Origin of the sequence: Ensifer sesbaniae (assembly GCF_013283665.1) — a bacterium.
Lineage (GTDB): Bacteria > Pseudomonadota > Alphaproteobacteria > Rhizobiales > Rhizobiaceae > Ensifer > Ensifer sesbaniae.
Genome location: NZ_JABEKU010000001.1, coordinates 2183996 through 2294760, shown reverse-complemented (window position 1 = coordinate 2294760; position 110765 = coordinate 2183996). Strand labels below are relative to the sequence as shown.

At 63.2% G+C, this 110765-nt stretch carries 104 protein-coding genes and 2 pseudogenes (1 of these 106 cut by a window edge); 54 read left to right on the top strand and 52 right to left on the bottom strand.

The window, feature by feature from the left end:
• Positions 1-30: 30 nt before the first annotated feature.
• Both BHMPCIPO_RS11095 and BHMPCIPO_RS11090 read right to left on the bottom strand, forming a co-directional pair.
• Positions 31-831, bottom strand: coding sequence for an AraC family transcriptional regulator (locus tag BHMPCIPO_RS11095; RefSeq protein ID WP_173516790.1), 801 nt, complete (start codon positions 829-831; stop codon positions 31-33).
• Positions 807-2285, bottom strand: a complete 1479-nt coding sequence (locus BHMPCIPO_RS11090; RefSeq protein WP_173516789.1) for an alanine/glycine:cation symporter family protein — start codon at positions 2283-2285, stop codon at positions 807-809. Before BHMPCIPO_RS11090 ends, BHMPCIPO_RS11095 begins: the two co-directional genes overlap by 25 nt.
• Positions 2286-2532: 247 nt before the next feature.
• Between BHMPCIPO_RS11090 and ccoG the strand changes: the two genes are divergently transcribed.
• The 6 genes from ccoG (at position 2533) to BHMPCIPO_RS11060 (ending at position 8969) form a co-directional block, all read left to right on the top strand.
• A complete protein-coding gene (ccoG, locus tag BHMPCIPO_RS11085) occupies positions 2533-4107 on the top strand; it encodes a cytochrome c oxidase accessory protein CcoG (protein ID WP_173516788.1) in 1575 nt (524 codons plus the stop codon).
• The gene (locus BHMPCIPO_RS11080) at positions 4104-4601 is read left to right on the top strand and encodes a FixH family protein (protein ID WP_173516787.1); all 498 of its coding nucleotides are present in this window, start codon (positions 4104-4106) and stop codon (positions 4599-4601) included. Before ccoG ends, BHMPCIPO_RS11080 begins: the two co-directional genes overlap by 4 nt.
• Complete coding sequence (locus BHMPCIPO_RS11075; protein ID WP_173516786.1) at positions 4598-6889, top strand: cation-translocating P-type ATPase; 2292 nt, start codon at positions 4598-4600, stop codon at positions 6887-6889. The genes BHMPCIPO_RS11080 and BHMPCIPO_RS11075 overlap by 4 nt, the downstream gene beginning before the upstream one ends.
• Entirely contained in the window at positions 6886-7044 is a 159-nt protein-coding gene (gene ccoS / locus BHMPCIPO_RS11070; protein WP_034788403.1) for a cbb3-type cytochrome oxidase assembly protein CcoS, read from the top strand. Before BHMPCIPO_RS11075 ends, ccoS begins: the two co-directional genes overlap by 4 nt.
• A gap of 179 nt (positions 7045-7223) precedes the next feature.
• Complete coding sequence (gnd, locus tag BHMPCIPO_RS11065) at positions 7224-8654, top strand: NADP-dependent phosphogluconate dehydrogenase (RefSeq protein WP_173516785.1); 1431 nt, start codon at positions 7224-7226, stop codon at positions 8652-8654.
• 117 nt (positions 8655-8771) lie between these two features.
• Complete coding sequence (locus BHMPCIPO_RS11060) at positions 8772-8969, top strand: hypothetical protein (protein WP_173516784.1); 198 nt, start codon at positions 8772-8774, stop codon at positions 8967-8969.
• Between the two features lie 217 nt (positions 8970-9186).
• Here BHMPCIPO_RS11060 and BHMPCIPO_RS11055 read toward each other — a convergent pair whose 3' ends face one another.
• Together BHMPCIPO_RS11055 and BHMPCIPO_RS11050 are read right to left on the bottom strand one after the other, a co-directional pair.
• Positions 9187-10809 (bottom strand): ABC-F family ATP-binding cassette domain-containing protein, encoded by a 1623-nt coding sequence (locus tag BHMPCIPO_RS11055; RefSeq protein WP_173516783.1) that lies wholly within the window; start codon positions 10807-10809, stop codon positions 9187-9189.
• A gap of 112 nt (positions 10810-10921) precedes the next feature.
• Positions 10922-11980: a LacI family transcriptional regulator gene (locus BHMPCIPO_RS11050; RefSeq protein ID WP_173516782.1), complete on the bottom strand. Its 1059-nt coding sequence runs from the start codon at positions 11978-11980 to the stop codon at positions 10922-10924.
• Positions 11981-12500: 520 nt separating this feature from the next.
• On the opposite strand from BHMPCIPO_RS11050, the gene BHMPCIPO_RS11045 reads away from it, so the two are divergent.
• The 11 genes from BHMPCIPO_RS11045 (at position 12501) to BHMPCIPO_RS10995 (ending at position 25303) form a co-directional block, all read left to right on the top strand.
• Positions 12501-13736, top strand: coding sequence for an ABC transporter substrate-binding protein (locus tag BHMPCIPO_RS11045; protein WP_173516781.1), 1236 nt, complete (start codon positions 12501-12503; stop codon positions 13734-13736).
• A gap of 209 nt (positions 13737-13945) precedes the next feature.
• Complete coding sequence (locus BHMPCIPO_RS11040) at positions 13946-14854, top strand: carbohydrate ABC transporter permease (protein WP_173516780.1); 909 nt, start codon at positions 13946-13948, stop codon at positions 14852-14854.
• A 1-nt stretch (position 14855) separates the two neighbouring features.
• Positions 14856-15797, top strand: a complete 942-nt coding sequence (locus BHMPCIPO_RS11035; protein WP_376741653.1) for a carbohydrate ABC transporter permease — start codon at positions 14856-14858, stop codon at positions 15795-15797.
• Between the two features lie 4 nt (positions 15798-15801).
• Complete coding sequence (locus tag BHMPCIPO_RS11030) at positions 15802-16896, top strand: ABC transporter ATP-binding protein (protein ID WP_173516778.1); 1095 nt, start codon at positions 15802-15804, stop codon at positions 16894-16896.
• A 150-nt stretch (positions 16897-17046) separates the two neighbouring features.
• Positions 17047-19521: a beta-mannosidase gene (locus BHMPCIPO_RS11025; RefSeq protein WP_173516777.1), complete on the top strand. Its 2475-nt coding sequence runs from the start codon at positions 17047-17049 to the stop codon at positions 19519-19521.
• Positions 19522-19526: 5 nt separating this feature from the next.
• Complete coding sequence (locus BHMPCIPO_RS11020) at positions 19527-20216, top strand: D-lyxose/D-mannose family sugar isomerase (protein WP_173516776.1); 690 nt, start codon at positions 19527-19529, stop codon at positions 20214-20216.
• Between the two features lie 43 nt (positions 20217-20259).
• Entirely contained in the window at positions 20260-21021 is a 762-nt protein-coding gene (locus BHMPCIPO_RS11015) for a sugar phosphate isomerase/epimerase family protein (protein ID WP_173516775.1), read from the top strand.
• Between the two features lie 15 nt (positions 21022-21036).
• Positions 21037-22215 carry a Gfo/Idh/MocA family protein gene (locus BHMPCIPO_RS11010; RefSeq protein ID WP_173516774.1) on the top strand — a complete coding sequence of 393 codons (1179 nt, stop codon included), beginning with the start codon at positions 21037-21039 and terminating at the stop codon, positions 22213-22215.
• A 129-nt stretch (positions 22216-22344) separates the two neighbouring features.
• Positions 22345-23373 (top strand): L-glyceraldehyde 3-phosphate reductase, encoded by a 1029-nt coding sequence (mgrA, locus tag BHMPCIPO_RS11005; protein ID WP_173516773.1) that lies wholly within the window; start codon positions 22345-22347, stop codon positions 23371-23373.
• Positions 23374-23648: 275 nt separating this feature from the next.
• The gene (locus tag BHMPCIPO_RS11000) at positions 23649-24755 is read left to right on the top strand and encodes a TRAP transporter substrate-binding protein (protein WP_173516772.1); all 1107 of its coding nucleotides are present in this window, start codon (positions 23649-23651) and stop codon (positions 24753-24755) included.
• Between the two features lie 134 nt (positions 24756-24889).
• Positions 24890-25303 (top strand): cupin domain-containing protein, encoded by a 414-nt coding sequence (locus BHMPCIPO_RS10995; RefSeq protein WP_173516771.1) that lies wholly within the window; start codon positions 24890-24892, stop codon positions 25301-25303.
• Between the two features lie 301 nt (positions 25304-25604).
• On the opposite strand, the gene BHMPCIPO_RS10990 is transcribed toward BHMPCIPO_RS10995, so the two are convergent.
• Both BHMPCIPO_RS10990 and BHMPCIPO_RS10985 read right to left on the bottom strand, forming a co-directional pair.
• A complete protein-coding gene (locus BHMPCIPO_RS10990; RefSeq protein ID WP_173516770.1) occupies positions 25605-27470 on the bottom strand; it encodes a TRAP transporter large permease in 1866 nt (621 codons plus the stop codon).
• A complete protein-coding gene (locus BHMPCIPO_RS10985) occupies positions 27467-28042 on the bottom strand; it encodes a TRAP transporter small permease subunit (RefSeq protein ID WP_173516769.1) in 576 nt (191 codons plus the stop codon). The genes BHMPCIPO_RS10990 and BHMPCIPO_RS10985 overlap by 4 nt, the downstream gene beginning before the upstream one ends.
• A gap of 353 nt (positions 28043-28395) precedes the next feature.
• On the opposite strand from BHMPCIPO_RS10985, the gene BHMPCIPO_RS10980 reads away from it, so the two are divergent.
• Positions 28396-30015 carry a glycoside hydrolase family 43 protein gene (locus BHMPCIPO_RS10980; protein ID WP_446661674.1) on the top strand — a complete coding sequence of 540 codons (1620 nt, stop codon included), beginning with the start codon at positions 28396-28398 and terminating at the stop codon, positions 30013-30015.
• Between the two features lie 124 nt (positions 30016-30139).
• Positions 30140-30505, top strand: coding sequence for an RcnB family protein (locus tag BHMPCIPO_RS10975; RefSeq protein WP_173516767.1), 366 nt, complete (start codon positions 30140-30142; stop codon positions 30503-30505).
• 242 nt (positions 30506-30747) lie between these two features.
• Here BHMPCIPO_RS10975 and zigA read toward each other — a convergent pair whose 3' ends face one another.
• A complete protein-coding gene (gene zigA, locus BHMPCIPO_RS10970; RefSeq protein WP_173516766.1) occupies positions 30748-31950 on the bottom strand; it encodes a zinc metallochaperone GTPase ZigA in 1203 nt (400 codons plus the stop codon).
• Between the two features lie 353 nt (positions 31951-32303).
• Positions 32304-33338, bottom strand: coding sequence for a zinc ABC transporter substrate-binding protein ZnuA (gene znuA / locus BHMPCIPO_RS10965; protein ID WP_173516765.1), 1035 nt, complete (start codon positions 33336-33338; stop codon positions 32304-32306).
• A gap of 184 nt (positions 33339-33522) precedes the next feature.
• On the opposite strand from znuA, the gene BHMPCIPO_RS10960 reads away from it, so the two are divergent.
• From BHMPCIPO_RS10960 to BHMPCIPO_RS10950, 3 genes are read left to right on the top strand one after another with little or no spacing between them, the layout of a single operon-like run.
• Positions 33523-34428 carry an ATP-binding cassette domain-containing protein gene (locus BHMPCIPO_RS10960; protein WP_173516764.1) on the top strand — a complete coding sequence of 302 codons (906 nt, stop codon included), beginning with the start codon at positions 33523-33525 and terminating at the stop codon, positions 34426-34428.
• On the top strand, positions 34421-35251 hold the full coding sequence (gene znuB / locus BHMPCIPO_RS10955) for a zinc ABC transporter permease subunit ZnuB (protein WP_173516763.1): 831 nt from the start codon (positions 34421-34423) through the stop codon (positions 35249-35251). Before BHMPCIPO_RS10960 ends, znuB begins: the two co-directional genes overlap by 8 nt.
• Positions 35251-35646, top strand: coding sequence for a Fur family transcriptional regulator (locus tag BHMPCIPO_RS10950; RefSeq protein ID WP_173516762.1), 396 nt, complete (start codon positions 35251-35253; stop codon positions 35644-35646). The genes znuB and BHMPCIPO_RS10950 overlap by 1 nt, the downstream gene beginning before the upstream one ends.
• Positions 35647-35697: 51 nt before the next feature.
• On the opposite strand, the gene BHMPCIPO_RS10945 is transcribed toward BHMPCIPO_RS10950, so the two are convergent.
• The 7 genes from BHMPCIPO_RS10945 to BHMPCIPO_RS33435 all read right to left on the bottom strand — a co-directional run bounded on the left by BHMPCIPO_RS10945 (position 35698) and on the right by BHMPCIPO_RS33435 (position 39385).
• Positions 35698-36228: a gamma carbonic anhydrase family protein gene (locus tag BHMPCIPO_RS10945; RefSeq protein WP_173516761.1), complete on the bottom strand. Its 531-nt coding sequence runs from the start codon at positions 36226-36228 to the stop codon at positions 35698-35700.
• 77 nt (positions 36229-36305) lie between these two features.
• A complete protein-coding gene (locus tag BHMPCIPO_RS10940; RefSeq protein WP_173516760.1) occupies positions 36306-36992 on the bottom strand; it encodes a fumarylacetoacetate hydrolase family protein in 687 nt (228 codons plus the stop codon).
• Positions 36993-37244: 252 nt separating this feature from the next.
• A complete protein-coding gene (locus BHMPCIPO_RS10935; RefSeq protein WP_173516759.1) occupies positions 37245-37451 on the bottom strand; it encodes a hypothetical protein in 207 nt (68 codons plus the stop codon).
• A 323-nt stretch (positions 37452-37774) separates the two neighbouring features.
• Positions 37775-38011, bottom strand: a complete 237-nt coding sequence (locus BHMPCIPO_RS10930) for a DUF982 domain-containing protein (RefSeq protein ID WP_173516758.1) — start codon at positions 38009-38011, stop codon at positions 37775-37777.
• A gap of 173 nt (positions 38012-38184) precedes the next feature.
• On the bottom strand, positions 38185-38421 hold the full coding sequence (locus BHMPCIPO_RS10925; protein ID WP_173516757.1) for a hypothetical protein: 237 nt from the start codon (positions 38419-38421) through the stop codon (positions 38185-38187).
• Between the two features lie 212 nt (positions 38422-38633).
• A complete protein-coding gene (locus tag BHMPCIPO_RS10920; protein ID WP_173516756.1) occupies positions 38634-39026 on the bottom strand; it encodes a hypothetical protein in 393 nt (130 codons plus the stop codon).
• A 236-nt stretch (positions 39027-39262) separates the two neighbouring features.
• Positions 39263-39385, bottom strand: coding sequence for a hypothetical protein (locus BHMPCIPO_RS33435; RefSeq protein WP_282439026.1), 123 nt, complete (start codon positions 39383-39385; stop codon positions 39263-39265).
• Positions 39386-39764: 379 nt separating this feature from the next.
• Between BHMPCIPO_RS33435 and dusA the strand changes: the two genes are divergently transcribed.
• Complete coding sequence (gene dusA, locus BHMPCIPO_RS10915) at positions 39765-40862, top strand: tRNA dihydrouridine(20/20a) synthase DusA (RefSeq protein ID WP_173516755.1); 1098 nt, start codon at positions 39765-39767, stop codon at positions 40860-40862.
• Positions 40863-41122: 260 nt separating this feature from the next.
• Here the strand turns inward: dusA and BHMPCIPO_RS10910 are convergent, their stop codons facing one another.
• On the bottom strand, positions 41123-41335 hold the full coding sequence (locus BHMPCIPO_RS10910; protein ID WP_173516754.1) for a cold-shock protein: 213 nt from the start codon (positions 41333-41335) through the stop codon (positions 41123-41125).
• An 827-nt stretch (positions 41336-42162) separates the two neighbouring features.
• Here BHMPCIPO_RS10910 and BHMPCIPO_RS10905 point away from each other — a divergent pair.
• Entirely contained in the window at positions 42163-42750 is a 588-nt protein-coding gene (locus BHMPCIPO_RS10905) for a J domain-containing protein (RefSeq protein WP_173516753.1), read from the top strand.
• 209 nt (positions 42751-42959) lie between these two features.
• On the top strand, positions 42960-43694 hold the full coding sequence (locus tag BHMPCIPO_RS10900; RefSeq protein WP_173516752.1) for an LssY C-terminal domain-containing protein: 735 nt from the start codon (positions 42960-42962) through the stop codon (positions 43692-43694).
• A gap of 380 nt (positions 43695-44074) precedes the next feature.
• On the opposite strand, the gene tnpC is transcribed toward BHMPCIPO_RS10900, so the two are convergent.
• From tnpC to BHMPCIPO_RS10875, 5 genes are all read right to left on the bottom strand, one after another.
• Positions 44075-45667 carry an IS66 family transposase gene (gene tnpC, locus BHMPCIPO_RS10895; protein WP_173518143.1) on the bottom strand — a complete coding sequence of 531 codons (1593 nt, stop codon included), beginning with the start codon at positions 45665-45667 and terminating at the stop codon, positions 44075-44077.
• 44 nt (positions 45668-45711) lie between these two features.
• Positions 45712-46065 (bottom strand): IS66 family insertion sequence element accessory protein TnpB, encoded by a 354-nt coding sequence (gene tnpB / locus BHMPCIPO_RS10890; RefSeq protein ID WP_173516751.1) that lies wholly within the window; start codon positions 46063-46065, stop codon positions 45712-45714.
• Positions 46049-46396, bottom strand: coding sequence for an IS66-like element accessory protein TnpA (gene tnpA / locus BHMPCIPO_RS10885; protein ID WP_376741636.1), 348 nt, complete (start codon positions 46394-46396; stop codon positions 46049-46051). The genes tnpB and tnpA overlap by 17 nt, the downstream gene beginning before the upstream one ends.
• Positions 46397-46567: 171 nt before the next feature.
• Positions 46568-46888 carry a hypothetical protein gene (locus tag BHMPCIPO_RS10880; RefSeq protein ID WP_173516749.1) on the bottom strand — a complete coding sequence of 107 codons (321 nt, stop codon included), beginning with the start codon at positions 46886-46888 and terminating at the stop codon, positions 46568-46570.
• Positions 46872-48074, bottom strand: a complete 1203-nt coding sequence (locus BHMPCIPO_RS10875) for an ImmA/IrrE family metallo-endopeptidase (protein ID WP_173516748.1) — start codon at positions 48072-48074, stop codon at positions 46872-46874. Before BHMPCIPO_RS10875 ends, BHMPCIPO_RS10880 begins: the two co-directional genes overlap by 17 nt.
• Positions 48075-48954: 880 nt before the next feature.
• Between BHMPCIPO_RS10875 and BHMPCIPO_RS10870 the strand changes: the two genes are divergently transcribed.
• Positions 48955-49299, top strand: a complete 345-nt coding sequence (locus BHMPCIPO_RS10870) for a hypothetical protein (RefSeq protein ID WP_173516747.1) — start codon at positions 48955-48957, stop codon at positions 49297-49299.
• On the opposite strand, the gene BHMPCIPO_RS10865 is transcribed toward BHMPCIPO_RS10870, so the two are convergent.
• Entirely contained in the window at positions 49289-49513 is a 225-nt protein-coding gene (locus BHMPCIPO_RS10865; RefSeq protein ID WP_173516746.1) for a hypothetical protein, read from the bottom strand. The two genes, BHMPCIPO_RS10870 and BHMPCIPO_RS10865, sit on opposite strands and share 11 nt — an antisense overlap.
• Before the next feature lie 110 nt (positions 49514-49623).
• Positions 49624-52719 (bottom strand): excinuclease ABC subunit UvrB, encoded by a 3096-nt coding sequence (gene uvrB, locus BHMPCIPO_RS10860; protein WP_173516745.1) that lies wholly within the window; start codon positions 52717-52719, stop codon positions 49624-49626.
• 319 nt (positions 52720-53038) lie between these two features.
• On the opposite strand from uvrB, the gene BHMPCIPO_RS10855 reads away from it, so the two are divergent.
• On the top strand, positions 53039-53983 hold the full coding sequence (locus tag BHMPCIPO_RS10855; RefSeq protein ID WP_173516744.1) for a FecR family protein: 945 nt from the start codon (positions 53039-53041) through the stop codon (positions 53981-53983).
• A gap of 184 nt (positions 53984-54167) precedes the next feature.
• Positions 54168-55181: a FecR family protein gene (locus BHMPCIPO_RS10850; RefSeq protein ID WP_173516743.1), complete on the top strand. Its 1014-nt coding sequence runs from the start codon at positions 54168-54170 to the stop codon at positions 55179-55181.
• 196 nt (positions 55182-55377) lie between these two features.
• Here BHMPCIPO_RS10850 and BHMPCIPO_RS10845 read toward each other — a convergent pair whose 3' ends face one another.
• Both BHMPCIPO_RS10845 and BHMPCIPO_RS10840 read right to left on the bottom strand, forming a co-directional pair.
• Positions 55378-57549: a CHASE2 domain-containing protein gene (locus tag BHMPCIPO_RS10845; protein ID WP_173516742.1), complete on the bottom strand. Its 2172-nt coding sequence runs from the start codon at positions 57547-57549 to the stop codon at positions 55378-55380.
• 6 nt (positions 57550-57555) lie between these two features.
• Positions 57556-59310: an adenylate/guanylate cyclase domain-containing protein gene (locus tag BHMPCIPO_RS10840; protein WP_173516741.1), complete on the bottom strand. Its 1755-nt coding sequence runs from the start codon at positions 59308-59310 to the stop codon at positions 57556-57558.
• A 464-nt stretch (positions 59311-59774) separates the two neighbouring features.
• On the opposite strand from BHMPCIPO_RS10840, the gene BHMPCIPO_RS10835 reads away from it, so the two are divergent.
• Positions 59775-60320 carry a GNAT family N-acetyltransferase gene (locus BHMPCIPO_RS10835; protein ID WP_173516740.1) on the top strand — a complete coding sequence of 182 codons (546 nt, stop codon included), beginning with the start codon at positions 59775-59777 and terminating at the stop codon, positions 60318-60320.
• A gap of 29 nt (positions 60321-60349) precedes the next feature.
• Here the strand turns inward: BHMPCIPO_RS10835 and BHMPCIPO_RS10830 are convergent, their stop codons facing one another.
• Positions 60350-60793 carry a TIGR02594 family protein gene (locus BHMPCIPO_RS10830; RefSeq protein ID WP_173516739.1) on the bottom strand — a complete coding sequence of 148 codons (444 nt, stop codon included), beginning with the start codon at positions 60791-60793 and terminating at the stop codon, positions 60350-60352.
• A 580-nt stretch (positions 60794-61373) separates the two neighbouring features.
• On the opposite strand from BHMPCIPO_RS10830, the gene BHMPCIPO_RS10825 reads away from it, so the two are divergent.
• The gene (locus tag BHMPCIPO_RS10825) at positions 61374-61727 is read left to right on the top strand and encodes a DMT family protein (RefSeq protein WP_173516738.1); all 354 of its coding nucleotides are present in this window, start codon (positions 61374-61376) and stop codon (positions 61725-61727) included.
• Between the two features lie 118 nt (positions 61728-61845).
• Here the strand turns inward: BHMPCIPO_RS10825 and BHMPCIPO_RS10820 are convergent, their stop codons facing one another.
• The 3 genes from BHMPCIPO_RS10820 to BHMPCIPO_RS10810 all read right to left on the bottom strand — a co-directional run bounded on the left by BHMPCIPO_RS10820 (position 61846) and on the right by BHMPCIPO_RS10810 (position 63605).
• Positions 61846-62481, bottom strand: coding sequence for a TerC family protein (locus BHMPCIPO_RS10820; RefSeq protein WP_173516737.1), 636 nt, complete (start codon positions 62479-62481; stop codon positions 61846-61848).
• 132 nt (positions 62482-62613) lie between these two features.
• A complete protein-coding gene (locus BHMPCIPO_RS10815; RefSeq protein ID WP_173516736.1) occupies positions 62614-63204 on the bottom strand; it encodes a hypothetical protein in 591 nt (196 codons plus the stop codon).
• 11 nt (positions 63205-63215) lie between these two features.
• On the bottom strand, positions 63216-63605 hold the full coding sequence (locus tag BHMPCIPO_RS10810; RefSeq protein ID WP_173516735.1) for an acyl-CoA thioesterase: 390 nt from the start codon (positions 63603-63605) through the stop codon (positions 63216-63218).
• A 271-nt stretch (positions 63606-63876) separates the two neighbouring features.
• On the opposite strand from BHMPCIPO_RS10810, the gene BHMPCIPO_RS10805 reads away from it, so the two are divergent.
• The 8 genes from BHMPCIPO_RS10805 (at position 63877) to BHMPCIPO_RS10770 (ending at position 71726) form a co-directional block, all read left to right on the top strand.
• Positions 63877-65691, top strand: a complete 1815-nt coding sequence (locus BHMPCIPO_RS10805; protein WP_173516734.1) for a methyl-accepting chemotaxis protein — start codon at positions 63877-63879, stop codon at positions 65689-65691.
• A gap of 290 nt (positions 65692-65981) precedes the next feature.
• Positions 65982-66533: a Kazal-type serine protease inhibitor family protein gene (locus BHMPCIPO_RS10800; RefSeq protein WP_173516733.1), complete on the top strand. Its 552-nt coding sequence runs from the start codon at positions 65982-65984 to the stop codon at positions 66531-66533.
• Between the two features lie 321 nt (positions 66534-66854).
• Positions 66855-68111, top strand: coding sequence for an extensin-like domain-containing protein (locus BHMPCIPO_RS10795; RefSeq protein WP_173516732.1), 1257 nt, complete (start codon positions 66855-66857; stop codon positions 68109-68111).
• Positions 68112-68720: 609 nt separating this feature from the next.
• Positions 68721-69053, top strand: a complete 333-nt coding sequence (locus BHMPCIPO_RS10790; protein WP_173516731.1) for an ArsR/SmtB family transcription factor — start codon at positions 68721-68723, stop codon at positions 69051-69053.
• On the top strand, positions 69050-69457 hold the full coding sequence (locus BHMPCIPO_RS10785) for a YeeE/YedE family protein (protein ID WP_173516730.1): 408 nt from the start codon (positions 69050-69052) through the stop codon (positions 69455-69457). Before BHMPCIPO_RS10790 ends, BHMPCIPO_RS10785 begins: the two co-directional genes overlap by 4 nt.
• Positions 69454-69936, top strand: a complete 483-nt coding sequence (locus tag BHMPCIPO_RS10780; protein ID WP_173516729.1) for a YeeE/YedE family protein — start codon at positions 69454-69456, stop codon at positions 69934-69936. Before BHMPCIPO_RS10785 ends, BHMPCIPO_RS10780 begins: the two co-directional genes overlap by 4 nt.
• Positions 69937-70041: 105 nt before the next feature.
• Positions 70042-70968, top strand: a complete 927-nt coding sequence (locus BHMPCIPO_RS10775) for an ABC transporter ATP-binding protein (RefSeq protein ID WP_173516728.1) — start codon at positions 70042-70044, stop codon at positions 70966-70968.
• On the top strand, positions 70965-71726 hold the full coding sequence (locus BHMPCIPO_RS10770; RefSeq protein ID WP_173516727.1) for an ABC transporter permease: 762 nt from the start codon (positions 70965-70967) through the stop codon (positions 71724-71726). Before BHMPCIPO_RS10775 ends, BHMPCIPO_RS10770 begins: the two co-directional genes overlap by 4 nt.
• 39 nt (positions 71727-71765) lie before the next feature.
• Here BHMPCIPO_RS10770 and BHMPCIPO_RS10765 read toward each other — a convergent pair whose 3' ends face one another.
• The 3 genes from BHMPCIPO_RS10765 to BHMPCIPO_RS10755 are packed head-to-tail and all read right to left on the bottom strand — an operon-like array spanning position 71766 to position 73510.
• A complete protein-coding gene (locus tag BHMPCIPO_RS10765; RefSeq protein ID WP_173516726.1) occupies positions 71766-72467 on the bottom strand; it encodes a retropepsin-like aspartic protease family protein in 702 nt (233 codons plus the stop codon).
• The gene (locus BHMPCIPO_RS10760; protein ID WP_173516725.1) at positions 72464-72685 is read right to left on the bottom strand and encodes a DUF1289 domain-containing protein; all 222 of its coding nucleotides are present in this window, start codon (positions 72683-72685) and stop codon (positions 72464-72466) included. Before BHMPCIPO_RS10760 ends, BHMPCIPO_RS10765 begins: the two co-directional genes overlap by 4 nt.
• A 36-nt stretch (positions 72686-72721) precedes the next feature.
• A complete protein-coding gene (locus tag BHMPCIPO_RS10755; protein ID WP_173516724.1) occupies positions 72722-73510 on the bottom strand; it encodes an adenosylcobinamide-GDP ribazoletransferase in 789 nt (262 codons plus the stop codon).
• Positions 73511-73722: 212 nt separating this feature from the next.
• On the opposite strand from BHMPCIPO_RS10755, the gene cobT reads away from it, so the two are divergent.
• Together cobT and BHMPCIPO_RS10745 are read left to right on the top strand one after the other, a co-directional pair.
• The gene (gene cobT, locus BHMPCIPO_RS10750; RefSeq protein WP_173516723.1) at positions 73723-74739 is read left to right on the top strand and encodes a nicotinate-nucleotide--dimethylbenzimidazole phosphoribosyltransferase; all 1017 of its coding nucleotides are present in this window, start codon (positions 73723-73725) and stop codon (positions 74737-74739) included.
• Positions 74740-75068: 329 nt separating this feature from the next.
• Positions 75069-75482, top strand: a complete 414-nt coding sequence (locus BHMPCIPO_RS10745; RefSeq protein WP_173516722.1) for a diacylglycerol kinase — start codon at positions 75069-75071, stop codon at positions 75480-75482.
• Positions 75483-75535: 53 nt separating this feature from the next.
• Here BHMPCIPO_RS10745 and BHMPCIPO_RS10740 read toward each other — a convergent pair.
• From BHMPCIPO_RS10740 to BHMPCIPO_RS10725, 4 genes and pseudogenes are all read right to left on the bottom strand, one after another.
• Positions 75536-76290 (bottom strand): annotated as a pseudogene (locus tag BHMPCIPO_RS10740) (IS5 family transposase).
• 75 nt (positions 76291-76365) lie between these two features.
• Positions 76366-77487 (bottom strand): IS630 family transposase, encoded by a 1122-nt coding sequence (locus tag BHMPCIPO_RS10735; RefSeq protein ID WP_173515064.1) that lies wholly within the window; start codon positions 77485-77487, stop codon positions 76366-76368.
• Between the two features lie 56 nt (positions 77488-77543).
• On the bottom strand, positions 77544-78113 hold the full coding sequence (petA, locus tag BHMPCIPO_RS10730) for a ubiquinol-cytochrome c reductase iron-sulfur subunit (protein WP_173516720.1): 570 nt from the start codon (positions 78111-78113) through the stop codon (positions 77544-77546).
• Positions 78114-78332: 219 nt separating this feature from the next.
• Complete coding sequence (locus BHMPCIPO_RS10725; RefSeq protein WP_173516719.1) at positions 78333-79868, bottom strand: sensor histidine kinase; 1536 nt, start codon at positions 79866-79868, stop codon at positions 78333-78335.
• Positions 79869-80177: 309 nt separating this feature from the next.
• Here BHMPCIPO_RS10725 and BHMPCIPO_RS10720 point away from each other — a divergent pair, with 309 nt between their 5' ends.
• The 3 genes from BHMPCIPO_RS10720 to BHMPCIPO_RS10710 all read left to right on the top strand — a co-directional run bounded on the left by BHMPCIPO_RS10720 (position 80178) and on the right by BHMPCIPO_RS10710 (position 81950).
• Positions 80178-80765, top strand: a complete 588-nt coding sequence (locus BHMPCIPO_RS10720; RefSeq protein WP_173516718.1) for a thermonuclease family protein — start codon at positions 80178-80180, stop codon at positions 80763-80765.
• Positions 80758-81396, top strand: coding sequence for a uracil-DNA glycosylase family protein (locus BHMPCIPO_RS10715; RefSeq protein WP_173516717.1), 639 nt, complete (start codon positions 80758-80760; stop codon positions 81394-81396). Before BHMPCIPO_RS10720 ends, BHMPCIPO_RS10715 begins: the two co-directional genes overlap by 8 nt.
• 65 nt (positions 81397-81461) lie before the next feature.
• On the top strand, positions 81462-81950 hold the full coding sequence (locus BHMPCIPO_RS10710; protein WP_173516716.1) for an Lrp/AsnC family transcriptional regulator: 489 nt from the start codon (positions 81462-81464) through the stop codon (positions 81948-81950).
• Positions 81951-81960: 10 nt separating this feature from the next.
• Here the strand turns inward: BHMPCIPO_RS10710 and BHMPCIPO_RS10705 are convergent, their stop codons facing one another.
• The 3 genes from BHMPCIPO_RS10705 to BHMPCIPO_RS10695 form a co-directional block, all read right to left on the bottom strand.
• Positions 81961-82671: a DNA alkylation repair protein gene (locus BHMPCIPO_RS10705; protein WP_173516715.1), complete on the bottom strand. Its 711-nt coding sequence runs from the start codon at positions 82669-82671 to the stop codon at positions 81961-81963.
• Positions 82668-83537: an NAD(P)-dependent oxidoreductase gene (locus BHMPCIPO_RS10700; RefSeq protein WP_173516714.1), complete on the bottom strand. Its 870-nt coding sequence runs from the start codon at positions 83535-83537 to the stop codon at positions 82668-82670. The genes BHMPCIPO_RS10705 and BHMPCIPO_RS10700 overlap by 4 nt, the downstream gene beginning before the upstream one ends.
• 209 nt (positions 83538-83746) lie before the next feature.
• Positions 83747-84574, bottom strand: a complete 828-nt coding sequence (locus BHMPCIPO_RS10695; RefSeq protein WP_173516713.1) for a class I SAM-dependent methyltransferase — start codon at positions 84572-84574, stop codon at positions 83747-83749.
• 203 nt (positions 84575-84777) lie between these two features.
• Between BHMPCIPO_RS10695 and BHMPCIPO_RS10690 the strand changes: the two genes are divergently transcribed.
• Positions 84778-85503, top strand: coding sequence for a DUF2270 domain-containing protein (locus BHMPCIPO_RS10690; RefSeq protein WP_173516712.1), 726 nt, complete (start codon positions 84778-84780; stop codon positions 85501-85503).
• 113 nt (positions 85504-85616) lie between these two features.
• On the opposite strand, the gene BHMPCIPO_RS10685 is transcribed toward BHMPCIPO_RS10690, so the two are convergent.
• From BHMPCIPO_RS10685 to BHMPCIPO_RS10670, 4 genes are all read right to left on the bottom strand, one after another.
• A complete protein-coding gene (locus BHMPCIPO_RS10685) occupies positions 85617-85883 on the bottom strand; it encodes an usg protein (protein ID WP_173516711.1) in 267 nt (88 codons plus the stop codon).
• Between the two features lie 200 nt (positions 85884-86083).
• Entirely contained in the window at positions 86084-86914 is an 831-nt protein-coding gene (locus tag BHMPCIPO_RS10680; RefSeq protein WP_173516710.1) for an ABC transporter permease, read from the bottom strand.
• The gene (locus BHMPCIPO_RS10675) at positions 86911-87714 is read right to left on the bottom strand and encodes an ABC transporter permease (protein WP_173516709.1); all 804 of its coding nucleotides are present in this window, start codon (positions 87712-87714) and stop codon (positions 86911-86913) included. The genes BHMPCIPO_RS10680 and BHMPCIPO_RS10675 overlap by 4 nt, the downstream gene beginning before the upstream one ends.
• Before the next feature lie 168 nt (positions 87715-87882).
• Complete coding sequence (locus tag BHMPCIPO_RS10670) at positions 87883-88665, bottom strand: ABC transporter substrate-binding protein (protein WP_173516708.1); 783 nt, start codon at positions 88663-88665, stop codon at positions 87883-87885.
• 416 nt (positions 88666-89081) lie between these two features.
• On the opposite strand from BHMPCIPO_RS10670, the pseudogene BHMPCIPO_RS10665 reads away from it, so the two are divergent.
• Positions 89082-91357, top strand: a pseudogene (locus tag BHMPCIPO_RS10665) (OmpA family protein).
• Positions 91358-91483: 126 nt separating this feature from the next.
• Positions 91484-92227: a polysaccharide deacetylase family protein gene (locus BHMPCIPO_RS10660; RefSeq protein ID WP_173516707.1), complete on the top strand. Its 744-nt coding sequence runs from the start codon at positions 91484-91486 to the stop codon at positions 92225-92227.
• A 216-nt stretch (positions 92228-92443) separates the two neighbouring features.
• On the opposite strand, the gene mobB is transcribed toward BHMPCIPO_RS10660, so the two are convergent.
• Genes mobB through BHMPCIPO_RS10645 form a run of 3 tightly spaced genes read right to left on the bottom strand, consistent with a single transcriptional unit; the run spans position 92444 to position 94552 of the window.
• On the bottom strand, positions 92444-92971 hold the full coding sequence (gene mobB, locus BHMPCIPO_RS10655) for a molybdopterin-guanine dinucleotide biosynthesis protein B (RefSeq protein ID WP_173516706.1): 528 nt from the start codon (positions 92969-92971) through the stop codon (positions 92444-92446).
• Positions 92968-93633: a molybdenum cofactor guanylyltransferase MobA gene (gene mobA / locus BHMPCIPO_RS10650; RefSeq protein ID WP_173516705.1), complete on the bottom strand. Its 666-nt coding sequence runs from the start codon at positions 93631-93633 to the stop codon at positions 92968-92970. The genes mobB and mobA overlap by 4 nt, the downstream gene beginning before the upstream one ends.
• A gap of 10 nt (positions 93634-93643) precedes the next feature.
• Positions 93644-94552, bottom strand: coding sequence for a DMT family transporter (locus BHMPCIPO_RS10645; RefSeq protein ID WP_173516704.1), 909 nt, complete (start codon positions 94550-94552; stop codon positions 93644-93646).
• A gap of 409 nt (positions 94553-94961) precedes the next feature.
• Between BHMPCIPO_RS10645 and BHMPCIPO_RS10640 the strand changes: the two genes are divergently transcribed.
• Positions 94962-97505, top strand: coding sequence for a methyl-accepting chemotaxis protein (locus BHMPCIPO_RS10640; protein ID WP_173516703.1), 2544 nt, complete (start codon positions 94962-94964; stop codon positions 97503-97505).
• Between the two features lie 337 nt (positions 97506-97842).
• Here the strand turns inward: BHMPCIPO_RS10640 and moaA are convergent, their stop codons facing one another.
• Positions 97843-98892, bottom strand: coding sequence for a GTP 3',8-cyclase MoaA (gene moaA / locus BHMPCIPO_RS10635; protein WP_173516702.1), 1050 nt, complete (start codon positions 98890-98892; stop codon positions 97843-97845).
• 309 nt (positions 98893-99201) lie between these two features.
• Here moaA and BHMPCIPO_RS10630 point away from each other — a divergent pair, with 309 nt between their 5' ends.
• A complete protein-coding gene (locus BHMPCIPO_RS10630; protein ID WP_173516701.1) occupies positions 99202-99576 on the top strand; it encodes a gamma-butyrobetaine hydroxylase family protein in 375 nt (124 codons plus the stop codon).
• 114 nt (positions 99577-99690) lie between these two features.
• On the opposite strand, the gene BHMPCIPO_RS10625 is transcribed toward BHMPCIPO_RS10630, so the two are convergent.
• Positions 99691-100173: a MarR family winged helix-turn-helix transcriptional regulator gene (locus BHMPCIPO_RS10625; protein ID WP_376741635.1), complete on the bottom strand. Its 483-nt coding sequence runs from the start codon at positions 100171-100173 to the stop codon at positions 99691-99693.
• A gap of 47 nt (positions 100174-100220) precedes the next feature.
• On the opposite strand from BHMPCIPO_RS10625, the gene BHMPCIPO_RS10620 reads away from it, so the two are divergent.
• The 3 genes from BHMPCIPO_RS10620 (at position 100221) to BHMPCIPO_RS10610 (ending at position 102692) form a co-directional block, all read left to right on the top strand.
• The gene (locus tag BHMPCIPO_RS10620; protein ID WP_173516699.1) at positions 100221-101129 is read left to right on the top strand and encodes an alpha/beta fold hydrolase; all 909 of its coding nucleotides are present in this window, start codon (positions 100221-100223) and stop codon (positions 101127-101129) included.
• 86 nt (positions 101130-101215) lie between these two features.
• Complete coding sequence (locus BHMPCIPO_RS10615) at positions 101216-101824, top strand: pyridoxamine 5'-phosphate oxidase family protein (RefSeq protein ID WP_173516698.1); 609 nt, start codon at positions 101216-101218, stop codon at positions 101822-101824.
• Positions 101825-101885: 61 nt separating this feature from the next.
• A complete protein-coding gene (locus tag BHMPCIPO_RS10610; protein WP_312033020.1) occupies positions 101886-102692 on the top strand; it encodes a M15 family metallopeptidase in 807 nt (268 codons plus the stop codon).
• A 30-nt stretch (positions 102693-102722) separates the two neighbouring features.
• Here BHMPCIPO_RS10610 and BHMPCIPO_RS10605 read toward each other — a convergent pair whose 3' ends face one another.
• The 3 genes from BHMPCIPO_RS10605 to fumC all read right to left on the bottom strand — a co-directional run bounded on the left by BHMPCIPO_RS10605 (position 102723) and on the right by fumC (position 106196).
• Entirely contained in the window at positions 102723-103367 is a 645-nt protein-coding gene (locus BHMPCIPO_RS10605) for a L,D-transpeptidase (RefSeq protein ID WP_173516697.1), read from the bottom strand.
• 173 nt (positions 103368-103540) lie between these two features.
• Positions 103541-104611: a GGDEF domain-containing protein gene (locus tag BHMPCIPO_RS10600; protein ID WP_173516696.1), complete on the bottom strand. Its 1071-nt coding sequence runs from the start codon at positions 104609-104611 to the stop codon at positions 103541-103543.
• 193 nt (positions 104612-104804) lie between these two features.
• Positions 104805-106196 carry a class II fumarate hydratase gene (gene fumC / locus BHMPCIPO_RS10595; RefSeq protein WP_173516695.1) on the bottom strand — a complete coding sequence of 464 codons (1392 nt, stop codon included), beginning with the start codon at positions 106194-106196 and terminating at the stop codon, positions 104805-104807.
• Between the two features lie 510 nt (positions 106197-106706).
• Between fumC and BHMPCIPO_RS10590 the strand changes: the two genes are divergently transcribed.
• Entirely contained in the window at positions 106707-108605 is a 1899-nt protein-coding gene (locus BHMPCIPO_RS10590) for a L,D-transpeptidase family protein (RefSeq protein WP_173516694.1), read from the top strand.
• 52 nt (positions 108606-108657) lie between these two features.
• Here BHMPCIPO_RS10590 and BHMPCIPO_RS10585 read toward each other — a convergent pair whose 3' ends face one another.
• A complete protein-coding gene (locus BHMPCIPO_RS10585; protein WP_173516693.1) occupies positions 108658-109335 on the bottom strand; it encodes an HAD family hydrolase in 678 nt (225 codons plus the stop codon).
• Between the two features lie 224 nt (positions 109336-109559).
• Here BHMPCIPO_RS10585 and rpiA point away from each other — a divergent pair, with 224 nt between their 5' ends.
• A complete protein-coding gene (gene rpiA, locus BHMPCIPO_RS10580) occupies positions 109560-110255 on the top strand; it encodes a ribose-5-phosphate isomerase RpiA (protein WP_173516692.1) in 696 nt (231 codons plus the stop codon).
• Positions 110256-110377: 122 nt separating this feature from the next.
• Positions 110378-110765 carry the 5' portion of a DUF2059 domain-containing protein gene (locus tag BHMPCIPO_RS10575; RefSeq protein WP_173516691.1) on the top strand. The gene runs 158 nt beyond the window's last position, so the window shows 388 of its 546 coding nt (coding positions 1-388); its start codon is at positions 110378-110380; its stop codon lies beyond the right edge, outside the window.

Here is a 110765-nt window from a genome sequence, read left to right as displayed (position 1 = left end):
GACCGCGCCGGTCTTGAACGAAACGGCCAGTCAGGCGGCCTGCCGATGGCCGCCAAGCTGGCGTCGGATCTCCGCAGGCGAGAGCGATGCCAGCTCCTTTGTCTCGCGCGAAAGATGCGCCTGGTCGGCGTAACCGGCATCGAGGGCAAGGATGCCGAGGCTCGCGGACGATTCGCGGCGGCAGGCTGCGAGGAAGCGTTGCAGGCGGAGAATGCGGTCGAGCGTCTTGGCGCCATAGCCGAAATGCTGGTGGCAGCGGCGGCGCAGCGTCCTTTCGCTGGTGCCGGTGGTTGCGGCCAGCGACCGGATTGGATTGTCCGAGAAATCATGCTTCTGCTGCAGGTAGGCGAGGCAGGCGGCGGCGTCGCTCGATGGCGGCGCAACCGCTGGCAGACGCTGCAGCACGGCCTCCGCCAGGATTTCGGCGCGGCGTGCCCAATCCGGCGCGTCCTGAAGCTTTGCGTCGAGTTCGCGCCCGGCCTTGCCCCAGAAGGCGTCGAGCGGGACGATTTCGCCGGTGATGTCGGAGAGCGATGTGCGCAGGAAGGACGCGGCGACGCCCGGCCGGAAGCGCAGGCCGACGACCTTGGCGCCGGCGGCGATCACCGGAAAGGCGGCAACCCGGTCGGGGCCGGCGACCACGAGGCCGCGATCCGACCAGAGGATATCGACGCAGCCGTCAGGCACGACCGCGATTGGCGCGGGCGGTCCCGACGGCATCTGGTGCCTCCAGAGGCATTCGACATGGCCGGCAAGCGCGTCAGGCGCGGCGCGCTCGCGATAGATGCCGTGCTGCTTTGCAAGCGTCAGCGGCCCGTGGGAGCCGTCCATGCCGTGTCCTCCACGCGTCGGCCCGCGCCGATCGCCTCTTCGCGCGACCAGATCTCGTCATCGATCTGGCCCTGCAGCTCCGGATAGTCGGCGGCGTGGAACACCGGATCGAGACCCTGCCGTCGCTGGGCGAAATAGTCCTTGGTCAGTTTGGCGATGGTACCGGAGAGGAGCAGGATGGCAATGAGGTTGATCGTCGCCATCAGGCCCATCGAGGCATCCGCCGCGTCGAATACGGTGGTGATGCTCTCCGACGCGCCCCATACGACCATGGCAAGCACGGCTGAGCGCATGATCGTGACGCCGAGGCGATTGGCGCCGCCGAGATAGGTCAGCGCGTTCTCGGCGTAGGAATAGTTGCCGATGATCGAGGTGAAAGCGAAAAAGAAGATCGCGATCGCGATGAAGTAGCTGCCGGTCCAGCCGATATGCACGTTCATCGCGGCTTGGGTGAGTTGCGTGCCGGTGACGCCGGAGCCCGGTTCCAGCGTGCCCGAGAGCAGAATCATGACCGATGTCGCGGTGCAGATCAGAATGGTATCGATGAAGACGCCGAGCGACTGCACGAAACCTTGTGACGCCGGGTGATGCGGCACGGGCGTGGCGACGGCTGCGATGTTCGGGGCCGAACCCATGCCGGCCTCGTTGGAAAAGAGACCGCGCTTGACACCGTTCATCATCGCGGCTGCGACACCGCCGGCAACGCCGCCTGCCGCCTCCTGCAGGCCGAAGGCGCTGGAGATGATGGTCCACAGCACGTTCGGCACGATCGCCGCATTGGCGACCAGCACATAGATCGCCGTCAGCAGATAGGCGATCGCCATGAAGGGCACCACGATTTCGGCGACGCGGGCGATCTGGCGGATGCCGCCGAAGATGACAATGCCGGAGATTGCTGCGACCGCGAGGCCGACAACGAATTTCGGAACGCCGAAGGCGCCTTGAACGGCATCCGCGATGGAATTGGCCTGGACCGCATTGAAGACGAGGCCGAAAGAGAGAATGAGGCAAACGGAGAAGATCGTCGCGGCCCAGGGCGCGTTGAGGCCGCGGGCGATGTAGAAGGCCGGGCCGCCGCGATATTGTCCATTCTCGTTGCGTACCTTGTAGAGCTGCGCCAGCGCGCTTTCCGCATAGGCCGTCGCCATGCCGACCAGCGCCACCATCCACATCCAGAATGTCGCACCCGGTCCACCGAGATAGAGCGCGACGGCGACACCGGCGAGATTGCCGGTGCCGACGCGTGAGGCGAGGCTGACGGTCAGTGCCTGGAACGGGCTGATGCCCGCCGCGTCCTTCGAACCGCCGTTACTCAACACGCGGAACATCTCGCCGAAATGCACGATCTGCGGGAAGCCGAGGCGGAGCGTGAAGTAGATGCCGACGGCGAGCAGGCCGTAGATCAGCACGTAACCCCAAAAGATCGTGTTCAGAAAGCCGATGATCGTGTCCATGCGGTTCCTCGTTGATATTGCAAGACAGTGATGTGGCGAACCGCGGTGCGGGTCGGATGGGAAAGGCCGGGCATCTTTTCCGGGAGCCTGGGCATTTTGCGAAAGCCTGGGCATTTCCTACGGAGGCCCGGACCTTTCGCCGCATGCTCGCGCTTTAGCCCGCAAACTTGACACAGATCAACGTTTTCGGAGGCCAAATCGGGCAAAAGGTGGTGCAATACACGACATATCCGGGGATTTCCCACAAATGAGCCTTCACTCAGCCGCAAATCCTGCCTCTGTCGAACGTCACGAGGCCGAGCCGGTCAATGCGGCGCATGTGCGCAAGCCGCTTTATGAAAAACGCAGGAAGATCTTCCCGAAGCGCGCCGAGGGCAGTTTCCGCCGCTTCAAGTGGCTGGTGATGCTGGTGACGCTCGGCATCTATTATCTGACGCCGTGGATCCGCTGGGATCGCGGCGCGCATGCGCCCGACCAGGCGGTGCTCGTCGATCTCGCCGCCCGCCGCTTCTATTTCTTCTTCATCGAGATCTGGCCGCAGGAGTTCTTCTTCGTTGCCGGTCTGCTCGTCATGGCCGGCTTCGGCCTGTTCCTGGTGACGTCGGCCGTCGGGCGCGCCTGGTGCGGCTATACCTGTCCGCAGACCGTCTGGGTCGATCTCTTCCTGGTGGTCGAGCGCTACATCGAAGGCGACCGCAACGCCCGCATGAAGCTCGATGCCGGCTCTTGGACGTTCGACAAGATCGTCAAGCGGGTGTCGAAGCATTCGATCTGGATCCTGATCGGCATCGCCACCGGCGGCGCCTGGATCTTCTATTTCGCCGATGCGCCGACGCTGTTGAAGAGCTTCGTTTCGCTCGAAGCGCCTGCTGTCGCTTACATGACCGTCGGCATCCTGACGGCGACGACCTATGTCTTCGGCGGCCTGATGCGCGAGCAGGTCTGCACCTATATGTGCCCGTGGCCGCGCATCCAGGCGGCCATGCTCGACGAGAATTCGCTGGTCGTCACCTATAACGACTGGCGCGGCGAGCCGCGCTCGCGCCACCAGAAGAAGGCGGCGGCAGCGGGCGAGGCGGTCGGCGATTGCGTCGATTGCAATGCCTGCGTCGTCGTCTGTCCGATGGGCATCGACATCCGCGACGGCCAGCAGCTCGAATGCATCACCTGCGCGCTCTGCATCGACGCCTGCGACGGTGTCATGGACAAGCTCGGCCGCGAGCGCGGGCTGATCTCCTATGCGACGCTGAACGATTATGCCGCCAACATGGCGCTCGCCACCAATGGCGGCACGACGACGATCGACCCGAGCCGTGTTCGCAACGCGGACGGCGGCTTCTCCGACAAGGTTCGCCATTTCAACTGGAAGATCGTCTTCCGCCCGCGCGTGCTGCTCTATCTCGGCGTCTGGACACTCGTCGGCATCGGTCTGCTCTATGCGCTCTTGTCTCGCGACCGGCTGGAACTCAACGTGCTGCACGACCGCAATCCGCAATTCGTCGTCGAATCCGATGGCTCGGTGCGCAACGGCTACATGGTCAAGCTCTTGAACATGATCCCGGAACAACGCACCATCACGCTCGCGATCGAGGGCATGCCTTCGGCGACGATGCGCCTTGCCGGCCATGCTCCGGGCGACGGCCGCACCTTTGCCGTCGGGGTCGATCCGGACAAGGTGACGGCGGTGAAGGTGTTCGTGACGCTGCCGGAGGACAAGCTTGGCGAGGCGGCCGATGGTTTCAGCCTGATCGTCGAGGATCCGTCGAGCCACGAGCGCGACGCCTACGAGGCCAACTTCAACAGCCCGGGAGCCGCGAAATGACGACCAGACAGGCAAAGGCGCCGCGCCCCTTCACCGGCTGGCACATGCTGGGCGTCATGGTGCTGTTCTTCGGCACGATCATCACCGTCAACGTGATCATGGCCTGGAACGCCAGCCATAGCTGGAGCGGGCTGGTGGTGCAGAATACCTATGTCGCGAGCCAGCAGTTCAACGGCAAGGTGAAGGAGGCGAAGGCCTTCGCCGCCAGCGGTCTCGACGGCAAGCTCAGCGTTGAGAAAGAGGCGTTGCGCTATACGCTGACGCGCCAGGGCAAGCCAGAACTGACCGCCGACAAGGTGGTCGCCATGCTGAAACGCCCGGTCGAGGAGCATGAGGATGTGACCGTCGAGATGGTGCATCAGGGCGAGGGCGTCTTCGTCGCCCCCGCGGCTCTAAAGCGCGGCCAGTGGATCGCCGACATCACCGCGACCAAGGGCGATGTCGTCGTCTATCGCCAGGCGATCCGCTTCATGGTGCCGGGAGAGACCCCATGAGCTGCTGTGCACCCGGGACCGAGATGGCTCTGGAGATCGACAGGGCCGGGCAGGGGCTGCCAAGCTCGGAAGAGCTGTGGCTGACGAGTCGGTCGCTCGGCGGGGGGCTCCGCCAGACAGATCTCAGCGTGCCCGGCGTGCATTGCGGCGCCTGCATCACCACACTCGAGGGCGCCTTGAAAGCGCGGCCCGAGGTCGAGCGGGCGCGTGTGAACCTTTCGTCGCGGCGCGTGTCCATCGTCTGGAAGGAAGAGCTCGACGGAGCCCGTACCGATCCTCGGGAATTGGCGCGGACCATCCGCGCGCGCGGCTACGAAACCCATCTGTTTGCGCCGGGCGAGGAGGACGGCGACCAGACGCTGAAGAAACTGGTGCGCGCCGTTGCTGTCGCGGGTTTCGCTTCCGCCAACATCATGCTGCTTTCGGTCTCCGTCTGGTCGGGCGCGGAGGCTGCCACGCGCGATCTGTTCCACTGGATCTCGGCACTGATTGCCGCGCCGACGCTGATCTATGCCGGGCGCTTCTTCTATGCCTCCGCCTGGAACGCGCTGAGGCACGGCCGCACCAACATGGACGTGCCGATCGCGCTGGCGATCACGCTCTCCTTCTCCATCTCGCTCTACGAGACGATCACCCACGGCACCCATGCCTGGTTCGACGGCACGGTGATGCTTCTGTTCTTCCTGCTGATCGGCCGCACGCTCGACCACATGATGCGCGGCCGCGCCCGCTCGGCGATCAGCAGTCTGGCCCGGCTGTCGCCGCGCGGCGCCATGGTGCTGGATGCGCAAGGGGGACGGGAATACCGCCCGGTCGACGAGATCAAGCCGGGCGAAAGGCTGGCGATTGCCGCCGGCGAGCGCATCCCGGTCGATGGCCGCATTCTCATGGGCGCCAGCGATCTCGATCGCTCGATCGTCAATGGCGAGAGCGCACCCGCACCGGTCAGGACCGGCGACACCGTCGAGGCGGGCACGCTGAACCTCACCGGACCGCTGACCATCGAGGCGACGGCTGCGGCGCGCGACTCGCTGCTTGCGGAAATCATGGGGCTGATGGAGGCCGCCGAAGGGGGCAGGGCGCGCTATCGCCGCATCGCCGACCGCGCGGCGCAATATTATTCGCCGGCGGTGCATCTGCTTGCGCTCTTGAGCTTCATCGGCTGGATGTTCGTCAACGGCGATTTCCACCACGCGATGCTGGTCGCGGTCGCGGTGCTGATCATCACCTGCCCCTGCGCCCTCGGGCTTGCGGTGCCTGTCGTGCAGGTCATTGCCGCCGGACGGCTGTTCCAGAATGGCGTCATGGTCAAGGACGGTTCCGCCATGGAGCGGCTCGCCGAGATCGATACGGTGCTGCTCGACAAGACCGGCACGCTGACGGTGGGCGAGCCGCGCCTCGTCAACGGCCAGGATATTCAGCCCTCCGTGCTGGCGACGGCGGCCGGCCTTGCCGCCCAGTCGCGCCATCCGCTGGCGATGGCCATCCATGATGCGGCGAAGCTTGCGCCCGTCATTGCCGGGGAGGTCCGCGAAATTCCCGGTGCCGGCATCGAGGCCCGCACGGAGGCCGGCATCTACCGGCTCGGCAGCCGTGCCTTTGCCTGCGGCGATGCCGGCGAGGCGAGCGGGCAGTCCGAGGCGATCCTGTCGCTGGACGGCCGCGAACTCGCCTGCTTCCGCTTCGAGGACCGGTTGCGGCCCTTCGCCCGTGAAAGCATCGAGGAACTCGGTCGGCTCGGTTTGGCGACAGGCATCCTCTCCGGCGACCGCGCGCCCGTTGTCGCAGCCCTTGCCCGGCGGGTCGGCATCGAGCGCTTCCAGGCGGAACTGACGCCGCGCGGCAAGGTCGATGAATGCGCGGCTGCGGCCGAGGGCGGTCACCGCGTACTGATGGTCGGCGACGGCATCAACGACGCCCCGGCGCTGCGGGCGGCCCACGTCTCGATGGCGCCGGCAACGGCGGCGGATGTCGGACGCCAGGCGGCGGACTTCGTCTTCCTGCACCAGGGGCTCAATGCCGTGCCGATGGCGATCGACACGTCGCGCCGGGCCGGGCGGCTCATCCGCCAGAACTTCGCGCTGGCGATCGGCTACAACGTGATCGCCGTGCCGATCGCGATCCTCGGCTATGCGACGCCGTTGATCGCAGCCGTTGCCATGTCGACCTCGTCGGTGATCGTCGTTGCCAATGCCTTGCGTCTGCGTGCTGCCACCGGCAATGTCGCCGAGGCGGCACCGGACGGCCGAGCGCCCGCCACCCTGCGACCGGTCGGGAATGCCTCATGAACACGCTGATCTATCTCATCCCCATCGCGCTGTTTCTCGGCGGCATCGGCCTTGCCGCCTTCCTCTGGGCGCTGAAGAGCGGCCAATACGAAGACCTCGAAGGTGCGTCCTGGCGGGTGCTGGACGATGGCGACGGCAAGCCCGAAAAGAAGTGATTTTGTCAGGAATCGCTTGTCGTTAATCGATTTGAATGCCAAAACACCCTCCGCCGTCGCTTCTCGCGCCAGGGCCTTCGACAGAGCCCGCCACGAGAGGGCGAAGTTCAATTCGAAGGGCCGGCTCTGACGCGCTTATCCCGATCGCGCCCGGCACTTCTGTCCAAGGAGGCAATCACGTGTCACAGGCGGAAATCGGCCTAATCGGTCTCGGCGTCATGGGCTCGAACCTGGCGCTCAACATCGCTGAAAAGGGCAACAAGATCGCGGTGTTCAACCGCACCGTCGAGGCGACGCACAAATTCTACGCGGAAGCCGGCGAACTCCAGGGCCAGATCGTGCCCTGCGACACGATTGAAGCGTTTGTCGCCGCCATCCGCCCGCCGCGCCCGATCATCATCATGATCAAGGCCGGCGAGCCGGTCGACCAGCAGATGGAGATCCTCAAGCCGTATCTCGCCAAGGGCGACATCATGATCGATGCCGGCAACGCCAATTTCCGCGACACGATGCGCCGCTTCGAGGCGCTGAAGGATTCGGGCCTCACCTTCATCGGCATGGGCGTTTCCGGCGGTGAGGAAGGCGCGCGCCACGGCCCGTCGATCATGGTCGGCGGCACGGAAGAGTCCTGGAAGCGGGTCGAAAGCGTGCTGACCTCGATCGCCGCGAAATACGACAACGACCCCTGCGTTGCATGGCTCGGTGAAAACGGAGCCGGCCACTTCGTCAAGACGATCCACAACGGCATCGAATATGCCGACATGCAGATGATCGCCGAAATCTACGGCATCCTGCGTGACGGCCTGAAGATGTCGGCGACCGAGATCGGCGAGGTCTTCGGCGCCTGGAACAAGGGCCGCCTCAACTCCTATCTGATCGAGATCACCGAGAAGGTGCTGAAGGCGGCCGACCCGCTGACCGGCAAGCCGATCGTCGATATGATCCTCGACAAGGCCGGCCAGAAGGGCACCGGCAAGTGGTCGGTGATCGAGGCGCAGAACATGGGCGTGCCGGCCACCGGCATCGAGGCGGCAGTTGCCGCGCGCAGCATCTCCTCGATGAAGGACGAGCGCGAGGCGGCCGAAAATATCCTCGGCCTGCCGCAGGTCGGCGAGTTCCAGATCGCCGACCGGGCCACCTTCATCAAGGATCTCGAAAGCGCGCTGCTCGCCGCCAAGATCGGCGCCTATGCGCAAGGGTTTGCGGTGATGTCGGCCGCGTCGAAGGAGTTCGACTGGAACCTGCCTATGCCGACGATCGCCAAGATCTGGCGCGCCGGCTGCATCATCCGCTCGCAGTTCCTCGACGAGATCACCACCGCCTTCACCAAGGCGCCGGATGCCGCCAACCTGATCGTGACGCCGGCCTTTGCCGCCATGGTCAAGGAGACCGACGGCGCACTGCGGCGCGTCGTCTCGGCCGCCGTGCTCGGCGGTCTGCCGGTGCCGGCGCTCGCCTCGGCGCTTGGCTATTTCGACAGCTACCGCCGCGGCCGCGGCACGGCCAACGTCATTCAGGCGCAGCGCGACTTCTTCGGCGCCCACGGCTTCGACCGCGTCGACGGCGCCGACAGCCACCACGGCCCCTGGGGTAGTGGCCTCAACGGCTAAGTCTGACGATAAAGTAGTCTGAAGACGGGGTGGCCTTGGCCGCCCCGTTTGCTATTTGGCCCTGCGTGGCAGTCCCTTCGGCCACACGACAAGCTGCCTGGTGCTGGAGCGTCCTTTGTGCGTTCATATGAACGCACAGCGCTCTGGGACCTCGATATGGGCGTCGATATCTCCGCCGAACCGGGACCGCTCGATGGGCCCGGATTGGAGCATGACTTGATCGGCAACACGGCGAAGAGCGAGGCGATCATCAACACAACGATGATCAGCAACAGCCTGTCGGTGAAGGCGGCCCGAAAAATTTGCAGCACATAGTGCTTGGTCTTCATGATGCCCACGCGCTTTCATCGTTACCAGCAAACGATGGCGGCAACGCACCGTCGGCACCTCAGCATCACGGTCCATGGGACGCGCGAAGCCCCCTTGACGATGCGCTGCCTGCGTCAACAGGATAACCGCTGACGGCCGAGATGGTTCCGAACGGAAAGGCATGGCCAGGCTTGGCGAAAGCAGCGGGCCGGCAGGCTGACGCTTAGCTCCTGAGCCCCGGGGCCTCCTGGCCGGTGCGGGCGACATATTCGGTATAGCCGCCGCCATATTGATGGATGCCTTCGGGCGTCAACTCCAGCACGCGGTTGGAGAGTGCGGCGAGGAAGTGGCGGTCGTGCGAGACGAAGAGCATGGTGCCTTCGTATTCCGCCAGCGCCTTGATCAGCATTTCCTTGGTGTCGAGGTCCAGGTGGTTGGTCGGCTCGTCGAGCACCAGCAGGTTCGGCGGATCGAAGAGCATGATTGCCATTACCAGGCGCGCCTTCTCGCCGCCGGAAAGCACGCGGCACTTCTTCTCGACGTCGTCGCCGGAAAAGCCGAAACAGCCGGCAAGCGCGCGAAGCGGCGCCTGGCCGGCCTGCGGGAAGGTGTCTTCGAGCTGCTGCAGTACCGTGCGGTCGCCGTCGAGCAGGTCCATGGCGTGCTGGGCGAAGTAACCCATCTTGACGCTGGCGCCGAGGGTGACGTTGCCTTGGTCCGGTTCGGTGGAGCCGGCAACGAGTTTCAGCAGCGTGGACTTGCCGGCACCGTTGACGCCCATGATGCACCAGCGCTCGCGGCGGCGCACCATGAAGTCCAGCCCCTCATAGATGCTGCGGCTGCCGTATTTCTTGTGAACGCCCTTGATGTTGATGACATCTTCCCCGGAGCGCGGCGCCGGGCGGAACTCGAAGGCGACCGACTGGCGGCGCTTCGGCGGCTCGACACGGTCGATCTTGTCGAGCTTCTTCACCCGGCTCTGCACCTGGGCTGCGTGCGAGGCGCGCGCCTTGAAGCGCTCGATGAATTTGATCTCCTTGGCAAGCATCGCCTGCTGGCGCTCGAACTGCGCCTGCTGCTGCTTCTCGTTCTGGGCGCGCTGCTGCTCGTAGAAACCGTAGTCGCCGGAATAGGCGTTGAGCGAGCCGCCGTCGATCTCGATAACTTTAGTAATGATGCGGTTCATGAACTCGCGGTCGTGCGAGGTCATCATCAGCGCGCCGTCGTAGTTCTTGAGGAAATCTTCGAGCCAGATCAGGCTTTCGAGATCCAGATGGTTGCTCGGTTCGTCGAGCAGCATCACGTCGGGCCGCATCAGCAGGATACGCGCAAGCGCCACGCGCATCTTCCAGCCGCCCGAAAGCGCCGACACGTCACCATCCATCATCTCCTGGCTGAAGCTCAGGCCCGCCAGCACTTCGCGGGCGCGACCCTCGAGCGCGTAGCCGCCGAGCTCCTCGTAGCGCGCCTGCACCTCGCCGTAGCGCTCGATGATCGCGTCCATCTCGTCGAGACGATCCGGATCGACCATCGCGGCCTCGAGCTCGTGCAGCTCGGCGGCGACTTCGCTCACCGGACCCGCACCGTTCATGACCTCGGCAACGGCACTGCCGCCGGCCATTTCGCCGACGTCCTGGTTGAAGTAGCCGATGGTCACGCCCTTATCGACGGCGACCTGGCCCTCATCCGGAAGTTCCTCGCCGGTGATCATGCGGAAGAGCGAGGTCTTGCCGGCGCCGTTCGGGCCGACGAGGCCGACCTTTTCGCCACGATTGAGCGCGGCCGAAGCTTCGATGAACAGGATGCGGTGGCTGAGCTGCTTGCTGATGTTTTCGATGCGGATCATGTCTGCGGTAGCCTGGAGGGAGGAGAGGGGCGCACTTGCGCCGAAATGTTGCCCCGGCCTGTCGCAGGTTTCTGCGTCACAAGCAAGACAGCAAGGGAATTTCCGGATTTCTCTATGCCCGCAAACCGCGGATGATCGGCGGTTGGAACTCCGGCTGGCTGAGGCTCTGCAACGTTTCGGCCGGCGCGCCGTCGATATGGCCGATCACTGCCTTGGCGAGTTCCCGGCCGGCGACGCGGATGTCCTCGTACATGGTCATGACCTCCGGCCGCAGCCAGCGCAGGAAGTCGCTCGGGACCTTCGAGACCATGTCGCAGTCCTCCGTGAGCTTCTTCTTGGCCATCTCAAGGCCGGCGATCAGCGCGATCGCGCCGGAGCCGCTGCCGGAAACGATGCCGTCGGGCGCGTCCTCCGAGCGCATCAGCACCTCGAAGGCGTCGCGGATCTCGACGAGCGAATGGTCGATGTTGGTCTGGTGAAAGCTGACCGCATCCGCCTGGAAATCGCGCAGGCCCCGCTCGAAGCCGGCGCGCATGTGCGAATAGAAGGTGAGATGCGGCGGCGGCTCGAGCAGTACCAGCCGGCGGCGCCCGTGCGCAACGAGCTTGCGCACCGCCTCATAGGCGAAGCGCTCGTTGTCGAAGTCATGATAGGGGTGGACAATGCCCATCTCGGTGCGGCCATGGGTGACGAAGGGCAGGCCGCGCTCGGTCAGAAGCGCCACGCGCGGATCGTGCGGCTCGGTGCGCGAGATGATCACGCCGTCGGCCGCACCCGTGTCGAGAATGTAGCGGATCGGCGCCAGCGCATCCTTGACGGCGCTATAGGGCGTGACGACCAGATGATAGGGCGTGCCGGCGAGGATCTCGGTGATGCCGACGACCATCGGGCTGGTGATGCCCATGATCTCTTCTTCCAATGTCAGCACCAGGCTGATGACATTGGTCTTGCCGGTCCTGAGGCGCACGCCGGCGCGGTTCGGCTGATAACCGATCTGCTTGGCGACGAGGCGCACGCGCTCCTTGGTTTCCGCGCCGATGTCGGGCGCATCCTTCAGCGCCCGCGACACCGTGGTGATCCCGAGCCCGGTCATGAAGGCGATCGTCTTCAGGGTTGGCCGGCCACCGTCCGGCGGCGGCGTCTGCGGCCTGTTTTTCGTCTTGCTGTCCATTGCCGTCACCCGCCCATTCTCTACCCGCGCGCTGCCGGCGGTGTCCGTCCGGCAGCGAAACGCGTCGGTTCAGCCCTGTCCACTGCTGCCCGCCGCGTCACTTCATCGCCTTATATACGAAAAGCAGCGAGCGGCTATCCTGCTTCGGACGGAGAGAATTGCTTCAAATCTGTAACGATACAGTTGCGATGTCGAGCATTTTTGTTGCTGCACTGCGAAAGATGAAGCGGTCTGGTTGAATCTCGATGCCGTGCGGATGTTTTTTGCGTTTGCGAGATGACGATTTTCGCCGCGGCGCTTGTTGCATGGAGAAATAGCATAGATATCAAAGCTATAAGCAAGACTCCTGAATGATGCAGACGGACACGTCGGACGCGCAAAGCGCTTTGGATCCCTGATGTCATATGCACGCAATAGCTGTTTTCTAAGATTATGTTTAAATCGATTGTGGTGGGTGTTGCGTCCTGTAATCGATTGCATTAAGTTTTTTACGGTAACGTTACAGTGAGGGAGGAGACTCATGAATTTACGTTCTTTCGCCATCGCGCTTTCGGCCGCCGTGGCCCTGCCGCTCAGCGCAGCCAATGCTGCCGATCTTGAAGTGACCCATTGGTGGACGTCCGGCGGTGAAGCGGCCGCGGTCGCGGAACTGGCCAAGGCTTTCGATGCGACGGGCAATCACTGGGTCGATGGCGCGATCGCCGGATCCGGCGGTACCGCCCGCCCGATCATGATCAGCCGCATCACCGGCGGCGACCCGATGGGCGCCACCCAGTTCAACCATGGCCGCCAGGCGGAAGAGCTGGTTCAATCCGGGCTGATGCGCGACTTGACCGATGTCGCCACCCGCGAGAACTGGAAGGACATCATCAAGCCGGCGAGCCTGCTCGATTCCTGCACGATCGACGGCAAGATCTACTGCGCGCCGGTCAATATCCATTCCTGGCAGTGGCTGTGGCTGTCGAACGCCGCCTTCAAGAAAGCTGGCGTCGAAGTGCCGAAGAACTGGGATGAGTTCGTGGCCGCCGCACCGGCGCTGGAAAAGGCCGGCATCGTGCCGCTCGCCGTCGGTGGTCAGCCCTGGCAGGCAGCCGGCGCCTTCGACGTGCTGATGGTCGCGATCGCCGGCAAGGACACCTTCCAGAAGGTCTTCGGCGACAAGGACGAGGAAGTGGCGGCAGGCCCGGAAATCGCCAAGGTCTTCAAGGCTGCTGATGACGCCCGCCGCATGTCGAAGGGCACCAATGTCCAGGACTGGAACCAGGCCACCAACATGGTCATCACCGGCAAGGCCGGCGGCCAGATCATGGGCGACTGGGCGCAGGGTGAGTTTGCTCTCGCCGGCCAGAAGGCTGGAACGGATTACACCTGCCTGCCGGGCCTCGGCGTCAACGAGATCATCTCCACCGGCGGCGACGCCTTCTACTTCCCGCTCCTGAAGGACGAGGAGAAGTCCAAGGCCCAGGAAGCGCTCGCATCGACGCTGCTCGATCCGAAGACGCAGGTCGCCTTCAACCTCAAGAAGGGCTCGCTGCCGGTGCGCGGTGACGTCGATCTCGCCGCCGCCAACGACTGCATGAAGAAGGGCCTGGACATCCTTGCCAAGGGCAATGTGATCCAGGGCACGGACCAGCTGCTTTCGGCTGACAGCCAGAAGCAGAAGGAGGACCTGTTCTCCGAATTCTTCGCCAACCCGTCGATCACCCCGGAAGACGCGCAGAAGCGTTTCGCCGAGATCATCGCCGCGGCGGAGTGACCGCAACTGCCTTGATTGACCGGCTCCGCCGAGGTGGTGGAGCCGGCCGAGGCCTCCCTTTCGGGGCGGCGTGAGCCGCACCGGTGGCCTGTGCGGGCTGGTCTCGCACGGCGCTTCAGGAGCGGTTGTCGCCCTGATGCGGCGGGACGCGCGGAACGCGCGGCGCTGCCCATCGTCCGAAACCCATTGCAGTTCCGGAGGAACGAAACATGGCGGGTTACAGTGAGGGTTCGGGCCGACCGAACCAGTGGCTGCGGAACCTGAATGCGAAGATTGCCTCCGTCCCGATGATCCTGACGGCCGTGGTGATTTTCCTCGGCGGCACGATCTGGACGGTCGTCTATTCCTTTACCAATTCCAAGCTCTTGCCGCGGCTCTCTTTCGTCGGCCTCGATCAGTACGAACGCCTCTGGGATGCGCCGCGCTGGCTCGTCTCGGTGCAGAATCTGGCGATCTACGGCATCTTCTCTTTGATTTTCAGCCTGGTGATCGGCTTCGTTCTGGCGGCGCTGATGGATCAGAAGATCCGCTTCGAGAACACCTTCCGCACCATCATGCTCTATCCCTTCGCCCTGTCCTTCATCGTCACGGGCCTGGTCTGGCAATGGCTGCTGAACCCGGAGTTCGGCATCCAGTCGGTGGTGCGCTCGCTCGGCTGGGAGAGCTTCACCTTCGACCCGCTCTACAATTCCGACATCGTCATCTACGGCATTCTGATCGCCGCACTCTGGCAGGGAACCGGGCTCGTGATGTGCCTGATGCTCGCGGGCTTGCGCGGTATCGACGAGGATATCTGGAAGGCCGCGCGCGTCGACGGCATTCCCATGTGGAAGACCTATCTCTTCGTCGTCATCCCGATGATGCGCGGCGTCTTCATCACCACGCTGGTCATCATCGCCAGCGGCATCGTCAAGGTCTACGACCTGGTCGTGGCGCAGACGAGCGGCGGTCCCGGCATCGCCTCGGAAGTGCCGGCCAAATACGTCTACGACTACATGTTCCAGGCGCAGAACCTCGGCCAGGGCTTCGCCGCCTCGACCATGATGCTCATCACCGTCGCCATCATCATCGTGCCTTGGGCCTATCTGGAATTCGGGGGAGGGCGCAAGCGTGTCTGATATCGTTGCTTTCAATTCGGTCGCCGAAGAGGCCGCACCCAAGGCACAAGTCGACCGGGTCGTTGCCGGTCCGCGCGGGCGCAAGCCCCGCCGGGCGCTGTCTTCGCGCAATATCGTGATCTACGGCACGCTGATCGTCGTGGCGCTCTATTACCTGCTGCCGCTCTACGTGATGGTGATGACCTCGCTGAAGGGCATGCCGGAAATCCGGCTCGGCAACATCTTCGCCCCGCCGCTCGAAATCACCTTCGAGCCCTGGGTCAAGGCCTGGGCGAGCGCCTGTACCGGGCTCAACTGCGACGGGCTTTCGCGCGGCTTCTGGAACTCGGTGCGCATCACCGTTCCCTCGACGATCGTCTCGATCGCGATCGCCTCGGTCAACGGCTATGCGCTTGCCAACTGGCGCTTCAAGGGGGCGGAGCTGTTCTTCACGATCCTGATCGTCGGCGCCTTCATTCCCTATCAGGTGATGATCTACCCGATCGTCATCGTGCTCCGCGAAATGGGCATCTACGGCACGCTGACCGGCCTCATCATCGTGCACACCATCTTCGGCATGCCGATCCTGACGCTGCTCTTCCGCAACTATTTCGCCGGTCTGCCGGAGGAACTGTTCAAGGCGGCGCGCGTCGATGGCGCGGGCTTCTGGACGATCTACTTCAAGATCATGCTGCCGATGTCGCTGCCGATCTTCGTCGTGGCGATGATCCTGCAGGTCACCGGCATCTGGAACGACTTCCTCTTCGGCGTCGTGTTCACCCGGCCGGAATACTATCCGATGACGGTCCAGCTCAACAACATCGTCAACTCGGTCCAGGGTGTGAAGGAATACAACGTCAACATGGCGGCGACGATCCTGACCGGGGCGGTTCCGCTCTTCGTCTACTTCGTCTCCGGACGGCTTTTTGTTCGCGGCATCGCCGCCGGCGCAGTGAAAGGGTAACAACATGCAAAACGTCAGCGTATCGGTCAAAGACCTGTCGTTGAGCTTCGGCGCCGTGACTGTGCTCGACACGCTCAACCTCGACATCAAGGACGGCGAGTTCCTGGTGCTGCTCGGCTCGTCGGGCTGCGGCAAGTCCACCCTGCTCAACTGCATCGCTGGCCTGCTCGATGTCAGCGACGGGCAGATCTTCATCAAGAACAAGAACGTTACCTGGGAGGAGCCCAAGGACCGCGGCATCGGCATGGTGTTCCAGTCCTACGCGCTCTATCCGCAAATGTCGGTGGAGAAGAACCTCTCCTTCGGCCTGCAGGTCGCGAAGGTCCCGAAGGAGGAGATCGACAAGCGCGTCAGCCGCGCCGCCGAAATCCTCCAGATCCAGCCGCTCCTGAAGCGCAAGCCCTCGGAACTCTCCGGCGGCCAGCGCCAGCGCGTGGCGATCGGCCGGGCGCTGGTGCGCGATGTCGACGTGTTCCTCTTCGACGAGCCGCTCTCCAACCTCGACGCCAAGCTGCGCTCGGAGCTGCGCGTCGAGATCAAGCGGCTGCACCAGTCGCTGAAGAACACGATGATCTACGTCACCCACGACCAGATCGAGGCGCTGACGCTCGCCGACCGCATCGCCGTCATGAAGAGCGGCGTGATCCAGCAGCTTGCCGACCCGATGACGATCTACAACGCGCCGGAAAACCTGTTCGTCGCCGGCTTCATCGGCTCGCCGTCGATGAACTTCTTCCGCGGCGACCTGCAGCTTCGCGATCAGCGCGCCTACGTCCACGTCAACGGCGTCGATTTCGACGTATCGGCCTACCCGTCACGGGCGCCGTTCGTGCATGGGCAGAAGGTCGTTCTCGGCCTGAGGCCCGAACATGTGCGCGTCGACGAGGTGGCGAGCGGGGCGGCGGCCTCGCATCGGGCGGTCGTCGATATCGAGGAGCCGATGGGCGCCGACAACCTGTTGTGGCTGAAGCTCGCCGGGCAGTCGATGTCGGTGCGCATCGCCGGCCAGCGGCGCTATGCGCCGGGCACGGCGGTCACGCTTTCCTTCGACATGGGCGTTGCCTCGATCTTCGATGCGACGAGCGAGAATCGCATTTAGCTGCATGTCGCGCAAAGGTGTGAAGCGGTTTTGCGGAAACGATACGCGCGGACGTAGAGAATAGAGGGTGGCGCCGGGCGGAATGCTGCCCGGCCCATCCCGGCGATGACAGCGCCGGCGCCTGTGCCGGCCGACCAGTGGAATACGACAATGCTCTCCGAGGACTACACCCGCACCGCCATCCGTCTCGACCTCGCAGGCGATTGGCAGCTCTCTTCCGTCGACCACAGTCACACGCTGGCGATGGCGCTGCCGGGTGATGTGCACTCGGCTTTGCTGAGGGCCGGCGCGATCGACGACCCCTATGTCGGCCGCAACGAGAACGACGTGCAGTGGGTGGCGCACAAGGACTGGGTGATCGAACGCTCGGTTACGGTCGCAGCCGGTGACCTCTCGGGCTACTGGTATCTCGATCTGGAATGCCTCGACACGGTTGCCTCGGTCTTCGTCAACGACCGGCTGGTGCTCGAGGCCGACAATTGCTTCCGCCGCTATCGGCCGGAAGTCTCAAAGGCGCTCGTCGCCGGTGAGAACCGCATCCGCATCGCGCTACGGTCCTCGATATCGGAAGGCGCCCGCCGTCAGGGCGCGCAGCCCTTCTACGTGCCCTATCATCCCGGCAATTCGCCGATCGCCAATGGCAACATGCTGCGCAAGCCCCAATGCCATTTCGGCTGGGACTGGAACCTCGCGATCGCGCCGCTCGGTGTCTATGGCGAGATCGCGCTCTGCCGGCTGGAGACGGCCCGCATCGAGCATGTGACGACGAAGCAGATTTGGCTGGAGGATGGCAATGTCGACCTGGTCGTGACGGTGACGCTCTTTGCCGATGCGCCCGGCATCGTGCCCATACATTTCTCGCTCGACGAGGACCGCGAGCGGCTGGACTGCGCCGTCGGCAAAGGGGAGACCCGCATCACCCATGTCTTCACCGTCGCCAAGCCGAAGCACTGGTGGCCGGCCGGCAGCGGCGAGCAGCGCCTGTCGGTCCTGACCGTCGAGGTGCCGCAGGAGCAGGTGACCCGCCAGATCGGCTTCCGCACCATCGAACTGCTCACCGACAAGGACGAGGCCGGCAGCCGCTTTGCCTTCCGCGTCAACGGCCGCGAGATCTTCTGCAAGGGGGCCAACTGGATCCCGGCCGATGCGCTGCCGTCGCGGGTGACGCGGGAGGGCGTCGAAGACCTGCTGACCTCGGCCGTCGACGCCAACATGAACATGATCCGCGTCTGGGGCGGCGGCTTCTACGAGCCAGACTGGTTCTACGATCTCTGCGACCGGCTGGGACTGATGGTCTGGCAGGACTTCATGTTCGCCTGCAACCTCTATCCCTCGACCCCGGATTTCCTGGAAAACGTCGCGGCCGAGGTGGACTATCAGGTCAGGCGCCTGTCGACCCATCCGTCGATCGCGGTCTGGTGCGGCGACAACGAGCTCGTCGGTGCGCTCACCTGGTTCGATGAACCGCGCAAGGACCGCGACCGCTATCTCGTCTCCTATGACCGGCTGAACCGCACGATCGAAGTGGCGCTGAAAGCGGCGCTGCCGGAAGCGATCTGGTGGCCGTCGAGCCCGGCGTCGGGCTATCTCGACTTCGGCGATGCCTGGCATGCCGATGGCTCCGGCGACATGCATTACTGGTCGGTCTGGCACGAGAACAAGTCTTTCGACAATTACCGCACCGTGCGCCCGCGTTTCTGCTCGGAGTTCGGCTTCCAGTCCTACACGTCGATGCCGGTCATCCGGCAGTTTGCGGCGGAAAAGGACCTCAACATCGCGTCGCCCGTCATCGAGAGCCACCAGAAGAATGTCGGCGGCAACGAACGCATCGCCGGCACGATGTTCCGCTACTTCCGCTTTCCCAAGGACTTCCCGGCTTTCGTCTATCTCAGCCAGATCCAGCAGGGGCTGGCGATCCGTACCGCCGTCGACTACTGGCGTTCGCTGAAACCCCATTGCATGGGCACGCTCTACTGGCAGCTCAACGACACCTGGCCGGTCGCCTCCTGGTCGAGCCTCGACTATGGCGGCAGCTGGAAGGCGATGCACTACATGGTCCGGCGCTTCTTCCAGCCGGTCTCGGTTGCGGCGATTCCGTCCGCGGACGGCAAGGACATCGCCTTCTCGATGGTTAATGACACCGCCGAGCCCGTGACGGTCGAGCTTCAGACCTTCCTCGTTTCGCTCGATGGCAAGCGCACGCCGCTGACGGCGGCCGCCGGCACCTGCAGCCCGGATCGCGCGGCAACGCTGGTGACGATCGCGGCTTCCGATATTCCCGCCGACAGCTTGCTGTTCTGGTCCTTCGAGGCGTCGAACGCGATGCGCGGCGAGGGCCATCACGTCAACGGCACTTACAAGGCGCTCGACCTCATGCCCTCCGGTCTGACGCTCGATGTCGCTCCAGTAGGCGAGGGCGCGTTCGACGTCACCGTCAGCGCAAGCGGGCTGGCGCTGCACGTGATGATCGAGGCGGACGTCCCTGGCCGCTACTCCGACAATGCCTTCGACCTCTTGGCCGGCGAAACGAAGATCATCCGATTTACGTCAAAGGAATTGCTTGGCCTCGGTGAGTTCCCGCGCTTCTCCGCCTTCGATCTCGAATCCTGCCAGGGAAAGGGTTGACCGCCATGAAACGCAGCCACGTCAACGATATCATCGCCAAGAGCGATGCCTTCATGAAGAGTTTCGGCTTCACGCTGCCGCCCTTTGCCTATTGGTCGCCGGAGCAGTTGAAGGCGCGTGTCGCCTCCGACAGCCCGACGATCTTCGATGCCCGCCTCGGCTGGGACATCACCGATTACGGCAAGGGACGCTTCGACGAATTCGGGCTGGTGCTCTTCACGCTCCGCAACGGCGATGCTTCCAACCTCAAGACCGGGCAGGGCATGGTCTATGCCGAGAAGCTGATGATCACCGCCAAGGGTCAGGTCAATCCGTTGCACCGCCACGCGGTGAAGACCGAGGACATCATCAATCGGGGCGGCGGCGCACTGGTGCTGCAGATGTACAATTCTAGGCCCGATGGTTCCGTCGACGAGGAGAGCGATGTCGTCGTCGCCACCGATGCGCGGCTGCGACGCTTGAAAGCCGGTGATTTGCTGAAGTTGAAGGCTGGCGAAAGCGTCACGCTTCTGCCCGGCAACTGGCACGCCTTCTGGGCCGAAGGCGCCGACGTGCTGATGGGCGAGGTTTCGACCGTCAACGACGATCTTACCGACAATTATTTCCGCGAACCCGTCGGCCGCTTCTCGGCGATCGAGGAGGACACGGCACCCACCCACTTGCTGGTGTCGGACTACGACACCTGGCTCAAGTGATCCCAGCAATCCCAAGACCAAAGGACCAAACGAGGAGGATTTCATGAAGGACGTCAGTTTCCAGCTCTATAGCGCCCGCAATTTCCCGCCTTTCGCCAACGTGCTCACGGCGCTCGGTGAGGCCGGCTACAGCCAGGTCGAAGGTTACGGCGCGCTCTATGCGGCGCTCAGCGACGCGGAGATCGCGAGTTTCAAGGAAGGGCTCGACAGCAACGGCCTGGCCATGCCGACTGCCCACTTCGGTCTCGACATGCTGGAGAGCGATCCGGCGCGCGTGCTCGAGATCGCCAAGGCGCTCGGCGTCAAGGCGATCTATTGCCCCTACCTGATGCCCGACCAGCGCCCGACGGACGCGGCCGGCTGGCGTGTCTTCGGCGAGCGGCTGCAGAAGGCCGGCAAGCCCTATCGCGACGCCGGGCTGACCTTCGGCTGGCACAACCACGATTTCGAATTCGCAGCGCTTCCCGATGGCAGCATCCCGCAGGATCTGATCTTCGCGGGCGGTCCGGATCTGTCCTGGGAGGCCGACATTGCCTGGATCATCCGCGGCGGTGCCGACCCGATCGCCTGGATCAGGAAATACGGCGACCGCATCACCGCCGTGCACGTGAAGGACATCGCGCCGGCCGGCGAGAAAAAGGACGAGGACGGCTGGGCCGATGTCGGCGAGGGCATCGTCGACTGGAAGGGCCTGTTCCAGGCGCTTGCCTCCACCAAGGCCCGCTACTTCATCGCGGAGCACGACAATCCGAGCGATTTCAAGCGCTTCGCCAAGCGCTCGCTCGCCTCCATCCAATCCTATTGAGAAGCAGGTTCATCCATGACCAAAGAACTTGGCGTCGGCATCATCGGATGCGGCAACATCTCCACCACTTATTTCAGGCTCGCGCCGCTCTTTAAGGGCATCAAGGTTATCGCCTGTGCTGACATCAACCCGGCGGCGGCCGAGGCGCGGGCGGCCGAATACGGCGTCGAGGCGCAGAGCATCGAGGCGCTGCTGGCCAATCCGGATGTCGATATCGTCGTCAATCTGACGGTCCCGGACGCGCATTTCCCGGTATCGAAGGCGATCCTCGAAGCGGGCAAACACGTCTATTCCGAAAAGCCGCTGGTGCTTTCGCTGGAACAGGGCGAAGAACTGCGGGCGATCGCCAAGGCGAAAGGTCTGACGGTCGGCTGCGCGCCGGATACCTTCCTCGGCGGCGCGCACCAGCTTGCCCGCAGCACCATTGACGCCGGCAAGATCGGCCGGGTGACCTCGGGCACCTGCCACGTCATGAGCCCGGGCATGGAGATGTGGCATCCGAACCCGGACTTCTTCTTTCTGCCGGGCGGCGGGCCGATCCTCGATCTCGGGCCCTATTACATCGCCAACCTGATCAACCTGATCGGGCCGGTGAAGCGCGTCGCAGCCCTTTCCTCGATGGCGAACCCCACCCGTACGATCACCAGCGAGCCGCGCAAGGGCGAGGTGATCCCGGTCAAGACGCCGACCAACATCCATGCGCTGCTCGAATTTGAGAACGGCGCGACGATCACGCTGTCGGCAAGCTGGGATGTCTGGTCGCACCGCCATGCCAATATGGAGCTCTACGGCACCGAAGGCTCGCTCTTCGTGCCCGATCCGAACTTCTTCGGCGGCAAGGTGGAAGCAAGCGGCCGCGACAGGAACATCCAGCCGCTCGACCCCTGGGACCACCCCTTCGGCATCGAGAATCAGGAGCACCCGCAGGGACCGATCGCGAACTACCGCACCGCCGGCCTTGCCGACATGGCGCTTGCCATCCTCGAGGGCCGGGATGCCCGCTGCTCGCTCGACCGCGCGCTGCACGGCGTCGATGTGATGGTCTCGATCCTGAAGTCGGGCGAGGAGGGCCGCTTCATCGAGCTTTCCACCACCTGCACCCAGCCGGCCGCTCTCGGCATCGACGAGGCGCGGGCGCTGCTGCGCGAGACGGAGGAAGAAATATCGGGAAATCGCGTCGCCGCCGCTTCATAGCGACAGCGGACAGGTTTAGACCTTTGTGACTTCAGGTTTCCGTTGCGGCCAACCGCTACGGAAACCGTTTCATTTTCGAGGGTGGCGGATAGGGTCGCCATCCGGATACGGATCGCGGAGGATTTTGCGATGACCTGGCTACCGGCGGAAAACCGCTACGACACCATGAAATATAACCGCGTCGGCCGCTCCGGCCTGAAGCTGCCGGCGATCTCGCTGGGGCTCTGGCACAATTTCGGCGGCGACACGCCGCATGACCGCAAGGTCGAGATGTGCCGCACCGCCTTCGATCTCGGCATCACCCATTTCGATCTCGCCAACAATTACGGCCCGCCTCCGGGCTCGGCCGAAACCGCCTTCGGCGAGATCATGCGCACGGATTTTGCTGGTCTGCGCGACGAGCTGATCATCTCCTCCAAGGCCGGCTACGACATGTGGCCTGGCCCCTACGGCGAATGGGGCAGCCGCAAGTACCTGATCGCTTCCTGCGACCAGAGCCTGAAGCGCATGGGCCTCGACTATGTCGACATCTTCTATTCGCACCGCTTCGATCCGGATACGCCGCTCGAAGAGACTTGCGGCGCGCTCGACCATATCGTGCGCTCGGGCCGGGCGCTCTATGTCGGCATCTCCTCCTACAATTCACAGCGCACCCGCGAAGCGGCGGCCATCCTGAAGGAACTGGGCACACCCTGCCTCATCCACCAGCCGAGCTATTCGATGCTCAATCGCTGGATCGAGGATGACGGCCTGATCCACACGCTCGAAGATCTCGGCATCGGCTCGATCGTCTTCTCGCCGCTCGCCCAGGGCATGCTGACGACCAAGTACCTCCAGGGCATTCCGGGCGACAGCCGTGCGGCGCAGAACCACTTCCTCAAGAAGGACTTCATCCGCCCGGAGATCATCGAAAACATCCGCAAACTGAACGCCATTGCCGAAAAGCGCGGCCAGACCTTGGCGCAGATGGCGCTTGCCTGGGTCTTGCGCGGCGGCCGCATCACCTCGGCGCTGATCGGCGCCAGCCGCTCCGAGCAGATCGTCGATTGCGTCAAGGCGTTGGAGAACGACACGTTCACGGCAGACGAGCTGGCCGAGATCGATCTCTATGCGCGCGAGGCCGACATCAACCTCTGGGCCAAGTCAGCCGAGCTCTAAGTTCTGCTGAAAACATTGATTTGCCTGCATTTTGGGCAATATTGTCTGCTTTCCGGCGCATTAGACAAAAGTCGAAGATGTGCCGGAAATCGCCTTCTGGACATGCCTTGGTGTTTCTGTAAGGTGCGAGCATGCCCGTCGGTTACGGCGCCGATTTGCGCCGTTTCGGCAGGTTAACGAGGAGGAGCCACCGTCGTCCGGGAAGGGGCGGGGTGGATTGATGGGTGGTGGCGCTGATCGCGGCCGCCCTTTTGGCGAGAACTAGGGGAGGAACCATGGATCGCCGTTCATTTATCAAAAACGCGGGTCTCGGCGGGCTCGGTGCGGCTGCCGCCACGGCACTCGCATCGCCGGCCATCGCGCAATCGAACCCGAAGATCAACTGGCGCCTGGCATCGTCGTTCCCGAAATCGCTCGACACGATCTACGGCGGCGGCGAAGTGCTGGCAAAATATGTGTCGGAAGCAACCGACGGCGCCTTCCAGATCCAGGTCTTTGCTGCCGGCGAAATCGTTCCCGGCCTGCAGGCCGCTGACGCTGCTGCGGCCGGTACGGTCGAAGCCTGCCACACGGTTGCCTACTATTACTGGGGCAAGGATCCGACCTGGGCGCTGGGCTCTGCCGTGCCCTTCGCGCTCAATGCGCGCGGCATGAACGCCTGGCATTACCATGGCGGCGGCATCGACATGTTCAACGAATTCCTGGGGGCCCAGGGCCTCGTCGGCTTCCCCAACGGCAATACCGGCGTGCAGATGGGCGGCTGGTTCCGCAAGGAGATCAAAACGGTCGCCGACCTGCAGGGCCTGAAGATGCGCATCGGGGGCTTCGCCGGCAAGGTCGTCGAAAGGCTCGGCGTCGTGCCGCAGCAGATCGCCGGCGGCGACATCTATCCGGCGCTCGAAAAGGGCACCATCGACGCGGCCGAGTGGGTCGGACCCTATGACGACGAGAAGCTCGGCTTCTACAAGGTCGCGCCCTATTACTACTATCCCGGCTGGTGGGAAGGTGGCCCGACGGTCCATGCGATGTTCAACAAGGCGGCCTTCGACGGCCTGCCGAAGAACTATCAGTCGCTGCTGCGCATCGCCTGCCAGGCGGCTGACGCGAACATGCTGCAGAAGTACGACTACCTGAATCCGTCGGCGATCAAGCGCCTCGTTGCGTCCGGCGCAAAGCTTAGCCCGTTCAGCGCCGAAATCCTGTCGGCCTGCTTCGACAAGGCGAACGAAGTCTATGCCGAAATGGAAGACGCGAACCCAACCTTCAAGAAGATCTGGGACTCGATCAAGGCCTTCCGTGGCGAGTATTACCTCAATGCCCAGATCGCCGAATACAACTACGACACCTTCATGATGATCCAGCAGCGCGGCGGCAAGCTCTAAGCTTCCACCCGTTGGACAGATCAGGAGCCGCTCGCAACATCCATTGCGGGCGGCTTTTTCGTTCGGCGGCATCAACCGGCGAACGCAGCAGCTTCGTGGTAGACTTGCGGCCTCAACGGAACGGAGGAGCAGCCATGCCAGGCGAAGGCCAATCGCTCGTGCTCGGACCCGGCGAGGGCCGGCGGTACGACATGGGCGCCATACAGGCGGTGTTCAAGGCCGATGGGCCGGAGACCGAGGGGCGCTTTTCAATCTCGGAATGGTGGCTGGAGGCCTGGCATGAAGGGCCGGGCGCCCATAAGCACGACGACAATGACGAGATCTTCTACGTGATCGAGGGAACCGCCAGCATCCTCGTCGGCGAGACCTGGCACCAGATGGCCGAGGGCTCGCTCTGCGTCATCCCGCGCGGGACGATGCATGATTTTCGCAACGAGAGCGCCTCGTGCATGGGCCTGCTCAACGTCTTCGTCGGAGGTCCGTTCGAGGAAATGATGCCGATGATCGTCGATTGGTATCGGGAAAACCCGGCGAAGCGGCTCGACTGAGCGGAATATCTATCCGGAGGAACCCGTCAGCCAATGAAGACGGCGGCCTGGTTAGCGGGCATCCATCCTCCGCCGTCCGCGCCCTTGTGGCGGGAAGCCAGCGACCCGACGTCCGTCGGGTCTAAGACTCTTTTCAGCCCAAGGATCTTGGATAGCGCCCGGGCTTGCCCGGCAAGCTTGCGTCGATCGGTTTTGCCTTTGCCGACAGCCTCACGGCGGCGCCGCAAAGGACCATCTCCGGAGGACGGCAAGCTGAGAGGGCGGCCCGTGGGGCCGCCCTCTATTTGCGTGCCTGTCCGCTCTACTTGAACGATGGCGGCTGGCTGAGGTCGTTTGAAGGTGCCGTTTGCGGCTGGGCACCCGTGCCGCCAAATGAAGGCGGCTGGCTAAGGTCGTTCGACGGCGCCGGCTGCGGCTGGGCACCGCCACCCTGATCGGCAGGCTTCTGGTCGGCCGGCTTCTGGTCGAGCGGGCTGCCGCCCGGAAGCTGCAGGCCGCCGGGCAGGCCGAGGCCGCCGCCGTTGTCCGGAAGCCCCAGGCCGCCACCACCGGTGCCGAAACCGGGCACCTCGATCTTGATCGTGTTCGGATCGACGGCATTGCCTGTTCCCTTGTAGTGCATGACCATCTGCGGGAACATGATCGTCAGCGCCACCATCAGGATCTGGATGCCGACGAAGGGCACCGCACCCCAGTAGATCTGCCCGGTCGTGACCGGCTGGATCGTCTTGCCGGTGATCTTGTCGAGATACGGCACCCTTGCTGCGACCGAGCGCAGGTAGAAGAGCGCGAAGCCGAAGGGCGGGTGCATGAAGCTCGTCTGCATGTTGATGCCGAGCAGCACGCCGAACCAGATGAGGTCGATGCCGAGCTTGTCGGCCGCGGGCGCCAGCAGCGGAACGATGATGAAGGCAAGCTCAAAGAAATCCAGGAAGAAGGCCAGGAAGAAGACGAGCACGTTGACGGTAATGAGGAAGCCGACTTCGCCGCCCGGCATTGCCGTCAGCAGGTGTTCGACCCAGATGTGGCCGTTGACCCCGTAGAAGGTGAGCGAGAAGACGCGCGCCCCGATCAGGATGAACAGCACGAAGGCCGAAAGCCGGGTGGTGGCCGTGAGGGCGCCGCGCACGACGTCCATGTGCAGCCGGCCCTTGGCCGCAGCCATGATCAGCGCGCCGACCGCGCCCATGGCGCCGCCTTCCGTCGGCGTCGCGATGCCGAGGAAGATGGTGCCGAGGACGAGGAAGATCAGCGCCAGCGGCGGGATCAGCACGATGATGACCTGCTGGGCGAGCCGCGACATCGCATTGATCTTCAGGCTCTTGTCGGCAAGGGCGGCGACATAGATGAAGGCGACGCCAACCGTTGCACCGAGAATGTCGGCGTTCTCGCCCTGGGTCGGGGAGAGGTAGACGTGGGCGGCATAGGCGATGCCGGCTGCTACCGCGAGCGCGATCGCCAGCGAGGTGACGCCGGAACCCAACGTGCGCGCTTCCAGCGGCAGCGCCGGCATGGAGTCACGCTTCAGGATCGTCATGATCAGGATATAGGTCATGTAAAGGCCGGTCAGCACCAGACCCGGGATCAGCGCGCCGGCATACATGTCGCCGACCGAGCGGCCGAGCTGGTCGGCAAGAACGATCAGGACGAGCGACGGCGGGATGATCTGGGCGAGCGTGCCCGAAGCCGCGATGACGCCCGAGGCGACCTTCCGGTCATAGCCGTAGCGCAGCATGATCGGCAGCGAGATCAGGCCCATGGCGATGACCGATGCGGCAACGACGCCTGTCGTGGCGGCAAGCAGCGCGCCGACGAAGATCACCGCATAGGCAAGACCGCCGCGGATTGGCCCGAAGAGCTGGCCGATCGTGTCGAGCAGGTCTTCGGCCATGCCCGATTTCTCGAGCACGATCCCCATGAAGGTAAAGAAGGGGATGGCGAGCAACGTGTCGTTCGACATCACCCCCCAGAACCGGTCCGGCAGTGCGTTGAGCAGCGGCCAGGAAAGGTTGATCGAGTCGGACAGCGGCGCGAGCTCGACGCCGATGATGAAGAACAAGAGGCCGTTGGCGGCGAGCGAGAAGGCGACCGGGTATCCCAAGAGCAGGAACACGATCAGCGACGCGAACATGATCGGCGCCAGGTTTTCAGCAATGAATTCGATCATGGACGGGTCTCCGGAGACACGGCATCGTCAAGCGGCGCATGGGTCGGCACATAGGGTGTCGGGTCCTCCATGTTGCCGGTCATGATCGCGACCTTCTTGATGATCTCGGATACGCCCTGAAAGGCGAGCAGCAGAAAGCCGACGAGCAGGATGGCCTTGGCCGGCCAGATGATCAGGCCGCCGGCCGAGGAGGAGACTTCGCCCGAGACGTAGGACATCCTCACATAGGGGAAGAGGTAGTAGAGCACGAGCAGCACGAAGGGCATCAGGAACAGGAGGTGTCCCAGCAAATCGATCCAGTGCTGCACGCGGCGCGAGAACTGGCCGTAGACCACGTCGATGCGGATATGCTCGTTCTGGCTCAGCGTGTAGGCGGCCGCAAACATGAAGGCGGCGCCGAACAGGTACCATTGCGCCTCGAGCCAGGCGTTCGACGACATGTTGAAGATCTTTCGGATCACGGCATTGCCGGCGCTGACGAGCACAGCGGCCAGGATCAGCCATGAAACGCTCTTTCCGATGAATTCCGTAATCGTGTCTATTAATCGGCTGAAGCCGAGCAAAACTCTCATCGATTTCCTCCCCGCGATGGCTTCTTATCGTTGTTGTGCCAAGCACAGCCAGAGTGCCGATTTCAAGCGCGCGTTCAAGTGCGAGACGTGATTTTCCCATGTAGTTCGGCCGCCTCCGACTAAAGTAGAATGTGCCGCCCCGCGCTCTGCTCATTGTTTGTGCAAACCCGTGCCGCCTCGTCGGTACGAGCACCGGCGGACGGTTCAAGGCGGCGCGTCTGCCGCGCGAATCGATGTGGAAAGACCGCCACAGAGGGCGGCGCGCATTTTACTGCAACGTTGCAGTCTTGAAATCGTATGATTTTTGAGATCGGATGCGCGCACCAACGGAGGACGCCGAAACCATGACCACGATGATCCGCAACCCGATTCTCAGGGGATTCAACCCCGACCCCTCGATCTGCCGCGTCGGCGACGATTACTACATCGCGACCTCCACCTTCGAATGGTATCCGGGCGTGCAGATCCATCACTCGCGCGACCTCGTGAACTGGCGGCTCGTTCGTCGGCCGCTGGAGCGCGCCAGCCAGCTCGACATGCGCGGCAACCCCGACAGCTGCGGCGTCTGGGCGCCGTGCCTCTCCTATGACGACGGGCTGTTCTGGCTGGTCTATACCGACGTCAAGCGCTTCGACGGCAATTTCAAGGACGCGCACAACTACATCGTCACCGCGGAGGCGATCGAGGCGACCTGGTCGGACCCGGTCTACGTCAATTCGTCCGGCTTCGACCCCTCGCTTTTCCACGACGACGATGGCCGCAAGTGGTTCCTCAACATGCAGTGGAACCACCGCACCGAGAGTTTCGGCGGCTCGCCGAAGCATCCGGCCTTCGACGGCATCTTGCTGCAGGAGTGGGACGAGCGCACACGCAAGCTCGTCGGTCCGGTGAAGAACATCTTTGCCGGCTCGCCGCTCGGCCTCGTCGAGGGCCCGCATCTCTTCAAGCGGAACGGCTGGTACTATCTGACGACGGCCGAGGGCGGCACCGGCTACGATCATGCGGTCACCATGGCGCGTTCGCGCACTATCGACGGCCCGTACGAGATGCATCCGAACACCCATCTGATCACGTCGAAGGATCACCCGGAAGCGCCGTTGCAGCGCGCCGGTCACGGCCAATATGTCGAGACGCCCGACAGCCAGGCCTATCACACGCATCTTGCCGGCCGGCCGTTGCCGCCGCAGCGTCGCTGCACGCTCGGCCGCGAGACGGCGCTGCAGAAATGCGTCTGGCGCGATGACGGCTGGCTCTATCTCGAAAGCGGCGGCAAGGTGCCGGAGGTGCTCGTGCCCCCTCCGGCTGCGGCAGAGCAGCTACCGGCAGAGACCGTCGTGGAGACGGATTTCGACGGGGGCGTCCTTCCGATCGAGTTTCAATGGCTGCGCACGCCTCAGCCGGCGCGGATCTTCTCGCTCGAATTGCGGGCCGGACATCTCAGGCTCTTCGGGCGGGAGAGCATCGGCAGCTGGTTCGAACAGGCGCTGGTCGCGCGTCGGCAAGAGCATCATGCCTTCCGCGCCGAAACAGCGGTCGAGTTTGTGCCGGAAACCTACCAGCAGGTCGCGGGCCTGACGCATTATTACAACCGCCACAAGTTCCATGCGCTTGGCGTGACGTGGCACGAAACACTCGGGCGGGCGCTGACGATCCTCTCATGCCCCGGCGATTTCCCGCATGGGCGGCTGGAGTTTCCCGTCGGCAGCGGTATCGCCATTCCAGAGGGTCGGATCGAGCTGGCCGTGGAGATCCGCGACAACGACCTGCAGTTCTTCTGGCGGCAGGCGCCTGCCGGGGATTGGCACGCGATAGGCCCGGTTCTCGACGCGGGCGTGGTCTCGGACGAGGGCGGCCGCGGCGAGCATGGATCTTTCACCGGCGCCTTCGCCGGCATGTTCGCCTTCGACACATCCGGCGCGGGCAGGGCGGCGGATTTCGATTGTTTCCGATACATCAGCCTTGCGGCCGACTGATGCGTGCGCATTAGAAAAGTCGAATAAGTATAGGATATCATTGCGTATTTGTAATGTAGACTTTCATATTCGGTTCAGGAGGCGGGGCCTAATTTCCGGGTGTAGACAACGAAAGGACACCCGAATGAAACCTCTCCTGATCGCGCTCGTCGCCAGTTCCGTCCTGATCACGCCGGTCGCAGCGCTTGCCCAGCCGGCAGGATCCTTCGAGGTGGCTGAGAACTATGACCGCTCCCGCCGCCCTGTTGATCGTCACGTCGATAAGCACGTCACGATCGAGAAGCGCGTGATCGTCAAGAAGAAGGAGCGCTGGACGCGCGGCCATCGCCTGACACCGGCCGAGCGCCGCCACATGGCGCAGGTGCGCGACTATCGCTATTACAAGCTGCGCCCGCCACCGCGCGGCCAGCAGTGGCTGCGGGTCGACAACGACTTCCTGCTGATCAGCCTGGCGACCGGCGTCATCGTCGGACTGGCGACGGCTCGGTAAGTATCATTTGCTGGCCACGGGGCGGGGGGACGCCACCCCCCGCGCTGCTGGCATTGCGAGGGCCGACGGGTCCTCCCGTTCCCCGAACAACAACACCTCGATCTCGCCCATTGGCTCCGGCGCCGCTTCGTCCCCGGGCCTATCCCCGAGGAACGGATCGAACATCGGCACGGGGCGTCCGGCGGCATTCAGCGCCATGCACATGAAGCGCGGCCGGCGCGGGGCGGGCGCAGTCTTGGCCATCAGGCAGCCCGCGGCGACCAGTTGGCGAAGGGATCGGCGAGATCGCGCCAGCGTTCCGGGCGGAAGCTTTCGTCCGTCAGCAGGCAGGCGTCGAGTTCGGCGCGAAGCGCAGCCTCGTCCATGGGGTCCGCACCGATGAAGACGATCTCCTGGCGGCGGTCGCCCCAGACCGGGTCGATATAGGGACCGACTGCTTTCAGGAAACCCGGATCGCGCGGCCATTGCTCCTTCGGCACCGCCGACCACCAAAGGCCCATCTTGCCGGTTCTGACCAGCGGTCCCGCCTGACTGATCTCGCCGACATAATGCGGGCGGGTCGCGAGCCAAAAGAAGCCCTTGGCCCGCAGCACGCCCGGCCAGGAGCGGTTGAGGAAGGCCTGGAAACGCATGGGGTCGAAAGGCCGGCGGGCGCGATAGACGAAGGAGCGGATGCCGTATTCCTCCGTTTCGGGAATATGGTCCTTGAAGCCGTTGAGTTCCTTGTACCAGAGCGGATGCTGCTCCGCCTTGACAAGGTCGAAGCGGCCGGTTCCGAGCACGTCTCGAAGCGCCACCTTACCGAAGTCGGTTTCGATCAGTCGTGCGTCCGGATTGAGGCCGACGATGATCTTGCGGGCGGCGTCCACCTGCTCGGGCGTAGCGGTGGCGATCTTGTTCAAGACCACGACATCGGCAAACTCGATCTGCTCGACCAGAAGGTCGACGAGCGTGCGCGTGTCGCCTTCGCCGGCGGTCTCGCCGCGATCGGCGAGGAAGTCGAGCGAGGAATAGTCCGCAATCAGGTTCACGGCATCGACCACCGTCACCATCGTGTCGAGCCGCGCGACGTCGGCAAGGCTCTCGCCGTCCTCGTCGCGAAAGTCGAAGGTGGTGGCAACGGGCAAGGGCTCGGAAATACCGCTCGATTCGATCAGCAGATAGTCGAAGCGGTTCTGTTCGGCGAGGTTGCGGACCTCCTTCAGGAGGTCGTCGCGCAACGTGCAACAGATGCAGCCATTGGTCATTTCCACCAGTTGCTCTTCCGTGCGCGAGAGGCCTGCGCCACCGTCGCGCACCAGCGCCGCGTCGATGTTGACCTCGCTCATGTCGTTGACGATGACAGCGACGCGCAGGCCGTCGCGGTTGGAAAGCACGTGGTTGAGCAGCGTCGTCTTGCCGGCGCCAAGGAAGCCCGAGAGAACGGTGACAGGGAGCTTTTCCATCGATGGTTCCTGTATGTTATATCGTTACATCCATGTGTGTAAGAATAGGCGGGCACGATCGCCCGCCTGATACGAGTGCGGCGTTTGGCGTTCGATCTTCCGGCCTGACCCCGATTTGCCAGTCAACCGGATCGTTGTCGCAACCTCTCTGTTGCCTGTGGTTGACCTTTCCTCTTGTCATCCTCGGGCTTGACCCGAGGATCCAGCCGACGGGTGCGATACCATAGGGCAGTCTCCCTCTCGCCCGCGGGCGTGGATGCTCGGGGCAAGCCCGAGCATGACGCAAGGAGGGAGGGATGGCAGGAGGGGACGGCGGGCGCAAACGCCCGCCCAACCCGTCCTGGGAGGAAGGGTCAGCTTGCCGAGGCGAGGCAGGTCTTGAGCGACGTGCCGATACCTTCCATCATCCGGAAGTAGAGATCCGGGCCGGCGTCGAGCGTTCCGGCTTCCGGGTCGAGCGTGCCGGATTTCGCCGGCGTTCCTTCGATCACCACGTTGATCAGCTTCGGCTCGAACTGCGGCTCGGCAAAGACGCACGTTGCCCCCAATTCCCTGATCTTGGCATGGATCTCAGAGAGCCGCTCGGCGCCTGGCAGCACCTCGGGGCTGACGGTGATCGAGCCGGCGACGCGGACCTTGTAGCGGTGCTCGAAATACTGGTAGGCGTCGTGGAAAACGACGAAGGGCTTGTCCTTCACCGGCGCCACGGTCTCCGTCAGCTTGGCGTCGAGCGCGTCCAGCCGCTTGTTCAATGCCTCGAGATTGGCCCTGTAGGCGTCGGCATTGTCCGGATCGGCTTCGGCGAGCGTCTTTTCGATCTCGGCGGCCATCGCCTTCGCATTCATCGGGTCGAGCCACATGTGCATGTCGGTATCGCCGTGGCCGTGGTCATGATCGTGATCGTGGCCTTCTTCAGCGCCTGCGGCCTCCGGCGCCGCTGCATGGTCGTGCTCCGCTTCGCTCTCGGCATGCTTGTGCCCTTCTTCGCCGTGCCCTTCATCACCATGGTCCTCGTCGTCATGGGCTTCGAAGGCGCCGCCCTCGCGGAATTTCAGCTTCTCGATCCCCGGCGCATCGCTGAGTTCCACCACCTTGGCGCCGTCGCTGAGTGCATCGAGCGGCTTGTCGAGAAAGGCTTCGAGGCCCGGGCCGACCCAGAAGACCACCTTGGCCGCCTGCAGGGCCGAGGCGTTCGAGGGCTTCATGTTGTAGGTGTGGGGAGAGGCGGCGCCCTCGACGATCAGCGACGGCTCGCCGACTCCCTGCATGATCGAGGCGACGAGGGAGTGGATCGGCTTGATCGAAACCACCACATTGGGTCCGGCCGCCGCAGCGGGTGCGGCAAGCAGCATGGTGGAGGCAAAGAGCAGGGCGGATGTCGATTTCATCGGGTTCTCCGGGCTTGAATGGCGCCTCTGGCCGCATCGACCAGGCACGCTTCGGGCATGCAAAGCTTTCACTCCAGCAGGCCAGTGATGGCCCTTGAAGTGGTTATGTAATGTTATTACATCAATTGCGTTATGCTATAACGTGTGCGATAGCCAGTGGCAACCATCAACCCGGAATTTTTTCATGCTGAACTTCCGCTCCCCAGAAACGCTGCCGCTGGTAAATCTCAGCAATGCCGGCGTCAGCCGCAATGGCCGCTGGCTGGTGCGCGGCGTCGAGTTCTCGATCAGCCCTGGCGAGATCGTCACGCTGATCGGACCGAACGGATCGGGCAAATCGACGACGGCGAAGACGGCGATCGGCGTGCTGAAGCCGGACGAGGGCTATGTCGAGCGCAAGCCGGGCCTCAAGGTCGGCTATGTGCCGCAGAAGCTCGCCGTCGACTGGACGCTGCCCTTGACTGTGGAGCGGCTGATGACGCTGACCGGCCCGCTGAGGGGCCGGGAAATCGAGGAGGCGCTGGCGGCGACCGGCGTGCTGCATCTCGCCAAGTCAGAGGTGCAGCATCTTTCGGGCGGCGAGTTCCAGCGGGCGCTTTTGGCGCGCGCCATTGCCCGCAAGCCGGACCTGCTGGTGCTCGACGAGCCGGTACAGGGCGTCGACTTCAGCGGCGAAATCGCGCTCTACGAACTGATCAAGCAGATCCGCAACCGTACCGGCTGCGGCATCCTGTTGATCTCGCATGATTTGCATATCGTCATGGCGGAAACCGACACCGTCGTCTGCCTGAACGGACATGTCTGCTGCCGCGGCACGCCGCAGGCCGTCAGCCAGAGCCCGGAATACCAGAGGCTCTTCGGACGGCGGGCGGCCAATACGCTTGCGGTCTACAGCCATCACCATGACCACACGCATCTGCCTGATGGTCGCGTGCTGCATGCGGACGGGTCGATCACCGAACATTGCTTCCCGGGCGATGGCCACCATCACGACGACCAGCAAAACGTGCACGACCACGGCGAGGATTGCGGCTGCGGCCACCATACGCGGCTGCACGGCTATGAGCAGAAGGAGAAGCGCGATGCTTGATGATTTCTTCGTGCGCGCGCTGATCGCCGGCGTCGGCATCGCCGTCATGGCCGGGCCGCTCGGCTGCTTCGTCATCTGGCGGCGCATGGCCTATTTCGGCGACACCATGGCGCATTCGGCGCTGCTCGGCGTGGCGCTGTCGCTGCTGCTCGAACTCAACCTGATGCTCAGCGTCTTCATCGTTGCCGCTGTCGTCTCGGTGCTGCTGCTCTTCCTGCAGCGGCGCGGCGCGCTGTCGACCGATGCGCTGCTCGGTATCCTCTCCCATTCGGCGCTGTCCTTCGGCCTGGTCATCGTCGCCTTCATGACCTGGGTGCGCATCGATCTCGTTGGCTTCCTCTTCGGCGACATCCTCGCGGTGACCGAATCCGACATCGACATCATCTGGGGCGGCGGCATCCTCGTCGTCTTCGCGATCGTCTATCTCTGGCGGCCGCTCTTGGCCTCCACCGTCAATCCGGAGCTGGCGGAGGCGGAGGGGCTGCAGCCCGAGCGCGCGCGGCTCTTCTTCATGCTGCTGATGGCGCTGGTGATCGCGATCGCCATGAAGATCGTCGGCATTCTCCTGATCACCTCGCTGCTGATCATTCCGGCCGCGACCGCACGGCGCTTCTCGACCTCGCCGGAGGTGATGGCGGTGCTTGCCTCCGTCATCGGTGCGCTCGCCGTCACGGGCGGACTTTTCGGTTCGCTGCACTGGGATACGCCGTCGGGTCCGTCTATCGTCGTTGCCGCGGTTGGGCTTTTCGCTCTGAGTCTGCTGCCGATCGGCCGCCGCCCGATCGAGGCAGCGCATCATTCCACGCCCGGAGGACACCACTGATGGCTACCCCGCTACTGACCAAGAACCAGACGCTGGTGATGGATGCGCTCAGCCATTCCGAAGGGCCGATGAGCGCCTATACCATTCTCGACAAGCTGCGCGACCATGGCTTTCGCGCGCCGCTGCAGGTCTATCGCGCGCTCGACAAGCTGCTGGAATACGGCCTCGTGCACCGGCTGGAGAGCCTGAACGCCTTTGTCGCCTGCACCTGCCCGCATGATCACGAGCACGACCATGGCGTCACCGCCTTCACCATCTGCGAAGGCTGCGGCCAGGTGACGGAGTTCCACGATGCGGCGATCGAGCAGCGGCTTTCGGCGCTGACGCGAGCGCAGAACTTCAAGACCGAGAAGACGACGATCGAGATCCGCGGCCATTGCCAGAGCTGCGCGTAAGTTCGGTCGCCTCGGCCGGGACGAAGCCGCCTTCCTGGAGCAGCTTGGCTTTCAATCCAGCCGGCTGAGGTCGGCGGCGTAGCGCCGCCAGTTTTTCACGTAGTGCGCTGCCGAGCGCTTCAGGCCCTCGACGGCGGCATCGTCCAGCGTGCGGATCGCTTTCGCCGGCGCGCCGACGATCAGCGAATTGTCGGGGAATTCCTTGCCTTCGGTCACCAGCGCATTGGCGCCGACAAGGCAGTTGCGGCCGATCTTGGCGCCGTTGAGCACGGTCGCGCCCATGCCGATCAGCGAATTGTCGCCGATGGTGCAGCCATGGATGATGGCGCCATGGCCGATGGTGCAGCCTTCGCCGATCGTCACCGGGAAGCCGGGGTCGACGTGGATGACGACGTTTTCCTGGATGTTGGTGCGGGCGCCGAGCTGGATCGGCTCGTTGTCGCCGCGAAGCGTCACGCCGAACCAGATGCCGACCTCGTCGCCGATCTCGACCTGGCCGATGACATTCGCGTCCGGCGCCACCCAGTAGCTCCCGTCCGATGGAGTCTGCGGGCGAAGCGATCCAAGGGCATAAAGCGGCATCGGCAGATATCCTTCCTGTCGTCTGAAGTGATGCAAGGCCGGGAACGGCGATTCACGCCGTTCCCGGCACGGTTCCCCTAAAGGACGTGCACGGCAAGGGCTGCGACGCCGTCGACACCGCAGGTGACCTCGTCGCCGCGCGCCACGGCACCGACGCCCGACGGCGTGCCTGTCATGATGACGTCGCCGGGGGCCAGCGTAAACAGCTTGGAGAGCTCGGCGATGATCTCCGGCACCTTCCAGATCATCTGGTCGAGATCGCCCTGCTGGCGCAGTTCGCCATTCACCTTCAGCCAGATATTGCCGTTGACCGGATGGCCGATCGCTTCGGCCGGCGTGATCGCCGAGATCGGGGCGGAATGTTCGAAGGCCTTGGCTGCCGCCCAGGGTTTCCCTGCCTTCTTGGCCTCGGCCTGCAGGTCGCGGCGGGTGAAGTCGATGCCGACGGCATAGCCGTAGACGCAATCCAGCGCGTCCTCGACGGCGATGTCGGTGCCGCCGCGCTTCAGCGCCACGACGAGTTCGACCTCGTGATGGACGTCGGCGGTCAGCGGCGGATAGGGGAAGGCGCTGCCGGCAGCAAGCAGGTTGTCCGGATTCTTCTGGAAGAAGAACGGCGGCTCGCGATCCGGGTCGTGACCCATCTCGATCGCATGGGCGGCATAGTTGCGGCCGACGCAGTAAACCCGGCGAACCGGAAAGCCGACCAGGCTGCCGGATATCGGCAGCAGAACGGGAAGCGGGGGAGGGATGATTGTTTCCATGATCGTCCGGTCTTGGGCGTCCATCTGTCTCAAGCGACAGGAAGGTTGCCGCGCATTTCGTGTACGCTCGCCGTCGGCCGATTGCGGTTTCAAGCGAGACGGAGAAGAATCCGGACGTTACTGCATAAATGCGCGAATCGGAATCGATCCGTAGAAAAATAAGACGAAGGATCGAGTGAGGGGAGCGGCATGGGCGCGCCCGGACGGGCGCGCGGGATCACGGCATCCGAGAGGCTGCCGTGAGCGGCAAACTCAGGCGCACTGTGCGTAGGCCTGAAGCTGATCTCGGGTCAGGAACCGGCCGTCCGAGCGCGAATTGAGCTCAGGATGGCTGTATTCAAGACTGGGGACCTGGGGAAGCTCAAGGGCCTGGCGCACGGTCATGATGCCGACGTCACGGCGGCCACCTTCACGCTTCACGCTGACTTCAACGATGCGATAGAGATTGCTCTCGCTCATATGTTCTCTCCCGTGTATCGTTTTTTTGAATTCCCTTATGGGGATTAAGCGCTCCGAAATTGGTTTTTGTGAGGCACCTCAGAATATAGGCCAGAGAAATGAAGGCTTCACGACAGAAATCGGGCCGTTTCTGGAAAAATCATGCGTGTTTGGGCGATAATGCGCCGAAACGATGCAGTTCTTGAGCAAATGCTCAATATCTGAGCCATCCCTCTCTTGTCATCGGCTATGCGGCTTCAACGAAAAAAACGGTAGTTTGCGCCCGCCGCTGGCGAGCGTTCGCCACCCGGAGGCGGCGAGATCCAGTCCGGCGCGAATGCGCCTCAGTGCGTGCCCAGTTCGGCTTCCTCGGCTGCCGAGATGAACAGCTTTCGCGCCTCCTCGGCCGTGCGGCGACCTTCGATCGCGGCGCGGCAAGCACTGCGGGCAGCAACATAGAACGGCCCCCGGCGGGGCCAATGGTCGGCAAGGCAGGCGAGCGCGTCTGAGGGGCCTTTGACGGTGCGGCAAACACCGCCAACAAAGTCGAGCTCGATCGGCTGTTTCCAGACTAATTGCATGCGTCTCCTCCTCGAGATCACCTCAATGAACATCGGCATTGCGGCTGTCGGCCCCTGGCTCCTCTCAAGTGGCGTCGGCAGTCGATCTTGCTAATGTAGCGCAGGAGGACGGATTTGTAAGCAGCTTTTCCGTGTTGTGCGGCCGGATGCAAGCACCGGCGGTAGGCGCAAGCCTAGCAGGAGGCGTCGCGCTGCAGGCGCTCGGCAAAGGCGCGCCCGGCAACGAGCAGGCGCATCTCGTCGGTGTTGCCGGCGAGATAGTCGTCGATCAGCATTCGGGCTTGGCGGCGTGCCCGTTCGCCGTCGCGCGCCCAGCCCTGTTCAAGGCAGAGTTCGTCGAAGACACGCTGCAGCCGCTCCATGTCGCCCTTCGACAGGGCAAGGCATTGCGTCGCTCGCAAAGGGGCCACCTGTTCCTCCCGCAGCACCGAGTTCCCCGGCACGCACTATGGCAGAACGGCGCCGAATTGAACCCCTTGGGAATGAGGGGTCTGTCGGCCTGGCGACACAGCGCCGCGCGGCTAATCAGACGCGCAAAGGTCGCTGTAGACTTTGATTTGCTGCATGTCTTTGTCCTTAAATCGAGGTCGATTTAAGGAGACATGCAGTAGGAGATTGTCGGTCAGGCCGCCGGTACGACGCGGTCGACCTTGGTGCGGCGGCCGCCTTCTTCGATGCGGTAATAGTCGGAGCCGATCAGCGCGTACTGGTCGCAACGCCGACCGCCGTCCTCGAAGGTGATGCAGACCTCGTCGCCGGTGATCGTGTAGGTTCCGCCATCACGCACTTCGTAGTCGCGATAGCCGTAACGGCCGTCGGCGAAAAAGGTGGAGGCGACACCGTTGAGATTGTAGCGCAGCGTCTTGCCGACGAGGAAGGCCTGCAGCGCGTCGCCGGACAGCGTCGGCACCGAGGGGGCGGCAGGTCTCGGTGTTGCGACCTCAGGCGCCTCCAACTCCATCGACTGGCATCCGGCCAGTAGAAGCGTGAGCAGTGCCGCGATCGCGCGTTTCATGCCGTCCGTCCTTGTTTCTGTCGGCAACGTTGCAGGAGCCAGGGCTTCCGCGGGTCAAACCACAGCGCCGCGCGTCCAATCAGACGTGCAAAGGTCGCTGCAGCACTTTGATTTGCTGCACGCCTTGGTCCTCTAAATCGAGGTCGATTTATGGAGACATGCAGTAACGCGCGGCGCTGTAATCGCCTCCAGGGGCACCTGTCAACCCCGCTGAACGCAGGCGCGCGGGGCAGCCTTCAGAAGAAGTTGCCGGCCACCGCCGCAGCGACCGTGGCAGCCAGCGCTGCAAGGACGATTGCTGCACCTATGACGGTCGCTATTGTTCGCCGGCGCCGTGCGCCGCTCCAATCGTAGCTCATGGTTTCGCTCCGACGACGATCATGTCGAAGCGGGACAATCGGCGATTCTGCTTAACAAAAGGGAAACCATGGCCTCTGGCCCGTCGAGGTGGGCTCGGGGATTACCGGAGCGTTGTGCAATTTCGCTGCACAGGCGAGATGCTCGCCGCCTTCTGGCCCTGGCTCAACGCCCGCATCGGCACGTCGGCGACACCGCGAACGTTGAACGAATGCCGATTCCGGCATGGGAACGCCATCTCGCATTCTCAGGTTTTACGCTGTATAAGGCGCCGTCCCGCAGGGAGCTTTGGCGCCGGGCGGCGCCACTGCAGCAGATCTGCCGCGAGTGCTACATTGTGGCACCGGCGCGCACAGCCAGAATGACGAGAGTTGACCGAGCATGGCAGACGGCCGCGCACAGCCCGGAAACCCGGGCAATCGCCACTATTTCAACGCACCGGTCTTTGCCGTGGCGCCGATGATCGATTGGACCGATAGGCACTACCGGTTCTTTGCGCGGCGCCTGTCGCAGCGTGCGCTGCTCTATACGGAAATGATCGTTGCCGAGGCGATCCTGCGTGGCGACCGGCAGAGGCTGCTCGGCTTCGATCTCTCGGAGCATCCGGTTGCGCTGCAGCTCGGCGGCAACGATCCGCGGAAGATGGCGGAGGCGGCCAAGATTGCCGAGGACTTCGGCTATGACGAGATCAACATGAATGTCGGCTGCCCGTCGGATCGGGTGCAGTCCGGCACGTTCGGCGCCTGCCTGATGCAGGAGCCGGAGACGGTGGCGGCCTGCGTTGCGGCGATGAAGGCGGCGGTCAGGATTCCGGTCACGGTCAAATGCCGCATCGGCGTCGACGACCAGGATCCGGAAGTGGCGCTGAGGACGCTCGTGGCACAGGTTGTCGCGGCCGGCACGGATGCCGTCTGGGTGCATGCGCGCAAGGCCTGGCTGCAGGGCTTGAGCCCCAGGGAAAACCGCGAGATCCCGCCGCTCGACTATGGTCTCGTGCACCGGTTGAAACAGGAAAATCCCAATCTTTTCATCGGCATCAATGGCGGTATTCAGACCTTGAGTCAGGCGCTTGAGCAGGTGCGGCACCTGGATGGCGTCATGCTCGGCCGTGCGGCCTATCACGACAGCGCCATGCTGACGGCGGCCGACGGGCATTTCCCGCATCCGCTGACGGGGGCGGCGCCGCGGGCACAGGAAGCCGGTGCGTTCTCCGAGCGCGGCCATCGCCTCGATCTCGATTTCTGGGTCGATGTGCGCGACGCAATGGCCGACTACGCCGGCGCCCATATCGCCAATGGCGGGCGGCTGATTCATGTGACGCGGCACATGGTCGGCCTGTTCCAGGGCTGGCCGGGGGCGCGGCGCTATCGCCAGCTTCTTTCGGCCGATGCCACCCGCAAGGGCGCCGGGCCGGAGGTGATCCACGCTGCCTTCGATGCCGTGTTCGAGGCGACGGCGGCGAAACAGGCGGCGGAGTAGGGCGCGGCTGGCGCCTGAGGTATGGGCGCAAACCTCACGACTCGTCATCCTCGGGCTTGACCCGAGGATCCATTGGCATGCGATAGAAACGCACGACCATCCGTCTCAGTTGGAAGCTCGGTTCTGGATGCTCGGGTCAAGCCCGAGCATGACGGAGAGTGTGGAGTCGTTGCGAACCCGCTTTCTACCGACCCCCAAACGAAAACGGCGCCCCTTGCGGAGCGCCGTTTCCAAATGAATGTCCGACTGGACGATCCGGCTTAGGCAGCCTGGATGTTGACGGCCTTCGGGCCCTTGCCCATGCGGTCCGGCTCGGTGTCGAAGGTGACCTGCTGGCCATCCTTGAGGGTTGCGAGACCAGCGGCCTGAACGGCGGAGATGTGTACGAACACGTCCTTCGCGCCGCCTTCCGGCGTGATGAAGCCGAAGCCCTTGTCCTGGTTGAAGAATTTTACGGTGCCCTTGGTGGCCATGGAAGAAGTCCTTTTCCTTCAGTCAAATTGCGTTGCCCGCGCCCCCTGGGGGATGTGGGCATGTCGTCTTCCGCTTGCAAGCGGAAAGGCGTCGAGTGGTCACGATATCGGGGAAAAGACGTCTACGGTGCCGATGCCGGCGGTCCCGGCCGGAGCCGGGCGCAGGTGAAAGTCCAGTCTCCGGGATTGAAATCGCCCGAACGGCGCAAGAAGTGACAGGATTTGCAGAAAAAGGCAAGCACCTTATACGCCGCAGGAAGGCGCGGAGCGTCTGTCTTTGCAAGGCTTTGGCCGGTTCTCGCCGCTCCCATTCGCCGCCAGGCAGAAAAATCGGGGACGGTCCGTTTCTCGACACAATTTCGTCCCGAGCTCGACCGAACGTGCGCGCCGCCGAAGGGCCGCTCGCGGATCCCGGCGGAGGTGTCGTGGCGCCGTGGCTTCGCGCCGGAGGCTTGGCTCTCGGGGTAAGGCTTTCGCATCCCCCGGATAAGGCTTGCGCATTTCCGGGATAACGCGCAGGCTTTACCGAAGGTTGGTTTCGTCTTCGCTCACGATGGCGTAGCCAAGGGGTCGGGGCGGCGCGCCGTTTCGGGTGGCCGATGACGGCGCGTGCGGATCGGACGAAGGGCGACCGCCCTGGACGACTGTCGCCCGCAAAGGGTGATTGATCGTCACACGGCAGGGCGAAGTTTTGCCGGAGCCGGACGAACGGCGGAAACGGCCGGACGACTTTGTCGCCTTGGCCGGACGACGGGGCGATATGAAGCCCAGAGAATGCGCCGGCCGGCTCTGCCGGGCGGCGGGAGTGACATACGGAGAGGGAAAGCGTGATCGACCCTTACGAATTGCTTGGACTGGAACGCGACGCCGACAATCAGGCGATCCGCAGCGCCTATCGCAAGGCGGCGAAATCGGCGCATCCGGATTCCGGCGGCGATCCCGAACAGTTTGCGCGGCTGCAGGTGGCCTATGAACTGCTGAAGGATCCGGTCCGCCGCAAGGTCTATGACGACACCGGCTACGATCCCCAACTCGCCGATCCGCGCGACCTCAAGGGCCTGATGATGCTGGAGACGCTGGTCAACGAGTTCATCCTCGACGAGCGCGAGCCGGGCACTTTCGATCCGGTCGCCGCCATGCGGCGCAAGCTCTCCGACGATATCGTCAAGAGCCGCTTCCATATCCTCGAGCTCGAGCGCCACCGCGCCCGCGTGCGCAAGCACTTGGACCGCCTCGGCCGCCGGCCGGAAACCGACGTGCTCGGTTCGATGCTGCGCGCCCGCTCGCGGTCGATCGCCGAGGCGATCAAGAACACCGACGAGCAGATCAAGACGATCGAGCAGGCCTACGAGATGCTGGAAGGGTACAGCTACGAACTGGAGGCGCTGGAGGTGAAGGCGCACGCGGCGGAGTAGGGCGCTGCCGTCTCAATTGTTTCCTTGGGTAAGCGAGCCACGACGATGACGACGGCCGCGTGCCGAACACGCGGCCGGGTTCGCGGGCCCCGCTGTCACCAGCGTACGCCTACCCGGCGCCTCTGTGCAGCCGCCTCCATCGGTGTCATAGTCTCCGTCGGTCCCTGGGGCCGGGATCTCAGCCATGGTCTGAAGCGAAGGAGAGTGACATGAGCCGCCGCTCGCACATGCGCGCTGCCTTTCTCCTTCTGGCGATCGTTATCGCCGCCTATCTCGCTGTCAGTTACTTTCTGGTCCCGGAGCTCTGGGTGTTCCACGATTCCAGGCGGAAGGTTCCGCTCAATCCCATGGTGACATCCACGGAGCAAGGCATTCCCGGTGATCCGATCAATGTCGGGTTGGTAGGCTCCAAGGAGCAGGTCATCCGCGCCTTCGCCGCGGCCGGCTGGGACGCCGCCGACAAGGTCACGCTGCGGTCCTCCGTCGATATCGGCCTCAGCGTTGTGCTCGATCGTCCGGATCTCGATGCGCCCGTCAGTCCGCTGTTCTACGAGGGGCGCAAGCAGGATCTGGCCTTCGAGAAACCGGTGGGCCGCAGTGCCGACCAGCGCAACCATGTGCGCTTCTGGCAGACGGCCAAGCCCGTGGAGGGCAATGGCCCGCTCTGGCTCGGTTCGGCGAGCTTCGACCGCGGCGTGGGCCTGAGCCACGACACCGGCCAGATCACCCACCACATCGGTCCCGATCTCGACGCCGAACGCGACCTGGTGATCGGCGACCTCGATAAGGCCGGGCAGGTGTCGCGGACCTATGAGATGCCCGGCATCGGCGCCACGAAAGCCGGCCGCAACGGCGGTGGCGATCCCTATTACACCGACGGCAAGGTTCGGGTGGGCGTGCTAAAGCGGGTGAATGAAGGCGGCGGTTCGGAGCCTGCGAAGTGACATCGGGGCTCTCCATGGCTTTGCCGCCAGGGAGCACTGAACAAAACAAAGCCGCCTGACGGCGGCTTGTTTCAAGGCATGATCGAAACGCACCGCTCCCTATGGAGACGTCGCATAATAGATGGCAGCGATGAGCGCGGTGTTGATCATGCGGCGGTTGTAGCGGGGAATGGGGGAGGCGGCAAGGGTCGACCCAGCTTACAACGAGGCGGGCTTCCAGCCATTCTCAGAATTGCGACTTCAATAGCAGAGATATTTATGCCCAAACTTCTTCGATATCGCGACGGTTTCACTTGTATTGAAGAAGCCATTTGCAATTAGCATCGACTTATCGTAAGCGCTCATTTCGGTGCGCGTTATTAGGCGGCTTGAGCCGGCGGTCAGGCAGGCTGCTTTTTGAAGTTGAATGGTAGCAGGTCGTCGATGTCGGCGTTGTCGGGACGCTGCGGCAATTCGGTGAGAACGTGCCGCAACCACGCGAATGGTTCGACGCCACAGGCGCGACAGGTCAACATCAGGCTATAGATGACGGCGCTGGCCTTGGCTCCATCGACGGTGTCGCTGAACAACCACGATTTTCGCCCAGTGGCAAAAATTCTAATGTCGCGCTCGAGTAAATTGTTATCAATCGGCATCCTACCGTCGTCGGTATAGCGGGTCAGATATTCCCATTGATTGCGCGTATAGGAGACGGCGTCGCCAAGCTTGGTGTCGGGCACGACCTTTAGAGCGATCGCGTCGAGCCACGCCTTGAGGGCGTTCAGGACTGGGACGCTGTGTTTCTGGCGAAAGCGCCGCATGTAGTCGGCCTGTGGTTCACCGTCATCCGGCCTCTCGTCCCGCACCTGCCTTTCAATTCGGTAGAGCTGGTCGAAGAACTTGATGGCTTGTGCCGGCGGCCCGCCGGGTTTCTTGCGCGCCTTGAGAGCATCGACAAACTTCCGCCTGGCATGGGCCATGCAGCCGACATGCGTGGCGCCTTTCAACGTGCGCCAGGCCTGATAACCGTCACTCATCAGGATGCCGCGGTAGTCGCCAAGGAAGGCCTGCGGATGCTCCTGCCCGCGGCCGGGCTGATAATCGAACAGCACGATCGGGTGTTTGCTGTCCTCGCCGCTGCGAAAGGCCCACATATACGACGTGCTGGTCGCTTCCTTGCCCGCTTCCTTCAGCACCTGGACTGTGGTCTCGTCGCCGTGGATGACGGTCTGTGATCGAAGCCGCAGCTTCAGCGTGTCATAGATACGAGACAAGTGCTTCTCGCTCGAACCGATCACCCAATGACCCAAAGCGCCGCGGCTGACAGGAACCCCGGCGCGCTCGAAGGCTTGCGCCAGACGATAGAGCGGCGTGCCGTCCACATATTTATGAACGAGCGCGAAGGCCAGCGTCGAGGCCGTGGCGATACTGCCCGGCAGCGGCTGCTTCGGCATCGGCGCGATGATAACAGGCGTGCTGATCCCGGTGCGGTCGCAGTGTCGGCACGCATACTTTAACCGCGCATTCTGCAGAACCGTGGCCTTCACCTCGATGTGAAGCTGCTCGGTAACGAGCTCGCCCATGCGATGCATCGGGTGGCTGCAGCACGGACAGACCTTCTGGTCGTCGGCAAGGTCATACTCGACGCGCTGGCGCGGCAGGTTCGCCGGCAACGGCCTGCGGCCGGGTTTCTTGCCCTCCGGCTTTTCGATCTCCGCCAATCCCGTGTCCGGTAGAGCGACGGCATCATCGGCGTCTTCGCTGTCCTCGTCCCCCTCAAGGGCAGCCTGCTCGGCTTCGTTGAAGATGCGATCCATGTGCTTTTCGCTGCGAGGCGCAAAACGATGCAACTGCGCCAGCGCCAGTTCTTCCTCAAGCTTGAAGACGCGCTGCGCAAGGATATCCTTCTCGGCCTTCAGCGCGGCGATTTCGGCAGCATTCGCCGCCAAAAGCGCCATCAATTCCGCAACATCAAGGGTGCCGGCTCGAGTCATCATAGTCTTGAATCTGAGCCGTTCCCTTACGTCAACGGCAAAGTTCAGCCGACAAATTCATATTGCCGCACCGGATGGCGCACCATCGCGTCGAGATCAATGCCGTCGAGCAACCAGTGCAGTTGTTCGGCGTCGAGCGCCACCACCGCCTCCTGCCGCTTGGGCCAGCGGAACTTGTCTTCCGTCAGCGCCTTCAACACGAGCACAAAGCCAGACCGATCGAAGAACAGCAATTTCATCCGGGTTCTGCGACGATTGCAGAAGGCGAACACCGCGCGCTCGAACGGGTTGAGGCCCATTGACTGCTCCACCAGGATCGCAAGGCTGTTGATCCCCGCACGAAAGTCGATCGGCTCCCGGTGAAGATAGACGCGCAGATCATCAGCCAGCCGGAACATCGCAACGCCCCAACGCTTCGATCATCGCCGACAGAGCCTCAGCATCCGCATCTTCAAGCTCAAGCCGCACACCGTTCGGTAGCGACGCCCTCAACCGCACCCGTGGCGATGTCGGCCGAGCCGACGGAGCCGGCGGTCGCGCAATCGGCGCGGCCGCAACCACCGGAACGAAGGCCGGCGGCGCGCTGTTCGGCAGAACCGTCAATTCCTTCTCGCTCGCTTGCCGGCGTCGCCGTAGCGCCACCCAATTGCGCAACTGATTGGCGTTGACCCCGTGCGCCAGCGCAAGTCCTGCAATCGATACTCCCGGCTCAAGGGCCGCATCGACCAAGCACTCCTTCTCAACCGGATCAAATCGTCGCTTCCCGTTGCCAAGAACCCGAACCACTCGAAGCGGCCCTGATCTTCCCGCGCCATCCAATGTCATTGTGTCCACAGTCTCCGTTGTGGACACAGACTCCCTCACTGCCACGTCTATGAACAGGTGCGGGGAATTTCGCGCTTACGACTTATCTACGCGAACCGCGATTGCATGCTTGTAGAGATGCTCATTATCTTTCGTCATGTCGACTATCTGTGCATTGTGGAGCGCCGTTACAAGTGAGGCAACGAGGTCAATATCTTCAATTTCTATTTGATGATGCACGAAGCCGAGTTTATGAAGCTTAGCGTGTCCTTCCGGATCGAATCTCTGCAGCTTCCGGTCTTCAACCTCACACAGCCCGAAAGGCTGTTGTGCCATGCATTGATGACCACACGCGCCGTGAGCGTCGATTGCTTGGGCCAGAATATCTGCCATGTGAAACTCAAGAAGCGACGACATTCGAGACTCCACGTACTAACTCTTTCTCCCGTGCGACTGCCGTCAGTCCCTCGATCCGCTTCTTCGATAAACCTGTTTGCTCGAATATCTCATAGCTTGAAGTTAATCCGGCCGCTAAAGCCGAAGTTATCACCGAAACTGCTCTTGTGCCCAAGTATGCCAAATCTACAACACCAGGCGCCGGTCCGTTACGCCCACCAAAAGATTGCGGCTTTACGCTATCAGCATAGCTTTTGCTTCCGAAGCCTTTGCTAAATTCCTTCTGGTATTCCCACTTGGCATAGCCAAGCTTTGCGAGCCTAACTAACATTGCGCTAATACTAGTTTTGAAGTGTTCTGATAGTTTGTCAGCCGATCTGACAGTCCATTCGTAGTCTTTGAACGAGTATCGATTGGTTTCGATTTCCTTAATAAGTCGATCTCGGGGGATGAGTAACGCCGACGCAAACTCGTTGCAAAATTTTTCAACATCGTTGTCGAATTCATAGTTATTCGTAAGAGCCGATCTCTTGCCAAATATGTGAGCTAACTCGTGAGCTAGAGTGAATGTTCTGGCGCCATGGTTTCTTTTGGCCGAATTAACGAATATCAGATTTGACGTGAAACTGGTATGGTATATCGCAAACCCATCTATCTTGTCTGAAAAATTATGGTCCTGAATAACGTAAATACCAAGATCTTCTATTGAATTTCTAAGCATTTTGTAGAATTGAGATTTTGAATCCGTGCTAGATCTTAACGTTTCAATATCCAGCATTTTCGCAACTGATGCGGCGAATTGCTCCGGATTTTCTTCAGCGTCAATCTGGTAGAGGTATTGTGGAGCATCCCATCCTAAGCGTTTGTACAAATCCGCTAGAAAATCTCTTGTAGCGAAAAGCGAGCTAAAGCGGCTCGTGTCTTTTCCATATTTTAGTGAGTGCGGCTTGGCAGCTCTAAAATCAATGATCTCTGAAGGGGCAATTTCGTAAGACGAAAGGAAGAAAGCATACGCTGGAACCGCCAAGCGGTTGGCGAGCTTCAGTATCTGAATTGTGCTCGGAACATTGTCGCCTTGCAAAGTCTCTTGTAATTTTTTCGGGCTCATTGCGGCGGCGGCCGCTGCCTCTTTTGGCGTAAGGCCCCGAGCAGTAATAATTGAGTCTAACGTGGTGGAATTGAATGGCATTGCTTCAATCGTGCTCAAGTCTAACGTTATCCACGCTTCAAACCAGCTACGCCACGACGATAGGTATAGCGTTGGCGTACCCGATTCTATCACAAGTTATAGAATCCAGGAATGCCAAGACATTACAAGAGGGGCGAAGGATATTGGGGAAGAATGGTATAAAAGTCGATCGACTAGCGTTCTTGGATGTGAGCAATAAATTGACTAAATTCAAGTTCTCACTGGATCGCCTAAGTAGGTTAAATTCCTTGCTTATAGCGATAAACGCCGCATTCGGTATAGTATGTTTTGTTATTTTGAATGTTGCAATATTATATCCAAATTATTGCGTTGATGGTATTACTCTGTATTTGTCGATTTCGTTTACGTCATCTCCATTTATTTTTGGGGTGTATTATTTGGCGCGCTGGTATGACGTCTCGTGCCCGATGTGGAATTTCTTAAACTATTATGATAGCTGCTATTGAGGTCGTCTCAACAGAAGGCATCGCCGTTGAGTGTTTCAGCTGAGGATCGGTTTCTCCGGGCTGGCCAGCCACCGACTTTTCGGCACGGCCGACGTTGATTTCATCCAGAGCGTTCTTGCGGAACAGAGACTGGTCCGACGTGCGGCCGGCAGGTGTCGCGACGTTGCGGGTTACCTTGCCGGAGGAGGAGGGCTTACCCCCCTCTGTCCTGCCGGACATCTCCCCCACAAGGGGGGAGATTGCGCTGGGCTCGCCCTTGCCGGGTCGCTTGCGCTCGGACATCATTGCTGGCTGCCAAATGAAAGCGGCTGCTGCATGTTTCCTTTAGGCCGATTGAAGGACAGCAGCAGTTCAAAATGCCACAGCGACCTTTGCGCGTCCGATAAGACGCGCGGTAGGCTTTGCGGTGAGCCGTCAGGTTGGGGCTCGGTATGAACGCCATCGAGCGATTTGTTGAGCGGGTTTCAAACGTGAGGTTTGAGAATTGCTTCAATCCCTATGCCGATACTTGTCCTGTTCATGACCAGCAATCGGCGCCCGACATACGGAGGAGTAATCTTACGCAGATCCTGCTCGCCCTCGCTTCGGCGCCTTCGGTGGACATCTGGGTCGGTCGGGACTTGGGTTACAAAGGTGGCCGCCGGACGGGGATTGCCTTAACCGACGAATATTGCCTCGATACTTACGCTTCCCATCTGAAGCTGAAATCACTTCGCCGAGCCACCACCCGCTGTGAGGGAGCGAACGGCATCGAACATCTTTCGCCTATTGGATAGAGCCGATGTGCCGATCATGACCTGGAATGTCTTTCCGTTGCATCCCCATTGTGGCGAGGATCCGCTTAGCAACCGTCATCACACGAGAGAAGAAGCTGAGGTTGGATTTACGTTCTTGCAGGAACTCTGCGTCTTGGTTGAGGTGCGGCGGATCGTGGCGATTGGCGACGACGCGGCCAAATGGGCTCGCAAAGTATCGTCCGAGTCCATCCACGTTCGGCATCCAAGTTTTGGCGGCCAGGCTGAGTTTTTGGAGCAGATGCGTTTGCTCTACCCGTTAGGGGGACTGAAAGGACGGCAGCCGCAGCGGCGCGAGGGCGACGATCACCGCCCCGGCCGCCCCGTCTTGCCTTTCGTTCGGCCCTTCTGCCGCTTTTCCTCCGCCGGGTCCTCATAGGAGCCGATGCCCGGCTTGGCGCGGGTGAGGATCGGTTTTTCCGGGACGTGGCCGGTCACCGGCTTTTCGGTGCGGCCGACGGTCATTTCGTCCAGGGTGTTTTTGCGGAACAGCGATCGGTCCGCCCCGGCCGGGGTGGCGACGTCGCGGCCCATCTCGTCGAGGTCGGGCTTGCGGAACAGCGGGCGTTCGGTGTCGGTGCCCGGGCCCATGTCGTCGAGCGAGGGTTTCTGGAAGTAGCTCTCGGATGATCTCCCCCCTTGTGGGGGAGATGCCCCGATAGGGGCAGAGGGGGGTATCTTGCCGGAGGAGGAGGGCTTACCCCCCTCTGTCCTGCCGGACATCTCCCCCACAAGGGGGGAGATCGACCCGGACGAACCCTTACCGGACCGCTTGCCACCCTCGATAGCCTTTGCCTCTTCGCGCGCCAGCGGGTCGTCCATCGCAGCCAGTTCGGCGGCCTTGAGGCGTTTGATCTCGTCGCGCAGGCGCGCGGCCTTTTCGAAGTCGAGGTCGGCGGCGGCGTCGCGCATCTGTTTTTCCAGCGCGTTGAGATGCGCCTGCAGATTGTTGCCGACGAGGTGGCCGCCGTCGGCGAAACCCTTGCCGGCGATACCGGAAATGTCGGCGCGCACGTGGTCCTTCTCGTAGACCGAGTCGAGAATGTCGGAGATCTTCGCCTTCACCGATTCCGGGGTGATGCCGTTGGCCTCGTTATAGGCCATCTGCTTCTCGCGGCGGCGGCCGGTTTCCTCCATCGCCCGCTGCATTGAGCCGGTGATGGTGTCGGCATAGAGGATGACCTTGCCGTCGACGTTACGGGCGGCGCGGCCGATGGTCTGGATCAGCGAGGTCTCGGAGCGCAGGAAGCCTTCCTTGTCGGCGTCGAGAATGGCGACGAAGCCGCATTCGGGAATGTCGAGGCCTTCGCGCAGGAGGTTGATGCCGACGAGCACGTCGAAGGCGCCGAGGCGCAGGTCGCGGATGATCTCGATGCGCTCCAGCGTGTCGATGTCGGAGTGCATGTAGCGCACGCGAATGCCCTGTTCGTGCAGGTATTCGGTGAGGTCTTCGGCCATGCGCTTGGTGAGCACGGTGACGAGCGTGCGGTAGCCGGCGGCCGCCGTCTCGCGGATCTCGCCGAGCACGTCGTCGACCTGGGTCTTGGCCGAGCGCACTTCCACCGGCGGATCGATGAGGCCGGTCGGGCGGATGACCTGTTCGGCGAAGACGCCGCCGGCCTGTTCCATCTCCCAGGCGCCCGGTGTCGCCGAAACGGCGATCGTGTCCGGGCGCATGGCGTCCCATTCCTCGAAGCGCAGCGGCCGGTTGTCCATGCAGGAGGGCAGGCGGAAGCCGTATTCGGCCAGTGTCGCCTTGCGGCGGAAGTCGCCGCGATACATGCCGCCGATCTGCGGAATGGTGACGTGGCTCTCGTCGATGAAGATCAGCGCGTTGTCGGGGATATATTCGAACAGTGTCGGCGGCGGCTCGCCCGGGCGGCGGCCGGTGAGGTAGCGCGAATAGTTCTCGATGCCCTGGCAGGAGCCGGTGGCTTCCAGCATCTCGACGTCGTAGCGGGTGCGCTGCTCCAGCCGCTGCGCCTCCAAGAGGCGGCCGGCCTTTTCCAGTTCGGCCAGGCGATGCGCCAGCTCTTCCTTGATCGCCTTGATGGCGCCGTTCAGCGTCGGGCGCGGTGTCACATAGTGCGAGTTGGCGTAGATCTTCACCGACTTCAGGTCGCCGGTCTTCTGGCCGGTCAGCGGGTCGAACTCGGTGATCGCGTCGATCTCGTCGCCGAACATGGAGATGCGCCAGGCGGCATCCTCCAGGTGGGCCGGGAAGATCTCGATCGTGTCGCCGCGGACGCGGAAGGAACCGCGCTGGAAATCCATGTCGCGGCGCTTGTACTGCTGCGCCACGAGGTCGGCGAGCAATTGCCGCTGGTCGAGCCGGTCGCCGACATTCATCTGGAAGGTCATGGCGGTATAGGTCTCGACCGAGCCGATACCGTAGATGCAGGAGACCGAGGCGACGATCACCACGTCGTCGCGTTCGAGGAGCGAACGCGTCGCCGAGTGGCGCATGCGGTCGATCTGCTCGTTGATCGAGGATTCCTTCTCGATATAGGTGTCCGAGCGCGGCACATAGGCTTCCGGCTGGTAATAGTCGTAGTAGGAGACGAAATACTCGACGGCATTGTTCGGGAAGAAGTTCTTGAACTCGGAATAGAGCTGCGCGGCCAGCGTCTTGTTCGGTGCGAGGATGACGGCCGGGCGCTGCGTCGCCTCGATCACCTTGGCCATGGTGAAGGTCTTGCCCGAGCCGGTGACGCCGAGCAGCACCTGATTGCGCTCGCCCGAGGACAGGCCCTCGACCAGATCGGCGATCGCCGTCGGCTGGTCGCCGGAGGGCTGGTAGTCGGTCACCATCGTCAGCGGCACGCCGCCTTCGGATTTTTCCGGCCGGGCCGGGCGGTGCGGCGTCCAGAGCTTGCCGTCCTTGAACAGCGGATTGCCGCTTTCGATCAACGCCGCCAGCGCTTCCACCGTGGCGGTGACGCCGGAGGTGGAGGTCAGCTTGTCGGCATCCTCCAGCGACACGTCGAGGCCTGCGACCGGATTGAGGCCGGCGGCGGCGCGCGTCTTCGGGTCGGTCGAGCCGCCCATCGAGGTGCCGCGCGAGGTCCTTCCGCTCGCGCTGCCGGCGCTCTGCGCCTTTGCTCCGCGGGGGCCTCGCGTCAGCTCGGACACCCGTTCGGGCTTGCGGCCTTCGGCCGACTTGTCTTCGCTCCGGGCCGCCTTCGAGGCCGCGATCTCCACCGTCTTGCGGTGCTTGCCGGCCTTGGAGGCGATCTCACGCTGGCTTTCGAAGGCGGAGGCTTCCGCCTCGGCCTCGAGCTGCTTCACCCAGTCGGAGACGTTGCCGCTGAGCGGCGTGCCTGACAGCGGCGCCTGCGGCGCTTCCTCGAAACCGGACGGAGTGGAGGGTTTCGGCGGGGCATTTTTCGGAGTTTTGGTCATGCCGGGGAATATGGCGAGAGTCCGCCGGAAAGAAAAGGGGAGAATGAGTACAAAACAGCAACGTTCGTGCCTCTGCGGTTACGAGATGGTGGGCGAGAGGCAGAGGCGGGGCGTCGGGTTCGCAGGCAGGTCGGTGTCCAATTCGCGGCGGCGATCGATCGAACTGGCGGTGGCACGGGGTCGCCCATGGCTTGCAAGCGTTCAACCGCTGCGCGCGCCGGCATAACTCTTACAGTTGTGGCGTGCCGTTACGTTACCCCGATTGGGCGACAAGCATAAATCCCCATAATGTGATAACAATAACGCTTTGGAGGGTGCCATGTTCTGCCTGCGTGGTGCCGCACTCATCGCGTTTTGCGCCGTGACCTACAATCCGACCATCGCCGCCGAACCCGTCGGCCAGGCGGTGCAGATCCGGACGGCGGTCAACGGCGCGCGTGGTCCGATCGCGGTCAAGGACCCGGTCTACAAGGACGAACGGATTTCGACGTCGAAGTCCGGTCTTGGCCAATTCGTCTTCCAGGATGGCACCAAGCTTGCGGTCGGCTGGGGCTCGTCGGTGGTCATCGACAAGTTCGTCTATGACGACGCCAAGTCGGTGAAGAAGCTGACGATCATGGCCGCCAAGGGCACGTTCCGCTGGATCAGCGGCAAGTCCGGGCACTCGGCCTATGAAATCGTGACGCCGGCCGGGACGATCGGCGTGCGCGGTACCGCCTTCGATTTTTATGTCGGCCGCGACGGCACCACCGCCGTCGTGCTTTTGAGCGGTGCTGCCAATTTCTGCGGCGCCGGCGGCTGCCGGCAATTGACGCAGCGCTGCGACTGCGTCGTCGCCAAGCCGGGCGGCGGCATCAGCGATCCGAAAAGAGTCAGTCGCAATACATTGAAATCACTGGGCAATGCACAAGCGCTGCCTTTCCTCTCCGGTGGGCAACGACTGTCCGGAGCGCTGGGCTGGGCGGGGGGCGGCTGCAGCCTTGCGGCAGCGATCCAGGAGGACCTCGAACGCCAGCCGCTGACTGTGAAACCCCCCGCCGTCGAGCAAGAAAAGCCGCGCGAGGAAAAACCGAAGCCCGAGGAGAAGCCGCACAAGCCGGAGGAAAAACCTCCCGTGCAGGAAGAAGGCTACCGCAATCGCCACTGGGAGATGAAACATCCGGATATCCGCGGCGAGGATGCCAACCACAAGGATGTGCTCGAACACGCCAACGACCATCAGAACAAGGGGCATCAGAAGGCGCGCAGTCATCACAACGACTGACGAACGGCAGGCCGCCGGGCGCTTGGTCCTGTCCGCACGCCGCCGCTTGCCTCCAATGGCCACGACCGGGCAAGCGGCCATGACGACCTAACTCTTACGGTTGTGACGGGCCGCACCGTTATCCGATTGGGCGACAAGACATAAATCCCGGTCACATGATAACAATAGCGCTTTGGAGGGTGCCATGTTCTGCCTGCGTGGTGCCGCACTCATCGCGTTTTGCGCCATGACCTACAATCCGACCATCGCCGCCGAACCCGTCGGCCAGGCGGTGCAGATTCGGACGGCGGTCAGCGGCGCGCGCGGTCCGATCGCGGTCAAGGACCCGGTCTATAAGGACGAGCGGATTTCGACGTCGAAGTCCGGTCTTGGCCAATTCGTCTTCCAGGATGGCACCAAGCTTGCGGTCGGCTGGGGCTCGTCGGTGGTCATCGACAAGTTCGTCTATGACGACGCCAAGTCGGTGAAGAAGCTGACGATCATGGCCGCCAAGGGCACGTTCCGCTGGATCAGCGGCAAGTCCGGGCACTCGGCCTATGAAATCGTGACGCCGGCCGGGACGATCGGCGTGCGCGGTACCGCCTTCGATTTTTATGTCGGCCGCGACGGCACCACCGCCGTCGTGCTTTTGAGCGGTGCTGCCAATTTCTGCGGCGCCGGCGGCTGCCGGCAATTGACGCAGCGCTGCGACTGCGTCGTCGCCAAGCCGGGCGGCGGCATCAGCGATCCGAAAAGAGTCAGTCGCAATACATTGAAATCACTGGGCAATGCACAAGCGCTGCCTTTCCTCTCCGGTGGGCAACGACTGTCCGGAGCGCTGGGCTGGGCGGGGGGCGGCTGCAGCCTCGCGGCGGCGATCCAGGAGGACCTCGAACGCCAGCCGCTCACTGTGAAGCCCCCCGCCGTCGAGCAAGAAAAGCCGCGTAAACCGTGGATACCCGGGAAGCAGCGCCAGGAACAGAGGCAGCGTCAGGAACAGAGCGGACAGGGTCAACGGCAGCGGCAGGAGCAGCGCCAGGAACAGGAGCAAGGGCAGGGCAGCCAGCGGCAGTCCCAGTCGCAGCGGCAGGAGCAGGAGCAAGGACAGGGCCAGGGCACGCAGCGCCAGGAACAGGAACAGCGACAGGAACAATCGCAGCAGGGCGGTGGAACGCAGCATCAGGAACAGAGCCAGAGCCAAAGCCAAAGCCAGAACTAGGGTGCCGGCAGCGCATGCGCCGCTGACTGGCTCGGCATTCATCGCAACGACCGGCGAGAAGCCGGAAACGGCCCTCGGCGCCCAGGGAGCGGCAACGGCTAAACGACGATAAATCAAAGATTTGCCGGGATATCGGAGAGTCTGAGTCGAGGTCACTTGGATAGGATGGAAACCATTCGCGGCGCCGTGCCGTCGCTCACTCCGCCGGACGCTTGGCGTCTTCGGCCGGCGTTTCGGCGAAATGCTCCGATCGGCGCGAGATCCGGGTGTAGAAGCCGACCAGGCCCGGTGCCAGGGCGGCAGACTTCAGCTTTGCTGCATTGATGATGCTGCGGCTTGAGGTTGCGCGCGTTCGCAGGACCGTGACGAGCCGCTCGTGCAGGAGCCGCAATTCCACGAAGGCGGGCGAGGCGGCAAGACTTTTGTCTCCGGCCACCGCGAAGAGCCGGGTGCGTGTCGTCTTCCCCTTGAGGCCCAGGCTTCCCGCATCCAGCAGCGCGCAATCCGACAAGGCTTCGGCAGTCGCTTCCGATACGAGCACGTCGAAATTGACATCCTTGCAGGCCGCTTCGATGCGGGCGGCAATGTTGACGGTGTCGCCGACCGCCGAATAGTTGAAGCGGGTTTCGGCACCCATGTTGCCGACGCAGGCGAGCCCCGTATGGATGCCGATGCCGATGCGGACATCGTGGCCGGCGCCGAAGCCGAAGGCGTCTTCGGCATTCAGCCGGGCCAGGGTCTCGCGCATGCCGAGAGCGGCGCGCAGCGCCTTTTGCGGATGGTCGACGACATCGACCGGCGCATTCCAGAAGGCCATGATGGAATCGCCGATGAACTTGTCGAGCGTGCCTTCATTGGCGAGCACATGGCGGCTGAGCGCATCGAGCAGCGTGTTGAGGAAGGTGACGACCTCGGTCGGCGTCATGCGTTCGCTCATCGCCGTGAAGCTGCGCACGTCGACGAACATCACCGTCAGCTCGCGGTCGTCGCCGCCGAGGCTCAGCGCGTTGCGCGTGTGCTCGATGCGATAGAGCAGCGAGGGCGACAGATAGCGCCCGAAGGCCTGGCGGACCTCGCGCCGCTCGCGATCCGTCACCAGGAAGCGATAGGCGGTGGCGGCAAAATGGGTGATCGAGGCGGCGAGGATCGGCGCCAGCGGATCGAAGAGCAGCCCGCCATAGTAGAAGGCCAGCCAGGAAGCGGCGAGCGCCAGCGCCGTGACCGCAAGGCCGCAGACGAGCGCCACCACGGGGCTGACGAAGGTGGTGAGCAGCACGAGCAACGTCCCGGCCAGCGCGATCGAGAGGATTTCGAGCCCGTCGGCCCAATCGGGCCGCGAGAGATAGCGGCCGGAGAGGATCTGCTCGACGATCTGCGCGTGGATGGAGACGCCGGGCACGTTCTGGCCGAGGGCCGTGGTACGCACGTCCTGCAGCCCGGCAGCCGAGGTGCCGATGAAGACGATGCTGCCTTCGATGGCCGCGCGAACGTCCGGCGACGACGCATCGTCCGTCAGGACCCGCCGGGCGGAGATGTAGCGCTCCGTCGTATCCGGCGTGACGTAGAGCCAGAGTTCGCCGGTCGAGGAGAGCGGCACGACGAAGTCGCCGATCTTGACGGCGGTAAGGGTGTTGGCGACGTTGGGCGCTGCGGCGAGCACATAGGTCGAGGCGCCCTGCGCCACCCGCAGCGCTTCCAGGGCGAGGCTCGGATAGAACTGCCGCCCGTCGCTCAGGAACAGCGGCGCAGCGCGCACCACCGCGGAGGAGGAGCCGGGATTGAGGCTGATATGGCCGAGGCCGGCAGCGTTGGCTTCGAGCTGGGGCCTCAGCGGCGTGGCGGCATGCAGGCGCGGCGGCGCCTCGGCGGCACTTTCGCCGGTGAAGGCGAAGCCGGCCTTGACCGACGGCAGGTAGCTGCCCTCGTTGGTGAGGCCGAAGCCGAGCACGACCGGCTTGTCGAGGATCGCCCGGGCGAAGATCTCGTCATTGTCGGGCAGGGTCGCGACGAAGGATGGATCGACGCCGCCGACGTCCCGCACGACCGTGCGCGGCGACAGGCGGTCGGGCTCGGCGAAGAGCACGTCGAAGGCGATCGCCGCGGCGCCCATCTCGGTCAGCCGGTCCGTCAGTTTGGCAATCCGGTCGCGCGGCCAGGGCCATTGGCCGAACGCGCGCAGCGAAGCCTCGTCGATGTCGATCACCCTGACCGGCATCGCCTCGAAGCTGCGCGGTGCGATGCGCTGGTATTCGTCGAAGGTGACGTCGCGCGCCTGGCGAAGAAGCTGCGGATCGTTGGCACGCAGCACCGTGAAGACTGCCACCACCGCAAGGCCGATGAGAACGCCGAACAGTTGGGCTCGTGTCATGGCGGCCTACGGGACGATGGGCAGGCCCGCCTTGACGAGCCCATCGTTGAAATGTGCGTGGTCGGCGGGATCGGCATAAGCGGTGAAGAAGCGCCAGTAGCGCGGTACGTCGCTCGGCGCGTTGGCGATCACTTCGGGAAAGAGTTTGCGAGCCTCCTCGATACGGCCCAGTTGGCCGAGGCAGGTGATCACCACGACCAGGTTGAAGTAGGTGCGGCGCAGCAGCAGCGCCCGTTCGGCGTGGCGCAGCGCTTCGTCATAGTTGCCGAGATGGTAATGGGCGAGCGCGATGCGGCTGAAAAAGAGATAGGTCAGCGGGTCGTGGGGGCTGAGCCTGAGCGCTGTATGCAACGGCTCGAGCGCCTCCGTAAAGCGGCCGACATAGATGCGTGCCCAGCCGAGCGCCATGTGGGCGAGGGCAAAATTGGGGTTGAGATCGATCGCCTGTTGCGCTTCCGCGACCGCGGCATGCGGCCGCTGGGCGGCGAAGTTGGCCAGGCACATGACATAGTGGCAATAGGGATCGTGATCTTCCAGCACGACGGCACGCGCGGCTTCCGCCTGCATTTCGGCGCTGTCGCGGTCGATATCGTCGCTGAAGCCGAAATAGCAACGCGCGAAGAGCGAGCGGGCGAGCATCATATGGGCCCGGCCGAAATCGGGATCCAGGGCGATCGCGCGCCGTTGCCACTCGACGGCCTCGTTGAAATGCGCAGCGGAGTCCTGCGCATTGTGCAGCAACGTGCCGCGCATATGGCATTCATAGGCGTCGAGATTGTCGCTGCCGCGCAGGAGGGCGCGGCGGTTTTCGCCGATCAGGATCTCCGGCTCGATCGCCGCGACGACATGTTGGGTGATCTCGTCCTGGATGGCGAAGAGGTCGGCGAATTCGCGCTCGTAGCGCTGTGCCCAGAGATGGATGCCGGTTTCGGCCTCGATCAACTGCCCGGTGACGCGGACGCGCGAGCCTGCACGGCGCACGCTGCCTTCGACGATGTAGCGCACGCCGAGATCGCGGCCGATCTGTTTGACGTCGACGGCGCGACCCTTGTAGGCGAAGGAGGAATTGCGGGCGATGACGAAGAACCAGCGGTAGAGCGAAAGCGCGGTGATGATGTCCTCGGTCAGACCGTCGGCGAAGAAGTCCTGTTCGGGATCACCGGACATGTTGACGAAGGGCAGCACGGCGATCGATGGCTTGTCGGGCAGGGCAAGCGGCATGCCGGACAGATCCGGTTTCATGGGATCCTCGTGCCAGTCGACGCGGTGCACCAGCACCGGGCGCGGCATGTTCTTCAGCGCGCGATCGCCAAGCCGGTGCACGGGAAACTCCAGCTTGCCGACGATCTGCTCGTGCAGCGCACCGGAGATGCAGATTTCGGCCGGCTGCGCGACCTGCTGCAGGCGAGCCGCCACGTTGACGCCGTCGCCGAGCAGGTTACCGCCGTCAACCACCACGTCGCCGAGATTGAGGCCAATGCGGAACTGCATGCGCCGTTCCGGCGCGAGATCGGCGTTTCGCCGCTCCAGATTGCGCTGGATCGCAACCGCCGCCCGGACCGCCTGCACAGCGCTCTGGAATTCGGCGATCAGGCTGTCGCCGGCCGCGCCGAAGATGCGTCCCCCGTGCTCGTTCACGAGGCTCGAGATCGTCGCGCTGTAGGTGGCAAGCGTTGCGAGCGCGCCTTCCTCGTCGGCCGCGACAAGGCGACTGTAGCCAGCGACGTCGGCAGCAAGGATCACGGCAAGCTTCCGTTCCAAGAGGGCAGCCCCTCCCACGGCATCTGGTCAGAAGGAAGATGAGCGTAACTTAAATTAGAAAAGCCGAGAAGTATAAATCACCCCGATTTGTGTCCATTGCTGGGCCGGAGGCGCAAAAAACAGCCCATGGGGACTCTGCTGCAGATTGTGTCCGGCGGCGACTCAGAGCGCTGCGATTGTGCAAGATTCGCATTTCAGCAACCGTGACGGCTGCCTTGCGGGCATCGCGCGGGCGGCCGCCACGATCGTCGCGTTGGCCCAGGCCTCCCTGGCCGGCGCCGCCGATCGTATCCGCAACGGACCGCGGCCGCTGTCGAGCCGGCAGCAGCACTTCGGGCGGCGATCTATGCCAACGCCGACTGGCGATATCACCTTAACCGGCTAGGGATTTGCGGAAATCTGGGAGCGCCGCAGCGATCCTCGCGCGTCTCTTGGGACGGACTGCGCTATAGCATGTCGGCATCATGACCCTGATTCGACCGACCCGCGAAGGCGACACCGCCCTTCTTCCCGACATAGAGCGATCCTCCGGTGAGCTGTTCCGGACGATCTCCGACCTTGCCTGGATTGCCGACGACGATGTGCAGTCGGCCGAGGCGCATCGTGAATTCCTGCGCACCGGGCTTTCTGTCGTGGCGGTCGATGCCGATGACCGGCCGATCGCCTTTCTATGCGCCGGCATTGCCGGAGATGCCATGCATATCTGGCAGCTAGCCGTGACCGCCGAGTGCCAGGGGCAGGGGCTCGGGCGCAGCTTGATGCTGGCCGCGATCGCGCATGCGCGCGTGGCGGCGCTCGCCGCGGTGACACTGACGACGTTCCGCGATCTTCCCTGGAACGAACTCTTCTACCGCAAGCTCGGCTTCTCGACGCTTGCCGCAGAGGAACTCGATGTCCGGCTCGCGCAGATCCTGGCGAATGAGGCAGCGCACGGCTTGCCGCCGCAGCGGCGTTGCGCCATGCGGCTTGCGCTAGGACATGCGCCGGCGGTCCGGAAAGCCGGGCACTGAAGAGGCCCGTTGGGTGGCTCGTGGCGACGCTACCGCCGGACGGCGACGACCTGGCGACGCGCGAACTGCGAGACCCTGACGCCGCCGGACTGATTGCCGCCGATCAACTGGGCCGTCGACTTCGAAAGCGCAGACAGGACGCCGACGTGGTAGCCGCGACCGGTTCGCACCACGACGATATCGCCGGCTTGTGCATAGGCGAGCTTGACCGGCGCGCCGAAATGCAGCCACGAGCGGGCAAATCCGAAGCTTTGGGGCGGGGTGCGGCCGGCCTTGCGGGCAACCATGCCCATGAAATGGCCGCACCAGGGAGTGCGTGCCGGATTGATGCCGAGCGCTGCGCGAAGGGTCTTGTTGTTCTTGATCTCGTGCAGGCCTTTGTATTGCTGCGCCTGGGCAAGCATGCCGGCGCTGGCAAGAGTTGGCGAAAGGAGCGCGACATAGGCAGCCGCAAGAAACGCCAGGACCTTCATGGTCAGGTCTCCTTGACAAGTTGCTGGGTGCGAACGGTCGGGGCGGCCTGGCAATCGCCGGCATGGCACCCGGGTGCTCAACTGTTTCCAATGTTCCGTTGGGAAATTTCGGCGGACATGCGCGTGCCCAGCGTCTGATACGCAGCATCGGCGTGTCGGCGAACCGCGCTCAACGCGGAGCCAACTTCACGGCAACCGCCGTTTCGAAGTGTGGTATTCCCCTGCCTGTCCCGTCGGACAGTCGAGCGACATTGCTCATGCGCCAGTACAAAATTGTGGCAAAACCCGTAAAAAATTCGGGCATGGGTTGCTATTTGCCGGAAAAGGTGCCGTTTCGCTGTCGATTCGACACTCTAGCCAGCCAAAACATGCCATTTCGGCAGTCTCTACGGCATGTTTCCTTTGGACGTAACCGATCGAAGGGCATGCGGCAGTTCAAAGTGCTGCAGCGAACTTTGCGCGCCCAACGAGGACCGCGGCGCCGCAGGAAATCGATGTGCCGGCGGAAGGCTTGCGGGACTTGCACCCGCACGGGACGACGGCGCATCGTCGGCGCATGATTCGCAAGCCGAGGTTCTCGATGTCCTTCACCCTGTCTCCGGCCCATCTCTGGCCGATCCTTCTGCTCCTGATTTCCAACGTCTTCATGACCTTCGCCTGGTACGGGCATCTCAAATACACCGCGTCACCGCTCTATACGGCGATCGTGGCAAGCTGGGGTATCGCCTTCTTCGAATATTGCCTGGCGGTGCCGGCCAACCGTATCGGCCAGCAGGTCTATTCGGCGGCGCAGTTGAAGACGATGCAGGAGGTGATCACGCTCCTGGTCTTCGCCGCCTTTTCGGTGTTCTGGCTGAAGGAGTCGATCGGCTGGAACCATCTCGTCGGCTTCGCCCTGATCGCGGCCGGCGCTTCCTTCATCTTCAAGGGGTGACCGGCGCCGGTCATTTAGGCGCCAATCTTTGCGGCGCCCGAACGGTCGCAAAAGAAAAAGGCAGGGCACGGGGCCCTGCCTTTTCTATGCGTAGCGGCTGGACCGTTACGGTCCGGCGCTAGATCATCGACGCCACGACCGGCGCCAGATGCGGCCAGACCTCGACGGAGCCGCGATAGATCATGTCGAGCGCGACATAGAGGATGATCGCCAGACCGACATAGGCGATCCAGTGGTAGCGATTGAGCAGCCGGGCAATGAAACCGGCGGCAACGCCCATCATCGCGATCGAAAGAACCAGGCCGACGACGAGGATCGTCGGGTGCTCGCGGGCGGCGCCGGCGACGGCGAGCACGTTGTCAAGCGACATCGACACGTCGGCGACGACGATCTGGATGGCCGCCTGCATGAAAGTCTTCTTCGGCGCTTCGCTGGCTTCACCGCTTTCGCCGGCGGCGTTGGCTGCCTGCTGCTCACGGATTTCGCGCCACATCTTCCAGCAGACCCAGAGCAGCAGGATGCCGCCGGCCAGCAGCAGGCCGATGATTTCGAGGAGTTGCACGGTGACGCTGGCGAGTGCCACGCGCAGCACGGTTGCCGCGATGATGCCGACGAGGATGACCCTCTTGCGCTGCGCGGTCGGCAGCCCGGCCGCAGCAAGGCCGATGACGACGGCGTTGTCGCCGGCGAGAACGAGGTCGATGACGATGACTTGCAGAAGCGCTGCCAGACCGGCAGCGGTAAAGATTTCCATGATGCGACAGTCCCCCGACGTGCCATGATGCGATTCAAATATGCCTAACGGATAAAGCACCGCCTCGCCCTGGGATCAAGGGCCGAGGCGCGCGGCAGGCGGAAAACCTTCGCAGCCGCGCGGATCGCCGTCTCAATCGAGCAGATCGAAGGCTCGATACATCCACAGGAGCTGATAGGCGACCGCGATAACGACGAAAGCGGCGTGAAAGCGCCGGTTCGGTGTCCATGCGGCGGCTATGCAGAAGAGGATATAGGCGGCGTTGCGGACGGGGTATTCGAGACCGTAGGAGGCAAAATACTGTTTGCCTTTCAGTGCGGTATCGACGAGGTCGACGGCGAAGGCAAGCGCGAGGAAGGCGAAGAACCAGGCCCGGCGCGACATGAAATAATGTTCGTAGTCGCTGTAGTCCTCGATCGTCGTCGGGAACAGCATCACGCAGAGAAAGAAGAAGACGCAGGAATAGAGGACGACGAACAGGTAGACGCTGACATCGATCACGGCCAGAGAATGCAGGTGGAACTCCCACCACCAGAAATGCACCAGGAAGACGAACATGAACAGGACCCAGCCGAGGTGGATCCAGTAGACACGCGTCTTGCCGGGATGCTGCACGAAGAGCGCCAGTCCGCTGAGGAGGCGCGCCAGGCTCAGGCTGACGATCATGCCCATGACGGTGCGAATATGCGGGAAGATTTCCGGATTGGTCGGAACCTGCTCCAAGGCGGCCGCTCCTATTCCTCCGGCGGTACCGGCTTGGGCTTGCCGTGTTGGTCGAGCGCGACCATGACGAAGATCGCGTCGGTCACCTTTTCCATCAGGTGCGAGAGATAGCGCTGCGCCCAGGCCTCGACCTTGAGCGTCATGGAGGTGCGGCCGACCTTCACGACGTCCGTATAGATGCAGAGCGTGTCGCCAATCTTGACCGGCAGGGCAAAGGCCATTTCCTTGACCGCCGCGGTCACCACGCGGCCGCGGGCGCGTTCTGCAGCGCGGATGCCGCAGGAAAGGTCCATCTGCGCCATCACCCAACCGCCAAAGATATCGCCGGCCGCATTGGCGTCGCCGGGCATGGCGAGCGTGCGCAAGGTCAGTTCGCCGGTCGGTTTGGTCTGTTCGGTCATGCCGCCTGTCTCCCTGTTGGAGGAAAGATGTAACCCGACCGCGCTTCCTGAGGGAAGACCGCCGCAACACAAATCCGGATGGAAAGCCACACGGGCCCTTTGGGCTTTCGAAAATGTTGCTTGAGACATGTCAAATTTAGGGGTCGGTTGTTAGGGGCTTTGCAAAGACCTCCCTCCATTCTGCAGGCTCTTGGACTGCCATCGGCGATGCCGGCGGCGCCAGGTTCTAAAGGGGCGGCGCGGGGAGCGCCGAAGGGGCAAGGGATTGGCAATGAAGAAATTCAGGATCTCGGCGCGTCTCTACGCGCTGGTGGCGTTTGCGCTTTTGACCATGGCAGCGGCGCTGACCTTTGGTCTGTTCCAGGCGCAGGACAAGCTCGTCGGCGAACGCAAGGCGATGCTTTCGGCAATGAACGAGAACGCGATCGCGGTGTTCGACGCCTATCTCAAGCAGGAACAGGCCGGCTCGCTTTCGCGCGAGGAGGCGCAGAAGCGCGCGCTCGAGGCGATCAAGGCGATGCGCTACCAGGGCAGCGGCTACTTCTGGATCAACGACATGCATCCGACGATGGTGATGCATCCGATCAAGCCGGAGATGGACGGAGCGGATCTTACGGGCAACAAAGATGCCAACGGCAAGCATCTCTTCGTCGAGTTCGTGAAGACGGTGGAAAAGAGCGGCCAGGGTTTCGTCGACTACTATTGGCCGAAGCCGGGCGCCGACGAGCCGGTGCTGAAATACTCCCACGTGGCCGGCTTCAAGCCCTGGGGCTGGGTGGTCGGCACCGGCGTCTATTCCGACGATCTGGCGGCGATGTTCCGCGAGCGGGCGTGGCAGGCCGCCGGCATCCTCGCCGCCGCCGCTCTTGCCATTCTGATGGCGGCATTGGCGATCGTGCGCAGCGTCGTCAGGCCGGTCGAGAAGCTGAAGGCCTCGATGCGGGCGATTGCCGATGAGGACCTTTCGTCCGAGGTGCCGGAGACCGACCGCGGCGACGAGATCGGGCAGATGGCCAAGGTACTGGTGGTGCTGCGTGATTCCGTCCGCGAACGGCTGGAACTGCGCTCGCGCGAAGCCGAGCAGCAGGAACGGCTCGATTCCGAGCGCCGCGGCAACGAGCAGCGCCAGCGGGCGACGGCGGAAGCGCAGGCGGATGCGATGGAGACCGTCGGTGCCGCGCTCGAGCTTCTCGCCAGCGGCGACCTGACCGCCGAGATCAGCCATATCGCGCCCGAATACGGCAAGCTGAGAGAGGACTTCAACACGGCGGTCGCAGCACTTCGGGATGTCATCGGTTCCATCTCGCACTCGACCGAGATCGTCACGGCCAGCGCCGGCGACATTTCGGAAGCGGCGAACAATCTCTCGCGCCGGACGGAGCAGCAGGCGGCCGCCCTCGAAGAGACCGCTGCAGCCCTGGACGAGATCACCTCGACGGTCCGCCACGCCTCCGAACGGGCGAACGAGGCGCGCGACATGGTCAACGAGACCAAGGCGAGTGCGGCAAAATCCGGCGGCATCGTGCGCAATGCCGTCGACGCCATGGGCCGCATCGAGACCTCGTCCGGCCGGATTGGCCAGATCATCGGGGTGATCGACGAGATCGCCTTCCAGACCAACCTGCTGGCGCTGAACGCCGGCGTCGAGGCGGCGCGCGCCGGAGAGGCGGGCCGCGGCTTTGCGGTCGTCGCGCAGGAGGTCCGGGAACTGGCGCAGCGCTCGGCGGGCGCCGCCAAGGAGATCAAGGATCTGATCGGCGCGTCGGTGCGTGAGGTCGGGGCCGGGGTCGAGCTGGTCCGCTCGACGGGTGAAGCGCTGGCTGAGATCGAAACCCTGGTCAACCGGGTCAACGAGCAGGTGGCCTCGATCGCGACCGCCGCACGCGAACAGGCGACCGGGCTGCAGGAAGTCAACGTCGCGGTCAACAGTATGGACCAGATGACCCAGCAGAACGCGGCGATGGTGGAGGAAACCACGGCGGCGAGCCAGACGCTGGCCGAGGAAAGTCGGGAATTGAAGTCGCTGCTGGCGAAGTTCCGGCTGCGGTCCTCGACATCGCATTCGGCCTACGGCCGCGCCGCCTGAGCACGATAGCCGGGAATTGAGCAAGACCCGCGTGGCCTGCCGCGCGGGTCTTGTCTTATGGCAAGGGCACCGGGTTCCTCCCTCCATCGTACTCGGTCTTGAGCGAGCGTCCGCGCGAGCGGCCCTCTGGAACAAAGCGGTGCCAGTGCACCCAGCATGCGTCCGATTGACGTGCAAAGCAGGATGCTCGGCCTTGACCTGATGATAGCCGCGGATAGATACGCGAAATGCGCGAGGTGTTTGACGGGGCGTCGCTCCGGTTGCCGACCGCTTCTTTAGAGGGGACATCCATGGCACTTCTCAAACTTCTTCTGACGCGCCCGGTCGCCGCGCTGATGCTGGCGCTCGGGTTTCTCTCCGCCTGTACCGTCGTCGTCGACGAGCCGCGCCCGGGTCCCCGGCCGATCCGTCCGCCGGTTTGCACGATGGAGTATGCGCCGGTTTGCGGTGAGCGCGGCAATCGCCTGCGCAGCTTCCCGAACGCCTGCCAGGCCCGCGCCGATGGCTTCAATGTCGTCCATCGCGGCGAGTGCCGCCCCGGCAATCGTCCGCCGGCGCGGCCGCCGCAGGCCTGCACCATGGAGTACATGCCGGTCTGCGGCCAGCGCGGCCGCAACACGCGCACCTTCCCCAATGCCTGCCAAGCCCGTTCGGAGGGCTTCCAGGTGATCGGCCGCGGCGAATGCCGTCGCGGCGACGACCGCCCGTCGGAAGGGCAGTTCTGCACCCGCGAATTCGCCCCGGTCTGCGGCCAGCGCGGCGGTCGCATGGAAACCTTCCCGAATGCCTGCGAGGCCGGCGGTGCGGGTTTCCGGGTCGTGCATCGCGGCGAGTGCCGCTGACATCCAGCGGATCGATCGCTGAAAACGCGAAGCCCGCGTCTGACGAAGACGCGGGCTTCTTGTTGTCTGCAGTCCGCCAGGGCGGCAAGCCTCCCGCACCCTTGATCGCGGGTGTCGGCCTCAAGGCTTCGTTTACCGTATTTGAATAAAATGCCTCCGAAATCAGGTCTTTCGGCTGCTGTGCCCGGTTTGCGACACAGGCGGAAGGCAGCAATTCGAAGTGCTGTAGCGAGCTTTGCGTGCCGGTTGGCGCGCCGCTGCGGGGCGGCGGGGTGATGATGGCGGTCTTTCTTGATCGCCCTAGGGAAGGCGCAGTTCGGTATGGCGTATGTTACTCGTCTCCATCGCCCGCTGACGGCACTCGTTCTGTCGCTATCGCTCGTCGCCTGCTCGACCGACGACGCGCTTTCGCCGCCCGGCCGCATCGATGGCGGCTCCCGGGTCGGTTCGATCGGCCCGGTCCCGGTCGATGCGGTGCCGCAAGAAGAGGTCGCCGCCTATCCCGCCGCAACATCGGCTTCGACAGGCAGCGGCAATCCCGGCTATGTCGCGCCCGCACGGGCGGCGCCTCAGCAAGCGCAGCGCACGCTGCCGATGATCGATAGCGACGAAGCGGTTTCCTCCGGCGCCCAGCCGGCGAATGCGGGATCGACGGCCATTCCCGATGAAGGTGTCAACATGGATGCCATGCTCGGCGTCGAGCAGCCGGTCGTCGGCCTGGCGGAGGAGCAGAGCAACGAGATCGCCGAGGGTAATGCCAGCCAGCCGGTGGTCGGCGGTATCGGCGAAGACAACGTACGCCAGCTCGGCGGAGCGTCCGGAGCCGCGCCCCAGGCCGAAGCCAACCTCGGCTACGATCCAGACCTGCCGCCGCTCTCACCCGAGAAGATCGCCGCGGAAGAGGCGCAACGCGCAAGGGCGATGGAAGAGCAGCGCGCCATGCAGCGGGCCCAGGAGCCGCAGCAGGTCGCCTTCCTGCCGCGTGTACGCAATCCGATGTCGACGCCGGACTATACCGGCGAAATGCCGGCTTCGGAGATCGCCTGCCGCCAGCGCCTGAAGAAGCTCGGCGTCGTTTTCCGTGACATTCCGCGCATCAGCAACGGTCCGTCCTGCGGTATCGATTATCCGATCGAACTCAGCGGTCTCTCCGGCAATATCGGCGTCAAGCCGGCGGTCAAGCTCAATTGCGAGGTGACGGAAGCCTTCGCCAAGTGGGTGAAGTACGAACTCGCGCCATCGTCCCGCTATCGCTATTGGTCGGGCGTCAAGACCATCAAGCCGCTCGGCGGCTATTCCTGCCGCACGATGAATTCGCGCCGCGGCAACCCGATGTCCGAACACGCACGCGGCAACGCCATCGACGTCGGCAAGTTCGTCTTGAAGAACGGCAAGGAAATCGATGTCCGAAAGAAAGGCTTCTTCGCCTTCCGCGAACGCGGGCTCCTGAAGGCCGTGCGCTCTGATAGCTGCAAGTATTTCAACACCGTGCTCGGTCCGGGCAGCGATCCCTTCCACAAGGACCATTTCCACTTCGATCTCAGGACCCGCAAGACCGGTTATCGTCACTGCGACTGACGTCGGGCGCCAAGCGGCAAAAAAAAAAGAGGCCGGCGGGGAGGCCGGCCCAACGGCCGGAGCAAACGAGGGAGGCTCCGGCGTGCAAATCACGAGCGCAAATCAAAGGGCGATATCGCGCCGCGCGAGCAAATTGCTCGAAGAGCATCACCGTTTCGTGACAGGGGAACGGGATTGGCGACGATTCATTTGCAGATATTTCGCCGGATAACGGTCGAAGCCTGCGTTCGCGCCGGCGGCGAGCCGGCGTCGAAACACCAGTATCCGGTGTGCGGGCCGTCGACCCCGGGGCGTTATCGCATGTTCCTGTTTGAGGTCACTATACCACAAGTTTTATGGTTGCCCGATATCGTCCGGACGGTTGCCCCAAATATGGCGTTTTCCCCTCTGCCGTGATCGCGTTGTAACGATCTGAATTTTCTATATGATTTTAAAGTCAACGGACAGGTATCCGGTACTGGCGGCAGTAACGTGCTTTTGTTTCGTCTGGTTAATCAATAAGTAATACGATATTATACTGTTTGATATAACAATCATGGATAGTGGTCCGGCAAACCACAGCAAGCATTGGGGCTCCACTCACTCCTAGGGCAACGACAGGAGGAAGCAATGGGAACTGTTATGCAATTTCCGGGGGTGCGCACCGACATGGCTGCGCATGCCGCCGAAGTTTCGAAAATCTTGAGAACCCTCGCCAACCGAAATCGACTGTTGATCGTGAGCGCCTTGCTGGAGGGCGAGCACTCGGTGGCGGCGCTCGAAGAAAGCCTGAGCATTCGCCAGCCAACCCTCTCGCAGCAATTGACGGTGCTGCGCGATGCCGGCATTGTCTCGACGCGTCGGCAGGCCAAGCAGGTGTTCTATCGGCTGAGCCACGACAAGGTGGCGCGTCTGGTCGGCGCGCTCTATCAGATCTTCTGTCGGGATGGTTCTAGGACATGAATGAGTACGGGAATGCGCTGGCGGGTGGGCTGTTGATCGGCCTTTCCGCAGCGATCCTGATGGTGGCCACTGGCCGTGTGGCCGGGATCAGCGGTATCGCCGGACGCCTGCTGCAGGGCGTGCAGGCTTCCACCGGCGCATTGTTCGTACTGGGGCTGATGGCAGGACCGCTGCTATTTCGTCTCGTCTTCGGCGCCTGGCCCGGGGTGACGGTCACGTCCTCCTGGCCGCTTCTGGTGGCCGGCGGGCTGTTGGTCGGCTTCGGCTCCCGCATGGGCTCCGGCTGCACCAGCGGCCACGGCGTCGTCGGCCTTGCAAGGCTGTCGCGACGCTCGATAGCTGCGGTTGCCACTTTCATGGCCGCGGCGATCGTCACGGTCTTCGTCATGGGATTGCTTGGATGAACGGCGCTTTCTTCCGCCTCGCGGCGACGCTCGTCTCCGGCCTCGTTTTCGGTTTCGGCCTTTCGCTGTCCGGCATGCTCGATCCCGCTCGCGTGCGGGCGTTTCTGGATATTGCCGGCAATTGGAACCCGAGCCTCGCCTTCGTGCTCGGCGGCGCCGTTTCGGTTTCCGCGCTCGGTGTCCTGCTGACGCGCCGGCTCAAGCGGCCCTTGTTCGACGAATCCTTCCATTTGCCGGACAATCAGGTCATTGACAGGCGACTGATTGTCGGCTCGGCAATCTTCGGCATCGGCTGGGGGCTGGTGGGGCTTTGCCCGGGCCCGGCGCTTGCCTCGCTGTCGCTCGGTCTGCCGGCGACGATGCTTTTCGTGGCGGCGATGGTTGCCGGGATGCTCATCCATGACCGGCTGGTGGCGCGCAGATCGTCTCGAATGGGCGGCGGCGCCGGGGCGGAGACCCGCCTGTCGCAGCCGCATTGACAAAGCGTCACCTTGTTTTTTCCATGGGGAAGGCTGCAAATCGCGATCAGTTGCCCCATATAGGCGAAACCTGCCGACTTCGCCCCCCGCATCCGGATAAGCTTCATGGCGCCCATCGTTTCCGTTTCCAATCTGTCGAAGACCTATGCCTCCGGGTTCCAGGCGCTGAAGGGCGTCAGCCTTGATATCGAGGAGGGCGAGATCCTGGCGCTGCTCGGGCCGAACGGCGCCGGAAAGACGACGCTGATCTCGATCATCTGCGGCATCGTCAATGCGAGCGGTGGAACGGTGACGGTCGGCGGCCATGACGTGGTGAGCGAGTTTCGCAAGACACGGGCGATGATCGGGCTCGTGCCCCAGGAATTGACCACCGACGCCTTCGAGACGGTGTGGAACACGGTCTCCTTCTCCCGCGGCCTGCACGGCAAGAAGCCGAACCCGGCCCATATCGAGAAGGTGCTGAAGGATCTGTCGCTCTGGGACAAGAAGGACAACATGCTGCGTGAGCTCTCCGGCGGCATGAAGCGGCGCGTGCTGATCGCCAAGGCGCTGTCGCACGAACCGCGCGTGCTCTTCCTCGACGAGCCGACAGCCGGCGTCGACGTCAACCTGCGCAAGAGCATGTGGGATGTCGTCGAGCGGCTGCGCGCCTCCGGCGTCACCATCATCCTGACGACGCATTACATCGAAGAGGCGGAGGAAATCGCCGACCGCATCGGCGTCATCAACGGCGGCAAGATCCTGCTGGTCGAAGACAAGGTGGCGCTGATGTCGAAGCTCGGGCGCAAGCAGTTGCGGGTCGATCTCGCCAATCCGCTGGATGACGTTCCCGAAACGCTGTCGAGCTACAATCTGACGCTCGAGGGCGACGGGCAGTGTCTGATCTACGATTACGACACGAGCGCCGAACGCACCGGCATCACGGCGCTGCTGGCGGCCTTGGCCGAGGCCGGTATCCGGCTCAAGGACATTTCCACGCGGCAGAGCTCGCTGGAGGACATCTTCGTCGAAATCGTGAGGGCAGGGCGATGAACATCGAAGCGATCAAGTCGATCTATTTCTTCGAGATGGCGCGGACCCGGCGCACCCTGCTGCAGAGCGTGGTGTCGCCGGTCATCTCCACATCGCTCTATTTCATCGTCTTCGGCGCGGCGATCGGCGGGCGTATCCAGCAGATCGACGGCGTCTCCTATGGCGCCTTCATCACACCCGGGCTGATGATGCTGACGCTGTTGACGCAGTGCATCGGCAACGGTTCCTTCGGCATCTATTTCCCGAAATTCACCGGCACGATCTACGAAGTTCTGTCCTCGCCGGTCTCGATGGCCGAGATCGTGCTCGGCTATGTCGGCGCGGCAGCGACCAAGGGGATCATGATCGGGACGATCATCCTGCTGACGGCCTCGCTGTTCGTCGACCTGACGATCGCCCATCCGTTCGTGATGATTTTCTTCTTCGTGCTGACGGCGATTTCCTTCAGCCTGTTCGGTTTCATCATCGGCATCTGGGCCAAGGACTTCGAGCAGCTGAACCTGATCCCGATGCTGGTGATCCCGCCGCTCGTCTTCCTTGGCGGCAGCTTCTATTCGGTCAAGATGCTGCCGCCCTTCTGGCAGGCGGTCAGTCACTTCAACCCGGTGCTCTATCTGATCAGCGGCTTCCGCTGGAGCTTCTTCGAGGTATCCGACGTCAACCCGATCTTCAGCGCCGCGATCATCCTCGTCTTCCTGACGGCCTGCATGTCGATCCTCGCCTGGATCTTCCGCACTGGCTACCGGCTCAGAAACTGACGGCGGGCCGCCACTGCGGTTCGTTGTGAAGCGTGTGGCTCAGTCGCGCAGGCGCAGCTCGTCGGTGCGCATCTGCAGCATATCGAGCGTCGACAGGAAGCTCATGCCGAGCAGGCTCTGGTCGAGCCGCCCCTTGGCGGCAACCGTTGCGCCGATGTTGCGGCGGCTGATCGGGCCGACGGAGATTTCCTCGAGCATGACGGGGGCGGCCTGCGCCCGGCCATTGGCCGTCATGACGGTGACGATGTAGCTGAGATTTTCCGGATCGAGACCGATGCGCTCGGCGTCCTCATAGGTCAGCGCGATGCTGCTGGCGCCGGTATCGACCAGCATGTTGATGTCCTTGCCGTTGACGGTCACGCCGGTCTCGAAATGGCCGTTCAGCATCCTGTGCAGCACCACTTCCTGCCGGCCCTCGCTGTCGGTGACCACGGTCGCGCGGCCGGGAACGAGGCCGGCGAGCAGGCGATTGCCGAATGCCTGCAGTTCGAAGCGATAGACATAGGCCGAGACGAGGGCGAGCGTGATGAGGAGCCAGATAGCGATCAGGCGCAGCCCTTCGCCGAAACGGCGGCGGCTTTGCAGAATGCCGGCGCCGATCAGCGTGGCGATGGCGCCCAGCGATACCAGTTGCCCGAAATCGTCATTGGCAAGGCCCATGGTGCGGCCGGCGTCATGGTTGACGATCAGCAGAATGAGGCCGATGGCCAGGATCGAGAGCAGGATGGCGAGACGGGTCATGCTTGGCCGCGTTCCCTCGCCATGCGGCTGCGGCGCGTTTCGCGCCGGGGCTTGCGTTCGACCGTCTCGAGCCGGTCGGGCAATGTGGTCATGATCGCCCGGCGTTCGGCATCGGTGTAGAGCGTCCAGCGGCCGATTTCATCCCGCGTTCGGCCGCAGCCGAAACAGTAGCCGGTCTTGTCATCGATCGAACAGACGAGAATGCAGGGAGATTCCATGGCCTTGCTCTATTTTTCCCTGAATATATCGATGTTTCAGACCGTCAGCGCAAGGGTTCCGAGCACTGCGATTTCGGTGAGTTGCTGCGTGGCGCCGATGGTGTCGCCCGTATGTCCGCCGATCTTGCGCGTCGCGACCCGGCCGAAACCTTTGACGGCGACGAGGAAGGCGACGATCGTAGCGACCACGCCAAGGGCCGGGGCCTTGGCGAAATAGAAGAGCAGCATGGCCGCAAGCAGGCCGAAGCCGAGGGCGAAGCGCGCGGCGACCGGGTCCGGTGTCCCGGCGGAAGCCGCAACGCCGCCGTTGCGGGCGGGGGGCAGGCTTGACCAATGCCAGACCATGGCCGCCCGGCTGAGCGCGGCGGCGCCAAGGATCGCCATGCCGGCGCCGAGCGGCGTGAAGAGCGGCAGGATCGAGGCCAGCGCCGATACGCGCAAACCAAAGGAGAGAATGAGCGCGACGGCGCCATAGGTGCCGACCCGGCTGTCCTTCATGATCTCGAGCGCCGCGTCGCGGTCGCGGCCGCCGCCAAAGCCATCGGCCGTATCGCCGAGCCCATCCTCATGCAGCGCACCGGTCAGCAGCGTCTGGAGAGCGATGACGACGAAGGCGGCAAAAAGCGAACTGACCTGCAGCGCGTTCATCGCGCTGGCCGCGGCAGCGGAGGGTAGGACGATTACGATGCCGGCAAGGGGAAAGGCGCGCACGGCCCGGCTCAGCCGTCCATCATATCCGACGAAATGGCGTCCCGGCATGGGAATGCGGCTCAGGAAGCCGACCGAGCGCGCCACGTCGTCATAGAAATCGCCCACAAAGCCCATGGCCCCTCCAAAGATCTGCCCCCAGCCGCATCGCAGATGTCCCGGCGGCCCGCAAGTGAGGGCATGACGAGCGCGCAGGATCGCGGTGCGTCGAATCGTCCATCCCGTGGCGGATCATGCTCCGGCGACGCGGTTTGGCGCAAATGCCGTTGCCCGAAAATTCGACGCCCTCTATGAGGAGCGTAGATTCACGATATGCAAGGATATCCAGCATGAGTGCCAGCGGCCTGCCGTTTGATGATTTCCGCGAATTGTTGCGTAACCTGCCGGGGCCGGATTCGGCAGCGCTGGTTGCCGCACGGGAACGGGACGCACAGCTGACGAAACCGCCGGGCGCGCTCGGACGTCTCGAAGAAATCGCCTTCTGGCTCGCCGCCTGGACCGGCAAGGCGCCGGCGGTCAACCGACCCCTGGTGGCGATCTTTGCCGGAAACCATGGCGTCACCCGTCAGGGCGTGACGCCGTTCCCGTCGTCCGTCACTGCGCAGATGGTCGAAAACTTCGCCGCCGGCGGCGCGGCGATCAACCAGATCTGCGTCAGCCACGACCTCGGCCTCAAGGTCTTCGACCTGGCGCTCGAATATCCGACCGGCGACATCACCGAGGAAGCAGCGCTCTCCGAACGGGATTGCGCTGCAACCATGGCCTTCGGCATGGAGGCGATCGCCGGCGGCACGGATCTGCTCTGCATCGGCGAAATGGGCATCGGCAACACCACGATCGCGGCCGCGATCAATCTTGGCCTCTATGGCGGCACGGCCGAGGAATGGGTTGGTCCGGGTACCGGTTCCGAAGGCGAGGTGCTGAAGCGCAAGATCGCTGCCGTCGAGAAGGCGGTGGCGCTGCATCGCGATCACCTTTCCGATCCGCTGGAACTGATGCGCCGCCTCGGCGGCCGCGAGATCGCGGCGATGGCGGGTGCCATCCTCGCCGCCCGCGTGCAGAAGGTGCCCGTCATCATCGACGGCTATGTGGCGACCGCGGCTGCGGCGATCCTGAAGGCGGCCAATCCATCGGCCCTCGACCACTGCCTCATAGGCCATGTCTCGGGCGAGCCGGGCCATATCCGCGCGATCGAGAAGCTCGGCAAGACGCCGCTGCTGGCGCTCGGCATGCGGCTCGGCGAGGGCACGGGCGCTGCCCTTGCCGCCGGCATCGTCAAGGCGGCCGCCGCCTGCCACAGCGGCATGGCGACCTTCGCGCAGGCTGGCGTCAGCAACAAGGAATGATCAAGATACGGCCGGCTTTCGCAGCAAAGCCGGCCGATTGCTGTCCAAAGCCTGTCGCAGGCGCCACTCCCGCTCATGGCGGGCCTTGATGGACACGTGCTTCTCGCCTATCCAAAGCGCACATGCAGCCCTAACTATCGTCTGACAGCGCCGCGCGTCTCGTCAGACGCCCAAAGGTCGCTGCAGCACTTTGAAGTGTTGCATGTTTTGTCCTTAGATCGGGTAGGATCCAAGGATACATGCAGCAGGCCGCTGCAACCGGGAACGCCTTGCATTCGCCTCATTCGCGATGTCGAAGCAAGCGCAGTTTCAAGCCCTGTCGAGAAGAAATGGACGCCAAGAACACCACGCACCGCATCGGCCAGACGAGTCCTGTCGAGAAGCAGACGGGCATTCGCCATCTCTTCGCCGCCGCCAGCTATTCGCTGGGCGGCGCGAAACGGCTGATCAGCGAAGCAGCCTTCCGTCATGAGCTGATCGCCTTCGGCATTGCCATGGTTGCCTTCGTCATCGTCGGCGCGACCTTCTTCCAATTCGTGGCGATGGCGATCCTGTTTCTCCTGATGATGGCCTTCGAGGCCATCAACACGGCGATCGAGGAGATCGTCGACCGCGTATCGCCGGAAATCTCGGAAATGGGCAAGAACGCCAAGGACCTCGGGTCCTTCGCCTGCCTCTGCCTGATCATCGCCAACGCCGTCTATGCCGGTTACGTCGTGATCTTCGACGGCTTCATGAACTGAGGCGACACATCTTTGTGCGTGCGTTTGAACGCACGGCGCTCTAGGCTCCAGACTCAATTGGCCCACCAGATAACAATCGCAGCGATGTGGACGGCTGCCTGGAAGTTTGTGGCGAGCTTGTCGTAGCGGGTCGCGATCCGCCGCCAATCTTTGAGGCGGCAGAACATGCGCTCGATGACATTGCGGTTGCGATAGGCTGTTGGGTCGAAGGGATGTCGGCGTTTTCTAGTCGGGTTGTTGGGAATGACCGGAATGGTGCCGCGGCTGGTCAGATACTGGCGCAAGGCATCGCTGTCGTAGGCGGTGTCGGCCGCCAGGAAATAGGCGGCCGGCAGCGGTTGCAGCAACGGCACGGCGGCGCGCACATCGCCCATTTGGCCGGGCGAGATCTGCAGGCCGAGCGGACGACCGCGTCCGTCTACGACGGCGTGGATTTTCGTCGTCCGGCCGCCGCGGGAGCGACCGATCGCTTGCGTTTGCGCCCCCCTTTTCCGCCGGCGGCCGAGCGATGAACCTTCGCCGTCGTGCTGTCGATCATCTGCATGTCGCACGGGCTGGCTTGGACCAGGGCCGAAAACAGCTTCTGCCACAGGCCGCGACCGGCCCAGCGATGGAAGCGGTTGTAAATGGTGGTTGGCGGGCCATAGACGGCCGGGCAATCCTGCCAACGGCACCCGACGCGCAACACATGGACAATGCCGCTGATGACGCGGCGGTCATCGACCCGGCGGGCACCGGGCCGGTTCTTCGGCAGCAGCGGCTCGATGACGGACCACTGCTGATCGCTCAACCAGAATTCACTTCCCATGATCCCAAACTCCAATTTACTCGGAACAGAATCATGGAAATCAAACGCCATCAATAGGCTGATTGAGTTTTAACCCTAGTGTCCTGATTCAGAAGTTTCTGCCGATTTGTTTTGCACATCGGCGATTTGCAGGGTTGCCAGGCAAAAGCGTTTGATGGTGGCGAGGATATCGTCTGCCGATTTGGTCCATCGGAACGGTTTGGGATCGGTGTTGACGGCGTCGATATAGGCGGTGATTGCCGCCTCCAATTCAGCGGTGGAGCGGTGCACGCCGCGCCGGATTTGCTTTTCGGTCAGGTTGGCAAAGAAGCGCTCGACCTGGTTGAGCCATGACGCCGCCGTCGGGGTGAAATGAATGTGCCAGCGGGGCCGCTTGAGAAAGAAGCTGCGGATGGCGCTGGTCTTGTGGGTGGCGTAGTTGTCCATGACGATGTGGATATCAAGGTCTGGCGGCACGTTGGCTTCGATTTCGCGCAGGAATCTCAGGAATTCCTGCGCGCGGTGACGCTTGAAGCAGCGACCGATGATCTTGCCGGTGGCAGCGTCGAGCGCGGCGAAGAGCGAAAGTGTTCCATGCCGGGTGTAGTCGTGGCTGCGCCGCTCGATCTGGCCGGGCCGCATCGGCAACACCGGCTGGCTGCGATCGAGTGCCTGGATCTGGCTCTTCTCATCGACGCAGAGCACCAGCGCCCGCTCGGGCGGGTTGAGATAAAGGCCGACAATGTCGCGCACCTTCTCGACGAATAGCGCATCCGAAGACAGCTTGAAACTTTCGGCGCGATGCGGCTGCAGCCCGAAGGCCGTCCAGATGCGATGGATCGTCGAGGGCGCATGTCCGACCGCCCGTGCCATCGAACGCAGGCTCCAGTGGGTGGCGTCCGGCGGTGTCGTCTCCAGCGTCAACCGGATCGTCTCGGCGATCTCTTCGTCGCCGATCTGGCGCGGCGCGCCGGGACGCGGCTCGTCGTAAAGCCCATCGAGCCGCTGCTCGGCGAAACGCCGTCGCCATTTGGCCACCGTGTTCGGCATCGTGCCAAGCCGCGTGGCAATCTCCTTGTTCTCAACGCCGTCCGCGGCCATCAGCACGATCTGGGCCCGCCGCGCCAGGCCCTGCGCCGTGCCGCGGCGGCGAACCAATGTCTCCAGTTCACCGCGCTCCTCACCCGTCAAGACAATCGCAACCGCCGCTTTGCCCATCGATCATCCCCTTCTCAAACAGGGAAAATGATCGCACAAATTTATCGATCAGGACACTAGCCGATCTTGATGACGGTATCGGAGATAAACGTCATCGGCGGTATCGCCAGGTTCTCCGGGGCTGGCCCCTTACGAACGCGGCCGGCCGTGTCGTAGTGCGAGCCGTGGCAAGGGCAGAACCAGCCGCCGTAGTCGCCGGCCTGACCGAGCGGGATGCAGCCGAGGTGGGTGCAGACGCCGACCATCACGAGCCAGTTCTCTCGGCCTTCTCCGGCCGAGCGCGCAAGATCGGTGGCCGGTTGGTCCTTGGGAAGATTGGCGTTACGCGCCACCGGGTCCTTGAGTTCGTCCATCGCGACCGCTTTCGCCGCCTCGATCTCCTTGGGCGTTCTGTTGCGGATGAAGATCGGGCGGCTGCGCCACCTGAGCGTCATCGACGCTCCCTCCTCGAGCGAGGCTACGTCGACCTCTATCGAGGCCATCGCCAGCGTCGAGGCGTCAGGGTTCATCTGGTTCAGGAACGGCCACGAAGCGCCAGCCACTCCGACGGCGCCCGCAATACCGGTTGAAAGATAGAGGAATTCACGCCTCGTCGGCTCCCTGGTTTCGTCAGTGAATATGTTCATGCCACAGCGCTCCTTCCGTCACGCCACGCGGTCGAGCGACATGGCCCCGGCGAGGGCAGAAGGGACGTCCGACCTTCGGCTATCGTGGTTGCAATGCAAGCGTGGCGATACCGACTTTCATCCTGCAATTTTATCCTTAATTCGCTCCGGAATTAAGGCTTTGGATGACCACCCGCTGCTCGAAGACGGCGGCATGAGTTGCTTCAGCGGATATGTGTATCAGGCAAAGCTCTTGCGGCGACGGACCGGGGCTGCCACGTCCTCGACCGGCGGCAGGCTTTCGAGCACACGGCGGGCCGGCAGGATGGCGATCGCCTCCGTGCCTTCCCGGAGCTTGGAGCGCAGGATGAATTCGCCATTGTGCTTGGCGAGGATGGCCTGGACGATCGGCAGGCCGAGGCCGGTGCCCTGTTCGGCACTCTTGATCGCGATCGAGCCCTGGCCGAAGGCCGACAGAACGATCGGGATTTCCTCTTCGGGAATGCCCGGACCGTTGTCCTTGATCGAGAGATATTGTCCGCCGCCGGCAGTCCAGCCGCACTTGAAGGTGATTTCGCCGCCCGCATTGGTGAACTTCACCGCATTCGACAGCAGATTGAGGATGACCTGCCGCATCGACTTCTCGTCGACCCAGACCGAGGGCATGCCGGCTTCGAACTGCGAGTGGATGGTGATGTTCTTGGCGCGCGCCCTCAGTTGCACCATGCCGACGCAGTCCTCGGCAATCTCGACAAGGCTGACTGCGTCCTCGTTCAGGTCGTAGCGGCCGGCCTCGATGCGCGACAGGTCGAGGATCTCGTTTATCAGGTTCAGCAGGTGCTCGCCGGAACGATGGATATCGTTGGTGTATTCCTTGTAGGTCGGGTTGCTGAGTGGACCCAGGACTTCCGTCGACATGACCTCGGAGAAGCCCAAGATGGCGTTCAGGGGCGTGCGCAACTCGTGCGACATGGATGCCAGGAAGCGCGACTTGGCGAGATTGGCTTCCTCCGCCCGGCGCCGCGCTTCATCCGACATCGATTTTGCCACTTCGAGCTCGGCGATCAGGTCGTCCTTTTCCGATTGAACCGAGAGAATGTGGACATTGGCGCGGTTCATGCGGTCGGTCATGACCACGAGGAAAAGCAGAGACAACGAAATGATGCCGCTGAGGCCGATATAGATCTGGTTGCCCGTCGTCAGCGAGACGAAGGCCAATGCGGCGATGACAGGTGTGAACGTGCACAGCAGGGCATTACGCAGCAGGAATGTGCCCATGGCGGTGACGGCAAGCGCAAAGAGTAGTGCAGTGCCGACGAAAAAGCCGAGGCGGACATCGCCGCACGTGGCGCAATCCTGAGCAACGAGGGCCGCCCAGCAGAGACCCATCAACAGCTGGGCGAGCAGCAGGCGTCGGCGCCAGACCGGAACCTTTTCCGCGCTGATGTCCTTCTTGCGCGCCTTCCTCGCCAGCATGAGCGTCACCGCATGCGCCGAGAGGGTCATGACGGCCCAGAGGACGATGGTGAGATTGCCGGAGAGATAGACCCCGACGACGGCAATCAGGCTGACGAGCACCGGGACGGCAATGGCGCTGTGCAGGGCCGAACCGATGTAGAGATTGAGCATCTCGCGCTCGAAGCCCGAAGGCACGGACGAGCCCGTTTGCAGCCGTTCACGCGTCGCGCGGACCGTCCTCGAAACGGCCTTGTTTCGATGGTTTCGCGACTTGTCGACAATGATCTTATCTGTCGAGGTGCTGGCGGCGATACTCATGCTCTTATGCGAAGGTTATGGTTTCCTTGCAGTCTAGTGAGCAATCCTTAAGAAGTTGCTGCCGGGTGTGAAGGATTCGACAACCATTGTGGCGCCGGGGTGGCTTCCGGTCGAAAGCGAGAGCCGGCGCATGAGATTTCGCCTACAAGCTCCTGGAATCATGTGTATTTATGGTGTGCCGGGTCTGCCGGGCACGCGCGTAACGATAGAGGTGCAGGAAACGTGAAATCGGGCCGGACGAGATACCGCTTCACCGGCGGGAGAGGCGGAGGCCCTGTGGACCGATCGCGACCAGCCGGGCGCAGCGGCATGCTCGTCGGGTGGATCTTTCTTCTGTTGCTTTCGGTCGGCGCCTATTTCGCCGACAAACTGCCCGTCGCGGAGCGCGCGGCGACCGGCGAGGCGCGTGGCCTCGCCACCGCAAGCGATGGCGACAGCCTTCGCCTCGATGGCAAGCGCATCCGCATCGAGGGGATCGACGCGCCGGAACTGGACCAGAGCTGCGAGCGCGACGGCGGGACCTGGGATTGCGGCCGCGAGGCGCGTGATCGCCTGAGAACGCTGATTTCGGCGGGCGATGTGCGCTGCCGCTTTCACGGACGCGACCGCTATGGCCGCGACCTCGGCACCTGTGAGGCAGGCGGGCGCGATGTCGGCCGGGAGATGGTGCTCTCCGGCTATGCGGTCAGCTACGGGCGCTACCAGGCGGAAGAGGCACGGGCGGAGAAGGAGCGGCGCGGCCTTTGGGGAGGCGAATTCACGACGCCGCAGGAATGGCGCCGGACGAACGGCCATCCGGACGAAGGCCCGCCTCTGGTCGACGGTTGGCTGGAGACGATCAGGCGCTGGCTGCTGGAGCGGCTGACCGCATTGTTTGCGAGTATTGGCGATGTCTGAGAACGATCTCCCGGACCTGGAGCGGCTGCGGGCTGCGATTGCCGCCTGCCGCATCTGTCGCGACAGTCCGATGAGCGGCGATGACGACCGGCTGCCGCATGAGCCGCGACCGGTGGCGGTGATCTCGACGACCGCGCGCATCCTGATCGCGGGGCAGGCGCCCGGGCTTCGCGTGCATGACAGCGGGCTGCCCTTCAACGATGCGTCCGGCGATCGGCTCCGGCAATGGCTGGGGGTGGACCGCGAGACCTTCTACGATCCGGGGAAATTTGCGATCGTGCCGATGGGCTTCTGCTTTCCGGGTTATGACGCCCACGGCAGCGACCTGCCGCCGCGCCGGGAATGCGCGCCGCTGTGGCGGCAACGGGCGATGGATCTGATGCCGCAGGTCGAGCTGGTTCTGGCGATCGGCCACTATGCGCAGCGCTGGCATATCGGGCCCGATTGCCCGAAATCGATGACCGAGACGGTGAAGGATTGGCGCCGCTACGCGCTGCGCAATAGGGATCCCGCCATCCTGCCGCTGCCGCATCCGAGCTGGCGCAATACCGGCTGGCTGAAGCGTAATCCCTGGTTCGAGGCCGATGTCCTGCCATTCCTGCGGGAGCGGGTGGTTATGCTCTCGGCCTGAAACAATTTTCTTTATCTTCACTAATTTCGCGCTATAGAAGGAAAAATAATTCGAGAGGGAGTTTCATGGACCGCCTAGACCGCAAAATCCTGCGCCTGCTGCAGGAGGATTCCACGCTGGCCGTTGCCGACCTTGCCAAGAAGGTGGGACTTTCGACCACGCCGTGCTGGCGGCGCATCCAGAAGATGGAAGAGGACGGTGTCATCCGCCGTCGCGTCGCCCTTCTCGATCCGGTGAAGATCAACACCAAGGTCACGGTGTTCGTGTCGATCCGCACGAACTCGCACTCGATGGAATGGCTTCGCCGCTTCTCCGAGGTGGTGTCGGAGTTTCCCGAGGTGGTCGAATTCTACCGCATGAGCGGCGACGTCGACTATCTTCTGCGAGTCGTCGTGCCGGATATCGCTGCCTATGACGCGTTCTACAAGCGCATGATCGCCAAGATCGAGATCCGCGACGTCTCTTCCGCCTTCGCCATGGAGCAGATCAAGTACACGACCGAGCTTCCGCTCGACTACATGGTAATCGACCAGGCGAAATCCTCCGAGGACTGAGGCAGCCGCGCTAACCGGCGCGGCTTTCACCGAGGCCGAGGCGCGCAAGCACTTTGTCGCTCCTAAGTTCGCGAACCGCGTCCTTGCCCGTCCAGCGGGCGGCGCGGTTCGTGCTTGCGGCCAGGCGTTCCGCCAGCGCCAGTGCCGGCCCGTGGCAGGCGGCATTGCGCTTGCCGATCTGCCTGAGCGCCCAGTTGACTGCCTTCTTGACGAAATTCCGCTCGTCGGTTGCGTGCTCTTCGATCAGCGGCAGCCAGTTGAGGAGCGTCGCGTCCGGTTCCTTCTTCAGGTGGACTGCAGCGGTCGCAACCATCGCAAAGGCGATGCGGCGGACGAACTCGCGTTCGTCGGCCGCGAATTCCGGGACCAGTTCGCGCTCGAAGCGGGCGGCGACGAAAAGGTCGGCGACGGTGTCGACGACTTCCCAGGAATTGCAATCGTCCGCCCAGCGGCGAGCCTCTTCCAGCGTCAGCATGTTCGGCTCGGCCGTGAAGGCGGCCAGGATGCGCGCCTCGCGGATGCCGGATCGCCAGAGTTCCAGCGCGCGGCGGTGATCGGCTTTCACCTGGCGCGTCAGCTTGTGCAGCTCGACATTGGAGAGGCCGAGGGCGGCATCGGTGACGATGCCGAAGCGCGCCATGCCGGCGAGATTGCCTTCAGACCCGAGAGACCGCAGGTGAGCGATGATCTCGTCTGCGGTCGAGGACGGGCCGAGGCTCATTTTTCGAGGCGGGCGAGCAGGGAGGATGTATCCCAGCGATTGCCGCCCATGGCCTGAACGTCGCCGTAGAACTGGTCGACGAGGGCGGTCACGGGCAGCTTGGCGCCGTTGCGGCGGGCTTCCGCGAGCACGATGTCGAGGTCCTTGCGCATCCAGTCGACGGCGAAACCGAAGTCATACTTGCCGGCGTTCATCGTCTTGTGGCGGTTCTCCATCTGCCAGGAGCCGGCCGCGCCCTTGGAGATGACATCAACGACCTTCTCGATATCGAGGCCGGCCTTCTTGCCGAAGTGAATGCCCTCAGCAAGCCCCTGGACGAGACCTGCAATGCAGATCTGGTTGATCATCTTGGTGATCTGTCCAGCGCCGGCCGGGCCCATCAGGCCGACCATGCGGGCAAAGGCTTCGATGATGGGCTTGGCACGATCGAAGACCGGCTCGTCGCCGCCGCACATCACCGTCAGCACGCCGTTTTCGGCGCCGGCCTGGCCGCCGGAAACCGGGGCATCGATGAAGTGGGCGTTGCGCGCCTTCGCTGCTTCGTAGAGTTCGCGGGCGACCTCGGCGGAAGCGGTGGTGTTGTCGATGAAGACGGCGTCGGCGCCAAGCGTTTCAAAAGCGCCATCCTTGCCCGTCGTTACCGAGCGCAGGTCGTCGTCGTTGCCGACGCAGGAAAATACGAACTCTGCGCCATCGGCGGCTTCCGCTGGCGTGCGCACCGCGCGGCCGCCGAACTCGGCGGCCCATTTCTCGGCCTTGGCGAAGGTACGGTTGTAGACCGTCAGCTCGTGTCCGCCGCGGACCTTGAGGTGGCCGGCCATGGGATAACCCATGACGCCGAGACCGATGAATGCGACCTTTGCCATTTTTCAAATACTCCCATTGCTTTCGCATTTGGTGTAGCCGATGGCGCGGATGGGGAAAAGAGCGAAGGGCGGCATCATTCGATGCCCGCCTGCAGCGCCGCGCGTCTTTCAAGACGCGCAAGGGACGCTGTAACGCTTTAAATCTGCTGCATAATTTCATCCTCGAATCGATTTCGATCTAAGGAATTATGCAAGTGGCCTGAGATCATTCAGGGCTTGAAGCGGGCGATCACCAGATGGCCGGCGATCGGTTCGCCTTCTTCCATGCGCACGGTGATGTCGCCGACCTCGACGATCTCGAAGCCGGTGGCAGCGAGACGGTCGCGCAGGTAACTTTCGGCATGGGCGAAGCGCTGGTGCGGGCCGACCATGAAATCGCGGCCGGCGAAGGTTTCGGCGGGCAGCGTCTCGCTGGAGAAGATCAGCAGGCCGCCCGGCACGAGATTGTCGACGGCGCCGAAGAACAGCGCTTCGAGCGCGCCCATATAGGGAAGCACGTCGGTCGCGACGATCAGGTCGAAGGGCTCGTCGTCGTTGTCGTCGAGATAATCGACCGCTTCGGCGACGTAGAGCGTCTCGTAGAGATCCTTCTCATGCGCGATCTCGACCATGTTTTCCGAGAGGTCGACGCCGGTGATATCGTCGGCCATGTCGCGAAGCGCGCCGCCGGTGAGGCCTGTACCGCAGCCGAGATCGAGCACGCGATCGAACGGACCGAGCTCGAGCGCCTGCAGCCGCTGGCGAACAAGCAAGGGTACGCAATAGCCGAGCTGGTCGACGAGCACGTTGTCGAAGACCTCGGCATGCTGGTCGAAGAGGGTGGCGACATAGGCGTCAGGCGCCTTCACCGGCGTTTCGCCGCGCCCCATCGAAGCCAGCCGCACGGCCGCGCCGCCGTGGTCTTCCGGGTCGAGTGCCAGCACTTCGGCATAGGCGTCGGCAGCGGCATCGAAGTTGCCGGATTTTTCCAGGGAGAGGGCGCGGTTATAGGCTTCCGCCAGCGCTTCCTCGTCGATTTTCGTGCTCTTCTGGGTCATCGCCGCTTCTTACGTCCACGAAGGGGCTTTGGCAATCGCCGTCGGTGATCGTTTGCCGCGGCGGATGAATTGCTATCCACACGAGAGACAGGATTTCATTGGCCTTTTGAACGAAAAACGGCGCCGCGCGACGCCGTCGGGATTTATCGGCGGACGGAAAGGAGTCATCATCGCAAGCATAAGAAAAGACGGGAGGAATACCGATGTCCGCCGAGCTCGGTCCGCTGATCATCAGTGCGGAGGTCAAGGAGCCGAAGGGCCCGCCGCTGCCGCAGTCGTCGCAGGAACAGATCAACGCGGTCGTGCATTATTACCGCGGCGAATTGGGCCGCATGGCCGGCTGGCGCGACCGCATCGACCGGACCTCGAACTGGGCGATCACCGTCGTCGCCGCGCTGCTCTCCGTTTCCCTGTCGACCCCGTCGTCGCACCATAGCGTGCTGCTTTTCGCGATGCTGCTGATCACGCTGCTGCTGCTCATCGAAGCGCGGCGCTATCGCTTCTTCGATGTCTACCGCGCGCGGGTCAGGCAATTGGAGCGCGGGTATTTTGCGCAGATTCTCGCACCGGACGGAACGCCGAACCTCAACTGGGCGGTGGCAATCGCCAAAAGCCTGCGCAAGCCGGCCTTCCTGATGAGTTACCGTGAGGCTTTCTGCCGGCGGCTGCAGCGCAATTACTGCTGGATGTATCTGATCCTGTTGCTTGCCTGGACCCTGAAGATTTCCTCGCCGAAGATCTCGACCAATGGCGAACCCTTCGGTCACGTGCGCTCCTGGACCGATGTCGCCCAGAATGCGGCGCTGGGTCCCGTATCCGGCTGGCCGGTAATCGTTGGCGTTCTGCTGTTCTATGCGCTGGTGCTCTACGGCTCGTTGCACAGGGAGCCGACCGAAGGTGAATTGGCGCATGGGGAGGTGCATGTTTGAGGGCGTCGCCTGGAAGGTTCCGGACGCCTGCGCCATCGCGGTAGTCCAGGCATGCCGATCGCAATGCGGGTAGCCTGACCGGCTACTTAGGCTCGTCAGTTTCGATCGGCGGTTCAGTGCAGGATGAACTCGCCCTTCAGCGCCCGCCATTCCGTCGCCGAGATCAGCTTGCGGTGCACATAGCGCACCGAATGCAGCGGCCCATCCAGCTTTTCCTGCCAGAATTTAAGGAAGCTGCGCATCTCCGGAAAGTCGGGCGCGATGTCGTAGTGCTGCCAGACATAGGTCTGGAGGAAGGTCGGATGATCCGGCATGTGATAGAGGATCTGGGCCGTCGTCAGGCCGTAGCCCTTAAGCTGAAGTTCCATCTCGTTTGTCATGAGGACCTCACTTCTCGCAAAGCTGGTCCCTATGATGAAACGCCTGATTTCTTAATCAAGGGCTAATGTTTGCCCCGAAATGAAACTTTCGTAAGAAATAACAAAAGCTTGGCAGCACCTCACGGAGAGTGCTGCCAAGCTCAGTCCTTGATATCGCATGTCGTCATCGCAAAGCTGCTGCGCACTTTGCGTGACGTGTTTTAGCGCTTGAGGTGACGGGTCAGCCGCGCTTCCAGCGCGCTCCAGATGTTGCGCAGGATCTCGACCATGATCAGGTAGAGAATGGCTGCCCAGATATACATCTGGAAGTCGAAGGTGCGCGAGAAGGCGTAACGGGTTTCGCCCATCAGGTCGAAGACGGTGACGATCGCGACAATCGCCGAGCCCTTGATCATCAGGATGATTTCGTTGCCATAGGGGCGCAGCGCCACGATCATCGCCTGCGGCAGGATGATCTTCCAGAAGGCGACGCGCTCGGGCAGGCCGAGGGCGGCGGCACCTTCGCGCTGGCCGCGCGGCACGCTTTGGATCGCGCCACGGAGAATTTCCGCCTGGTAGGCTGCGGTGTTGAGCGTGAAGGCGAAGAGCGCGCAGTTCCAGGCATCGCGGAAGAACCACCACAGGCCGACCGCTTCGAGCTGCGGGCGGAAACTGCCGAGGCCGTAATAGATCAGGAAGAGCTGCGCCAGCAGCGGCGTACCGCGGAAGAAATAGACATAGCCATAGGCGAGCCACGACCAGAGCCTGTTCTTCGACATGCGGGCAAAGGCGATCGGCAGCGACAGAATGGCGCCCAGCACGATTGAGATAGAAACCAGCATCAGCGTGACGCCGAGGCCGGAGAGGAAACGCGGACCGTATTTCGCGAACTTCTCCGGGTCCCAGCCGCTGACGACGGTCAGGAAGATGCCGACGCCAAGTGCGAGCCAGATGCCGAGCGCAACGCTGCCGACGAAGCGGGCGAGCGTATAGGGTTTTGGCGGAACCGGAGGCGGGGCCTGCGGCGGGATCATCGTTGCAACGGCGCTCATCGGCCCATCTCCGCACGTTTGGTCCAGCGTTCCAGATTCGCAAAGACGATCGAGGAGATCATCGCGAGGATCAGGAAGAGCACGCAGGCCACACCATAGAATTCAAAGGCTTGCTTCGTCACTCGGGCGGCGACGCCGGTCTGGCGCAGGATGTCCGTCAGGCCCACGACCGAGACGAGGGCCGTGTCCTTGAGCAGCGCCATCCAGAGATTGCCGAGACCCGGCAGCGCGATGCGCACGAGCTGCGGCAGGATGATGAGGCGCATGGTCCTGTTGCGATGGAAACCAAGAGCGTCGCCGGCCTCATACTGTCCATGCGGAATGGCCTTGAAGGCGGAGAGCAGCACTTCCGAACAATAGGCGGAGAAGACGACGCCGAGCGCGATCATGCCGGCGAAGAAGGCGTTGATCTCGACCGGGCCCCCATAGCCGAACGTCCCCAGCAACTGCTGAACGAGGATCTGCAGGCCGTAATAGACGATGAAAAGCGTCAGCAGTTCGGGCAGGCCGCGGAAGATCGTCGTGTAGATATTGGCGGCGAGCCGCACGGTGCGCTCCTCGGACTGCTTCCCGAGAGCGACGAAAAAGCCGATCAGCAGGCCGACGGGCAGCGTCGCGAGGGCAAGGCTCGCGGTAACGACGAAGCCGTAGGCGATATCGTCGCCCCAGCCCGTGTCGCCGCAGGCCAGCAAGGTGCCGGGCGCCAGCCAACGAAAGACCCCGACCGGGCCACAGAATGGATCGACGATCGATCCGATCCAGGAGAGGATGGAATAGAAGCCGGCAAACAACCCGCTCATGTCAGAAGTTTCCCCTTTGCGCCGTTTTTGTGTGTACCGATCGCGCCTTGTTTTAGGCTCTTGTCAAACAAAAACGGCGGAAGGGCAAGCCATCCGCCGTTGCATTTTTCGCATGAACTGACGTTTTTCCGGCATGATTCACTAGGAAATCGCGCCGGAACCCGTCAATCAGCTGCCATAAACGTCGAACGGGAAGTACTTTTCGTTGATTTCCTTGTACTTGCCGTTGGCGCGGATCGCTTCGATCGCCTTGTTGAACTTCTCGCGCAGCGCGTCGTCGCCCTTGCGCACGGCAATGCCGGCGCCTTCGCCGTTGATGACCGGGTCGATCGGCAGGGTACCGAGCAGCTTGCAGCAGGCGCCGTCAGCCGTCTTCAGCCATTCGGAGAGCACGACGACGTCATCGATGACGGCGTCGATGCGGCCGTTGGCGATGTCGAGCTTGTACTCGTCAGCCGTCGGATAGAGCTTGATGTCCGCGCCCTTCATATGCGCTTCGGCATAGTTGGAGTGGGTGGTGGAACCCTGCGCGCCGAGCGCCTTGCCGGCAAGCGCTGCCTCGGTCGCCTCGGTGATCGGCGAATCCTTCGGTACGACGATGGCCGGCGGCGTGTTGTAGTACTTGTTGGTGAAGTCGACCTTTTCCTTGCGCTCGGCGGTGATCGACATGGACGCGACGATGGCGTCGAACTTCTTGGCGATCAGCGCCGGAATGATGCCGTCCCAGTCCTGCGTGACGAAGGTGCACTCCGCCTTCATTTCCGCGCACAGCGCCTTGGCGATGTCGATGTCGAAGCCCGTCAGCGTGCCGTCTGCTTCGAGGTTGTTGAAGGGCGGATAGGCGCCTTCCGTGCCGATAACGACCTTTTCGCCGTCGGCCATGGCCGAGCCTGCCATGAGCACGAAAACGGCAGCCGATGCGGCGGCTGCCAGCCGTCTGGAAATACGCATGATAGTCCTCTCTGTTGGTCGGTACCCGGTCTTTTCTTCTTCACGGACACCGATTTCGGCCGGGGCGTCTGCCTCCGGTTGCGGCGATATTCGTACTCTTTTCCTGTAAAAATCAACAGGAAAGCGAGGGTGCTCACCGGGAATCGGATTTCGACCGCAGATTGCGATGGCGGCCCTGGCAATGAACATGAACGGCGCGTTCAGCGGCGGTTAATCTTGCCTCCGTTAGCCCTTATCAAGAAACCTGCGCGTGGTTCGGCCTTTGCGCGTGACGGCATGCGTCGCGGGCAACACAAAAAAGCCGGAAGCTTGGGTCAAGGCCCGGTGAGCATTCGCGTACGCATCATTCTTCGGCGCGTCATAGACCGGGAAGAGGATGCGGGACCAGGACCTCCCAGGAAGAGGAAGGAAGACAAATGTCGATTCGATCCAAACTGTTTGCGACCGTCGCGCTGCCGGTGCTGTCGGTGTCCGTCGCGGTTCCGCCGGCCGTCGCCGATAGCCTGATGAAGCCATTCGAGGTTGCACAGGAGGGCGGTGGCCAGTCCGACGAAGAGCTGCTGCTGCTGCAGAAGCAGCGCCAGGCCGAGGAAGAGGCTGCGCGTCAGGCGGCCGAACAGCAGAGGGCCGCTGAAGAGGAAGCTGCTCGCCAGGCCGCCGAGCAGCAGAAGGCTGCGGAAGAAGAGGCAGCGCGCCAAGCCGCTGAACAGCAGAAGGCTGCGGAAGAAGAGGCAGCGCGCCAGGCCGCTGAACAGCAGAAGGCTGCGGAAGAAGAGGCTGCGCGCCAAGCCGCTGAACAGCAGAAGGCTGCGGAAGAAGAGGCAGCGCGCCAGGCCGCTGAGCAGCAGAAGGCCGCGGAAGAAGAGGCGGCCCGTCAAGCCGTCGAACAGCAGAAGGCTGCGGAAGAAGAGGCAGCGCGCCAGGCCGCTGAGCAGCAGAAGGCCGCGGAAGAAGAGGCAGCGCGCCAGGCCGCCGAGCAGCAGAAGGCTGCCGAGGAAGAGGCTGCGCGCCAAGCCGCTGAACAGCAGAAGGCTGCGGAAGAAGAGGCAGCCCGTCAAGCCGCCGAGCAGCAGAAGGCCGCGGAAGAACAGCAGAAGGCTGCGGAACAGGCTCAGCCCGGCGACTGTGTCGTTCCGGAAGGTCAGGATGCATCCACCGCATGCCCGCCGGAAGGGGGCAAGGCGGCTCAGCAGCCCGCGACCACTGAGGAGCAGAAGGCCGGCGAGCAGCCGCCCGTGACCGAAGAGCAGAAGGCGGGCGAACAGCCTGCGCCGACGGAAACTGTACCCGGCACCGAGCAGCAGCCTCAGACGGGCGAAGGTCAGCCCGTGCCCGGCACGGAGCAGCCCCAGACCGGCGAGGGCCAGCCTGTGCCTGGTACGGAACAGCCGCAAACCGGCGAAGGTCAGCCGGTCCCGGGCACTGAGCAGCCGGCGACCGCCGAGCAGCAGCCGCAGGTGCAGCAGCCGGTTCCGGAAGTGGTCGACACCCGCACGGAAGAAGAGAAGGTGAAGATCGCCGAAGACCCGGCGGCGACCGACGAGACCGTCGTTCTGCCGGTTGAAAACGGTGCCGCCGTGCTCGACAGCGACAAGGACGCCGACAATTCGGGCGGCAACCAGGCGCGCGAACAGCGCCAGAAGCTGCGCGAGGAACTGCGCGCCAAGGAAGAAGACGTAGCGCCGCCGGCAGACGATGCCGCAGCCCAGGCTGCGATCGCCGCGGAAATCCCGGCCGACCTGCCGCAGAAGATCGAGGCCAACCTCAACGAAAAGGGCACACGTGTCGACGAGGCGCCGGTCTTCGTGGTTCCGGAGACGACCAACATCGTCAACAACACCGTCATCAACAACACGGTGATCAACAACAACACGACGGTCAACAACATCACCAACAACGTGACCGAGGCGACGATCGTCCGCGCCTGCGTCACGATGCGGAAGAGACCTACTATGATCAGCTTCCGCGCGGCCGCACCCGCGAAACCATCCTGCGCCCCGGCGGCTACCGGATCGTCACCGTCTACAACCGTTACGGCGACATCCTGCAGCGCTCGCGCGTGGACCGCGACGGCAACGAGTACCTGATGATCTATGCTCCCGAGCGTGACGAAGGTCCACGCCCGGCGATTATCGACGTCGGCTACGAACTGCCGCCGATGCGCCTGCGCATCCCGGTGCGTGACTATATCGCCGACGTTTCGGACGATCCGGATCGCGACTACTACGAGTTCCTGGCCGAGCCGCCGGTGGAGCCCGTCGAGCGCGTCTACACGATCGACGAGGTCCGTCACTCCGCCCGCCTGCGCGACAAGGTTCGCCGTGTCGACCTCGACACGATCACCTTCCCGACGGGCAGCGCCGAGGTGTCGATGTCGCAGGCCAAGACCATGCGCAAGGTCGCGGCCGCGATGGAGAAGATCCTTGCCAAGGATCCGGGTGAAACCTTCTTCATCGAAGGTCACACCGATGCCGTCGGTTCGGACCGCTCGAACCTCGTGCTTTCGGACAAGCGCGCCGAATCGGTCGCGTCGCTGCTGACCGAGGTCTACGGCATCCCGCCGGAAAACCTGGTGACCCAGGGCTACGGCGAGCGCTTCCTGAAAGTTCGCACGCAGGAAGCCGAGCAGCAGAACCGCCGCGTCACCATCCGCCGCGTCACACCGCTGGTCCGCCCGGTCGCGCAGCGCTAATTAAGCTTCGCGCAGCGCTGATCAAGTTTCGGGCAGGACTGCCCGGCTACATCCAAGAAACCCGCCTCGCCAAAGGCGGGTTTCCGTCGTTTCACAGGTCTCACTTTTTCGTTTCCCCGGATTGCCATGAAAGCCGCTGCCCTCCCATACTTCGCCTTCGCCCTGCTTGCACACTCGGCCAGCGCGGCGGCCGGCCTCGTCGAGCCGGATCTGCGGCTGCCGACAAACCCGGATGGCAAGGGAGCGGCGCCGCGCGTGGCCCTGACGCTCGACGCCTGCAGCGGCGCGACCGACATGCGCATCCTCGGCACCTTGATTGAAAACCACATCCCAGCGACCATCTTCGTCACCGCGCGCTGGCTGAAGCGCAACGGCCTCGTCGTCGAGGTGATGAAGGCGCATCCGGACCTTTTCGAGATCGAGGATCACGGCGCGATGCACGTGCCGCCGATCGACGTGAAGGTCTCCGTCTATGGTCTGGCGGCGGCCGGTTCCGAGGCGGCGGTTGCGGCCGAAGTCGATGGCGGTGCGACGGCGATCAAGGCGCAAGGCCTGCCGGCGCCGCGCTGGTTCCGCGGCGCGACCGCCAAGTATACCCATTCGTCGATGGGCCAGATCCGTGCGATGGGGTATCGCATCGCCGGTTATTCGGTGAACGGCGATGGCGGTTCGCTGCTGGGCGCTGCTCTTGCCGAGAAACGGATTCGCGCAGCCAAGGATGGCGACGTCATCATCGCCCATATCAACCAGCCGACCCATTCCGCCGGCGCCGGCGTCGCGCGCGGCATCCTCGACCTCAAGGCGAAGGGCTACAGCTTCGTCCGTCTCAACGACATTCCGGACGAAATGACCGTAGGCGCGACGAACTGATGATTCTTTGCCGCGCAGGGCGAACAAACGCCCACGGATCACGACATTTGAGCGGAGCTTCGTTTCCGCAAGGCGGACGCCCGTTGATCGGTGCCAAGCCGAAAACCGACGGCACAACGTATGACGCGAGCGCTGAATGGCACGGTCGAGGCGGAACAGACGCTCGATTCGCTGCCGAGGCAATGATGCGCGACGATCTGTTGTCCCGCAGCGGGCTTAGCGAGCGTCGGCCTTGCGCTGCAGGCCAGTGACCCTTTCGACGAAATCGGCGATTGCCACGGTGTCGTCGAGATCGAACACCGGCAGATCGGTGTCGGTGACCGGGTGGTCGGCGGCAATGGCGCAGATGTGCGGATCGGTGGGCGCCAGCGGCTCGCGGTTTGCCGATTCCAGCCGGCGGGCCTCGATCTTCGGGATCGGTTCGCGTTTGTAGCCCTCGACGAGCACCAGATCGCAAGGGGCGAGCCGCGCAAGGATGTCCTCGAAGCTGGGCTCCGGCGCGCCGCGCAATTCGTGCATGATCGCAAAACGCGTGCCGGAGACGATCGTCACCTCATGGGCACCGGCCTCGCGGTGGCGGTAGCTGTCGGCGCCGACCTTGTCGATGTCGAAGTCGTGGTGCGCGTGCTTCACCGTGGACACGACGTAGCCGCGCTGCGTCAGCTCGCTGACGAGCCGTACCATCAGTCCGGTCTTGCCGGAGTTCTTCCAGCCGGCGATGCCGAAGATCTTCATGGCGCTCATGCTTTGCTATCCTCGAACAAGCTCAACCATTCCTGCGCCTCAACGAGATCCTCAGGCGTGTTGATGTTGAAGAAGGGGTCGAATGCGCCCCTCGACGTCATGATGACAGGAAAATCGACCGTTACCGAGGCATGGCGTTCGATGAAGGCACGGACGCGGCGTTTCGGGTCGTTCGTCAGCCAGTTCTCCAGATCGTCAGCGATCGCGACCGGCCAGAGTGCGAACAGCGGATGCATCTGGCCGGCGGATGCCGCTACGGCGATCTGCTGACGTTGGGTCAAGGCGCCGGCCAATCTCGCGACGAGATCGCCCGGAAAGAAGGGCGTGTCGGTCGGGACGGCAACGACATGGGTTGCCTCCGGCGTGGTCGCCGCCGTGTGACGCATGGCCGTCAGCACGCCGGCGAGCGGGCCGAGAAAACCCGGAACCGTGTCGGCAATGACGGGGATATCGCCGACGATCGCGTCCGCTGGTTCGGCATTGAGGTTGACCGCGATGCTCGTGACCTGCGGTCGAAGCCGCTCGACGATGCGCGAAAGCATCCCTTGGCCGCCGAGTTGAAGGTCAAACTTCGGGCTTCCCATGCGCCGCGACAATCCGCCGGCGAGGATGACCGCTGGTCGCGGCGCGCTGATCAGCGATGGGTATCTGGTTTCCGGCATCGGGATGCTCCTATTCCAGCGGGCCGGTCAGTGAGCGCCGGGCGACGGCTTTCCTGCCGCGCTGCGTCTCGCGATAGAAGGTGTAGAGACCGGAGCCGATGATGACCGCGACGCCGACCAGCATCCAGGTATCCGGCACTTCCGCAAAGAAGAAGATGCCGATCGCGATCGACCAGATGAGGCTGGTGTAGCGGAAGGGGGCGATGACGGAGATGTCGCCGGCGCGCATCGCCAGCACGATCGTCTGGTAACCGAGCATCAGCAGGATGCTCGCGGCGGCGATGTGACTGAACGTCGTCGCCGACATCGGCTGCCAGCCGCCCATCGGCTGGATGAGCACGGCGCCGACGATGGTGGTGACGAGGGAGGTCGATACCGTGATGTAAAGCGACGGCACCTCATGGCCGATCCGGCGGGTGCAGAGATCGCGCGTGGCCGTTACGAACACGCAGGCGACGACGGTCAGCGCCGCCGGTGTAAAACCCTCGGGGCCGGGGCGCAGCACGATCAGCACGCCGATGAAGCCGGCGATGATCGCCGTCCAGCGCCGCCAGCCGACCGGCTCGCCGAGGAAGAGTGCGGCGCCGAGGGTTACCGCCAAGGGCAGCGCCTGCATGATCGCCGAGGCGTTGGCGAGCGGGATCTGGCCGAGGGCGGAGATATAGGTGACCGAGGCCAGTGCCTCCATGGCGATGCGCAGCAGGATCACCGGCTTCATCAGGGTGCCGAGCGGCCTGAACGCACGGAACTGCCAGGCGGCGAGCACGACCATCGCGGTCGTCAGCAACCCGCGCACGAAGATGATCTGGCCCACATTCATCGCGCCGGTGACCGATTTGACGAGTGCGTCGTTGCAGGAGAACGTGACCATTGCCAGGCACATGAACAGAATGCCGCGGAAATTGGTGGAGGCTTGCATGCTTGCTGTCCTGCGGCGCCGGCGAGCGGGGCGCTGCCGACGGATGGGGAGGCGAATCCACGGGATGGGATCGCCCAATGTTTAAGCATTGGCCGCGGTCTTGTGCAAACGGGTTCGCATGCGCCAACCGTTTTTCTTTCAGCGCAAGTAGAACGGTGGAACCGGCAGCGGACGAACCTGAGTTTATTCGCGGAATCTTAAGTTTCGCTGCCTATCGTCGCCACAATTCCGCATCCATTCGCATGACGCGATCGGCGGGGTGGCGCCGCAGCAAACCTTGCAGGGTGGCCATTCCAGGGATGTCTGCCCAAGGCTTGGGAGAGCCTGCGGCAATCGTCCCATCGGTGTTTTCACCAAGAAAAGCCGCCGCGCGGGCCTGCTTCCCATAAGAATAATTCAGGGGTGCGCAATGTCTTTCATCGATCGCCTGCTGCAACGCTTGCGGATCGTCACCAAGGTTCTGCTTTTCGTGGTTCCGCTGGTGGCGTTGATCGCCGGTATTGGTCTCATTGGCTTCTTCACCGCCCGCACGCTCAACGGCCACATGACCGTGACGCGCGAAACCATCAACAATCTCTCGGATTTCCAGGCGCTGCGCAGCGCGCTGCAGGCCTTCTCGGATGCGCCGAGCGAGGAAACGAAAACAGCACTCGCGGTTCAGATCGACGAGCAGGAAAGCGGCGTGAAGGCGCTCGACAGCCTGCTGACGCGGGATGAGGACAAGGCGGAGATCGCCTCCGTTCTGGCGCTGGGGGAGGCGATGCGCGGCCAGACGGAAAAGCTCTGGGCGATCAAGGTCGAACGGGACCAGGTGACGGCATCACTGGAAGCGGCACTCGCCGACATGACCGAGCAGGGCAACGGCGCCTATAAGCAGATCGATTTCATCCGCAAGGAATCCGGTGAGAAGGAAGCCTTCGCCAAGGCGCTTCTGTTCGACGCCGCCGCCTATCAGGGCCTCGCTGAGCGCATCAAGAAGTTCCGCCTGCCGGTAACGATGGCCGTAAATCCGGATGCCAAGATCGACCAGGCCGGCAAGTTGCTGCCGCATCTCCTGAAGCAGATCGACGAGGCGGAAAAGATCGCCTCGGAAAAGGTGCAGGCGCCGATCGCCGACGTGAAGGATCAGGCGCTCAAGGTTCAGGCGATCCTTGCCGGCGCCGAAGACAGCGAGGCAAAGAAGAATGCGCTGGTGCCGATTCTCGGCAAGTTCTCCAAATATGAAGCGGACTTTGCCAAGGAGGCCGCCAAGAACTCGGACACGGCCGCCAAGCGCTTCGTCGGCATGGACGCCGAGATCTCGCAGCTCAAGACCCTGATCACGCTGATGGGCGACACCTTCAAGAGGCTCGACAGCACACGGTTGCATATCAGCGAGCTGCATCGCAAGCTCGATGCTGCCGGGCGCGAGCCGGTCATGGCCGACATCGAGGCAGTTCGCGGAACGGCGGCCAAGCTCGGCGAACTCGGCGGCAAGAACGCGGCACTCCGTGACCTGCCGGCGAAGCTCGGCCCCTCGCTCGACGATATCGCCAAGGACACGGCAGCGCTGATCGACGTCGGCAGCCGCTGGCAAGCCGCGAAGGCGGAAGCCTCGGCGCTCGTCGCTGCCGCCAGCGCCACGCTCGAAAGCTTCGTCAGCAGCGCGCAGGAAGCTGGCAAGGTCGACAGCCAGCGTTCGGCCGACGTCTCGATCGTCGCCATGATCGCCGGGACGCTGCTTGCAATCATCGGTGGCCTGATGCTGGTCGAAACCCTGCGCGGGCCGCTGAAGCGCGTGACCGAAACGATGACGCGGCTTGCCAGCGGCGATCTCGACGTCGCCATCGAGGGCCGCAACCGCGGCGACGAGATCGGCGACATGGTGCGCTCCGTTGCCGTGTTCCGCGACAATGCCGTCGAGAACGTGCGGCTGGGGCGCGAGGCGGAGGCGGCACGCGCGCTTTCGGCCGAGGAGGAAGCGCGCCGCGCCGCGGAGCGTGCCCGGGTCGAGGCCGAGCAGATGCAGGCGCTGAATGCGCTTTCGGATGTCCTGGCGGCGCTTGCCGACGGCAATCTCGAGGAAGGCATGGCCGAAGATCTGCCCGCCGACTACGTGATCATGGCGCGCACTTATAACAATGCGGTCGAGGCGCTGCGGGCGACGCTTGCCGACGTGCGTGTCGTCACCGGCGAGATCACCGGCGGCACCGGCAACCTTGCGTCGTCGGCCGACGACCTGGCGCGCCGCACCGAGCAGCAGGCGGCAGCACTTGAGGAAAGCTCGCGGGCGCTTCGCCAATTGACGGAGATCGTCCGCGCCACCGCGGAAAGCGCGCGCAAGACGACCGTCTCCGTCGGCGAGACCAACTCCTATGCCAAGCATTCCGGCCAGGTGGTGGCCAAGGCGATCGATGCGATGGCGGAGATCAACCGGTCCTCTGAAAAGATCGGCACGATCATCGGCGTCATCGACGAAATCGCCTTCCAGACCAACCTTCTGGCGCTCAACGCCGGCGTCGAGGCGGCACGGGCAGGCGAGGCGGGACGCGGCTTTGCCGTCGTGGCGCAGGAAGTGCGCGAGCTTGCCCAGCGTTGCGCCGGTGCGGCCCGCGAGATCAAGGGACTGATCTCCGAGAGCTCGGCACAGGTGAGAAGCGGCGTGGCTCTGGTGCAGGAAACGGGCGATGCGCTCACCGTCATCAACAGCCACATCACCACGATCCACGAACTCGTCAGCAACATCGAGGCTTCGGCGGCCGACCAGTATACCGGCCTCAACGAGGTGAATTCGGCCGTGCACGAGGTCGAGCTGATCACCCAGCAGAATGCCGCGATGGTCGAAGAAAACACCGCCGAGATCCACGGGCTGCGCCGGCAGGTGGAAATGCTCAACGAGAAGATCGAGCGTTTCCGGACGGGTACGGATGGCATCGGTGCGCAGGGGCAGAGGGGCCGTAGCTACGCGGCTTAGGTTTTGGCTCGTCCTTGGGTACGACGGTCATTCTTTTAAGGCAACCCCGTGCGGATCAGCCCCTCTCCTCGGGTTTAACCCGAGGACTAACCCTCTCCCCGCAAGCGGGGCGAGGGGACGTACCCGAAGGGACGATTTTGCCCGCATTGACTGCGATCAGCCACAGGTCGTCCCCGCATTCACGCGAAACACCGTCAGAGGGAACGAGAGCGTCACCTCAGGTTTCCTTCTCCGCGCGCGCGGGGAGAAGGTGCCGGCAGGCGGATGAGGGGCTAATCGGCCTCACCGCTCGGATGAGGGTCCGCCTGCCGGCAAAGTAAAATCTGTAAGGGAAAACTCAGCCGCCGGTGACGCTCATGTGGCGGGCGACGGCGGGGCGGTTGTGCTCCCGATCGATGATGAAGTCGTGGCCCTTCGGCTTGCGGCCGATCGCTTCGTCGATCACCTGGCTCAGATAGGCATCGTCATCGGAGGCACGGAGCGCCGTGCGCAGGTCGGCCGCGTCGTTCTGCCCGAGGCACATGTAGAGCGTGCCGGTGCAGGTGAGGCGGACGCGGTTGCAGCTTTCGCAGAAGTTATGGGTCATCGGCGTGATCAGGCCGAGGCGTCCGCCGGTTTCGGCGACCTCGACGTAACGGGCCGGGCCGCCGGTGCGATAGGGAATGTCCGAGAAGGTGAACTGCTCTTCCAATTGCCGGCGCATTTCCGAGAGCGGCATGTAGTGGTCGGTGCGGTCTTCTTCGACCTCGCCCATCGGCATGGTTTCGATCAACGTCAGGTCCATGCCGCGGCCGTGGGCCCAGCGCATGAGATCGGGGATTTCCGCGTCGTTGAAACCTTTCAGCGCCACCGCGTTGATCTTGACCTTGAGGCCGGCGGCCTGGGCCGCGTCGATGCCTTCCATGACCTTGGCGAGTTCGCCCCAGCGGGTGATCTGGTGGAACTTCGCGGGGTCCAGCGTGTCGAGCGAGACGTTGATGCGCTTGACGCCGCAATCGACGAGCTCGGTCGCGTATTTCGCAAGCTGCGAACCGTTCGTGGTCAAGGTCAGCTCGTCGAGCCGGCCGGCCTCGATCTCCTTGCCGAGCTCGCGCACTAGGAACATGATGTTCTTGCGCACCAGCGGTTCACCGCCGGTGAGCCGAAGCTTACGCACGCCCTTGGCGATGAAGGCGGAACAGAGCCGCTGCAATTCTTCGAGCGTCAGCAGATCCTTCTTCGGCAGGAAGGTCATGTGTTCCGCCATGCAATAGGTGCAGCGGAAATCGCAGCGATCGGTGACGGACACGCGCAGATAGGTGATCGCCCGACCGAAGGGGTCGATCATCGGAGCGGTTTTCTGCTCGATCGGCATTGCGCCGATCCTGTCGATGGTGGCTGTGTTCAAGCGTCTTTCTCCCAGCCCTATCAATGTCGTTGCTGAGAATGGTCGCGTCAAGGCGCATACTGTCGCAAAGTGTTGATCGGAAGAGCAGGGTAATTCACGCGGCAATGCGGTGCGTCACTTTATCCCTGGGCCGGAATCAGTTTGAAGATGAAATAGACGGCGAAACAAGGCACTGCCTTTGCAGCCTACTGCATGTCTCCTTAAATCGACCTCGATTTAAGGACTAAGACATGCAGCAAATCAAAGTGCTACAGCGACCTTTGCGCGTCTGATTAGACGCGCGGCGCTGTAGAAACAGGAGCAGGCAATATGAGTGAAATCTGGCCGACGGAACTGCGTGTCTCCAAGGATCGCCATCGGCTCGTCGTTACCTTCAACGATGGCGTATCCTTCGATCTCTCGGCGGAGATGCTGCGGGTGCTTTCGCCGTCCGCCGAAGTGCAGGGGCACGGCCCCGGGCAGCGGGTGACGGTGCCCGGCAAGCGCAACGTGCAGATCATTTCGGTGCAGCCGACCGGCAATTACGCGGTCCGCATCGGTTTCGACGATTTCCACGACACCGGAATCTTCACTTGGAGCTATCTGCGTGAACTCGGCGAGAAGGGTGAAGAGCTGTTCGCCGCTTACGAACAGGAGCTCACTGACAAGGGCATGTCGCGCGACAAGGCGGAGAAGCCGCGCTGACCACTACAGCGCCGCGCGTCTTATCAGACGCGCAAAGGTCGCTGTAGCACTTTGAATGCTGTATGTTTTTGTCCTTAAATCGGTTACGAATCAAGGAAACATGCTGCGGGCAGGTCAGGCCAGCTCGCCTTCTTCCTTGAGCAGAATGCCGATCAGCCGCTCCATGGATTGGGCGACGATCATGCATTCCTCGATCGGCGCGCCGACCATCGATTTCTCGATCAGCGCCGTGTGGATTTCCATGGCCGCCTCGGTCAGCGTGCGTCCTTCCGGCGTCAGCGACAGCCGCAGCACCCGTTTGTCCTTCTCGTCACCGCGGCGCAGGATCAGTCCGCGCCTCTCCAGTTGCGGCAGCAGCATGCTCATGTTGGAGCGGCCGACCAGCAGCTTGCGGGCCAGCTCCTGCTGCGAGATGCCATCGAACCGATAGAGATTGATCAGGATGTCGAGATGCGGCGGCTTGATGTCGAGATGGGCGATCTCGCGCGTCAACGTCTGCTGCATGAGCTGGCAGGCGCGCGCCACGGCGATCCAGCTACGGAAGCGGGGATGATCCCAGGGAAAATGGTGTTCAGTCGTCACTTGATTTTTGTTCAACGTTGTACAATTATGTTCATCATTGAACATAATAAGAGATTCCCACTATGGCATCCTTTGCGATCAAGGTCATCCGTCACGCGCTGAAAGGCGTGGCAGCGCTCTCGCCGGAGGCCGCCGGCAGCCTGGCTTTCAACCTTTTCAGCGTCACACCCGGCCGAAAGCCGAAAAACGCCAAGGAAAAGGCAGCACTCGCCGCGGCAGAGCCGGTGATCGCCAGGGCAAGGCCGGTGACGCTTTCCTATGCCGGAGGCTGGGTGCTGGCGCGGCAGTTCGCGGCGCCGCACGGTGCGGCTAACGCCAAGCGCATCCTGCTCGTGCATGGCTGGGGTTCGCGGAGCGACTACCTAGCCGCGATGATCGATGGCCTGGTCAAAGGCGGCGCCGAGGTGGTGACGCTCGACTGGCCGGGGCATGGCGGCTCGCCGGGACGGACGCTCACCATGCCCGCGGCGGTCAGGGCCATCGACGCCGCCTGGCGGCATTTCGGCAATTTCGACGTCTGCGTCGGACATTCCTTCGGCGGCGCGAGCCTTGCCTGTGCGGCGGGTGGGATCGTCTGTGACGTGCGCAGCCATGTGGCGAAGAAGCTGGTGCTGATCGGCGCGCCGAGCGAGATGACCTGGCTTTTCAAAGGCTTCGGGAAGGTTCTTCGCCTGGCGCCGAAGACGCAGGCTGCCTTCGAAGGTGTCGTCGAGCGTCTCTCCGGCCGCCGGCTCGAGGAATTCGACGCCGCGCGGATCATCGGCGTCCTGGCCGTGCCGACGCTGATCATTCATGCCGAGGACGACAAGGAGGTGGCGGCCGATCATGCGCGCCGCTATGCGGCCGCGGGGCCGAATGTCGAGATCCATTGGGCAAACGGCCTCGGCCATCGCCGCATCGTTTCCGCTGCCCCCGTGATCGCGCGGATCAACGCCTTCATACACGCGGAAGATCAAAAAGCCGCCGCCTGACACTTTTTCGTTGCTGCCGTCATCAGACTGTCATGCTATCGGTCGAAGGGTCGCTTTGGCGAGATCTTTCGGTATTGGAGGACGGCATGTCGGTCATCACCTCGGTAGAGGAACTCAACGCGCTCTATGGCGGTGTCAGCGAAGCTTCGGTGGCCAAGGTCACCAAGACGCTGACGGCGGAGTATCGGCTGATGATCGAGGCTTCGCCCTTCTGTGCGCTCGCAACCGTCGGGCCGGAGGGGCTCGATTGTTCGCCCCGCGGTGACGACACTTGCGTGGTCCGGATCGCCGACGACAAGACGGTGCTGCTTCCCGACTGGCGCGGCAACAACCGGGTCGATTCGCTTGCCAACATCGTGCGCGATCCGCGGGTGGCGCTGATGTTCCTGATTCCGGGCTCGAACACGACGATGCGCATCAACGGCACGGCTGTGCTCAGCATCGACCCGGCGCTTACCGATAGCTTCGAGGTCGATGGCAGACACCCGCGCAGCATCATCGTCGTGACCATCGGCGAAGTCTATTTCCAGTGCGCGCGCGCAGTGATGCGGGCGCAGCTCTGGAACCCCGATCGTTTCCTCGATCCGGCAACGCTGCCGACGCCCGGCACGCTGCTGAAGGCTGCCAAGGCGGATTTCGACCGCGACACCTATGACCGCGAATGGCCGGAGCGCGCCGCCAAGACCATGTGGTAGGCTGCCGTCTGGGCTGACCCGTAGTGTCGCCCATCAGCGAGGCACGTGGGTGGAGGCGAGGGTGCGGCGGCAAGGTCTGACAGGTGCATCTGCCATCCTCTTTGCGCTCGCTCTCGTGGCCGACATGGCGACGGCTGCCGACCCCACGCTTTCGGAGAAACTGCGCCTGCTGGCTGCCGCCTATCCTGGTGCTATCGAGCGCATCGACGCCAATACCCTGATCCTCAGCGATGGCGGGCCGCCGCTTGCGCTCGACGACGGCAGGAAGAAGAGCCACGCCGAAAAGCTGGCCGCTGCCGATGTCGAGGACAGCCTCTCGCAAATCTATCCGCTGGGTGCCTGCGCGAAACCGCCGGCCGTCGATTTCGAACCGGGGCGCATCCGCAGCGAGGTGCTCCTGAAACGGCTCTATGGCGGCACGGCCAAGGCGGTGAGCCAAGACCTCGTCACCGTTGATTGGTTCGGCGAGCGGCTGCGGGTCACGCGCAAGCACGGCGCCGCAGAGGCACTGAAAGCGGTCGCCGCCGACCTCTCGCGGCATGCCGATCTGAAGCGCTATCTCGGCCCAAGCGCCGGCACCTTCAACTGGCGGCCGATTGCCGGGGCTGCCACGCTTTCGGTCCATAGCTTCGGTGCGGCCATCGATCTCAACACGGACTTTGCCGACTACTGGCGCTGGGCCCGGAGGGCGAGTGGCGGCGCGCTGCGATATCGCAACCGCTATCCGCTTGAAATCGTCGAGATTTTCGAGCGTCACGGCTTCATCTGGGGTGGCCGCTGGTATCATTTCGACACGATGCACTTCGAGTATCGGCCGGAGTTGGTCGCGATCGCCCGGGCGGCAGGCGCGGACGCCTGCGGCCGTTAGCCGGTGTTCGGTGGTGGTTTCGCTGCGAACTCAATCGCGAACGATGACCGTGGCGCCGATCTCGACGCTGGCATAGAGGTGTTCGACATCCTCGTTGGCCATGCGGATGCAGCCGGACGACATCGCCTTTCCGATCGACGATGGCTGGTTCGTGCCGTGAATGCGGTAGATGGTGGAGCCGAGATACATGGCGCGCGCGCCGAGCGGGTTGTCGATGCCGCCCTTCATGCGGGCCGGCAGGATCTTGCCCTTCTTCGCCTCGCGGGCGCGCATCTTTTCCGGCGGTGTCCAGGTCGGCCATTCGGCCTTGCGGCTGACCGTGTTGGTGCCAGTCCAGAGAAAGCCGTTGCGGCCGACGCTGACGGCGTATTTGACCGCAACGCCGCCGCCGAGGACGTGGTACAGCCGGCGCTCGGAATTGTCGACGATGATCGTGCCCGGAGCGGCCGCTTCGTTGAAGGCAACCACTTGGCGTGGGATCGGCGACTGGCTGATGTCGCGGCGCGCGGCTTTCGATTTCGCGCCGCCCTTTGACAGGATCTGAAGCGAACTCGTCTTGACGGTGGCGCTGTCGAGCGAGGCGACGGTGATCGGCGCGTCGTCCGCGGCCTTCGCCGATGTCGTGACGCCTGCGAGGAAGCTGGTGGCAATAAGCGCTGCGAGAATGGTCTTCATGGTGGTCCCCCTCGGTTGCGGGAACCGTCCGCGCCTGTCCTCGCGCGGTTGTTCCCGGTTGAGGACAGTTCTAGCGGTTGTGGCGAAGGGCGGCTGTTTCCGAAGGAACGCGGCTCTTAAACGCAAATGGCGCCCGGGGCGGCGCCATTGTAAGTGGAGGACCGGGATAAGGATCAGCGCCGATAGATCAGCCAGTTGCGGCCGGATTCCTTGCGCATGCCGTCCTCGAAGAGAACGGTCTTGTTGCGCCCGCCATTCTTGGCCGAATAGAGCGCGATATCCGCCTTGTTGTAGAGATCGACGGGGTCTTCGGCCGCGGTCGCCATGCAGACGCCGACGGAAAGCGTGATCGGACCGTAATTGACCCCGGTCTTCGAGTTGCGGAAGGGCGTTGCCGCAAGCACGGTGCGGATGCGATCGGCGATCTGCAGGCATTCTTCCTGGGTGCTGTCGCCGAGGATGATGGCGAACTCCTCGCCGCCGGTGCGGGCCACGAAGGCCTCGCGGCGCAGGTTGGCGCGCAGCACGCCGCCGACGGTCGCGAGGATCTTGTCGCCGACCGGATGACCGAAGGTGTCGTTGACCTTCTTGAAATGGTCGATGTCGGCAACGAGCAGGCCAGTGTAGTTCCTGAGGTGCTCGCTGTTGTAGACGGCCGCCAGATTGTCGTCGAAGGCGCGGCGGTTGGCGAGGCGCGTCAAAGAATCCGTGTTGGCGATACGCTTGTACTCGTCGAGCTCCTGCCGGATGACTTCCATCTCGAAGGATTTCTGCACGACCGTCTGCACACGCTCCTTGCCCTGGCTCATCGTCTCGGCCGTCGCTTCGGTCAGGATGCCGATCGCATGGCGCAGGATATCGGCGCTGGAAGCGCTCTTGCTGATGATGTTGACATAGGCCTCGTCGAGAACCTTGTTGTAGTTCTCGAGTGCGTATTGCTCATCCTTCAGCAGCGTGACGAGTTCGGCAAGCTTGGCGGCAAGTGTGGTGTGGGCGCGCTCGATGCCGGTCGGGCGGTGGATATGGCTGAAATATTGTGCGCCGATCGCGTCCAGCTCTTCCTGGGTCGCGCGGCTGCCGAGGGCCGCAAGCTCCTTGGAGAGTTGCGGGTTGGAGCCGAGATAGGCTTCGTAATAGAGCTCGTAGTTGCGGGGGATGGGCGCGACACCCATCATGCGCATGGCATGGGTCACTTGCGCTGCGATATCGGGCGTCTGAGCTTTGCCCGAGTTTGCCGTTTGCATGTGCAAACCCCCTAATATTAATCACTGCTTACGGGTTATGATTTTTAGGGGCAAATGATTTGCGAAGTCTTAATATTTGCCGCCGCCGCTGCACCACAGTTCGATCGATTGCGGCTGCTTTCGCCGATCTATCCCTTGCGTTTGCGGCTTGAAGCCACGGCGCCGGTGAGGCGCCGTGGTGTGTCAAAATGGATCAGGCCGGGCTGATCATCGTTTCCGGGCGCACGATCGCGTCGAACTCTTCGTTCGTCACATAGCCGCCGCCCACGGCTTCTTCGCGCAGCGTCGTGCCGTTCTTGTGTGCGGTCTTGGCGATCTTGGCGGCATTGTCGTAGCCGATCTTCGGAGCAAGCGCGGTGACGAGCATCAGCGAGCGGTCGAGGGCCGCCTTGATGTTGTCTTCGCGTGCCTCGATGCCGACGACGCAGTTGTCGGTGAAGGACACGGCCGCATCGGCGAGCAGTTGCACCGACTGCAGGAAGTTGTAGGCCATCAGCGGGTTGAAGACGTTGAGCTCGAAATGGCCCTGGCTGCCGGCGAAGGTCAGCGCCGCGTGATTGCCGAACACCTGGGCGCAGACCTGGGTCAGCGCCTCGCACTGGGTCGGGTTGACCTTGCCGGGCATGATCGACGAGCCGGGCTCGTTTTCCGGCAGCGACAGCTCGCCGAGACCGGAGCGGGGGCCGGAGCCGAGGAAGCGGATGTCGTTGGCGATCTTGAAGAGGGCTGCGGCCGTTGCGTTGATCGCACCATGGCTGAAGACCATGGAATCATGGGCGGCAAGCGCTTCGAACTTGTTCGGCGCCGAGGTGAAGGCGATGCCGGTGATCTTGGCGATCTCTTCGGCGACCTTCTCGGCAAAGCCGACGGGCGCGTTGAGGCCGGTACCGACGGCGGTGCCGCCCTGGGCGAGTTCGCAAAGGCCGGGGAGCGTCATCTCGATGCGCTTGATCGAAGAGGCGACCTGGGCAGCGTAGCCGGAGAATTCCTGGCCGAGCGTCAGCGGGGTCGCGTCCTGGGTGTGGGTGCGGCCGATCTTGATGATGTGGTCGAAGGCCTTGACCTTGGCTTCGAGCGCCTTGTGCAGGTGCTTCAGCGCCGGCAGCAGGTCATGGATCACCCGTTCCGCGCAGGCGATGTGCATCGCCGTCGGATAGGTGTCGTTCGACGACTGGCTCATGTTGACATGGTCGTTCGGATGGACCGGCTTCTTCGAGCCCATGACGCCGCCGAGCAGCTCGATCGCCCGGTTCGAAATCACCTCGTTGGCATTCATGTTCGACTGGGTGCCCGAGCCGGTCTGCCAGACGACGAGCGGGAAATGGTCGTTGAGCTTGCCGTCGATCACTTCCTGCGATGCCTTGACGATGGCATCGGCGATGGTCGAATCCAGCCGGCCGAGCGCCTGGTTGGTGCGGGCGGCAGCCTGCTTGACGATGCCGAGCGCCCGGACGATCGAGGCCGGCTGCTTTTCCCAACCGATCTTGAAATTGCCGAGCGAGCGCTGGGCCTGAGCGCCCCAATAGCGGTCGCTTGCCACTTCGATGGGGCCGAACGTATCTGTTTCCGTGCGCGTCGATGTCATCGTGATACCTGCCTTGATCATGCGGTTCATGAAGCCTGGGCGAGGGGGCCGGGTGGCACATCTCCCCAGGTGCCGGGCCTCTCTCTGCCCCGCCTGCCGAAGCTTGTAAAGGGGCGCGGCGCGGCTTGCCATGCTACAATCGTTTGAAACGCTGCAGTGCAATAAGGCAGCCGCGCAGCGAACGTGATTCGCACGCTTCCGGCCCGCTGGCGCCGTTGTGATGTTTCGGTCACAGGCGCGGTGTTCTTTTCGGGCGACGATCGACCATTGCGGCCGGCCCATGACCTCCTGCTGAAATAAAATCCATATGGATCAAATTTTTATCCCCCTTCGAACGTTATGAAATCGAGGCGTTTGCTGGGAGGAAGAAGGAGATTCAGGGTCGATGTTCGCAGGCGCGTTTCCTTTTCATTCACCATCCTTTTCTATAACTTTCAGTGCACGAGGGCGTGGCGAGAATCTGGCTTCAGCCGAATTCGGCGACAACGCGATACGGGGACGTAGTTTCATATGAGAGTAATTAAGACGGCAGCGATCGTAGCGCTCATGAGCGGCTGTGCGATCGCGACCATGGATGTGCGGCCGGCTTCGGCCTTCTCGTTTGCGGATTTCATCCGGGCAGGCAGAAAGAAGCCGGGTTCCGCCGAACAGACCCAGCCAGCCCAGCCGCTCCCCGGCATGGGCGCCATGATCGACCCGCAGCAGAATATGGCCACCAGGCCGCTGCCGAAGGTCACCGGGCCGAAGTACTATACCTACAAGGCCGAAGCGCTGCGCCGGATCGCCACCGACAAGCTGCTCGACCCGGTGGTTACCGGCTCCGTGCGCAACGGCGCACTGCCGCCCATGCTGCGCATGCCACTTGCCGATGCGCGGCAGTTCCTTCCGAAAATCAACGTGCGTGCCACGGGCGACGTCGCAAAGGCGGTCGAGGCCCATTACGGCGCGCGCATGGATTACATCTGGATCGGCGCCGAGGGCGTGAATGCCAAGGCGAAGGCGGCGATCGCCGTTCTCGCCGATGCCGCCAAGGTCGGCCTCGATCCGCAGGATTATGCCGTCAGCGTACCGGCCGACAGCTTCGACCGCGGCGACATGATCGCGCGGGAAAAGGAACTGCTGCAGTTCGAAATCGCACTGTCGGCGGCAACGCTGACCTACGCGCAGGACACAGTGCGCGGCCGCATCGATCCGAACAAGATTTCCGGCTACCACGATTTCAGGCGCAAGACCGTCGACCTCACCTCGCTTCTCGACAAGCTGTCCGCGAGCGCCGACGTCGCCACGCTTCTCAACGACCAGAACCCGAAGAGCGCGCAATTCGCCGCACTCTCGGTCGAGCTGGAGAAGCTGAGGACGGAAACGGGCGCCGAGCAGCGCGTCGAGATCGCGCCCGGCACGCTGCTGAAGCCGGGAGAGAGCAATCCCGAGCTCGCCAATATCATTGCCGGTATTCGCCTCAAGGGTTCGGAAACGCTGAAGGCCGAACATGCGGCGGTTCTTGCCGCCTATCAAGGCACGCCGGAATACACGCCGGAACTGGTGTCGCTGGTCGAGGCCTTCCAGAAGGAAAACGGGCTGAAGGCCGACGGCGTCGTCGGCCAGGCGTCGGTGCGCATCCTGACGGGCGGCGACAGCGTGGCGAACAAGATCAACAAGCTCGAAATCGCCATGGAACAGGCGCGCTGGCTGCCGGATCGCCTTGGCGACCGCTACGTCTTCATCAACCAGCCGGCCTTCACCGCCACCTACGCCGACCAGGGCGCCGAGCAGTTCTCGATGCGCGTGGTCGTCGGCTCGAAGACGAACCAGACCTACTTCTTCCAGGACGAGATCCAGACCGTCGAGGTCAATCCCTATTGGGGCGTGCCGCAGTCGATCATCGTCAACGAGATGCTGCCGAAGCTCAGGAGCGATCCGAACTACCTCGATCGCATGGGCTACCAGGTCGAGATCGGCGGGCGGCCGGTTCCGTCGGCGTCGGTCAACTGGAACGGCTCGACCGCTTCGATCGCCGTGCGCCAGCCGCCGAGCAGCGACAATGCGCTCGGCGAGCTGAAGATCCTGTTCCCGAACGCGCATGCGATCTACATGCACGATACCCCGTCGAAGAGCTTCTTCAAGCGCGATAACCGTGCACTCAGCCACGGTTGCGTGCGGCTTGCCGATCCGCGCCGCATGGCGGCCGCGGTGCTCGGCACCAGCGTCGAGGATGTTGGCAAGGAGATTGCCGACGGCCGCAACAAGGCGCTGCAGGTTCCGGTGAAGGTGCCGGTTTATGTCGCTTATTTCACGGCCTGGCCGAACAAGGATGGCGTCGTCGAATATTTCAACGACGTCTACGAGCGCGACATGTACATGAACCGCGCCTTCGACGCGACGCGGGGCGCCCGCAGGGCCGAAGGATAAGGATACGGCATAAGAACAGAAAAGGCCGCTTCGAGCGGCCTTTGCTTTGCGACTATCGGGCTTCGAGCAGAGCCGAGACCAGTGCCGGCGTCAGCTCATCGAAGTGGCCGATGATCTTCGTCGGCTCGAGGCTTTCGACGGGGACGTCGGAGTAGCCGAAAGGAACCGCGATCGACGGCACCGCGGCATTGCGGGCGACGAGGAAGTCGTTGAGGCTGTCGCCGACCATCACCGAGCGTTCGGCCCGGCCGCCGGCATTGGTGACGGTTCTCAAGAGGTGTTCGGCATTCGGCTTGCGCACTTCGAAGGTATCGCCGCCGGAAATCGCGGCGAAGCGTTCGATCAGTCCCAGGCGTTCGAGCAGGCGCTTTGCCAGCTTTTCCGGCTTGTTGGTGCAGACCGCCAGTTTGAACCCGGCGCCGGAGAGGCGGTCGAGCGCGTCGATGAGGCCCGGATAGGGCAGCGAATCGCCGGGCATCGAGCCGTGGTAGAAATCGACGAACTCCCTGAGCTGCCATTCCAACACGTCTTCAGCGAGCGGCTTTTCCCGGAGCGCGAAGGTGCGCTCGATCATCGCGCGTGCGCCGTGGCCGACGAGGTGGGTGAGATCTGCATAGCCGACCGGCGTGATGCCGGCCTGGGTCACTGCATGGTTCAGGCTCGCGACCAGGTCCGGCGCGGTATCGACAAGCGTTCCATCGAGATCGAAGACGACTATGGGAGATGACACCGAAAAACCTCATGGCACCGGAAACGTTGCCGTTCGGGTAGGCGAAGTGACAGAAGAATGCAATGGGGAGTACACCTCGCAAGCGGTGCGGAATCCTTGGCGGCAATTTCATTTTGACTTTTGTTTGCGTCGCCGGGCGTGTAAGTGTCTCAGCGGAAATCGGGCGCGCGGTTCGCAGTTCGAAGCGAAGCCGTCCGTCGGCATTACAAGGGAGCGACTGGCGCATGGACGCCCGCGAAATGAAAATCAAAGCCGCGGCTGCGGCTCTGGAATATGTCGAAGACGGCATGCGCCTCGGCATCGGTACCGGCTCCACGGCCGAGGAATTTGTCCGGCTGCTGGCCGAGAAGGTCGCGGCCGGCTTCCACATCGAAGGCGTTCCCACGTCGGAGCGCACGGCGCGGCTCTGCCTCGAACTCGGTGTGCCGTTGAAGTCGCTCGACGAGCTGCCGGAACTGGACCTGACGATCGACGGCGCCGATGAGGTCGATGGCCGGCTGCGGCTGATCAAGGGCGGCGGCGGCGCATTGCTGCGTGAAAAGATCGTCGCGAGCGCCTCGAAGCGCATGATCGTGATTGCCGACGAATCGAAGGTGGTCGACGTTCTCGGCGCCTTCAAGCTGCCGATCGAGGTCAATCCGTTTGGTCAGGTGGCAACGCGGATCGCGATCGAGAAGGTCGCCGCGCGCCTCGGTCTTTCCGGCGAAATCGCCGTGCGTCAGTCCCATGACGGCGCCTTCAAGACCGACGGCGGACACCTCATTCTCGATGCATCTTTTGGCCGTATTCCTGATGCAGATGCGCTCGCGGGAGAGCTGAATGCCATTCCCGGCGTCGTCGAGCACGGGCTTTTCATCGACATCGCGTCGCTGGCGATCATTGCAGGGCCGGTAGAGGCACGCATTCTGACTGCGTCCTGAACCGGCTCCCGACAGCCCGCACCGGGCTGGGAGCGGCAAAGACAAACAGGTTTCCATACATGCGGGCCTGGCGGCGGCAATCGCCCGGGCAGCATGCGACAAACACAGGAGCAAGGGTAAAAATGAACAAACTCGCAGGTCTTGTCCGCACATTCGCTGCCACCGCGGTTCTGCTTTCCGCATCGGTTCCGGCGGTGCAGGCCCAGGACGTCTCCGAAGAGCAGATCAAGGCGGCGCGCGCGACGATCGCAGCACTTGGCGTCACCAACAGCTTCGACAATATTCTGCCGAATCTTGCCGAGCGGCTGAAGAACACGCTGATCCAGGCATCGCCGAACCATCAGGAACTGATCACCGCAACGGTTGACGGGAAGGCGCTCAGCCTTGCAGCCCGCCGCGCCGACCTCGAAAACGAAGCGGCGACGATCTACGCCAAGACCTTTTCGCTGGAAGAACTGAACGCGATCACCGAATTCTACGGCTCCGCCGCCGGCAAGAAGCTCCTGAACG

Excerpts from the sequence above, each read along its gene's own strand:
- BHMPCIPO_RS11095 (WP_173516790.1), bottom strand. The coding sequence starts at position 831 with ATGGACGGCTCCCACGGGCCGCTGACGCTTGCAAAGCAGCACGGCATC.
- BHMPCIPO_RS11090 (WP_173516789.1), bottom strand. The coding sequence starts at position 2,285 with ATGGACACGATCATCGGCTTTCTGAACACGATCTTTTGGGGTTACGTG.
- ccoG (WP_173516788.1), top strand. The coding sequence starts at position 2,533 with ATGAGCCTTCACTCAGCCGCAAATCCTGCCTCTGTCGAACGTCACGAG.
- BHMPCIPO_RS11080 (WP_173516787.1), top strand. The coding sequence starts at position 4,104 with ATGACGACCAGACAGGCAAAGGCGCCGCGCCCCTTCACCGGCTGGCAC.
- BHMPCIPO_RS11075 (WP_173516786.1), top strand. The coding sequence starts at position 4,598 with ATGAGCTGCTGTGCACCCGGGACCGAGATGGCTCTGGAGATCGACAGG.
- ccoS (WP_034788403.1), top strand. The coding sequence starts at position 6,886 with ATGAACACGCTGATCTATCTCATCCCCATCGCGCTGTTTCTCGGCGGC.
- BHMPCIPO_RS11055 (WP_173516783.1), bottom strand. The coding sequence starts at position 10,809 with ATGATCCGCATCGAAAACATCAGCAAGCAGCTCAGCCACCGCATCCTG.
- BHMPCIPO_RS11050 (WP_173516782.1), bottom strand. The coding sequence starts at position 11,980 with ATGGACAGCAAGACGAAAAACAGGCCGCAGACGCCGCCGCCGGACGGT.
- BHMPCIPO_RS11045 (WP_173516781.1), top strand. The coding sequence starts at position 12,501 with ATGAATTTACGTTCTTTCGCCATCGCGCTTTCGGCCGCCGTGGCCCTG.
- BHMPCIPO_RS11040 (WP_173516780.1), top strand. The coding sequence starts at position 13,946 with ATGGCGGGTTACAGTGAGGGTTCGGGCCGACCGAACCAGTGGCTGCGG.
- BHMPCIPO_RS11030 (WP_173516778.1), top strand. The coding sequence starts at position 15,802 with ATGCAAAACGTCAGCGTATCGGTCAAAGACCTGTCGTTGAGCTTCGGC.
- BHMPCIPO_RS11025 (WP_173516777.1), top strand. The coding sequence starts at position 17,047 with ATGCTCTCCGAGGACTACACCCGCACCGCCATCCGTCTCGACCTCGCA.
- BHMPCIPO_RS11020 (WP_173516776.1), top strand. The coding sequence starts at position 19,527 with ATGAAACGCAGCCACGTCAACGATATCATCGCCAAGAGCGATGCCTTC.
- BHMPCIPO_RS11015 (WP_173516775.1), top strand. The coding sequence starts at position 20,260 with ATGAAGGACGTCAGTTTCCAGCTCTATAGCGCCCGCAATTTCCCGCCT.
- BHMPCIPO_RS11010 (WP_173516774.1), top strand. The coding sequence starts at position 21,037 with ATGACCAAAGAACTTGGCGTCGGCATCATCGGATGCGGCAACATCTCC.
- mgrA (WP_173516773.1), top strand. The coding sequence starts at position 22,345 with ATGACCTGGCTACCGGCGGAAAACCGCTACGACACCATGAAATATAAC.
- BHMPCIPO_RS11000 (WP_173516772.1), top strand. The coding sequence starts at position 23,649 with ATGGATCGCCGTTCATTTATCAAAAACGCGGGTCTCGGCGGGCTCGGT.
- BHMPCIPO_RS10995 (WP_173516771.1), top strand. The coding sequence starts at position 24,890 with ATGCCAGGCGAAGGCCAATCGCTCGTGCTCGGACCCGGCGAGGGCCGG.
- BHMPCIPO_RS10990 (WP_173516770.1), bottom strand. The coding sequence starts at position 27,470 with ATGATCGAATTCATTGCTGAAAACCTGGCGCCGATCATGTTCGCGTCG.
- BHMPCIPO_RS10985 (WP_173516769.1), bottom strand. The coding sequence starts at position 28,042 with ATGAGAGTTTTGCTCGGCTTCAGCCGATTAATAGACACGATTACGGAA.
- BHMPCIPO_RS10980 (WP_446661674.1), top strand. The coding sequence starts at position 28,396 with ATGATCCGCAACCCGATTCTCAGGGGATTCAACCCCGACCCCTCGATC.
- BHMPCIPO_RS10975 (WP_173516767.1), top strand. The coding sequence starts at position 30,140 with ATGAAACCTCTCCTGATCGCGCTCGTCGCCAGTTCCGTCCTGATCACG.
- zigA (WP_173516766.1), bottom strand. The coding sequence starts at position 31,950 with ATGGAAAAGCTCCCTGTCACCGTTCTCTCGGGCTTCCTTGGCGCCGGC.
- znuA (WP_173516765.1), bottom strand. The coding sequence starts at position 33,338 with ATGAAATCGACATCCGCCCTGCTCTTTGCCTCCACCATGCTGCTTGCC.
- BHMPCIPO_RS10960 (WP_173516764.1), top strand. The coding sequence starts at position 33,523 with ATGCTGAACTTCCGCTCCCCAGAAACGCTGCCGCTGGTAAATCTCAGC.
- znuB (WP_173516763.1), top strand. The coding sequence starts at position 34,421 with ATGCTTGATGATTTCTTCGTGCGCGCGCTGATCGCCGGCGTCGGCATC.
- BHMPCIPO_RS10950 (WP_173516762.1), top strand. The coding sequence starts at position 35,251 with ATGGCTACCCCGCTACTGACCAAGAACCAGACGCTGGTGATGGATGCG.
- BHMPCIPO_RS10945 (WP_173516761.1), bottom strand. The coding sequence starts at position 36,228 with ATGCCGCTTTATGCCCTTGGATCGCTTCGCCCGCAGACTCCATCGGAC.
- BHMPCIPO_RS10940 (WP_173516760.1), bottom strand. The coding sequence starts at position 36,992 with ATGGAAACAATCATCCCTCCCCCGCTTCCCGTTCTGCTGCCGATATCC.
- BHMPCIPO_RS10935 (WP_173516759.1), bottom strand. The coding sequence starts at position 37,451 with ATGAGCGAGAGCAATCTCTATCGCATCGTTGAAGTCAGCGTGAAGCGT.
- BHMPCIPO_RS10930 (WP_173516758.1), bottom strand. The coding sequence starts at position 38,011 with ATGCAATTAGTCTGGAAACAGCCGATCGAGCTCGACTTTGTTGGCGGT.
- BHMPCIPO_RS10920 (WP_173516756.1), bottom strand. The coding sequence starts at position 39,026 with ATGAAACGCGCGATCGCGGCACTGCTCACGCTTCTACTGGCCGGATGC.
- BHMPCIPO_RS33435 (WP_282439026.1), bottom strand. The coding sequence starts at position 39,385 with ATGAGCTACGATTGGAGCGGCGCACGGCGCCGGCGAACAATAGCGACC.
- dusA (WP_173516755.1), top strand. The coding sequence starts at position 39,765 with ATGGCAGACGGCCGCGCACAGCCCGGAAACCCGGGCAATCGCCACTAT.
- BHMPCIPO_RS10910 (WP_173516754.1), bottom strand. The coding sequence starts at position 41,335 with ATGGCCACCAAGGGCACCGTAAAATTCTTCAACCAGGACAAGGGCTTC.
- BHMPCIPO_RS10900 (WP_173516752.1), top strand. The coding sequence starts at position 42,960 with ATGAGCCGCCGCTCGCACATGCGCGCTGCCTTTCTCCTTCTGGCGATC.
- tnpC (WP_173518143.1), bottom strand. The coding sequence starts at position 45,667 with ATGACTCGAGCCGGCACCCTTGATGTTGCGGAATTGATGGCGCTTTTG.
- tnpB (WP_173516751.1), bottom strand. The coding sequence starts at position 46,065 with ATGTTCCGGCTGGCTGATGATCTGCGCGTCTATCTTCACCGGGAGCCG.
- BHMPCIPO_RS10880 (WP_173516749.1), bottom strand. The coding sequence starts at position 46,888 with ATGTCGTCGCTTCTTGAGTTTCACATGGCAGATATTCTGGCCCAAGCA.
- BHMPCIPO_RS10870 (WP_173516747.1), top strand. The coding sequence starts at position 48,955 with ATGAACGCCATCGAGCGATTTGTTGAGCGGGTTTCAAACGTGAGGTTT.
- uvrB (WP_173516745.1), bottom strand. The coding sequence starts at position 52,719 with ATGACCAAAACTCCGAAAAATGCCCCGCCGAAACCCTCCACTCCGTCC.
- BHMPCIPO_RS10855 (WP_173516744.1), top strand. The coding sequence starts at position 53,039 with ATGTTCTGCCTGCGTGGTGCCGCACTCATCGCGTTTTGCGCCGTGACC.
- BHMPCIPO_RS10850 (WP_173516743.1), top strand. The coding sequence starts at position 54,168 with ATGTTCTGCCTGCGTGGTGCCGCACTCATCGCGTTTTGCGCCATGACC.
- BHMPCIPO_RS10845 (WP_173516742.1), bottom strand. The coding sequence starts at position 57,549 with ATGACACGAGCCCAACTGTTCGGCGTTCTCATCGGCCTTGCGGTGGTG.
- BHMPCIPO_RS10835 (WP_173516740.1), top strand. The coding sequence starts at position 59,775 with ATGACCCTGATTCGACCGACCCGCGAAGGCGACACCGCCCTTCTTCCC.
- BHMPCIPO_RS10830 (WP_173516739.1), bottom strand. The coding sequence starts at position 60,793 with ATGAAGGTCCTGGCGTTTCTTGCGGCTGCCTATGTCGCGCTCCTTTCG.
- BHMPCIPO_RS10825 (WP_173516738.1), top strand. The coding sequence starts at position 61,374 with ATGTCCTTCACCCTGTCTCCGGCCCATCTCTGGCCGATCCTTCTGCTC.
- BHMPCIPO_RS10820 (WP_173516737.1), bottom strand. The coding sequence starts at position 62,481 with ATGGAAATCTTTACCGCTGCCGGTCTGGCAGCGCTTCTGCAAGTCATC.
- BHMPCIPO_RS10810 (WP_173516735.1), bottom strand. The coding sequence starts at position 63,605 with ATGACCGAACAGACCAAACCGACCGGCGAACTGACCTTGCGCACGCTC.
- BHMPCIPO_RS10805 (WP_173516734.1), top strand. The coding sequence starts at position 63,877 with ATGAAGAAATTCAGGATCTCGGCGCGTCTCTACGCGCTGGTGGCGTTT.
- BHMPCIPO_RS10800 (WP_173516733.1), top strand. The coding sequence starts at position 65,982 with ATGGCACTTCTCAAACTTCTTCTGACGCGCCCGGTCGCCGCGCTGATG.
- BHMPCIPO_RS10795 (WP_173516732.1), top strand. The coding sequence starts at position 66,855 with ATGGCGTATGTTACTCGTCTCCATCGCCCGCTGACGGCACTCGTTCTG.
- BHMPCIPO_RS10790 (WP_173516731.1), top strand. The coding sequence starts at position 68,721 with ATGGGAACTGTTATGCAATTTCCGGGGGTGCGCACCGACATGGCTGCG.
- BHMPCIPO_RS10785 (WP_173516730.1), top strand. The coding sequence starts at position 69,050 with ATGAATGAGTACGGGAATGCGCTGGCGGGTGGGCTGTTGATCGGCCTT.
- BHMPCIPO_RS10780 (WP_173516729.1), top strand. The coding sequence starts at position 69,454 with ATGAACGGCGCTTTCTTCCGCCTCGCGGCGACGCTCGTCTCCGGCCTC.
- BHMPCIPO_RS10775 (WP_173516728.1), top strand. The coding sequence starts at position 70,042 with ATGGCGCCCATCGTTTCCGTTTCCAATCTGTCGAAGACCTATGCCTCC.
- BHMPCIPO_RS10770 (WP_173516727.1), top strand. The coding sequence starts at position 70,965 with ATGAACATCGAAGCGATCAAGTCGATCTATTTCTTCGAGATGGCGCGG.
- BHMPCIPO_RS10765 (WP_173516726.1), bottom strand. The coding sequence starts at position 72,467 with ATGACCCGTCTCGCCATCCTGCTCTCGATCCTGGCCATCGGCCTCATT.
- BHMPCIPO_RS10760 (WP_173516725.1), bottom strand. The coding sequence starts at position 72,685 with ATGGAATCTCCCTGCATTCTCGTCTGTTCGATCGATGACAAGACCGGC.
- BHMPCIPO_RS10755 (WP_173516724.1), bottom strand. The coding sequence starts at position 73,510 with ATGGGCTTTGTGGGCGATTTCTATGACGACGTGGCGCGCTCGGTCGGC.
- cobT (WP_173516723.1), top strand. The coding sequence starts at position 73,723 with ATGAGTGCCAGCGGCCTGCCGTTTGATGATTTCCGCGAATTGTTGCGT.
- BHMPCIPO_RS10745 (WP_173516722.1), top strand. The coding sequence starts at position 75,069 with ATGGACGCCAAGAACACCACGCACCGCATCGGCCAGACGAGTCCTGTC.
- BHMPCIPO_RS10735 (WP_173515064.1), bottom strand. The coding sequence starts at position 77,487 with ATGGGCAAAGCGGCGGTTGCGATTGTCTTGACGGGTGAGGAGCGCGGT.
- petA (WP_173516720.1), bottom strand. The coding sequence starts at position 78,113 with ATGAACATATTCACTGACGAAACCAGGGAGCCGACGAGGCGTGAATTC.
- BHMPCIPO_RS10725 (WP_173516719.1), bottom strand. The coding sequence starts at position 79,868 with ATGAGTATCGCCGCCAGCACCTCGACAGATAAGATCATTGTCGACAAG.
- BHMPCIPO_RS10720 (WP_173516718.1), top strand. The coding sequence starts at position 80,178 with ATGCTCGTCGGGTGGATCTTTCTTCTGTTGCTTTCGGTCGGCGCCTAT.
- BHMPCIPO_RS10715 (WP_173516717.1), top strand. The coding sequence starts at position 80,758 with ATGTCTGAGAACGATCTCCCGGACCTGGAGCGGCTGCGGGCTGCGATT.
- BHMPCIPO_RS10710 (WP_173516716.1), top strand. The coding sequence starts at position 81,462 with ATGGACCGCCTAGACCGCAAAATCCTGCGCCTGCTGCAGGAGGATTCC.
- BHMPCIPO_RS10705 (WP_173516715.1), bottom strand. The coding sequence starts at position 82,671 with ATGAGCCTCGGCCCGTCCTCGACCGCAGACGAGATCATCGCTCACCTG.
- BHMPCIPO_RS10700 (WP_173516714.1), bottom strand. The coding sequence starts at position 83,537 with ATGGCAAAGGTCGCATTCATCGGTCTCGGCGTCATGGGTTATCCCATG.
- BHMPCIPO_RS10695 (WP_173516713.1), bottom strand. The coding sequence starts at position 84,574 with ATGACCCAGAAGAGCACGAAAATCGACGAGGAAGCGCTGGCGGAAGCC.
- BHMPCIPO_RS10690 (WP_173516712.1), top strand. The coding sequence starts at position 84,778 with ATGTCCGCCGAGCTCGGTCCGCTGATCATCAGTGCGGAGGTCAAGGAG.
- BHMPCIPO_RS10685 (WP_173516711.1), bottom strand. The coding sequence starts at position 85,883 with ATGACAAACGAGATGGAACTTCAGCTTAAGGGCTACGGCCTGACGACG.
- BHMPCIPO_RS10680 (WP_173516710.1), bottom strand. The coding sequence starts at position 86,914 with ATGAGCGCCGTTGCAACGATGATCCCGCCGCAGGCCCCGCCTCCGGTT.
- BHMPCIPO_RS10675 (WP_173516709.1), bottom strand. The coding sequence starts at position 87,714 with ATGAGCGGGTTGTTTGCCGGCTTCTATTCCATCCTCTCCTGGATCGGA.
- BHMPCIPO_RS10670 (WP_173516708.1), bottom strand. The coding sequence starts at position 88,665 with ATGCGTATTTCCAGACGGCTGGCAGCCGCCGCATCGGCTGCCGTTTTC.
- BHMPCIPO_RS10660 (WP_173516707.1), top strand. The coding sequence starts at position 91,484 with ATGAAAGCCGCTGCCCTCCCATACTTCGCCTTCGCCCTGCTTGCACAC.
- mobB (WP_173516706.1), bottom strand. The coding sequence starts at position 92,971 with ATGAGCGCCATGAAGATCTTCGGCATCGCCGGCTGGAAGAACTCCGGC.
- mobA (WP_173516705.1), bottom strand. The coding sequence starts at position 93,633 with ATGCCGGAAACCAGATACCCATCGCTGATCAGCGCGCCGCGACCAGCG.
- BHMPCIPO_RS10645 (WP_173516704.1), bottom strand. The coding sequence starts at position 94,552 with ATGCAAGCCTCCACCAATTTCCGCGGCATTCTGTTCATGTGCCTGGCA.
- BHMPCIPO_RS10640 (WP_173516703.1), top strand. The coding sequence starts at position 94,962 with ATGTCTTTCATCGATCGCCTGCTGCAACGCTTGCGGATCGTCACCAAG.
- BHMPCIPO_RS10630 (WP_173516701.1), top strand. The coding sequence starts at position 99,202 with ATGAGTGAAATCTGGCCGACGGAACTGCGTGTCTCCAAGGATCGCCAT.
- BHMPCIPO_RS10620 (WP_173516699.1), top strand. The coding sequence starts at position 100,221 with ATGGCATCCTTTGCGATCAAGGTCATCCGTCACGCGCTGAAAGGCGTG.
- BHMPCIPO_RS10615 (WP_173516698.1), top strand. The coding sequence starts at position 101,216 with ATGTCGGTCATCACCTCGGTAGAGGAACTCAACGCGCTCTATGGCGGT.
- BHMPCIPO_RS10605 (WP_173516697.1), bottom strand. The coding sequence starts at position 103,367 with ATGAAGACCATTCTCGCAGCGCTTATTGCCACCAGCTTCCTCGCAGGC.
- BHMPCIPO_RS10600 (WP_173516696.1), bottom strand. The coding sequence starts at position 104,611 with ATGCAAACGGCAAACTCGGGCAAAGCTCAGACGCCCGATATCGCAGCG.
- fumC (WP_173516695.1), bottom strand. The coding sequence starts at position 106,196 with ATGACATCGACGCGCACGGAAACAGATACGTTCGGCCCCATCGAAGTG.
- BHMPCIPO_RS10590 (WP_173516694.1), top strand. The coding sequence starts at position 106,707 with ATGAGAGTAATTAAGACGGCAGCGATCGTAGCGCTCATGAGCGGCTGT.
- rpiA (WP_173516692.1), top strand. The coding sequence starts at position 109,560 with ATGGACGCCCGCGAAATGAAAATCAAAGCCGCGGCTGCGGCTCTGGAA.